General features: G+C 39.7%; 77 protein-coding genes, 3 tRNA genes and 2 pseudogenes (1 of these 82 running past the window's edge). 28 read left to right on the forward strand and 54 right to left on the reverse strand.

The window, feature by feature from the left end; translation table 11 throughout:
* Positions 1-161 precede the first annotated feature (161 nt).
* From D0T85_RS03135 to D0T85_RS03160, 6 genes are all read left to right on the forward strand, one after another.
* Positions 162-2,528 carry a DUF5682 family protein gene (locus tag D0T85_RS03135; RefSeq protein WP_163210171.1) on the forward strand — a complete coding sequence of 789 codons (2,367 nt, stop codon included), beginning with the start codon at positions 162-164 and terminating at the stop codon, positions 2,526-2,528.
* 261 nt (positions 2,529-2,789) lie between these two features.
* Positions 2,790-3,914 (forward strand): VWA domain-containing protein, encoded by a 1,125-nt coding sequence (locus D0T85_RS03140; protein ID WP_163210173.1) that lies wholly within the window; start codon positions 2,790-2,792, stop codon positions 3,912-3,914.
* A complete protein-coding gene (locus tag D0T85_RS03145) occupies positions 3,890-5,650 on the forward strand; it encodes an SWIM zinc finger family protein (RefSeq protein WP_163210175.1) in 1,761 nt (586 codons plus the stop codon). The genes D0T85_RS03140 and D0T85_RS03145 overlap by 25 nt, the downstream gene beginning before the upstream one ends.
* 5 nt (positions 5,651-5,655) lie before the next feature.
* A complete protein-coding gene (locus tag D0T85_RS03150) occupies positions 5,656-5,931 on the forward strand; it encodes a hypothetical protein (RefSeq protein ID WP_163210177.1) in 276 nt (91 codons plus the stop codon).
* 201 nt (positions 5,932-6,132) lie between these two features.
* Positions 6,133-6,666, forward strand: a complete 534-nt coding sequence (gene xrtK / locus D0T85_RS03155; RefSeq protein ID WP_163210179.1) for an exosortase K — start codon at positions 6,133-6,135, stop codon at positions 6,664-6,666.
* Entirely contained in the window at positions 6,650-9,481 is a 2,832-nt protein-coding gene (locus D0T85_RS03160; RefSeq protein ID WP_163210181.1) for an MSEP-CTERM sorting domain-containing protein, read from the forward strand. The genes xrtK and D0T85_RS03160 overlap by 17 nt, the downstream gene beginning before the upstream one ends.
* Before the next feature lie 1,081 nt (positions 9,482-10,562).
* On the opposite strand, the gene D0T85_RS03165 is transcribed toward D0T85_RS03160, so the two are convergent.
* The 7 genes from D0T85_RS03165 to aroB form a co-directional block, all read right to left on the reverse strand.
* A tRNA-Pro gene (locus D0T85_RS03165) sits at positions 10,563-10,637 on the reverse strand.
* A gap of 134 nt (positions 10,638-10,771) precedes the next feature.
* The gene (locus D0T85_RS03175) at positions 10,772-12,124 is read right to left on the reverse strand and encodes an IPT/TIG domain-containing protein (RefSeq protein ID WP_239060630.1); all 1,353 of its coding nucleotides are present in this window, start codon (positions 12,122-12,124) and stop codon (positions 10,772-10,774) included.
* A gap of 35 nt (positions 12,125-12,159) precedes the next feature.
* Positions 12,160-13,854, reverse strand: coding sequence for a RagB/SusD family nutrient uptake outer membrane protein (locus D0T85_RS03180; protein ID WP_163210183.1), 1,695 nt, complete (start codon positions 13,852-13,854; stop codon positions 12,160-12,162).
* A 14-nt stretch (positions 13,855-13,868) separates the two neighbouring features.
* Positions 13,869-16,646: a SusC/RagA family TonB-linked outer membrane protein gene (locus D0T85_RS03185; RefSeq protein ID WP_163210185.1), complete on the reverse strand. Its 2,778-nt coding sequence runs from the start codon at positions 16,644-16,646 to the stop codon at positions 13,869-13,871.
* Between the two features lie 34 nt (positions 16,647-16,680).
* On the reverse strand, positions 16,681-18,645 hold the full coding sequence (locus tag D0T85_RS03190; protein WP_163210187.1) for a RagB/SusD family nutrient uptake outer membrane protein: 1,965 nt from the start codon (positions 18,643-18,645) through the stop codon (positions 16,681-16,683).
* A gap of 11 nt (positions 18,646-18,656) precedes the next feature.
* Positions 18,657-21,794: a TonB-dependent receptor gene (locus D0T85_RS03195; RefSeq protein WP_239060631.1), complete on the reverse strand. Its 3,138-nt coding sequence runs from the start codon at positions 21,792-21,794 to the stop codon at positions 18,657-18,659.
* Between the two features lie 497 nt (positions 21,795-22,291).
* Positions 22,292-23,353, reverse strand: a complete 1,062-nt coding sequence (gene aroB / locus D0T85_RS03200) for a 3-dehydroquinate synthase (RefSeq protein WP_163210191.1) — start codon at positions 23,351-23,353, stop codon at positions 22,292-22,294.
* Positions 23,354-23,430: 77 nt separating this feature from the next.
* Between aroB and D0T85_RS03205 the strand changes: the two genes are divergently transcribed.
* The 3 genes from D0T85_RS03205 to cls all read left to right on the forward strand — a co-directional run bounded on the left by D0T85_RS03205 (position 23,431) and on the right by cls (position 28,964).
* The gene (locus tag D0T85_RS03205; RefSeq protein WP_163210193.1) at positions 23,431-23,835 is read left to right on the forward strand and encodes a hypothetical protein; all 405 of its coding nucleotides are present in this window, start codon (positions 23,431-23,433) and stop codon (positions 23,833-23,835) included.
* Between the two features lie 186 nt (positions 23,836-24,021).
* The gene (locus D0T85_RS03210; RefSeq protein WP_163210195.1) at positions 24,022-26,841 is read left to right on the forward strand and encodes a TonB-dependent receptor; all 2,820 of its coding nucleotides are present in this window, start codon (positions 24,022-24,024) and stop codon (positions 26,839-26,841) included.
* Between the two features lie 698 nt (positions 26,842-27,539).
* Complete coding sequence (gene cls, locus D0T85_RS03215; RefSeq protein WP_163210197.1) at positions 27,540-28,964, forward strand: cardiolipin synthase; 1,425 nt, start codon at positions 27,540-27,542, stop codon at positions 28,962-28,964.
* On the opposite strand, the gene rsmD is transcribed toward cls, so the two are convergent.
* From rsmD to D0T85_RS03230, 3 genes are read right to left on the reverse strand one after another with little or no spacing between them, the layout of a single operon-like run.
* Positions 28,916-29,494 carry a 16S rRNA (guanine(966)-N(2))-methyltransferase RsmD gene (gene rsmD, locus D0T85_RS03220; protein ID WP_163210199.1) on the reverse strand — a complete coding sequence of 193 codons (579 nt, stop codon included), beginning with the start codon at positions 29,492-29,494 and terminating at the stop codon, positions 28,916-28,918. The genes cls and rsmD overlap by 49 nt on opposite strands.
* Positions 29,491-30,336 carry a DUF3822 family protein gene (locus tag D0T85_RS03225; protein ID WP_163210201.1) on the reverse strand — a complete coding sequence of 282 codons (846 nt, stop codon included), beginning with the start codon at positions 30,334-30,336 and terminating at the stop codon, positions 29,491-29,493. Before D0T85_RS03225 ends, rsmD begins: the two co-directional genes overlap by 4 nt.
* 43 nt (positions 30,337-30,379) lie before the next feature.
* Positions 30,380-31,066 carry a hypothetical protein gene (locus D0T85_RS03230; RefSeq protein ID WP_163210203.1) on the reverse strand — a complete coding sequence of 229 codons (687 nt, stop codon included), beginning with the start codon at positions 31,064-31,066 and terminating at the stop codon, positions 30,380-30,382.
* Positions 31,067-31,162: 96 nt separating this feature from the next.
* On the opposite strand from D0T85_RS03230, the gene D0T85_RS03235 reads away from it, so the two are divergent.
* Complete coding sequence (locus D0T85_RS03235; RefSeq protein WP_163210759.1) at positions 31,163-32,584, forward strand: ATP-dependent RecD-like DNA helicase; 1,422 nt, start codon at positions 31,163-31,165, stop codon at positions 32,582-32,584.
* A gap of 171 nt (positions 32,585-32,755) precedes the next feature.
* Here the strand turns inward: D0T85_RS03235 and alaS are convergent, their stop codons facing one another.
* Positions 32,756-35,371 carry an alanine--tRNA ligase gene (alaS, locus tag D0T85_RS03240; RefSeq protein ID WP_163210205.1) on the reverse strand — a complete coding sequence of 872 codons (2,616 nt, stop codon included), beginning with the start codon at positions 35,369-35,371 and terminating at the stop codon, positions 32,756-32,758.
* A gap of 927 nt (positions 35,372-36,298) precedes the next feature.
* Between alaS and D0T85_RS03245 the strand changes: the two genes are divergently transcribed.
* A complete protein-coding gene (locus D0T85_RS03245; RefSeq protein WP_163210207.1) occupies positions 36,299-37,267 on the forward strand; it encodes a M23 family metallopeptidase in 969 nt (322 codons plus the stop codon).
* A gap of 202 nt (positions 37,268-37,469) precedes the next feature.
* Positions 37,470-37,826 (forward strand): MerR family transcriptional regulator, encoded by a 357-nt coding sequence (locus D0T85_RS03250; protein WP_163210209.1) that lies wholly within the window; start codon positions 37,470-37,472, stop codon positions 37,824-37,826.
* On the opposite strand, the gene D0T85_RS03255 is transcribed toward D0T85_RS03250, so the two are convergent.
* The 13 genes from D0T85_RS03255 to glf form a co-directional block, all read right to left on the reverse strand.
* Positions 37,816-38,760 (reverse strand): FecR family protein, encoded by a 945-nt coding sequence (locus tag D0T85_RS03255; protein ID WP_203558407.1) that lies wholly within the window; start codon positions 38,758-38,760, stop codon positions 37,816-37,818. The genes D0T85_RS03250 and D0T85_RS03255 overlap by 11 nt on opposite strands.
* A 66-nt stretch (positions 38,761-38,826) precedes the next feature.
* On the reverse strand, positions 38,827-39,372 hold the full coding sequence (locus D0T85_RS03260) for an RNA polymerase sigma-70 factor (protein ID WP_163210211.1): 546 nt from the start codon (positions 39,370-39,372) through the stop codon (positions 38,827-38,829).
* 139 nt (positions 39,373-39,511) lie between these two features.
* On the reverse strand, positions 39,512-40,615 hold the full coding sequence (locus D0T85_RS03265; protein ID WP_163210213.1) for a glycoside hydrolase family 105 protein: 1,104 nt from the start codon (positions 40,613-40,615) through the stop codon (positions 39,512-39,514).
* 73 nt (positions 40,616-40,688) lie between these two features.
* Positions 40,689-42,698, reverse strand: coding sequence for a RagB/SusD family nutrient uptake outer membrane protein (locus tag D0T85_RS03270; protein ID WP_163210215.1), 2,010 nt, complete (start codon positions 42,696-42,698; stop codon positions 40,689-40,691).
* A gap of 19 nt (positions 42,699-42,717) precedes the next feature.
* A complete protein-coding gene (locus tag D0T85_RS03275; RefSeq protein WP_370459925.1) occupies positions 42,718-46,278 on the reverse strand; it encodes a SusC/RagA family TonB-linked outer membrane protein in 3,561 nt (1,186 codons plus the stop codon).
* 314 nt (positions 46,279-46,592) lie between these two features.
* Entirely contained in the window at positions 46,593-48,167 is a 1,575-nt protein-coding gene (locus D0T85_RS03280) for a vitamin K epoxide reductase family protein (RefSeq protein WP_163210217.1), read from the reverse strand.
* Positions 48,164-49,237 carry a 6-bladed beta-propeller gene (locus tag D0T85_RS03285; protein WP_163210219.1) on the reverse strand — a complete coding sequence of 358 codons (1,074 nt, stop codon included), beginning with the start codon at positions 49,235-49,237 and terminating at the stop codon, positions 48,164-48,166. The genes D0T85_RS03280 and D0T85_RS03285 overlap by 4 nt, the downstream gene beginning before the upstream one ends.
* Positions 49,238-49,285: 48 nt before the next feature.
* A complete protein-coding gene (locus tag D0T85_RS03290) occupies positions 49,286-49,507 on the reverse strand; it encodes a hypothetical protein (protein ID WP_163210221.1) in 222 nt (73 codons plus the stop codon).
* 140 nt (positions 49,508-49,647) lie between these two features.
* The gene (locus D0T85_RS03295; RefSeq protein ID WP_163210223.1) at positions 49,648-50,811 is read right to left on the reverse strand and encodes a 6-bladed beta-propeller; all 1,164 of its coding nucleotides are present in this window, start codon (positions 50,809-50,811) and stop codon (positions 49,648-49,650) included.
* A 47-nt stretch (positions 50,812-50,858) separates the two neighbouring features.
* Positions 50,859-51,077: a TIGR04149 family rSAM-modified RiPP gene (locus D0T85_RS23165; RefSeq protein WP_163210226.1), complete on the reverse strand. Its 219-nt coding sequence runs from the start codon at positions 51,075-51,077 to the stop codon at positions 50,859-50,861.
* Positions 51,078-51,156: 79 nt separating this feature from the next.
* Positions 51,157-53,346: a glycosyltransferase gene (locus D0T85_RS03305; RefSeq protein ID WP_163210228.1), complete on the reverse strand. Its 2,190-nt coding sequence runs from the start codon at positions 53,344-53,346 to the stop codon at positions 51,157-51,159.
* Between the two features lies 1 nt (position 53,347).
* A complete protein-coding gene (locus D0T85_RS03310) occupies positions 53,348-55,201 on the reverse strand; it encodes a glycosyltransferase family A protein (RefSeq protein ID WP_163210230.1) in 1,854 nt (617 codons plus the stop codon).
* Positions 55,202-55,212: 11 nt separating this feature from the next.
* Positions 55,213-56,313 (reverse strand): UDP-galactopyranose mutase, encoded by a 1,101-nt coding sequence (gene glf, locus D0T85_RS03315; protein WP_163210232.1) that lies wholly within the window; start codon positions 56,311-56,313, stop codon positions 55,213-55,215.
* A 668-nt stretch (positions 56,314-56,981) separates the two neighbouring features.
* Between glf and D0T85_RS03320 the strand changes: the two are divergent.
* A pseudogene (locus D0T85_RS03320) lies at positions 56,982-58,136 on the forward strand (AAA family ATPase); the annotation flags it as partial.
* A 146-nt stretch (positions 58,137-58,282) separates the two neighbouring features.
* Here the strand turns inward: D0T85_RS03320 and D0T85_RS03325 are convergent.
* The 5 genes from D0T85_RS03325 to D0T85_RS03345 all read right to left on the reverse strand — a co-directional run bounded on the left by D0T85_RS03325 (position 58,283) and on the right by D0T85_RS03345 (position 67,756).
* The gene (locus D0T85_RS03325) at positions 58,283-59,785 is read right to left on the reverse strand and encodes an arylsulfatase (protein ID WP_163210236.1); all 1,503 of its coding nucleotides are present in this window, start codon (positions 59,783-59,785) and stop codon (positions 58,283-58,285) included.
* 85 nt (positions 59,786-59,870) lie between these two features.
* A complete protein-coding gene (locus D0T85_RS03330) occupies positions 59,871-61,403 on the reverse strand; it encodes an arylsulfatase (protein ID WP_163210238.1) in 1,533 nt (510 codons plus the stop codon).
* A 185-nt stretch (positions 61,404-61,588) separates the two neighbouring features.
* Positions 61,589-63,214, reverse strand: a complete 1,626-nt coding sequence (locus D0T85_RS03335) for a RagB/SusD family nutrient uptake outer membrane protein (RefSeq protein WP_163210240.1) — start codon at positions 63,212-63,214, stop codon at positions 61,589-61,591.
* Between the two features lie 5 nt (positions 63,215-63,219).
* Complete coding sequence (locus D0T85_RS03340) at positions 63,220-66,534, reverse strand: TonB-dependent receptor (protein ID WP_239060632.1); 3,315 nt, start codon at positions 66,532-66,534, stop codon at positions 63,220-63,222.
* A gap of 238 nt (positions 66,535-66,772) precedes the next feature.
* Positions 66,773-67,756, reverse strand: coding sequence for a FecR family protein (locus D0T85_RS03345; protein WP_163210244.1), 984 nt, complete (start codon positions 67,754-67,756; stop codon positions 66,773-66,775).
* Positions 67,757-67,925: 169 nt separating this feature from the next.
* Here D0T85_RS03345 and D0T85_RS03350 point away from each other — a divergent pair, with 169 nt between their 5' ends.
* A complete protein-coding gene (locus D0T85_RS03350) occupies positions 67,926-68,492 on the forward strand; it encodes an RNA polymerase sigma-70 factor (RefSeq protein WP_163210246.1) in 567 nt (188 codons plus the stop codon).
* A gap of 42 nt (positions 68,493-68,534) precedes the next feature.
* Here the strand turns inward: D0T85_RS03350 and D0T85_RS03355 are convergent, their stop codons facing one another.
* Both D0T85_RS03355 and D0T85_RS03360 read right to left on the reverse strand, forming a co-directional pair.
* The gene (locus D0T85_RS03355; protein WP_163210248.1) at positions 68,535-70,805 is read right to left on the reverse strand and encodes an amino acid permease; all 2,271 of its coding nucleotides are present in this window, start codon (positions 70,803-70,805) and stop codon (positions 68,535-68,537) included.
* A gap of 154 nt (positions 70,806-70,959) precedes the next feature.
* Entirely contained in the window at positions 70,960-71,379 is a 420-nt protein-coding gene (locus tag D0T85_RS03360) for a hypothetical protein (RefSeq protein ID WP_163210250.1), read from the reverse strand.
* A 340-nt stretch (positions 71,380-71,719) separates the two neighbouring features.
* Here D0T85_RS03360 and D0T85_RS03365 point away from each other — a divergent pair.
* Positions 71,720-71,872 (forward strand): annotated as a pseudogene (locus tag D0T85_RS03365) (PD-(D/E)XK nuclease domain-containing protein); the annotation flags it as partial.
* A gap of 296 nt (positions 71,873-72,168) precedes the next feature.
* On the opposite strand, the gene D0T85_RS03370 reads toward D0T85_RS03365, so the two are convergent.
* The 12 genes from D0T85_RS03370 to ribD form a co-directional block, all read right to left on the reverse strand.
* Positions 72,169-72,840: a hypothetical protein gene (locus D0T85_RS03370; RefSeq protein ID WP_163210252.1), complete on the reverse strand. Its 672-nt coding sequence runs from the start codon at positions 72,838-72,840 to the stop codon at positions 72,169-72,171.
* An 18-nt stretch (positions 72,841-72,858) separates the two neighbouring features.
* On the reverse strand, positions 72,859-73,815 hold the full coding sequence (locus D0T85_RS03375; RefSeq protein ID WP_163210254.1) for an acetylornithine carbamoyltransferase: 957 nt from the start codon (positions 73,813-73,815) through the stop codon (positions 72,859-72,861).
* A gap of 131 nt (positions 73,816-73,946) precedes the next feature.
* The gene (locus D0T85_RS03380) at positions 73,947-75,200 is read right to left on the reverse strand and encodes a glutamate-5-semialdehyde dehydrogenase (protein WP_163210256.1); all 1,254 of its coding nucleotides are present in this window, start codon (positions 75,198-75,200) and stop codon (positions 73,947-73,949) included.
* 5 nt (positions 75,201-75,205) lie between these two features.
* The gene (gene proB, locus D0T85_RS03385) at positions 75,206-76,291 is read right to left on the reverse strand and encodes a glutamate 5-kinase (RefSeq protein ID WP_163210258.1); all 1,086 of its coding nucleotides are present in this window, start codon (positions 76,289-76,291) and stop codon (positions 75,206-75,208) included.
* Between the two features lie 178 nt (positions 76,292-76,469).
* Positions 76,470-76,691: a DUF2007-related protein gene (locus tag D0T85_RS03390; RefSeq protein ID WP_163210260.1), complete on the reverse strand. Its 222-nt coding sequence runs from the start codon at positions 76,689-76,691 to the stop codon at positions 76,470-76,472.
* Positions 76,692-76,785: 94 nt separating this feature from the next.
* Entirely contained in the window at positions 76,786-77,625 is an 840-nt protein-coding gene (gene murI / locus D0T85_RS03395; RefSeq protein WP_163210262.1) for a glutamate racemase, read from the reverse strand.
* Between the two features lie 133 nt (positions 77,626-77,758).
* Entirely contained in the window at positions 77,759-78,271 is a 513-nt protein-coding gene (locus D0T85_RS03400; RefSeq protein WP_163210264.1) for an OmpH family outer membrane protein, read from the reverse strand.
* A 56-nt stretch (positions 78,272-78,327) separates the two neighbouring features.
* Positions 78,328-78,843 (reverse strand): OmpH family outer membrane protein, encoded by a 516-nt coding sequence (locus D0T85_RS03405; RefSeq protein ID WP_163210266.1) that lies wholly within the window; start codon positions 78,841-78,843, stop codon positions 78,328-78,330.
* Positions 78,844-78,864: 21 nt separating this feature from the next.
* Complete coding sequence (bamA, locus tag D0T85_RS03410) at positions 78,865-81,489, reverse strand: outer membrane protein assembly factor BamA (protein ID WP_163210268.1); 2,625 nt, start codon at positions 81,487-81,489, stop codon at positions 78,865-78,867.
* Positions 81,490-81,507: 18 nt separating this feature from the next.
* Positions 81,508-82,242 carry an isoprenyl transferase gene (locus D0T85_RS03415; protein ID WP_163210270.1) on the reverse strand — a complete coding sequence of 245 codons (735 nt, stop codon included), beginning with the start codon at positions 82,240-82,242 and terminating at the stop codon, positions 81,508-81,510.
* A 176-nt stretch (positions 82,243-82,418) separates the two neighbouring features.
* Positions 82,419-83,690, reverse strand: coding sequence for a DUF6242 domain-containing protein (locus D0T85_RS03420; protein ID WP_163210272.1), 1,272 nt, complete (start codon positions 83,688-83,690; stop codon positions 82,419-82,421).
* Between the two features lie 82 nt (positions 83,691-83,772).
* On the reverse strand, positions 83,773-84,804 hold the full coding sequence (gene ribD / locus D0T85_RS03425; RefSeq protein ID WP_163210274.1) for a bifunctional diaminohydroxyphosphoribosylaminopyrimidine deaminase/5-amino-6-(5-phosphoribosylamino)uracil reductase RibD: 1,032 nt from the start codon (positions 84,802-84,804) through the stop codon (positions 83,773-83,775).
* Positions 84,805-85,211: 407 nt separating this feature from the next.
* Here ribD and D0T85_RS03430 point away from each other — a divergent pair, with 407 nt between their 5' ends.
* The 4 genes from D0T85_RS03430 to D0T85_RS03445 all read left to right on the forward strand — a co-directional run bounded on the left by D0T85_RS03430 (position 85,212) and on the right by D0T85_RS03445 (position 88,028).
* Positions 85,212-85,613, forward strand: coding sequence for a hypothetical protein (locus tag D0T85_RS03430; protein WP_163210275.1), 402 nt, complete (start codon positions 85,212-85,214; stop codon positions 85,611-85,613).
* Entirely contained in the window at positions 85,613-86,446 is an 834-nt protein-coding gene (prmC, locus tag D0T85_RS03435) for a peptide chain release factor N(5)-glutamine methyltransferase (protein ID WP_163210765.1), read from the forward strand. The genes D0T85_RS03430 and prmC overlap by 1 nt, the downstream gene beginning before the upstream one ends.
* Complete coding sequence (locus D0T85_RS03440; protein WP_163210277.1) at positions 86,443-86,901, forward strand: regulatory protein RecX; 459 nt, start codon at positions 86,443-86,445, stop codon at positions 86,899-86,901. Before prmC ends, D0T85_RS03440 begins: the two co-directional genes overlap by 4 nt.
* Positions 86,902-86,984: 83 nt before the next feature.
* The gene (locus D0T85_RS03445; protein ID WP_163210279.1) at positions 86,985-88,028 is read left to right on the forward strand and encodes an asparaginase; all 1,044 of its coding nucleotides are present in this window, start codon (positions 86,985-86,987) and stop codon (positions 88,026-88,028) included.
* Between the two features lie 93 nt (positions 88,029-88,121).
* Here D0T85_RS03445 and D0T85_RS03450 read toward each other — a convergent pair whose 3' ends face one another.
* From D0T85_RS03450 to D0T85_RS03470, 5 genes are all read right to left on the reverse strand, one after another.
* Positions 88,122-89,771, reverse strand: coding sequence for a pectinesterase family protein (locus tag D0T85_RS03450; RefSeq protein ID WP_163210281.1), 1,650 nt, complete (start codon positions 89,769-89,771; stop codon positions 88,122-88,124).
* Between the two features lie 163 nt (positions 89,772-89,934).
* Positions 89,935-91,083 carry a dienelactone hydrolase family protein gene (locus D0T85_RS03455; protein WP_163210283.1) on the reverse strand — a complete coding sequence of 383 codons (1,149 nt, stop codon included), beginning with the start codon at positions 91,081-91,083 and terminating at the stop codon, positions 89,935-89,937.
* 87 nt (positions 91,084-91,170) lie between these two features.
* Positions 91,171-92,706 carry a DUF4957 domain-containing protein gene (locus D0T85_RS03460; protein ID WP_163210285.1) on the reverse strand — a complete coding sequence of 512 codons (1,536 nt, stop codon included), beginning with the start codon at positions 92,704-92,706 and terminating at the stop codon, positions 91,171-91,173.
* 31 nt (positions 92,707-92,737) lie between these two features.
* Positions 92,738-94,516 (reverse strand): RagB/SusD family nutrient uptake outer membrane protein, encoded by a 1,779-nt coding sequence (locus tag D0T85_RS03465; protein ID WP_163210287.1) that lies wholly within the window; start codon positions 94,514-94,516, stop codon positions 92,738-92,740.
* Positions 94,517-94,536: 20 nt separating this feature from the next.
* Positions 94,537-97,737 (reverse strand): TonB-dependent receptor, encoded by a 3,201-nt coding sequence (locus D0T85_RS03470; protein WP_163210767.1) that lies wholly within the window; start codon positions 97,735-97,737, stop codon positions 94,537-94,539.
* A gap of 267 nt (positions 97,738-98,004) precedes the next feature.
* Between D0T85_RS03470 and D0T85_RS03475 the strand changes: the two genes are divergently transcribed.
* The 4 genes from D0T85_RS03475 to D0T85_RS03490 all read left to right on the forward strand — a co-directional run bounded on the left by D0T85_RS03475 (position 98,005) and on the right by D0T85_RS03490 (position 103,689).
* Positions 98,005-99,603, forward strand: a complete 1,599-nt coding sequence (locus D0T85_RS03475; protein WP_163210289.1) for a glycoside hydrolase family 28 protein — start codon at positions 98,005-98,007, stop codon at positions 99,601-99,603.
* A gap of 50 nt (positions 99,604-99,653) precedes the next feature.
* Entirely contained in the window at positions 99,654-101,093 is a 1,440-nt protein-coding gene (locus tag D0T85_RS03480; protein WP_163210291.1) for a tagaturonate reductase, read from the forward strand.
* Between the two features lie 136 nt (positions 101,094-101,229).
* Entirely contained in the window at positions 101,230-102,717 is a 1,488-nt protein-coding gene (locus D0T85_RS03485; protein ID WP_163210293.1) for a UxaA family hydrolase, read from the forward strand.
* A 228-nt stretch (positions 102,718-102,945) separates the two neighbouring features.
* Positions 102,946-103,689, forward strand: a complete 744-nt coding sequence (locus tag D0T85_RS03490) for an SGNH/GDSL hydrolase family protein (protein ID WP_163210295.1) — start codon at positions 102,946-102,948, stop codon at positions 103,687-103,689.
* Between the two features lie 755 nt (positions 103,690-104,444).
* Here D0T85_RS03490 and D0T85_RS03495 read toward each other — a convergent pair.
* Positions 104,445-104,517 (reverse strand) — tRNA-Pro (locus D0T85_RS03495).
* A gap of 130 nt (positions 104,518-104,647) precedes the next feature.
* On the opposite strand from D0T85_RS03495, the gene D0T85_RS03500 reads away from it, so the two are divergent.
* Positions 104,648-104,720 (forward strand) — tRNA-Phe (locus D0T85_RS03500).
* Positions 104,721-105,210: 490 nt separating this feature from the next.
* Positions 105,211-106,119: a DUF5655 domain-containing protein gene (locus D0T85_RS03505; protein ID WP_163210297.1), complete on the forward strand. Its 909-nt coding sequence runs from the start codon at positions 105,211-105,213 to the stop codon at positions 106,117-106,119.
* Positions 106,120-106,128: 9 nt separating this feature from the next.
* Here the strand turns inward: D0T85_RS03505 and D0T85_RS03510 are convergent, their stop codons facing one another.
* Positions 106,129-106,383 (reverse strand): hypothetical protein, encoded by a 255-nt coding sequence (locus tag D0T85_RS03510; RefSeq protein ID WP_163210299.1) that lies wholly within the window; start codon positions 106,381-106,383, stop codon positions 106,129-106,131.
* 184 nt (positions 106,384-106,567) lie between these two features.
* Between D0T85_RS03510 and D0T85_RS03515 the strand changes: the two genes are divergently transcribed.
* From D0T85_RS03515 to D0T85_RS03525, 3 genes are read left to right on the forward strand one after another with little or no spacing between them, the layout of a single operon-like run.
* Positions 106,568-108,100 (forward strand): family 43 glycosylhydrolase, encoded by a 1,533-nt coding sequence (locus tag D0T85_RS03515; RefSeq protein ID WP_163210301.1) that lies wholly within the window; start codon positions 106,568-106,570, stop codon positions 108,098-108,100.
* Between the two features lie 24 nt (positions 108,101-108,124).
* A complete protein-coding gene (locus tag D0T85_RS03520) occupies positions 108,125-110,485 on the forward strand; it encodes a DUF2339 domain-containing protein (protein ID WP_163210303.1) in 2,361 nt (786 codons plus the stop codon).
* Complete coding sequence (locus D0T85_RS03525; protein ID WP_163210305.1) at positions 110,460-111,344, forward strand: hypothetical protein; 885 nt, start codon at positions 110,460-110,462, stop codon at positions 111,342-111,344. The genes D0T85_RS03520 and D0T85_RS03525 overlap by 26 nt, the downstream gene beginning before the upstream one ends.
* A 64-nt stretch (positions 111,345-111,408) precedes the next feature.
* Here D0T85_RS03525 and D0T85_RS03530 read toward each other — a convergent pair whose 3' ends face one another.
* The 4 genes from D0T85_RS03530 to D0T85_RS03545 all read right to left on the reverse strand — a co-directional run.
* A complete protein-coding gene (locus D0T85_RS03530; RefSeq protein WP_163210307.1) occupies positions 111,409-111,786 on the reverse strand; it encodes a DUF3244 domain-containing protein in 378 nt (125 codons plus the stop codon).
* Between the two features lie 111 nt (positions 111,787-111,897).
* Complete coding sequence (locus tag D0T85_RS03535) at positions 111,898-113,589, reverse strand: tetratricopeptide repeat protein (RefSeq protein WP_163210308.1); 1,692 nt, start codon at positions 113,587-113,589, stop codon at positions 111,898-111,900.
* Between the two features lie 611 nt (positions 113,590-114,200).
* Complete coding sequence (locus tag D0T85_RS03540) at positions 114,201-115,121, reverse strand: hypothetical protein (RefSeq protein WP_163210310.1); 921 nt, start codon at positions 115,119-115,121, stop codon at positions 114,201-114,203.
* Positions 115,118-115,343 carry the final stretch of a U32 family peptidase gene (locus D0T85_RS03545; protein ID WP_163210312.1) on the reverse strand. 1,598 nt of this gene lie beyond the right edge of the window, so 226 of the gene's 1,824 nt are visible here — the last part of the coding sequence; its start codon lies beyond the right edge, outside the window; the stop codon is at positions 115,118-115,120. The genes D0T85_RS03540 and D0T85_RS03545 overlap by 4 nt, the downstream gene beginning before the upstream one ends.

Below are 115,343 nucleotides of genomic sequence, written 5' to 3' on the forward strand. Positions count from 1 at the left end.
AACACAAATCATTTGTATATTTGCGGCTTTTTAATAGCTTGCACGCAAGTGCGCGCTGCTCATGCGGGGCGCACATAGCGTAGGGCAAAGCCCTACGTAACGAACAAACAGCACCGTGACCCCAACGGGGTCAACACAATTTAAACAAAACCATACTAAAAATGAACCTCCCCGAAATAGAAACCCTCTTCCAAAAAAGTTTCTCTGCAAACGAGCAAGTGATGTATTTCCCCGTTCGACATCACTCGCCCGCCTGTGCGCTACATTTGCAACGTACCATTGAAACCTGGAACCCCGACCTTTTACTCATTGAAGGGCCTTCGGACTCCCCACACCTTATGCCGTACATAGGCAATACAGAATCCGAACCGCCTTTCTGCATCTACTACAGTTATGACGATAAAGACGGAAAAATAAACGAAGAGAAAGAAAAATACCGTGCCTATTATCCTTTTCTGGAATACTCTCCCGAATTAGTTGCCATCCGTAAAGGTTACGAAAAAAATATCCCCGTACGGTTTATCGATCTGCCCTATGCTGTACAACTAATCAACAAAGAATACGAGCAACCGGAAACTCAGTTCTACTATAACGAAAACAAAGAATACGAAGTTAATAGTTACACTGCCATGATTGCCGCCCGCTCTGGCTGTCGCAGTTTTTCCGAATTTTGGGAAAGCCGTTATGAACTCGGAGCCGAAGAAAAAACAACCGAGGCCTTCGTACGGAATGTATTCTTTCTAGGCTATTTTATGCGAATGGCCACTCCCGAAACAGAATTATCTCACCGGGAAGACCTTAAACGAGAAATGCACATGGCAACCGAAATTCGTCAGTCGCTTGGGGAATATAAACGAATTTTGGTAATTGCAGGGGCATATCATATAAAAGGGTTAATGGAATTTGTAAAATCCGGCGAAGAGGTAAAACTCAAACCTTGCAATCCCGATCATGTTGCAGCTTACCTTATGCCTTATACATTTAAGGAAGCCGACAGTAAAAGCGGGTATGCTGCCGGAATGCCTTTTCCTGCCTTTTATCAATCTGTTTGGCAGAAGCTAGGGAAGCAAAAAGAGCCCTACGATACAACCATACTCGATTATATTATTAAAACAGCACGGTTTGCCCGTAAAACTCAAGCTATTTCCATACCCGACGAGATTAACGCACTCAATATGGCCCGTTCTCTGGCAATGCTGAGAAACAAACCTGCCGCCGGAGTATACGAACTTCTGGATGGAGTAAAAAGCAGTTTCGTAAAAGGGGATATCAGTGCAACTTCTACCTTCGAGATAGACTTTCTGCTTCGTCTATTATCGGGTATGGGAGCCGGAAAGGTGGCAGCCAACGAATTTATTCCGCCTGTTGTTCTTGAGTTCAGAGCACTGTGTGCACTGCATCGCCTTAAATTATCTAATGTTGAACGACAAGAAGTAACTCTCGATATTATAAAGAATCCGGCACATTACCGGAAAAGCCGCTTTCTGCATCAACTAACTTTCTTGAATACAGGTTTCTGCTCCCTTCAATCCGGGCCCGACTATGTAAATCGTACGGATAAAAACCTGGTGCGCGAAACCTGGATATGCCGTTTCAGCACACAGGTGGAAACCCGCTTGATTGACTTATCTGTTTATGGAGCCAGTTTGTCGCAGATATGTGCTTCAATGATAGAGAAAGAATTTAAAGATAACATGACGGCCGAAGAACTTAGTAAGCTTCTTATCTCTGTACAAGTAATGGGAGTTGAAGGGTTCTATAATGCATACGAAGAAACAATACAGGACGTTATCCGTCAGGAAAAGAACTTCATAACCTTATGTAAATTCTTGGCAAACTTACGCTATCTGGCCAATATGCAACAGCTTATGGATGGAGAAGTTCATCCGCTTATTCCCGAACTGTTCCGTATGGCTTTTCAAGGTGCAACAACACTTGTTTTCTTGATGAAGCAAGTAACCGAAGCCGAAGAACAGGAGGTATGCGAACAGATGCGTAATTTATATGGCTTCACCCTTGATCCGGCAACAACCCTTGATCTGGAATATTTTACAAGAGCAGTAAAAGATGTTGTTGACGATAGTTTCAGTAATAGCCGTTTCTTTGGCACTTGTTTGGCTATAAGGTATAAACAAGGATATATTCAACAGGAAATGTTCTGCAATCAGATAACCGCTTACCTAACAAGTAGTATCAACGAGCCCGAACAAGCTGCGTCATTTATATGCGGATTATTCCTGATTGCACGCGATATTCTTTTTACCGACCGCCGAATTCTGGAAGCCCTTGATAAGGTTATTGATGCAGTCGATAATGAGAAGTTTCTTGGCATTCTTCCTAATTTGCGATATGCTTTCACTAGCTTCTTACCCTTGGAACTGAACAGATTAAGCCGGGAGATTGCCGATTATCACAATGTGTCCGATGAAGAATTGGCAGGAAGTGTAATTGTATCACAAGAACAGGTTAAACAAGGAATCCTGCTCGATTCGTTAGTAGGAGAGGCTTTAAAACTATGGAATATATAGTAATGAGTTATGAGTAATGAGTTATGAGTAATGAGTTACAAGTTACGAGTTACCGTAAGGACAGAGGCCAACGGCCTCAATACAATAGCGTAGGGCAAAGCCCTACGTAATGATATGGGTAAACATTGCGACCCCAACGGGGTCAACGCATTTATTCAGGCATTTTGAATTGCCCCCATTACGTAGGGCTTTGCCCTACGCTATTGAGCAAAGGCCGTTGGCCTTGATGTAAATTGCTAAAATTTGAAATAAATACTTTGAATGAGTGACAATCAACAAATAGTAAACCGTTGGCGCCTCATCCTTGGTGATTTTGCCGAAGATAATCTTCCGCTTAATCCCGAAGACCGGGAATTGGATGGTGCCTTATACTTCCTCTACAACCGTGAATACGGAAGTGAACACGGTATGCGCGATCAAAACCCCAATAAAGGAGGTCGCGAGGGTTCTATGCTAACAGTGCCCGGATGGTTAAGGCGGGTAAAAAGACTCTTCCCCAAGAAAACTGTAGAGGTAATGCAGAAACAAGCCCTCGACAAATATAACCTCACACAGTTGTTGACCGACGAATCGGTGCTCAGGCAGCTTGAACCTAACATGAGCCTGCTGAAGAATATCCTTTCTTTCAGGGATATGATGCCCAACAATGTGAAGAAACTGGCATACAGCATTGTAGAAGAAGTTATCAAAGAACTGCAAAAGAGACTCGAAGTACAAGTAAAGCGAACCTTCTACGGTAGAAAACTGCCCATGTCTAACTCGCCTTACAAAATATTCAGGAACTTCGATTTCAAACAAACCATTAAAAAGAACCTGAAGAACTACAGCCACGAATATGGAACCATTATCCCCGAACGGCTTTACTTTAATTTAAATGTACGCCGGTATAACCCCTGGCACGTGGTAATCCTTGTCGATGAAAGTGGTAGTATGATGGACTCTGTAATCTACACAGCTGTAATGGCATCTATATTTGCCAAAATGCCTTTCTTGTCGGTTAAACTTGTAATATTCGATACTTCTGTGGTAGACCTTAGTGACCATATTGATGATCCGGTTGCCACACTTATGAAAGTTCAGCTTGGTGGAGGAACCGATATTCATAAAGCATTAGAGTATGGTAAGAAAATTATCACCGCTCCCCAAAAAACAATTGTTGTATTGGTGAGCGATTTATACGATGGAAACAACTACAACTATATGTATGGTTCCTGCAAAGATATAATAGAAGCCGGAAGCCGCTTGTTTGTACTACCGGCGCTGGATTATTCAAGTACACCTTGTTACGATAAACGCGCTGCAAAAACCATCGCAGGAATGGGAGCCGAAGTAGCAGCAATAACACCAGAGGAATTAGCCGAATGGATTGGAAAGATAATATTATAGCAAATACAGACTGCCACGCTCAGGCCAGTCAATATACCCCTTTCGCCTCAGAGTCTTTTTTAGTAACGCTGGCCAATAAGGGACTTTATAAACGTGCACTGAAAGATATTGAAACGGTAACTAAAATCGAAATCAACCCCAATGGAGATAAGCTGGAAGTTATTTGGGATGATGCAACCGTTACCTTACAACCCAACGTAGCCGAAAGCACCTGTAACTGTCCGTCGAAAACAGTTTGCAAACACATACTAATGGGTATTATTGCCGTTGATGCCTACGCAAAATCAGTTGAGAGTGGAGAACCCGGAGTTGAGAGTGGAGAGTTGAGAGTTGAGAGTTATTCAGATCAGAACTCTCAACTCTCAACTCTCAACTCTCAACTAAATGATTGGAAGGATCTAAAGGAGGTAGATATTGCAGCACTGCGCAAACAAGCCGGAAAAAAGATTTTCGAAGATTCGCTTCGACTGGTTCAGGATGGTTGGTCGGCCGATTTTGTAGAGCACGATATGCTCGAAGCAACCCTGAATACAGAAAGTATAACAGTGTACTTCCCAAAGCAAGACAGTGTGAAGCATGCCGTTTGCAAATGTGGTGAAAAAGGCTTGTGCAAACACAAATTAATAGCCATCCTTTCTTATCTGAGCAGCAGGGGAGAATTAAAAGCCGACAATGACGAAAACAACTTCTCGTTAGTTACCGATGAAACCGTTGTTTTGCTGAAAGAAGCAGATAACTTTGTAATCCGGTTGCTGGATAAAGGACTAATAACCAGTGGCGAAACGGATGTAGAATCTGCCATACAATATTCCATCAGGATGGAAACCAATGGCATTGGTAATCTGGCCCGTATGTTCAGGTCGTTATCTGTGGATATTGAGAATATGATGAATAAACATGTAGGTTTTGATCATCTTACCACTTTCGATACATTAACCCGTTTGCATAATACCATGCGGCTTATAATCGAAAACTCCAAAGATTCCAAATTGATCAGCCAGTTAATCGAAGGTACCCGTTCCGATTACTATACCACCCCTGTTGGCACATTCTCTGGTTTGGGCGTGTCGCCCTGGCAAACCCGCTCGGGCTATTTCGGACTTACTGCATACGTATACTATCACGAAAAAAAGAGCATCTGTACCTTTACAATCAGCATGGCCGATTTCTATGAGCAAACAGAGAAGCTGGCAGATATGGATAATATCGAACGATTGTATTATCAAAACACACATTGGGCAAACGGAATTTCCTTATCAGCAATTTCGCAATCAACCTTTACTTTACGGAATTTCAAGTTGAACAGGCAAAACCGTCTTTCATCATCCAGCCAAACTCAATGCGACATAACAGGGCAGGTAAACCGTGAGTATTATCAAAACCTGCCTGCTGCACAATTGTTTGAACTCGAATCGGATACGGAACAAGCCTGGACTTACTTCAGCAAAAAAACGCCTCCCAAACTTGTTTTAATACCCTTTAGTTTTCTGAGAGATGTATCTTTTAATCATACAGAACAGAAACTTCATTTCACTATGGAGAATGGCGACGATGAAACATCCGGCGAAATAGAATACAATCAATTTAGTAAACCCGCTATTAAGTACCTGGAGCTGAAAGGACATGCAACAGCACCCAAAAACCGGTTTATGGTTTGTTTGAGACGCAAAAGCACTTTCATCCCCATAAGTGTGATTGATGATAGTGGAGTGGATAATTTCTATATTAATTCTTGAACATTATGATAATAGAAAAGCTTTTTAATGAATTGGAACTGTTATTGTCGGATATTGCTTTTGCCGGATTTAAAAACACTCAGCCGGTAGTTCTTGATAAGTTAACAACCATACAGCAGGGGCTAAAGGAACTACAAATGGTAGAAGGATACAGATTATCCGATGCTTTTAAGCAATCACTCACTCTCTATCATACAGGCAACTCCAATGCAGCAGATTGTGCCGATAAGCTTTGCTCATTAGAGTTTTATATCAAATCGGTTTTGGGTAATTTATCCTGAGTTATTCATGTTCAAGAATGGAAGGAGTTAAAGGGAGTTATCAGGAGCTTTGCTCCTTAGGAGTTATAGCTAAGATACTTCAGTTCCTTCAGTTCCAGCGATAATGTGCCGATAATTATCTCAATTAAATAATAATTTCTAAATTAGCGCATTCTTATTATTGGCACATTGGCATATTAGCACATTGGCACATTAGATTTTATGAAGCGACTCAACTTTTATTATGTTATTCTTGTAGCAATACTCATTATAACACTCAAGCTGTGGTATAGAGGTGTGCCAGACAATCAGCCGGAATTTATGCTTGCCCCTCTTACGCTAATGGTAGAGATTGTTTCGGGCGAGAATGCTTTGATCAGTAGTGAAGGGTATTACTTTGCCGACCTCAACATTATCATAAATAAATCTTGCTCAGGACTTAATTTTCTTTGTATCTGCTTTGCACTCATAAGTATTGTAATTGCCGGTTACCCTTCTCAAAGAAGGTATCTGCATTATCTCACAATAGTTCCGGTATTACTTTGTTCGTATATAATAACATTACTGGTAAATACATCACGCATATTATTAGCTATACTAATAAATAAACAAATACATAATTTTGGCTTGCCCGTTCCCGAATGGTTGCATGTTGCCGAGGGCATGTTTGTTTATCTGTTTTTCCTGATACTAATATATATGCTGACTAATGCATTATTCACTAAAAAAACTTCTTCCCATGAAAAACCTGTTTAATCCTAAATGGATTGTTGTACTCAACACAATACCTGTATGTATTCTGTTTTATATCTTCTATCAGGAGTACAGCATTATTAAAACAATGTTGGAAGAAGATAATATCTTTTACTGGTTTGTATTCAGTATATCACTGGGAGCATTAACCCTTGCCGGTTTATCGTATGCCGCAGTTCTTGTTGCAAGAAAAAAAGATGTTTCCGGAATCTATGCCGGAATCTCTCTTGCACTTCATGTAGCCTGGATGTATATATACGCGTTTAATATAAATGATATTGTTCCGTTCACAATTCCTCAATGGATGTTCTCGGGGAATATTATTATTTATGCATGTACATTCCTGATGCCTACCTTGGCCTATAATGTATTGTTACTGGTAAGCGTATTAACCAAACAACCAGAGAAACAACCTGCTTGGGTTAGCTTTGCTTATATGGTAATGATTCCTGTTGTTGTTTATGTATTCTTTGTTATTTTACTCCCAATGTGGGAACTGGATTTTCTATCCAAGCAGTTTGTGGTAATTGGTTTTATAATCTGTACCTTGTTATTCTTATTCTTTCTTTGCCGGGGTATATACATTATTCTATCAAAGAAAGCCAAGAAATGGAGAAAGTACGAGTTGGTTTGGAAAATACCTATAGCTTTTGTTTTACCTCTGTTAGGTCTATGGATTAACAACTATTTTTTTTCTTACGGAAACGGTGGCGTTTTTGGCGATTTCACCAATATCTGGTTTTATGTATTAACCATAGTAAATGGGTTACTGGTATGTGCTCCCAATAAGGCAGACAAAACATATCGGTTTACACTGTACGTTTTACGCTGTATAACTTTCTCGTATACTGTTTATTTCTTCTTTGTATTTCTGCCATACCTCCCTCTATCTATTTTTGCCATTTTACTGGTTGGAGCAGGATTTCTTATGTTGGCTCCTTTATTGTTGTTTCTTATCCATACCAATGGATTGTATACCGACTTTGGTTTTCTTAAACGCTATCATTCGCAAATAAAGCTAATAGCAGTGGGTGCATTGGCATTTCTGGTGATTCCGGTAATTGTTACTGCTACCTTTGTTTATGACAGAAAGGTGCTTCATGAAGCACTGCAATATGTATACGAACCCGATTATTCAGTCAATTATAACCTGAATAAAAAGTCGCTACACAAAACATTGAACACAGTAAAAGAACAAAAAAACAACGATAGCTTTCTGTTTGTTTCCCATTATATACCTTATATCACCTCTTGGTATAACTGGATTGTATTAGATAATCTTACCATTTCTAATAATAAACTCCGGGATATGAATTATATTTTCTTTGGAGAAAAAACTTATTACGACGAAACCTTTTTGGTTAAGGAGGATAAAAAAGCCAAAGGAGACTCTAATGTTGAAATTTCCAATGCTCTATCTTCCAGCCGTTACGATAGCGAAACCCAATCGTGGATAAGTACTGTTGATATTGAGATTACCAATTATAACGAATGGGGTGAGAAAGAGTTTGCTACCGAATTTAAAATGCCCGATGGTTGTTGGATAAGCGATTACTATCTCTATGTGGGCGACAAAAAAGAACCGGGAATACTATCCGAGAAAAAAACCGCTATGTGGGTGTATTCGCAAATAAGGAATGAGAACAAAGATCCGGGTATTTTGCATTATAACACCGGCAACCGTATTACTTTCAAAGTATTTCCTTTTGCCCGCAATGAAGTAAGAAGAACCGGCATTGAATTTATGCACAAAGAACCTTTTGAATTGCAATTGGATGAATATACATTGCAGTTGGGCAATGCCGATAACAGTAATGAAACAACCCGTGTTATTGAAATAGCCGATGGAAGCATATTGTATGTTCCGGCAGCTGTAAAAAAGAACTTGGATGTAACAACACGTAGTCCGTATTTTCATTTTATCTTCGATGCATCTGCTGGAAGCGATGATTGCAAAGAACGCTTTATTGCAAATGCAGAGCAATTAGCTAACAAATTACCAGTAGAGGCCAAAGTAACCTTGGTTGATACCTATGTCCAATCTTACTCATGGAGTAGCGATTGGCGACAAACGTATCAGAATAAACTTCCACAAGGTGGTTTCTTTTTAGATAGGGCACTAAAACAAATCATGACCGAAAGCAATACCAACAATACTTTCCCTGTAATCATAGTATTTACAAACAAAATTTACAACAGTGTAATGGATCAGAATTACTCCGATTTCCGTTTCCTGTATCCCGAAAGTGATTTTATGTATGTTGTAAATGCCTATGATGAAATGTTACCCTATTCGTTGGTTGAAAACACTTATTCTCAGGCATGCGATTCTATTAGAAGATTTCCGCCAGCCAATTCTGTTCTTACCTACAAAACAAAACAGGGAAAAACAGTATATCTACGGAATAATAATGAACCTGATATTATTATAACAGATGTGTTGAAAACAGGCTCAATGCCACAGGTTGCCAAAAACTGGGAAACAGGTTTGTTGATGCAAGGTTATCATCTAAGTCAGTTGTTACATCCCGAAACTTCGCGGAAGGGTTGGCGTCAGCTTCTGGAAATGGGTTTTGCATCGGGCATAATGAATCCACTCACTTCTTACATGGTTGTAGAAAACGAAGCACAACAAGCTGCTCTTAAACGCAAACAAGACCAGGTTTTAAGAGGCGAAAAAACATCTGATCTGGATAATGGAAGTGAAACAAGCCGAATGTCGGAACCTGAGTTTTATATTTTATTATTCCTGCTGGGGATTATTATGTGGGTAAATAGGAAGAGGCTGAGTATTTATAAGTATTTCAAAGAACGCTGATCACAATGCAAAAGTACAGCACTGTGAATAAAGCGTATCCATGAAATTCTTATTTTGGAAGATATTGATCATTTTTGCGAGATAATTTTTCATTTATTTTATATCTCGCTGTACATTAACTACTTAAAGTTTCGTTGTGTTGTAATGTTTCAAACGGCCTTATTGCCTATCATTTTCATCCTACCGGGATAAACGTTTTCTCCTACCGGGATAAACGCTTCATCCTACCGGGACAAATGGTTTTTCCTACCGGGATAAAGGCTTGGTCCTACTAGGATAAACTGATCACGATTTTATCTTTCCATTTTTTTACATCAGAGTGTGTGTTTAATAACTCACTAGAGTTATTATATAGTTTTTGTTTTAGTTTTTGTTTTCGTTTATTGCGCGTTCTTATATATAAAGGCTTTGGTTGCCCTTTAGGTATACCTTAAGGTTGCCCTTTAGGTGTGCTTTTAGGTTGCCCTTTAGGTGTACGGACTCCTCCCTTTTAAAAGCGTATACATCTCAGGAATCCCTTTGGGATTCAATTTGAATAACCCAGTGAAGCGAAGCGACTGGGGGTAGATAAATCACTCACTTGCATGGGAACCCGATAAGGGTTCAATTGGACATTCAACACCTTCGGCGTTGATGAGATTGAGTCTATTCCCACCCAGTCGCTTCGCTTCGCTTCACTGGGGTTATTCAAATTTTACCCCAGGGGTAATTGCTTGTGAACTCTTTTTGGTTCAACTCAGATTGGTGTTGAAACGCTAAATTACGTAGGTTAAACAATCAATAAATACTCTTCCCTAAGATACTTTTGTATCTTCCCTGTGATACTTTTGTATCTTACTTGTGGTACTTTTGTATCTTGCCTGTGATACTTTTGTACCACAGGCAAGATACTTTTTTCTCACAGGTAAAAAAACGTTGGTACTGTAAGTTTTTGATTACCAGTTATATTTGCAGCTTCGTCAAATAGGTAAAGGAGGTAAAGTGAGGTAGAGGAGGCAGTCGAATTTGCGAACAAAGGGCAATTGGACGAAAAAGAAAACAGCCATCTACTTTTTATCGTAAATGGCTGTTAATTAACCAGTCGGGGTGACTGGATTCGAACCAGCGACCACTCGCCCCCCAGACGAGTACTCTAACCGGGCTGAGCTACACCCCGAATTGCGGGTGCAAAGATAGGAATTACTTTTAAATTTTCAAATAAAATGTCTCTTTTCTTTATAAAAGAGGGTAGCCAAACCAATGACCACCCTCTTCTCCAAAATCAATCTAATACCTTAAAACCTATAGAGCTTAATCTGTCTTAATCTGAATCTTGGTGATTGTTATGTCACCGCCAATGATGAGAGCTGTTTCAGTGCCATTCATTGTTGCCGCCATACCTTCCGAGATTTCGAATTCCAGGAAGTCCTCACCAGCAGCAAGAGTGATGTTGTTACCACTTTCACCGCCATCGCGGATGAAAGGAGCACCCCACCAACCATCGCACAGACAGAAAGTCTGAGGGGCATCATGGTGAGTGAACGTGAACTTAATAGTTTGTCCGGCTTCTGGCGTTATTGCCGAGAGGTCGAGTTCAGACGCCGGAAGATACCACCACCAGCCGGTGGTGTATTCGCCCGCCCAAAGTGTAGGATACTCGCGGAACAGCTCAATCTTCTTCAGTGTGTAGTTACCACCGCCGACAATGATGCCGCCGCCGGCTTCCAGAGTTTCTGCCATACCCTGCGATATGGGGAATTCGAGTTCGGTAGTACCTGCGGCAAGCCACACGGTGTTGTTGCCTTCCCCGTCAACATCGGGCGCCCCCCAATTGGCATCGCATACGCATACGCTGGCACCATCGGGATTATCGAAGGTAAGACGAATCATAAGACCTTCGCGAACCGGAATACCTTCAAGGCTCAGTTGGTCTGATGTCAGATACTGCCAGTTAGCCCAATCGTAGATGTAGACATCGCCTTTCCAAATCGGAGCGTATCCTTCACCTCCGGTTTCCCCGCCGCCACCTGCAACCTCGTCAGACAGCGTTACCTCTGGCAGAGTATACTTCTTACTGCTGCAGTCTTCGAGTACAACTTGGGCAGGTCCGGCTTTTATACCCATTGGCGAATAGATGTGGAGAGAACCGGTAGCTTTGCGCTTAAAGTCGCTTGCATATACAACAATGTCCTCGCCGTCTTCACCGGGGAAATAAGCTTTGGTGATAAATTCGAGGTCGTTGCCGTACACCTCCACACATTCGTTGATTTTTATTTCCTTGTCAAGAGGTGCCACGCGCAAAGGCTCGGGCTTGCCGACAGTCAGCGTCATGACCGACTCTGCCGATTCACCGTCGGCCTCTATTGTTACTGTTCCTCCCTTTGCAGAAACGCCGGCAGGAGTTATTACAGAGATATAGCCATTGCCTACTTTGGCAATGTTGTTCACAGAGACATTGCCAGGGAACACAACGGAAGTGGCCTTTTCAAGACCTGTACCAGTGATGGTGATAACCTGTCCTTCCATAACTTTTGTAGGCAGGACGGACTTCACCGCAAGCACATCGTTGGCATCCGCCACATCATCATCGCTGCATGAGGTCAGTGCCATGTTCGACAGCAATGCGAATCCTGAGACCAAAAGATATATAATATGTTTTTTCATAAATCTTATTCGTTTGAAATTTCGTTGAATCTGTTTTACCAATTGGGGTTCTGCTTCAGATTGCCGTTCTTCTTAATTTCAGATTGCGGAATCGGGTACAGGTTGTACTTCTCGTCCCACTGGCGAGCCTTAGTAACTCGATTGAGCATCAAGTTGCCGTTTCCATCCAGTTTGAAGTCTGCCACTTCAACATTCTTGAAGAACTCGGCACCCTTCTTCCAGCGACGCACATCCCAGAAGCGCTGACCTTCGAAAGCAAGCTCTACCATGCGCTCACGTATGTAGCGCTCTTCGAAACCATTGTTTCCTTGGAATTCAGGCATCATAATGTCAGGACGGTTACGAAGCAGATTGATAGCCTTGTTGGCCGACATGCCAAAATCGCCCTGTTCGTCAGCATTGCCGTAGTAGTTGTACATAGCCTCTGCATAATTGAGGTAAACCTCGGCCAGACGCATCACAATCCAGTTGTGGCGTGTTGTAGTCTGGTTGTTGGCTGTGGTAACACAGCTGCCGTCCACAAACTTCTTCAAGTAGTAGCCCGTGGGAGTTGCGCCGTACTTAGGAGCACCGTTGAAGCCGCCCTGATACGTCTCAATGGCAATCTGCTGAGCTGTGTTAGATGGCCAAAGATCACCGTTCTTCACTACAGTGAGTTCGAAACGTGGGTCGAGGCCATTATATGGATTCTCAGTAGTCACATCAACATTTCCGGGATGTTTCTCTTTGAATGTCTTGCCGTCGGCCTGATATTCGTATGCGTCCACTAGTGCCTGTGTAGGGCAGTTGCCTGAGTTACCGTTCTCCACACCCACAGGATAATTGTACTTCTCGAAGTCGTTGCTTGCCTCGGTGCCAAGAACGAAGATAAATTCAGGATTGGTGAATGTATCGTGCCCCCATAGGTTGGCATACTCACTGAGTTTGTAACCCCAGCGCTGTGCATTATCGATGATGACCTTGCTGGCAGCAGCGGCCTCTTTCCAAAGTTCCTTGTTGTTTTCTGTATTAAACAAGGGTGAAGCCTGATAAAGAAGTACGCGTGCCTTCAGTGCAAGGGCAGCACCACGGGTGGCACGACCAATTTCCTGACCGGGAATGTCATTATACGACACGGGCAGATATTCGGCCACGGCATCCAATTCGTTGATGATGAACTTGAACACATCCTTGGCTGGAGTGCGTTCCACGCTGTTGGCCTGCTCATTGGTGAGGGTTGTGGTCACCAAAGGCACATCGCCGTAGGCACGTACCAACTCGAAGTAGAAATAGGCACGAAGGAAACGTAACTCGTTAGGGAATATCTCAAACTGTTGCACCATGGTCTGGTAGTTGGGATCATATTCATAATCCGATAGGTCTATCCTGTGGATGCGCTCAAGGTACATGTGTACCTGAGTGATGGCACGGTATGACCTGTCCCATGTGATCGAGAAAGGAACCGAAGGAGTCCAACCACCGTTGTAATACTTGTGAATGGGTGAGAAGGAAAGTGCAAACTCAGCCTCGTCTGTGGCACTGGCTATCAGGGCACCATTATCGTAGGAATTGTCCTTGAATTCGCTCGGCATTTGTGCGTAGACATCGTACACGAGAGCCTTGACACCATTGAGGGGGCTGTTGTAGGTCCAGTCCTCGTCACGATTCGAAGCTTCGTTGTAATCCAGGTCGGCGCAGCCTACAAAGACCGCTGCCGCCATACCTAAAAGAGTATATTTTATCTTGTTCATAAATGTATCTTTTATTAGAAATTTAATGTAACACCTATGTTGACACCCTTGAACATGGGATATGCCGTAGAAAGTACCTCAGCATCCATAGCGTCGACGTTGTCGAAGGAAAGAAGGTTCTCGCCCTGAACAAACACCTTGGCTGCGGAAAGAGAGAACTTCGAGAGCACCCTTGCAGGAACTTTATAGTAAACCTCGATGTTGCGCATCTTCAAGAAGTGAACAGGCTTGTACCATACATTGCTTTTCTGTTTGTTGTTGCTGTTGTCCTGAGTTGTCAGACGTGGGTAGAGAGCGTTGTTTCCAGCCACATCCCAGCAGTTGTTGTAGTAATCCACTGAAAGGTTACCATTATCGGCCATGCCACCCCATATTGCCGTTGGAAGAAGCTTCATGTAGTTGCCAGTGCCCTGGAACCATGCGTTTAGACCGAAGCCTTTGTATTCTACACCAACATTGAAGGCGTAGTTGAGCTCAGGAATGTCAGTAGCACCACCGAGACTGGTAACATCGAACTCGTTGATTACCTGGTCACCGTTGAGGTCTTGGTATTTGATGTCACCAGGGCTTACAGTAGAGTATTCCTGACGGTAGCTAGAGTTGATGTCGGCCTGATCTTTGAAAAAGCCTGCCGACTTGAGTCCCCATGCCTCGTTTACACGGCGGCCTACAGGGTCGCTCAGCGGATAGGTCGGTGTGCCGATATACTTGCTCACCTCATTGCGTGCCCACGACAAGTTGGCACCCAAGTTGAGATTGAGGTCGGAAGTGATTTTCTTCACATACTTGCCACTTACCTCAAAACCGTAACTCTTAACTTCGCCAACATCGTTGTATGACGACTGTATACCAACCACCGATGAATTCTCATCGTTTGCAGAGAGCATGATATGGCTGCGAAGCTGGTAGAAAGCATCAACTGAGATATCAAGAGCATTTGCCAGACGAAGGTCAGTACCAAGGTTGAAACTTGTAGATTTCTCTTGCGAGAAATTGGTAGTTGGGAAAGCGCCAAGCGATGCTCCCCATGTAGCACTGTAGTTGTTACCAATAACCACATAACCGTGTGTTGTATCCCATGTGGGAAGCCACATGCCATAGGTAGGCATATAGTCGGTATGCTGGATGCCGGCTGATGCACGCAGCTTACCGTAATTGAGCAGACCCTCGTTGTTGTTAGCGTAAATCCAGCCAAGCGACAGTGTGGGTGAGAATGCCCACTTTGAAGGATAGGTACGGCTGGAGCCGTTACCTGCTAGCACAAGGTCGGCAACGTAGCGGTTCTGAAAATCGTAGTGGAAGACTCCCATGATGTTCTGACGATAGTAGGTGTTTCCACGTCCATCAGTACTCACACCACTGTTGTCGTAAATAACGCTAGCATTGAAGTGGTCGTGTTCGAAGAACGAACGTTTGTAGTTGATACCTACACTGGCCTTTGCTTTCCACCATTGGCCAGCATTCCAGTTGCCGAAGGTGAGGTTCGTCTCCTTGTTACCGAATGTGTTCAGAGCTACGTTGTTCTTGTCGCCAATGGCACCGGTGTAACGCTCGTAGCCATACTGGTGTGCCTTGTGCGAATTTTCCGCGTAAATCGCCGAGTTGGCATAGCCGGCACTGACAAATACACTCAGACCATTGAGCAGGAAGTCGAGTTTTTGAGATAGCTTGCCATCTACCCACAGCTGACGTTGATGGGTCTTGTAGAAACCAGACTCCTGAATCTTGGCAACGGGGTTGGCATCACCGTATGCCTCGTTACCACCCCAGATACCTGTTGAGGTCTTGTAGGGAAAAGCATTTGCCGGCAGGTTGTAGATAGCAGCTGTAGCATTGTCAGCATCGATGTCGGAAGGTCGCTTGGTTTCCTGGAACATACCGAAGAGGTTCACCGACATAAGAGTTGTGTTGGTGATGTTGAAGTCGAGGTTGCCACGGATATTGGCCTTCGACTGGCGTAACTGCGTATTGTAGTCTGGCAGCTTGGTGTCCTTGAAAGCACCACGCACATCGGTATAATCAATATGGGTGTAGTACTTCACCTTGTTCGTACCTCCGTACACCGAAACGTATGCATGGTCTTCCTCGGCACTGTTCTTGAAAGTAAGGTCGCGCCAGTTCACATTAGGATAGAAGTACGGGGCCGAACCGTCTTTGAAGAGGTTAAGTTCCTGCTCGGTGTATGCGGCAGAGAGTCCGTCGTTGCGACGGGCATGGTTGAAAGCATTGGCATATCCGTAACCGTCTACCATGTCTGCGAATTCAGGATCGAACTGGAACTTATGGCTGTAGTTCACCTTGATGTGTGTTTTGCCTTCAACGCCACGCTTTGTCTTCACAAGTATAGCACCATTGATACCCTCATGGCCAAGAAGTACCGTAGCAGCAGCATCCTTGAGGATGGTAACGCTCTCTACTTCCTCTACACTGAGGCGGTCGATGGGACGCTCGTAGCCATCGACGAGGATGAGAATATTTTTATCGTTAAGCGTGTGATAGCCACGAATATTAAATGAGGCGCCCTTATTTTCGTCGCCCGAGAAGCCGCCTTGCGATAGAGCCGTTAGACCTGGCAGACGTCCATAGAGAGCCTGGGCAAGGTTAGTTGCCGAAGTCTGCTGCAATTCTTCACCTGTGATTGTGGTTGCCGAAGCGGTGCTGAGGAAATTGCTTATTTCCACGCCGTAACCCAAATCATAGGCATTTGCATTCTTATCGTCGAGTTTTACCTGCGCATTTGCCGTGAGAGAGACAACAGCAGTCGCAAGCATCAACATTCTATTTATATTCATATTTTATAAGTCTTATTGATTTTTAAAATCTGGATTACCAACCTGGGTTTTGGTTCAGACCATAGCCCTTGTTGATCTCATCACGTGAAATAGGCGCGAGATACCATTTGTCGGTCCACTTGCTCGTCTGGCTGTCAGTATTCCACCATACGCGGGTATTGTTGGTACAAGGTATCTTCTCATAGATACAGTTCGGCCAAGGGTCACCAGGTTCGAGACTCGTGTTGCCATTGTAGTCGGCAGGATTCATCTTGTTGCCGTTGGCATCCTTGCGCCATACACGCAGTTGGTGTACCTGTTTCTTAAATATGTCGGATCTCTTGTAGCGGATGAGGTCATACCAGCGCGAGTCTTCATAACCGAACTCACAAGCACGCTCCCTCAGGAGTTGCTCTATGAAGTTGTCCTTATTGGTGGTTAGGTTGAGCTCTGGGTTCATGACCTCTATCTTGCCAAGACCTACGCGTGCGCGTACTTTATTCATTTCGTCGCAAGCTTTCGACAGATTGCCTGTTTGTGCGAGTGCCTCAGCGTAGCAAAGGTGAATATCGGCCATACGCAGATAAGCAAAGTTGGTCGGATAGTATGCTGCATAGCCGTTATCGCGGAGATACTTGAACAGTTTCATACGGGTTGACCATGGATTGTCGGTAACCTGAGGAGTGAAGGTCTGGTCAACATTGCCACCTTGCCACATCTCGGTGCTCGAAAGCCCCTGATATTGCTCGACAAGATTGTTGCGATTCACCACCATTGTTTCGTAGAGACGTGGATCGCGATTGGCAAAGATGTCTACATTGTTGGGGTTATCGGTATTGAACACATCGTTGTAAGGGAAGTTACGACCGTTTGCCATACCAAACATTTCCATATATTCGAGGGTGAAGAGAGCCATACCGAACTCATCCATACCTTGTATGTTCCAGTCACCATTCCAAGCGTTTGAACCCGAACCAGCATGAATTTCAATCACCTTCTCGCTGTTGCCACGGAACCAGTAGGCGGCACGGAAAGCGTTGCAATAGTCTTGCTCACTGTCACCAGTGGACTGTACAAGAGCGAAATAGTTGCCGTTGGCGCTATTGGCTTGGAAGAAATCTTCACAAGCCGTCAATGCTTTCTGCCAAAGTTCGGGCTTGTAACCGCCAACCCATACCTGATTGAGATCCTGATTCTCCTCGTTTCGAGTGAATTCAAGATAAGATTTGTCACTGTTAAACAGAGGTGAAGCCACGAAGTTCCACAGCCTTACACGCAGACCATAGGCTGAGCCTTTGGTCAGACGTCCAGAGTTGGTTGCCTGATCCTGCACAAAGAAAGGAAGACCCGGTTCGTCGATGGCGCCCTGAATAAGCTCGTCGATGAACTCTGCTGTCTCGATTACGCTCATGCGCTTGCCATCTACAACATCACTAGCCACGAGTGAGCCCTCAACTTTTGGAAGACCTCCGAAGTTGCGGAAAGCATCGAGATAGCGCGATGCCATGATGACGTACACCTCACCACGCAGCTGGCTCTTCTCTGATTCGCTCAAGTCGGGAACGCGATCGATGTTCTCGATGAAAATCCAACCCTCACGGATGGTACGCCAGATGCCTGCACGGGCACTGCCGTCACCGTTGGCGATGAAAGGGAACTTGACAAGACCGCCGTTATCCTGGTCGGTCTCGGTAAGGTCACCACCGTAGTACTTTCCGAGATTGTGCCATCCGCAGTACGACTGGCAAATATCGGTAAGGGCATCGGGGTGAGAATACCATACTGCACCTGTATAGGTGAAAGGGTTGTGCATAGCACCGTACATGTGCCAGAGGAAACGCTTTGCATTCTCTCCTTTGACAAAGATGGAGTCTACAGTCACATCGACACCCGGCTGCTTGTCGAGGAAGCCACTTCCGACGTTGATATCATCGACACAGGAAATCAGCGCTCCCATCCCTATCATGATACCAGCTACACATATAATAGTAGCAGTTTTTATTTTCTCTATAAGATTCATTGTCTTGAATTTTAAAAGTTTAAGTTGATACCGAGGTTGTAAACACGGGTCATTGGATAACGTGTGCTACCAAAGCCGGCTTGTGCCTCTGGGTCATTGGCCTTGAAGCTCGTGAAAGTAAGTAGGTTATAACCATTGGCATAAACACGGATATTGTTGATGGGCACACCGGGTATGCGGAACGAATAACCAATCTCAAGGGTCTTCAGACGGATGTATGATGCATCGACCATCCATGGGTCTGAAAGTGAACCGTTATGCTCGCGTGCCGATTTCTCAAGAGAGATACGTGGCAGGGTGGCACCGGGTTTATCCTCGGTCCAGGAATTGTCATATACCCATTTGTTGAGCATTGACTGGTTACCTGTACCGAAGGCTGGAGTATAGAAAGTACTGAGCTGGCGGTTGACGTTGGTGGCACCTACCCAAGTCATGGAGAAGTCGAGACCTTTCCAGTTGAGCGTTGCGTTAATGCTACCAGTATACTCAGGAATATCGCTGTAGCCGATAGCATGTACATCATTAGCATCCACCTTACCATCACCTGTGAGGTCAACAAATACGCTGTCACCAGGACGCAATGTAATCTGCTGGTCTGGCATATCGACACCGTAAACTTCCTTGTAGCGCTGTTCGGTTTCACCAGGAACATAGAATTCAAAGAAGTCGTAGCCGAAAGGCTGACCTACAGGATGACCGGTGTGGTACATGTGTGGGAATTCCTTCTTCACTTCTGCCATTTCCACAACCTTGTTGCGTGCGAAAGCAAATGTAGGAGATATCGAGTAGTTCACTTTACCTATCTGGTCGGCCCAGCGTAGGGTAACTTCATAACCATGGTTCTTGACACGGCCGAAGTTGACTGAGTTGGGTTTGAGAGCGGAAATACCTGCAATGCTTGTTTGGTTGGAAATGAGGATGTTCTTGCGGTCTTCCCAGAAGAAGTCGACACCGAGACTCAAACGATCTCCAAAGAAGTGTACATCGGCACCATAGTTCTGCTTGGTGGCTGTTTCCCAAGTAACATCGGGGTTACCGTTGCTGGATTCGCGTGCGCCAGGCATGAATGTATTGTTGTTGGTACCGAAGTTACCTGTACGGTCGTTGGTCCACCAGGCACCACCGTTGTTGGTGTAGAACTGCCAGGTACCGGGCAGATAGAGGAATCGGCCCACACCCTGATCATTACCTACCTTACCGATAGAACCACGAAGTTTGAAATAGGGAACCACGTTACGGATAGGCTCCCAGAATTTTTCAGAAGAGGCTATCCAGCCAATAGAAACAGAAGGGAAAGTGCCAAAACGCTTACCTTTAGCGAAGTTTTCTGAGCCATTATACCCCATGTTAAGGTCTATCATATACTTAGTATGATAGTCGTAGGTGATACGACCTACCATACCTACATAACCACGGGGGATAGAATTGTAGACACCGCCAGGATAGTAGTTTTTAGATTCATTATAAAGAACGAGCGCACCGAAATTATGGGCACCGAACTTACGGGCATAGTTGAGACTCGCCTCTGCATACCAGTTTCTACCGCCCCATTTGTCCTCCTTATAGCCAAGAGGCCATGAGTCACCCTGACGAACATAAACAATCTTTGGAGAACCGTCTTCCATGTATTCACCATTAGCGATAGTGGCCTTGTAGCTGATGCCACCGCCAGTAGTACGTGCTTTCTGCAGTGTATAGTCAGAGTTGTAGGAACCCTTGATACGGAAATCAAGACCCTTGGTGATAAAGTCGAGCTTGAGTTTGTACTGAAGGTCAAGGTTTACAACATTCTGACGCTGAACAGTATAACCGTGCTGGTAGATAAGACCGAGACCATCGGAGCCAACTGCGCCAACGAGGTCAGGGTCGGAAACAATGCGACGTCCCTCACTATCAAGACCGTAGCCTGACATTGGCGTACCATTGTTGAAAAGCCCCTCAAGACCAAAGAGACCCGACTGACCGTTATACTCACCATTACCGATAGAGTTGCGTCTGCCAATGCGTCCACCGATACCGATAGCAAGCGTACCCAGCTTAGAGAGATCTACATCGAGGTTGGCACGGAAGTTGTAACGGCGGTATTTGAAGTTTGCGTCATCACCTTGGTCGAAGGTTTTGAAAAGACCGTCTTGATTGAGCATACCAACAGAAACGAAATAGCGGGCACGTTCAGTACCACCCGACACATTAATATTATATTGTTCCTGCCATGCGTGATCGTCCATCAAGTATTTGAACCAGTTGGTGCTTGGATAAACGGTGGGCATATCCATGTCCTTCCAGTGCTGTATAGCTTCCTTCGAGAACTTCCATCCGTCCTCGGCTACTCCTTCCACTTTCTGAGCATGATTGTAAGCCGTTGCATACTCGTAGGAGTTTGCCGGTTCAAGAAACTTAGAAATCTGCTGAAGACCTGCTGAAGCTGTTAGTGTGATGGTAGGCTTGCCTATCTCACCGCGACGAGTTGTAACTAGAATAACACCGTTGGCACCACGTACACCAAAGACAGCTGTAGCGGAAGCATCCTTAAGAATAGAAATGTCTTGCACCTCGTTCGGGTCTATTTGGCTGAACTCACGCTCAACACCATCGACAAGCACAAGAGGTTCGGCACTGTTTAACGAACCAATACCACGGATGCGGATGATAGGGTCATCGGCACCAGGAACACCGGTGTACTGCACCGACTGGAGACCTGGGAGCTTACCCGCAAGGGCGTTACCAAGTGATGCGGCTGGAGATTTGAGAAGCTCCTTACCACCCACGTTGGAGACAGAACCCGTCAGCGTTACCTTACGCTGCTGGCCGTAGCCGATTACAACTACTTCTTCCAGTTGCTGATTATCGGGCTCCATCGTAACATTTAGTGTTCTACTGGTAACTTTAACTTCCATTTCCCGGTATCCGATATAGGAAAATACAAGTGTACTACCCTGGGGAACATTTGCTAGTTTGTAGTGCCCTTCAAAATTCGTAATGGTCCCTGTATTGGTACCCTTTATCTGCACGGATACACCAATGAGTGTCTCATTGACTTCATCGGTAACAGAACCTTCTACATTAAGATTCTGTGCGACTGCTATTTCCGGTATAAGACAAAATAATGCCAATATACACAGGAAAAACCAATCTCGTTTGTTTTTCATTATTGCCATAATTAAATTTAATAAGTGAACAACTGTATAGTATTTAGATTACTTACTACAAGTGTTGGGTTTGGGTTTGTTTTTCTAATCATCATAATATAATTTAAGTGAAACAAAGTAGTATATAATCATGCGTCATGATTTCAGCACATTATATTCGTAATGCAATGATAGCTGATAAGAAAAGTGTTTTGGGATAAAAAAAGACATAAAACTTCCAAAATATATCAGAAGCTTAAGAAATGATAATTATTAAACCTAGGTTGATGATTTTTAAACTATCTTAAAAAACAAGTTATATTAAAGAATGGAAGGAGTTATTCAAGAATGGAAGGAGTTAAAGGGAGTTATCAGGATCTAACCTGCATTATTCATACTCGTTTGGTTCGGTTAGTATTTCACCACAGAGTTCACAGAGTTACACAGAGTTTTAAACTTCCATGCGGCATCGTATTTAGAACTCTGTGTAACTCTGTGAACTCTGTGGTGAAATCGTCTCAGAGCCCCATACACTCCCTATAGAAGTCGAGCATTTCGAAAATGGTTTCTTTGTCTGCGGTTTGATTGATTTTTATAGATCCGATATCTTCGAGCAAAGTGAAATTTATAATACCTGATACATTCTTCTTGTCGTGCAACATGTATTCGAACAACATATCGTATTGTTTGCAATCAATAGAGAACACCCCATAATTCTCTTTTATAAACTGAATGGTTTGTCGCATCTTATCTTTTGGGAAACCCGTTTTAAGAAAGGACAGATAAAGTTCGCACACTATTCCCCATGCAACAGCGTACCCATGCAATAGCGGCTGGTTGAGTGCTAAAGCCAGACTCTCGAAAGCATGTCCTACGGTATGTCCCAGGTTGAGTGCTTTACGTATTCCTCTTTCATAGGGGTCTTTGGCTACAACATCTTCCTTTATGGCTACCGACTGGGCTACAAGCTTTTTTAAAGCATCGTAATCAATATTGTCTGTGTCGAACAACAACAATTCCCTCCAATGCTCTTCGGTACTTATCAAACCGTGCTTCAACATCTCGGCATAGCCGGAGAAGATATTATCGGCACTCAGTGAGCGAAGAAAATTTGTATCAATAATAACTGTACAGGCAGGTGCAAATACACCAATCTCGTTTTTTAGTCCATTGAAGTTAATTCCGGTCTTTCCGCCAACAGCTGCATCAACCATAGACAGCAAGGTGGTAGGAATGTTTATATACTTAATTCCTCTTTTAAAGGTAGCAGCAGCAAATCCTCCTAAATCGGTAACCATACCACCGCCCAGATTAATCAGTAAAGAGTGGCGGGTAGCCCCTGAGGTACTTAATACAGTCCACACCTGCCCTAAAGTCGACAGGGTTTTGTGTGCATCGCCTGCGCCGATAATAATTTCGTTAACATCCTTCAGAAAACTAAGAGCAGCAAGCTGAGGCTTACATAGTTTATGTGTATGCTCGTCGGTAAGGAGATATATCTTATCGGGATTATTGCGTTCAATTATTTGCTGAAGTTCCTGATGGAGGTTATTGCTGATTATTATTTCCTGGTTGTTCATATAAGGGATGTTTTGTTACTGCAAAGATAAATATTAACCATGAAAGAAGTATCTTTGCCTCATAAAACATCAAGAATATGAAAGCATTATTACCTGTTTTTTGTCGCCCAATGGGATATATAGTTCTCCTTGTATCTGTATTTTTACCCTTCATACTCTATATGCAAGGACTTGTTACTGATCAGAACCTGGTATTTTACCTTGAGTGTACCAAGCTTTTAATGATGGCCGGCTCGTTACTGATTTTACTGGCATTATCTAAAAACGAAAGTCTGGAAATAGAACGAATCCGCATAAAAGCAATGAGGAATGCAGTGTTCCTTACTTTTATATTTATCTTTTTTGCAATGCTTTACCGGGTAGCAAAAGGAGGCATTCAGAATTTTGACTCAGACTCTTTTGTTATATTCCTAATCATAAATGTACTTTGCCTTGAGTTTGAGATGAAAAAAAACATGGTGGATAAAGCGTTTAAGAAGTAGTGAGTTATGAGTAGTGAGTTTTGAGTAGTGAGTTATGAGTTATGAGTTACCATGCGGCATCGTTACTCAAAACTCACTACTCACTACTCAAAACTCACTACTCAAAACTCTTTTTTCTCCTCCCCCATTAAACCTTTTCTTTCCTTGTCCGTCAAAGGAGGACTGTTATACTTAACGAATTTATCAATGAAAAGAATTATTGTATGCATGGTGGTGCTGGTGAGCGCCTTAACTTCTTTTGCCCAAACCAAAGACATTACGGTTACGGGAACTGTTATAGAATCTGATTCACGTGAAGCCGCAGTTCAGGCCACAGTGCAATTGTTATCCTTACCTGATAGCACTTATATTACAGGTGCTGCTACACTAACCGGTGGTAAATTTACACTACCTAAAGTATCGGCTGGCAAATACGTTCTTAAAATATCGTATATTGGGTTTCACACCAAATATGTTCCAATCCAATTATCTCCAAACAAATTAAATAACGATCTGGGAGCAATTACATTAGAGTCGGATGCTGTATTGCTGTCCGAAGCTGTTATTACTGCCGAAGCCCCACCAGTAAAAATGGTGGAGGATACCACTGTTTATGCAGCATCGGCCTACAGGGTTGCCGAAGGAGCCATGCTGGAAGAACTGGTAAAGAAACTGCCGGGAGCAGAAGTATCGGAAGATGGGAAAATAACCATAAATGGTAAAGAGGTAAAGAAAATTATGGTTGACGGTAAAGAATTCTTTTCGGACGACCCTAAAGTTTCTATGAAGAACCTGCCAGTTAACATGGTAGAGAATGTAAAATCTTACGACCGTAAAAGTGATATGGCCCGCATAACCGGTATTGACGATGGCGATGAAGAAACCGTATTAGACCTTACCGTAAAAAAAGGAATGAAACAAGGATGGATAGGTAATGTTATTGCCGGATATGGTAGTGAAGAACGCTATGAAGGTGGTGTTATGGTAAGCCGGTTCAAAGATGATGCCAGCGTTTCTATTCTGGGTTCTGTTAATAACACCAATGGCACAGGTTTCTCCGAATTTGGCGACGCCGGGCAAGGAATGTCATCAGGACGTGGAGCAGGCTCGGGTATTACCAGTTCCGAGTCGTTGGGGGTTAACTTTGCCAAAGATACAAAGAAGCTGCAATATGGAGGAAATATTCAATATGGACATACTGATAATGATGCAAAAAGAAAATCATCATCCGAAGAATATTTGGGCGACGATGGAATGGCATACGAGAACAGTGAAAACAGTTCGCGCAGAAAAAGACATGATGTAAGAGCAGACTTTCGTTTCGAGTGGCGTCCGGATAGTATGACAACAATTATTTTTAGACCCAATGTGTCTTACTCGCAAACAAAATCAAGCAGTAATTCCTGGTCCGAAGAATTCAATAACGAAGGTGGAACAATTATGCCCATTAATAAAAAAGATGCATATTCGTTTAACAAAAGCGAAAACTACTCTTTGAATGGTCGTTTACAACTGTTTAGGAAGTTAAACAGTAAAGGACGTAATCTTTTTATTGGTGGTAATTTTGGCTATAGCAATGGTGAAACAGAGGGAGACTCTTTTTCGGATATGGAGTTTTTCAAGAATGATAGTACATCAACTACCGACCTGCATACAAGTCGTAATAATGACAACCGTAATTGGAGCGTATCTGCTTCGTATACCGAACCAGTATTCAAAAACCATTTCCTACAATTAAGATATGAGTTTTCTCATCAAAAACGTTTAGGCGAGTCTTTGGTATACGATAATTTATTGACCGACTATAAACTTTATCCAAACAGCTATACTGATTCCCTGAGTTCGCGTGTAGAAAACTTCTACGATAATCATACCATCGATTTATCCATCCGTGGGGTGCATCCCAAAATGATGTATCATGCTGGCGTTGCACTTACACCGCAATCTTCACGCAGTGAAACAAGTATCGGACCAAATACCAGCGAGATACCTAAAAAACAGAATGTTTTAAATTTCTCGCCACAAATTATGTTCCGCTATATGTTTAGCAAACAGCATACACTTATGTTCCGCTACCGGGGAAGAAGCAGTGCACCAAGCATTGAGAATCTGCAACAGGTTATTGATCAAACCGACCCATTAAACATACAGTATGGTAATCCTAACCTGAAACCTTCATTTTCGCACAACATTATGTTGTTTTATAATAAATACATTCCGCAGTCAATGAGAAGTTATGCGTTTAACTTATTCTATACAAATACCCAAAACTCGGTTGCTAATAGAATGACGTATAACGAGGCTACAGGAGGACGTATTTACGAAAAAGTGAATATAAATGGTAACTGGAATACAAGAGGGTTCTTCTCTTTTAACACACCATTAAAAAACAAGAAATTCACCATTTCATCAAACACCAATGCCAATTTCAGCAATGCTGTAAGTTATACTACCTTAAAAAGAACGGAAGATGCAGTACTAAGTACAACACGTAGTTTAAGAGCTGGCGAAAGATTAACAGGTAGTTATCGTTCTGATTTATTTGATGTTTCGCTAATTACATCTATTAATTACAACCTTACCCGAAACAATAAACAATCAAATAGTAATCGTGAAACGTTTGATTATAATTTCGGAGGAAGTACAAACTTTAATCTTCCTAAACAGTTTTATCTTTCAACCGATATTAATTACCGTATAATGAAAGGGTATGGCGATGGTTTCCGCAGTAACGAAGTTATATGGAATGCACAAATCTCAAAGAACTTCCTGAAAAACAATGCTGGAACAATCCGCCTGAAAATATATGATATACTTCAGGAACAAAGCAACTTATCAAGAACAATCACTGAAACCAGAATAACCGATACCGAGTATAACACTCTGGGAAGTTATTTCATGGTACACTTTGTTTACCGCTTTAACACACTGGGAGGCAAGGCCCCAAGCCGTTCCGGATTTGGTCGCGGTCCTGGTGGTCATGGCGGACGCGGTCCTGGTGGTCCTCCTCCAGGTGGACGATTCTAACCTGCATTATTCATATTTCATCACAGGATGCAGAGGACATAGATGCCGCATGGAATTCCCCTCCTATCCATACGGCATCGCCTACTTTACCTCCTACCTCACTTTTAGTTCAACTCAGCCTCTAACTGAACCAAAAATGCAGTTCATTTGCACCTCAAATGCAGTTCATTTATACCTTAAATGCAGTTCATTTAGCATACAAATGCAGTTCATTTAGGGTGCAAATGCAGTTCATTTGTAACACCAGTATCAGCAACAGTAATCATTCAGATATCCCATAAAAGTGCATACAGTTCAGAGAATCCCTTTGGGATTCAATTTGAATAACCCCCAGTGAAGCGAAGCGACTGGGGGTAGATAAATCATTCACTCGCATGGAACCCGATAAGGGTTCAATTGGATATTCAACACCTTCGGCGTTGATGAGATTGAGTCTATTCTCCACCCCCAGTCGCTTCGCTTCACTGGGGGTTATTCAAATTGAATCCCANGTTGATGAGATTGAGTCTATTCTCCACCCCCAGTCGCTTCGCTTCACTGGGGGTTATTCAAATTTTACCCCAAGGGGTAATTGCTTGTGAACTCTTTTTGGTTCAAATCAGCCACTAACTGAACCAAACGAGTAAATACCATTGCATTATCCAGTATTTTTAAGTATGTTTGTTTACTAAATACCATTAGCTATGCCCAAATAAGATATGGATCCTAATGAAATTTTAAAAACAGTATATAGCATTCTGTTTTCAGGCGTTATTATCAGTACGATTATTGTTATCATTCTCGATAACCGTAATCCGGTAAAAACAATTGCATGGATCCTTATTTTGTTATTTCTCCCCTGGGTAGGGCTTGTTTTTTACCTCTTCTTTGGCCGTAGCACCCGCCGCGAAAGAATTATAGGCCGCAAAATCTATAACAAATTAATAAAGAAACCGATAGAGGCTTTCGAAGAGCAGAAACCGGGAGATGTTCCACCGGAGTATGAACGACTGATGAAATTTTTCTGGGATACCACACAAGCGCTTCCTTTCGATGGTAATCAGGTAGATGCTTACACCGATGGATATACCAAACTTGCTGCACTTATTAAAGAATTATATAAAGCCAAACAACATATTCATCTTCAATATTATATCTTCTTAGATGATGCTGTTGGTCGACTAATCCGTGATGTATTAATTGATAAAGCCAAAGAGGGTGTTGAAGTCAGGGTTCTATACGACGATGTGGGATCGTGGAAAACACGCAATGACTTCTTTGAAGAGATGCGCGATGCCGGCATTGAAGTACGCAGCTTCCTGAAAGTGCGTTTCCCGCTGTTTACGAGTCGTGTAAACTATCGCAATCATCGGAAAATAGTTGTTATCGATGGAAAAGTAGGATTTGTTGGCGGAATGAATCTGGCCGAGAGATATGTTAAAGGTTTCACTTGGGGAGTATGGCGAGATACACATATCCGGATTAAAGGAAAGGCTGTACACGGATTGCAAACTTCGTTTCTGCTCGACTGGTATTTTGTTGACCGTACGCTATTAACCTCGGCTTGTTATTATCCTCGTTTAGAGTCGTATGGCGATTCGCTTATCCAGGTTGTTACAAGTGACCCAATTGGCCCCTGGAAAGAAATTATGCAGGGATTAACCATGGCTATTACAGGAGCGCAGAAGTACATTTATATCCAAACGCCTTATTTTCTTCCTACCGAAACCATATTGGCTGCCATGCAAACGGCTGCTCTTGCTGGTGTGGATGTGAGATTGATGATTCCCAAACGGGCAGATAGTTCGATCACCCAATGGGGATCAAGATCGTATCTATCGGATATATTAATGGCTGGGGTAAAAGTATATTTCTATCAGAAAGGATTTTTGCATTCAAAAATGATGGTATCCGATGATAAGCTTTCAACGGTAGGCTCTACCAATATTGATTTCCGCAGTTTTGAGCATAACTTCGAGGTTAATGCTTTTATATACGATATGGAGAGTGCACTGATGCTGAAAGATGTATTTTTGCAGGATCAACGCGAGTGCATAAGGATATCTCCGAAAGCATGGAGCAAACGTCCGCTTCATCAAAAGGCTATAGAATCGGCAGTGCGCTTAATAGCTCCGTTATTATAATCAAAGAAAGAAAAATTCACACTACCGTACACTCGTTTTTCTAAGAAATTTGGATGATCTTCGAAATGGTTATGTTTACCATGTTCAAGTACAAATATACCGCCTTCTTTCAATAAGTTGTTTTCAAAGATGAGGTTGGGTATTGTTTCCAGTTGGGGTAAATCGTAAGGAGGATCGGCAAATATCAGATCGAACTGCTGTTTGCAACCGCTTATAAACTTAAAAACATCGCCACGAAGCGGAAAGCATTTATCTGTTTTCAATTCGCGGATAACTTTATTGATAAAAGAGAAATGAGCACTGTCTTTTTCAACGCTAACTACTCTTGAGCATCCTCTGGAAATTAGTTCTATACTAATACTACCGGTACCGGCAAACAAATCGAGTGCTGTTGGCTCTTCATCAAAATCAATGTTATTGTTCAGTATGTTAAAAAGGTTCTCCTTAGCAAAGTCTGTTGTAGGCCGTGCTTTGAATGTTTTAGGAACATCGAACCGTCTGCGCTTATAAATTCCACCTATAATCCTCATCCTATTTGCTTTTGCGACATTTGTATTTGCATATCGTATGGAACATCCTTAACCGATTCGGAAAAGAAGTTTCCTAGTTCGGCCTCTATTTCAACCTCGGTTACTTTCTTTATAAAGTTCTTCAATATTTCTAATAACCCTGATTTGTTTTGCGTATTTCCTAATATATAGAGTTCATCATTTAGTTGAGACATGCCCAACTGTTTCCAAACCAAGAGGATGTAATACGAAAAATCGTCTGGGGTTTTGCATTCGCCATAAGCGTTTACCAAAGACATCCGTCCGCGGTCGAAACAATACAAGTCGACATACTCACCACGTAAACAGGCAAACATTTGTTTGGTATGAGCAGCCCTGCTCTTAACCGAGAAATATTCTGTTAACACAGCGATGTGCGAAAGATACAATGCTTCGGGATGCGTTTCGTTAACAAGCACATGTATGTACTTGTCCATTCCATACAGCAACACACAATTATTGTTTGGCAGCATATTGCGGCATATTATTTCATTGTGTTTTTGCAAATAGTTGTAGCCAAACAGTTCTTGTGTATGTGCATCATCGAAAAGTTCTAATGGCACCAGTGTAAAACGCTTGTCGGCTATAAGTACATATACTTGTTTGTATGGCAGGGAAAGAAATGGTAATTCTCTGAAAGCTAATTTCAGGTTTGCCAGATAAGACATTGTTGTATCTGGCTTTCTTTTTTCGGATAAAAGAAAACAATAATGTTGTGGGTTATATACAACAAAATAAAATCCATCCGTACTAAGGCGGATGGATAATATATATTGTTCTGATCTTTTAGAATCAAATTGTTCTATACTTGCTCTTCCTGACATATGATTAGGTTATTTACGATTAAATCGTCTAATCGTAAATAAATTATTCCCAGTTACCTGCGTTATTGTTAGGAGTTTCAAGCGATCCAATCATTAAACCTGGATATTTGCTAAGTTTTTCCTGAACATCGATTAAGTTAACGATTTCTTGTTTATCCAAACCATTAAGGTATACTGTATAAGGAGTTTTAACTTCTAACAGGTTAAGAGGTGCTCCCGATTTTGTTGTATCGTTTTTGGTTGCCATCATAAACTGTGCACCATTTCCAAACGGAACAAATCTCATAGAGTCGGCATTAAATCCTTTTGGGAAAACAGTGTCGAGTACATTCACCCATAATGTATCACGTTTGAAGTTTTCAAGACCATTCTTTTTAACTTCATCCCATTTGTTTGTTTTCTTTGCTTTGTTGATGATAGCCATTGCTTTTCTTTCGGTCAAGCCATCTTCCAATTGTTTATCGGTCAAAGTTCCTTCTTTGGCAACAAAAGGTAGTTTTCCGTTTTTAACGAAGTCAATCAATGTATCAAAGTTTGCTGTATAAGGTCCTCTGTTTACATTACGGAATTCTTGTTGTGCTTTACGAATGTCCATTAAACGTGCAATAACTTTTGCATCTCTTACTTTCTTTTCTTTTTCAAAGTTAATTGGTCCCATTATACTGGCATAACAAATGTATATTAATGCACAAATACAAAGGCCCAATAAGATATTAAAAACGGTTTTCATGATAATATGTTTTTTTTAGTTTATATTCGTAGCCGCAAAAATAAAATAAATAAATCTAATAAGCCACAGTTCGGCAAACTTTTTTCGCGTACCGAAATGATAAATAACTATTTAGCGGAGCAAATTAAGGAAAATTTTCCTTATAATCCAACTTTTGAACAAGAAATAGCATTGAAAACCATTGCCACATTCATTATGGATACAGCAAAGGACTCCGTTTTTATTTTACGAGGATATGCCGGTACAGGAAAAACATCTCTGGTAGGTGCTTTGGTTAAAACCATGGATAACCTGAAACAAAAAACTGTTTTACTTGCACCAACCGGCAGAGCAGCTAAAGTTTTTTCTTCTTATTCAAAACATCCGGCCTTTACTATACACAAAAAAATATACAGGCAACGTTCTTTTTCAAACGAAACCAGCAACTTTTCGCTGAACGACAATTTGTTTACTCATACGCTTTTTATTGTAGATGAAGCATCAATGATTGCAAACGAAGGCCTTGCCGGAGGCATGTTTGGCAGTGGCAGATTACTGGATGATTTAGTGCAGTTTGTTTATTCGGGCACCGGATGCCGGTTAATGCTTATGGGCGACACAGCACAGCTTCCCCCAGTGGGCGAGGACGAAGGTCCGGCTTTATCGTCCGAGGCCCTCAAATGCTATGGATTGGACGTTATGGAGATGAACCTTACTGAAGTTGTGCGTCAGGTGCAAGATTCGGGTATTTTATGGAATGCAACCCATCTTCGCAAGCTAATTAATAACGATGATTGTTTTACTTTGCCTAAATTCAAATTAAATAAGTTCAAGGATATAGTATCTATTCCGGGTAATGAAATTGTTGATATGATTAGCGAATCGTATAGCAAAATGGGTATAGAAGAAACCATTGTTATTTGCCGCTCGAACAAGCAGGCCAATATTTATAACAATGGAATAAGGAACCGGATACTGGACCGCGAAGAGGAATTGTGTTCGGGAGATATAGTAATGATAGCCAAAAACAATTATTACTGGACCGAAGATTGCAAAGAGATTGAATTTATTGCCAATGGTGATACAGCAATTGTAAAGCGTGTACGAAAAACCAGGGAGTTGTATGGATTCCGTTTTGCCGATGTTATACTATCGTTCCCTGATTATGACTATTATGAGCTGGAAGTAACATTGTTATTGGATACACTTTGTACAGACTCTCCTGCCTTATCGCAGGAAGATAACAACAAGTTATTCTACAATGTACTGGAAGATTATGCGGATATTGGGGATAAACGCGAACGCATGAAAAAAATGAAGGCCGACCCTTATTATAACGCTCTGCAAGTGAAGTATGCGTATGCCATAACTTGCCACAAAGCACAGGGCGGACAGTGGAGTAATGTATTTCTGGATCAGGGCTACATGAAGGAAGACTTCCTCACTCCTGATTATTTCAGGTGGCTATATACTGCTTTAACACGTGCCACAGAAAAACTTTATCTGGTTAATTTCCCGAAAAGTCAGATTAGTAGCTAGTAGCTAGTAGTAAGTAGCTAGTAGTAAGTAGTTAGTAGTTAGTAGTAAGTAGCTAGTAGTAAGTAGTTAGTAGTAAGTAGCTAGTAGTAAGTAGTTAGTAGTAAGTAGTAAGAATACGATGCCGCATGGATTCTTACTACTAACTACTAGCTACTAACTACTAGCTACTAATCAAAGGTTTGCCAGTTCCAAAATCTTCCGCATTGCGCCAGGAAGCTCATCGAGATTCTTTCCGCCTGCTGTAGCAAAATGTGGCTGACCGCCTCCGCCTCCTTGGATTAGTTTTGCGCCCTCGCGTACCAGTTGTCCGGCATTCAAGCCTTTGGCTACAAGGTCATCGCTTATCATAACGGTTAATAACGGTTTGTCGACTTCAATGCTTCCGGCAACAAAGAAGAAGTTCTCTGTTATTTCACCACGAAGTTGAAATGCTATGTTTTTTATTGTTTCAACAGGTATAGGTCCCATGTAACGTATTACTTTTACACCGTTAACCTCCTCCATGTTTTTCTTCAGCTTATCTTTCAGCAGTGTTTGCTTTTCTTTCATGAAGTCTTCTACCTGCTTTTTCAGTCCGGCATTTTCTTCAAGGTATTTGCGAATTGTTGTGGTAAGATCGGGAGCATTATTAAACAAGGCACGCAATTCAACCATTGTATCCTGAATGGCATCCATCATGCTTTCTACTTTGGCTCCGGTGATTGCCTCGATACGACGCACCCCGGCTGCTATAGAACTTTCGGAGAGAATCTTTATCATACCAATGTTACCGGTACTGTTGGCATGAATACCTCCACAGAATTCTATGGATGTTCCAAATTGGATAACACGAACTTCATCGCCATATTTTTCGCCAAACAGGGCAATTGCGCCCAATTCTTTAGCTTGTGAAATTGGAATGCTACGATGTTCGGTTAATGGTATGTTAGCACGGATTTTAGCATTTATCAGATGTTCTACTTTACGGATTTCCTCATCAGTCATTTTCTGGAAATGCGAGAAGTCAAAACGTAAACCTTCTGATGATACCAACGAACCCTTCTGTTCTACATGTGTACCTAATACTTCGCGCAAAGCCTCATCGAGCAGGTGGGTTGCAGTATGATTGGCTGCACTGGCTATACGTTTTTCCAGATCTACCTGTGCACGCATAGGTGCTTCGGGATGCTCGGGAAGCTTGTTGGCAATATGAACAGCAAGATTGTTTTCTTTCTTGGTGTCAACAATATGTATGGTTTCGTATTCGCTGGTTAGTGTACCTACATCGCCTACCTGACCACCACCTTCGGCATAGAAAGGAGTATAGTCGAGTACTAATTGGTAAAGTGTTTTGTTTTTCTGTTTCACTTCACGGTAACGAAGTATCTGCACATCGTATTCAGGGAAATCGTATCCTACAAATACCGAAGAGCCTTCTTTCAACACAACCCAATCGCCGGTTTCAACTGCAGCAGCATTACGGGCGCGGTCTTTTTGTTGTTGCATTTCGGCATTGAACTCGGCCAAGTCAACTTCCAGATTGTTCTCACGTAAAATAAGTTCGGTTAAATCTAATGGGAAACCAAAAGTATCGTACAGTGTAAATGCATCTTTACCGCTAACAATCTCTTTCCCTGCTGCTTTAGCCTCGCTCATTGTTTTGTCGAGCAAACGGATACCAGTTTCCAGTGTATGTAAGAATGTGTCTTCTTCTTCCTTAATTACTTTTCCGATAAGGTCTTTCTGAGCAATCAGTTCCGGATAAGCATCTCCCATGCTTTCAATCAGTACGGGCAGAAGTTTATACATAAATGCTTGCTTCTGACCAAGGAAAGTATAACCGTAACGTACTGCACGGCGAAGTATACGACGAATTACATAACCTGCTTTTGCATTCGATGGTAGTTGCCCATCGGTTATTGAGAATGATATCGTACGGATATGGTCGGCTATTACACGCATCGCAATATCTTTCTGTTCATCTTCGCCATACGTATTTCCTGTAATCTTTCCTATTTCTTTGATTATTGGTTGAAACACATCGGTATCGTAATTGGATATTTTTCCTTGCAGTGCCATGCAAAGGCGTTCGAAGCCCATACCTGTATCAATAACTTTAGCCGGAAGTCCTTCGAGCGAGCCATCTGCCTTACGGTTGTATTGCATAAATACAAGGTTCCATATTTCGATTACCTGTGGGTGGCTTTGGTTTACAAGTGTGAGGCCGTCAACCTTATCGCGCTCTTCTTGCGAGCGCAAGTCGATATGTATTTCCGAGCAGGGACCACATGGACCTGTGTCGCCCATTTCCCAGAAGTTATCTTTTTTATTACCGTTTATAATGCGATCGGCGGGAAGGAACTGAGCCCAGATTTGAGCTGCTTCGTTATCGCGCTCTAATCCTTCTTCGGGGCTTCCTTCAAAAACGGTAGCATATAAGCGTGCAGAATCCAGTTTCAATACATCAACCAGATATTCCCATGCCCATTCAATGGCTTCTTTTTTAAAGTAATCACCAAACGACCAGTTACCAAGCATTTCGAACATGGTGTGGTGGTATGTATCGTGCCCAACTTCTTCCAGGTCGTTGTGTTTACCACTTACCCGAAGACATTTTTGCGAGTCGGCCACTCTTTTATATTTGGCTGGTTGATTACCCAGAATAATATCTTTAAACTGATTCATTCCTGCATTTGTAAACATCAGGGTTGGATCGTCTTTAACAACCATAGGTGCCGAAGGTACAATTCTGTGTTCTTTCGACTCAAAGAATTTTTTAAATGATTCTCTGGTTTCTTTTGAAGTCATATTAGTTACGAGTTACGAGTTAAATAGATGCCTATAACTCAAAATTATTAAAAATGATGCAAAGATAAGTCGTTTTTGTTATTTATCTAGTGAATTACCAGATTTATTCCGGTTGAGCCATGCGGAATGACTTGAAAATAACTCTCCAAACCCCATAAATTAACTTCAAATTATGCATAAAATAACCATTTTTACTGTTGATTCCAGATTGGCTTTCTATAGACAGCCAATTGGTTGTTTATAGAAAACCATTAGGTTGTTTATAGAAAGCCGATTGGCTGTTTATAAGCAACCAATAAAGTTATAGCACATTTAAAAGTTAAATACAGCACTATTTGAAGTTAATTTCTGCGCTATTTGAAGTTAGTTTATATTTCACCACGGAGTTACACAGAGTTACACAGAGTTTTTTCTTTGTGATTCATTGTATGCTATCCGCATGGTGAATCCCTTGGGATTCAATTTGAATAACCCCCAGTGAAGGGCGAAGCCCGACTGGGGGCAAGTCAATACATACNAAGTCAATACATACACAGTCTGAACCCCGAAGGGGGTTCAACACCTTCGGCGTTGTGAGTTATAGGGATACGCATCCCCCCAGTCGGGCTTCGCCCTTCACTGGGGGTTATTCAAATTCAATCCCAAGGGATTTCTTAACTTGATGACATTGGCCAACGGCGCCGTTGGCCTACGCTAGAGGCTATTAGGCTGTTAGCCTATTTTGAGTTATTGTACGACAAAAGCGAAGCCTCCGTGTTCAGCACAAGGAAAAGCTCAGTGTTTCTGTGACTCTGTGTTTTTATTTTATAAAATCGAGTCAAATGTGATGTTCGGCGATATGTAAATACAAAAACTTAATAATAATTGAGCAAAGACAACTTGTTTTTATTATTTTTGCGACATCATAGAGTTAATATTTCATTAATAATGAGGAAAGTATACTACATATATAACCCCAAAACGCAAACATACGACAGGATTTATCCAACATTCCGTCAAAAAGCCTTGAGTATGTTACGGCGTCTTTTCTGGGGAATGGGACTGGGAGCTAGTTGTTTTCTGGTGTTCTTTATCATATTCGGTTCTCCGTCGGAGAAGGAACTGCGTATTGAAAACAGTCATTTACAGGCTCAGTACAATATACTAGCACGCCGAATGGACGATGCATTAGCTGTATTACAGGATATTCAGCAACGGGATGATAATTTATACCGGGTTATGTTCCAGGCCGATCCGGTTTCTCCGGCCATCCGACAAAGCGGATTTGGCGGTACCAACCGTTACGAACAATTAATGAAACTTAAAAATGCAGAGATAGTGGTAGAAACCACTAGTAAAATGGATAGACTCCACAAGCAGTTATATGTTCAATCGCGTTCATTTGATGATGTTATTGGACTCTTCAAAGGGCATGAGCAGATGTTGAAATGCATTCCGGCCATTCAGCCGATATCTAATAAAAACCTCCGTCATACTGCTTCCGGATATGGACTTCGTATTGACCCTATCTATAAAACACAGAAGTTCCATGCCGGGATGGACTTCTCGGCCCCTATCGGAACAGATGTTTATGCTACTGGCGATGGAGTAGTTGTGCAAGTTGGATGGCAATCGGGTTATGGTAACACTATTGAAATTGATCACGGATTTGGTTATCGAACTGTTTACGCCCACTTAGATGACTATAGAACAAAGGTAGGCAAAAAGGTTGTACGTGGCGAGGTTATTGCCGGGGTAGGAAATACTGGTAAAAGTACAGGGCCTCATTTACATTACGAGGTACGTATTAAAGGACAGCATGTTAATCCGGTAAACTATTACTTCATGGATTTAAGTGCCGAAGACTATGACCAAATGATACAAATAGCCGCTAACCACGGAATGGTATTTGATTAGTAGTTTAGTAGTTAGTAGCTAGTAGTTAGTAGCTAGAATACGATGCCGCATGGATTCTACTAACTACTATCTACTAACTACTATCTACTAACTACTATCTACTAACTACTATCTACTAACTACTATCTACTATCTACTAACTACTAACTACTATCTACTAACTACTAACTACTAACTACTATCTACTAACTACTATCTACTAATGAAAAAAGATCTTAAATTGTTTTATAACATTGGCGAGGTTTCGCGCATGCTTAATGTTAGTGAAACGCTGCTCCGTTTTTGGGAGAAAGAGTTTCCTCATATACGTCCTGGTAAGAGTCCTGGTGGGGTACGTCAGTATCGTAAAGAAGATATTGATGCCATAAAGCTGGTTTATCACCTGGTAAAGGTAAAGGGAATGACGCTTCCCGGTGCCCGGCAAGTATTAACAGACAGCAGAGAGGCAGAAACCAAAAAGCTTGAAGCATTGGAAAGACTTCAAGCAGTAAAAGAAGAATTGCTAGCTATTAAAAGAGAACTGGAAGGAATTAAACTTTATTCCAATCCTACCAAATAGTAATCAGGTTGCTATCTTCGTATATTTTATATTGGAGTCCGGTTTTTATCTTTAGCACTTTCATTGCCTGTTCTACACCTTCCTTTATATGGAATTTACAACGGATGGTATTGTTTACAATAGACTTATTGTAGTTTTGAATATCCATATCATAAACAATACTTAGCTTATTCAATATATCCTCAACACGTTCATCGTCGAAGCACAGAATACCTTCTTTCCATAAAAAGTAATCCTGATGTGGGAGCTTCTCTAACTTTAGCGAATTATCTTTCATTGCCACATGCTGCCCAGGTACAAGGTGCAACTTCTCTTCTTTATTTTTTGAAACAAGTTCAATGCTACCTTCCAGTAAAGAGGTTTCAAAACATTTTGTTTTGCCATAGGCCAATACATTGAATTCGGTTCCCAACACATTTATATCGTAAAAGGGAGTATTAACAGTAAACTTGCAATCTTTATTTTTAGCCACGTTAAAGTAAGCTTCACCATTTAATAAATATACCTCCCGACTGTTTTTATCAAATTTATTGGGGAATTTAAAAGTTGTTTGCGCATTAAGCCATACCACCGTGCCATCTGCCAAGGTTAGTTCTACCCTTTGCCCGGCAGGTACAAATAACGATTGCATAACAGGGTCTTCTTGTTTCTTGCCCCATACATATAAAAACAGAGTATACGAAGCGCCAAACGCTATTAATGCTACGGCTGCTATTTTTAATACTTCTCTAAGATAATATTGAGCAGGTTTCTTGATTATGCTTTTTACATTGGTTTCCTGTAAATTGGCTAAAGTAATATCATAGAGTGTGCGCATTGCCATATACTCTTTCATATTCTTTTTATCGGCTTCCAACCAAAGTTGAACAATCTCTTTTTCTTCTTGCGAAGCGTCTCCGGCAATATATTTTTTTAATAGTTCGGTTTCAATCATCTGATGAAATTTTATGGTTTCATATATAGTTAGTCGTTTCTGAAAGCAAAAAGCCTAGTACAATATCTATGTTATGAGGAATATTAAGAATGGCAAGTAATCTTTTAACCTGATTCTTAATGCTTTAAAAGCACGATTCAAGTGATACTCCACTCCTTTAGGTGTCATTCCGAGAGCTTGTGCAATTTCTTCACGCGATAAGCCCTGAAAACGACTCATCTCAAATGCCCGCCTTGTGGTTTCGGGCAGAATAGACAGTGTATTTTCTATAATATTCTTTATTTCAGAAGAGAATATCTTTTCCGGATCGCAGGCTTCAAGAGTAGATATACGCGTATTTAACTCACGCAAGCCAATGTCTGACATTTTAGCGTGTGCTTCCTGCTTAATTATTTCATGTCTTAAATAATCTACAGCCTTATGCTTCACTATCGAAAACAAAAAAGTTCCGGGATGTGCTATCTCATTCTCTTTCATTATCTCCCACAAACTTATCAATGCTTCCGAAGCAACATCCTCAGCTGCAAAGGAGTCGTGCACATAAGATTTGGCAAACAAATATGTTTTCCGATAATATTGCTTATAGAAATCATTGAAATTAAACTGGGACATAGGTATCGATCACGATTAACTATACAAAAATACTATTTCCTTTGTAAAAAGCAAGAAAACCCTCATCATCACGATGAAGATTTTCTCTGAATAATTGCCCAAAAATATATGTATCTTGATTTGTGGTGTCTACCGTTTATTATTTTTCTAATAAGGCAACCGCACACCAAAGATAAGGTGCTTGTCCATGAAAGTCACCAGCAAGGCGTGGCCGATCATAATAATATTGCTTATCGTTCTTTTTACCAGTGCCTAAACATACTTCGGTTACATTATTCCGTTCGTCGATATATGGAATCATGGCCATCCATGCTTTGCGGGCAGCAGGTGCATATACTTTAGCATCCAACCATCCTTGTTTAACTCCTATAATAAACGCATACGTAAACATGGCGGTTCCCGATGTTTCGGCCCAGCAGTCGGGTTCGTCGATCAATTGGTTCCACATACCGCTTGGCCGCTGATATTTCAATAAACTTGCCATCATTGTATGAAAACCTTTCATTATGCGTGGGCGGTCTTTATGATTTTCGGGAAGATAGCCAAGTAAATCTGCCATACCTACAGCCATCCAACCATCGCCACGGCTCCAATAGTAAGGAACATCCGGTGCATGATAGAACAAACCATTGGGGCGTTGTATTTCTTCTAAATAAAGAACCATTTCTTCGGCTGCACGGTCAATGTATTTAGCATCGCCGGTTACTTTGTATGCTTCGGCCTGTACAGAGGTAATCATATACATATCGTCAATCCACAGGCGTGTTTGCCATGAATGTCCTTTCTCGGCCCAATATTTCTCTTCTATTCTTGCATTCTTGGGTAACTCCCATTGGCTGTCGGCATAAGCCAATCCCATATCCAGGTACCGTTTGTCTTTTGTTACCTGATACAGTTTCAACGCCAATCCTCCAAACATATTGTAATCAACATGGTTCATTGGGGGCAACAGTGCTTTTTCGCGTGTGAACAAGGGTTCAAACTTGTCTTGCAACTGTTTAATGAGTTTTTGATCTTTTACACGTACTGCATAATCAAGTGCTCCTGTCCAGGTACATACCTCGGCATAATGAATGTATCTTCCAGCATACAGTTCATGCCTCTGCCCAATAAAATGGTACGACAGCCGAGTGCCTATTTCGTTAGGGGTATAGCCTTGCGGAAATTTTGTAAACTCGCTGGTTTGGGCAAACAATTGCATAAAAGGCAATAAAAATAATAATGCAACTAATTTTCTTGTCATAGTGGTATTAATTTTAAATAGGTATGAGGGTGTCAAAATAGAGTTCTATTTTGACACAGCCTCCAAATAAGGGTTATTCTGTTTTATCTTCGTCGGCAACAGCTTCTTCCCATGTTTCCCATATTGGGGTAGCGGGGTCGTAACCGTCGTAACCGTAATTTTGATACAACTTGCCTTTGTTGTTAGAAACAATGGCTTTTTCCGGAATCGGCCAGTAGATATTATGTTTACCCATAATGTAATCTAAGTCTGTATTGGTAGCATCTACACGGATTGTTACTCCCTTGTTGTACATACCATATTTTACACAGCGTTGATACCAATAGCTACCGCCTTGAAGGTCGGTACCGGTTTGCTTATCAAATGTGGCCAAATCGTATGTATTTCCCCATTCATCGGGTTGACCGCTACGAGCCAAACAGAGAGAAACACGGGTTAACTCTACATTACGCCACTCTTCAAAGAAAAGTTCACGGGCACGTTCATTCATAATATCACCAATAGTACATGCTCCAGTATAAAGTTCGGAACATTGTGCACGTTCTCTGATAATATTTAAATCGTCCTTAATGGTAGGGTCATTGGGGTTTACATAGAATTTAGCTTCGGCACGCAACAGGTAAGCTTCGGCCAAACGATAGAGATACCAGTCGGCAACACCACCTTCGGTAGCACCTTCAAGACCATTGTTGGATTTGTTTGCCTGATTTACAGGATCGTCTAAACAGAAAATATAATGAGGTACATCGTACCAACGACGAATGGTATCAGCACATAGAAGAGCATTCGTTTCAGGATGGTGAAGCATTAAATTTTGTCCGAAATAAGAAGATTCCGGATTGTTGTAACGCAAATCTTCCATACGCATCCAGTTACCCGATGATGAACTATGACGTAAATCTGTTTTATCCTCTTTACCATTTACCGACCACAAAGTATGTGTATAAAACCAAGTTGGGCGGAAAGTAGAGATGCCGCGTCCAAGTCCGCGCATATAATCGAAGTTAACATCATAGTTCTTGTCATTACGTGTGAAGTTTCTCAAAGCTTGCATACCATCGGGCGACTTCACCTTTTTATCGAAGTAGAACGGATAGAAGATACGCATACTCAACATTCTGATAAACGATTCTTTTTCTGCACCCCGATTAGGCATACCCATGATAACTTCCTTGTTGCCGGGTATCAACTTATTTTCCGCACGGTGTAAGTCCCAAATAACATTACGAGTGATAGGCCACGCTTTTGGCTCATTACCTTCATTAAATACACCAAACTCATTAGTCATCAAGGAGTAGCCAGACTGTTCAATCAGTATATCTAATTGTTCCTTTGCTTTTGCATATTCGCCAATAGACAGATAGAGTTTGGAAAGCAGCATACGGCAAGCTCCTTTATTTACCATACCAACATACTCCATATCTTTTTGATCGGGTACCCACTCTATAGCAAATTCCATATCTAAAACCATTTTCTTCAAGATAGCATCACGGTTAGTAGAGCGGAAATTCTGTTTGGGCGAATCGGTTAGTTTTGTTAACAAAGGTACATTGCCCCATTGAAACACCATTGCATAATAACGATAGGCACGGTGAAAGTAGGCACGACCAATATATGCGTTCTTAACTTTCTCGTCGAGAGCTACCCCATCAATAAACGAAAGAATGGTATTGGCATTTCTGATTCCTTCATAGTTTTGTCGCCAGAAGAACCAGATACTGTTTGTGCGGCCCAGATTCTTTTCATCAGTCTGATCACTATTCGGCCTTAACAGATTATCTACATTATCCAACAAACCGTTTTTATCAGTAGCAGAAGGCACCATCAGATCAGAGAAGGTATACTCTGTAGCCAACGCAATCATTTCTCTGGAGTCTTCGCTCACATAATAACGTTTAAGTTGGCGGTCGCAGATTGCCAATACAGATTCGAGACCACTCTCTGTATTAAAAACAACATCAGGTTTAAACATTGTTTGAGGGTCCGGATCAAGAAAGCTCTCTGCGCAACCAGACAGTACAAGTGAAGCACTTGCCAGAAGAGTGAAACTCTTATAAATATATTTTTGAATTAATTTTTTCATATCTGTTACTTTAATCTATTTAAAATGTCAAGTTAACTCCCAGTGTGTAAATACGTGAAGAGAAGTTACCCGTTTCAGGGTCACCATACCACTTCCAGTCTTTAGCCCATGTAGCTACATTTCGAATAGTTCCATATAATTTCACACGGTCAACATCAAATTTCTTTGTCCACAGTTTGGGTAATGTATAACCAATAGAAATGTTTTCTAAACGAATGAACGAACGATCGTATAATTTCCCCGGACTTCTGGCTCCCTCAGGTCCTTGTGCTTCGATACGTGCATACTTGTTGGTTGGATTATCAACAGTCCAGTATTCTTTTTCATTTTTGTTTACCATTCTATGAGTCATGCCGCCACCATCATCGTCGTTATTCAGGTACATGGTTTCCAGGCTCTTATGACCCATGCGAGAGTAGATATTGACAGAAACGGTCAGGTCTTTCCACAACGTAAAGTCGTTACGCAACGCCCAGGTTACAGGAGGTGTTTTTTGTCCCAGAAATACTTTATCGTCATTATCATATATAACCTTCACTAAGTTTCCTTCAGCATCGTACTGGTCGTTTTCCGGATTATTCCATACTTTAGGGTCACCCGGTATCTGACCATATTTCTTAGCTTCTTCTATTTCATCTTTTTGCCAGATGCCTGTTACTTTATAATTCCAGATCTGACTGATTGGTTTGCCAATAAACCAACCACCCGAAATATAATCGGCCTCTTTATCGCCTATAATGTTTCCACTACTATCTAATATATTCTGACGGTCGCCAAACAGATGTTTAATTTTGTTCTGGTTGTACGAAAGGCTAAAAGTAGTGTTCCATTGGAAATCCTTATTATCGATATTCAGCGTATTCAATGACAATTCAAAACCATTGTTATCTACCTGTCCCAGATTGGTTGTGATGTTATCGAATCCGGTAAAGTTAGGCAGAGGTTGGCTCATAATCATATCTTTAGTACTCATTCGGTAATACTCTAAAGTACCTGTAATACGATCGTTCAGGAATCCAAAGTCTAAAGCAAGATTCCACGATTGGGTTTTCTCCCATTGCAAATTGGGGTTAGACATACGCTGAGCCATGAGGTAGCGCATCAAATACATATCGCCCGAAGATGTTATATACCCTTGCATTTTTCCACCACCCGGATACAAGTTAGCAAGTGCCTCATAAGGATTCTCTAAAGAGCGGTTACCATTTTTACCGTAAGATACACGTAGCTTTCCGAAACTCATTATATGACTGAATTGCTTCCAGAAATCTTCGTTAGAGAATGTCCAAGCCACACCACCCGAAGGGAACCATGCATACGGATTAGAAGCACCGAAAGCCGAATAACCATCGCGACGAACTGTAGCAGTTACCATATAACGATCGTCGTACGAATAGAATGCACGTGCCATTAAACCATCAGCTGTTTGATGATTATCGTCTGTTTTAAAACTACTGTTTTCTTTGGTACCGTTTTGGGTATTGTGAAATCCAAGTGCATCCGAAGGCAAAATGTTACGAGCCTCAATACGATCCGACCAATACTGACGTTCTTCAGCCTCTTGCGCCAATGTAAGGATTACGTGATGTTTATCTGCAAACATCTGATCCCAGGTAATTGTGTTATTCAACGACCAGTCGAAACGTTTACCCGATTCACGGTTTACACCACGATCGGCTGCATTACTATTTGGACGCTCGGCCGACATGAAATAACGGTCGTAGAAAAATTGGAAACGCGGAGAAGCATTAAATTGATAAGTAATGTTGAAAGGTAGTTTCACTTTAGCATTAAATATCGTATTAAAGATGGTATATCCTTTTTCTAGTTCCAAAAATTGTTTTTCAAAATACCAGTTTGTTTCGTTGGTACGATTGTACTCAAAGTTCATTGGATCTTGCAGGTAATTTCCGTTCTCATCTTTCAACATACCATAAGGGCTGTTTTCCATGAATCCACCTTTATTCATGCCGATTTCGCCATCCGAACGATCCTGAAAGTTTACGTTGGCACCAACTTCGAGCCAATTGGTTACCTTAGCATTAATCTTCATGTTAGCACGAATAGCCTGATAGGTATCATCAACAAAAGCACCTTCGTTGCGCAAATAACCTAACGATAAATAATAATCTATTTTTTCGGTAGCACCACTAACACTGGCATTGTAGTCTTGATTGAAACCCAGACGGAAAGCCTCATCCTGCCAGTTTGTAGTTCTACCAGCTAATAAGTTATTTAGTATTTGGCCTTCTTTAAAGCCTAAACGTTTAGCCCAAATAGACATATCCGATTCGCCATCCTTATTGGTAGTATACGCTCTCCATTCATCTAACGATGTTCCCGAAAGATTACTAGGATTGCGGAAGAATTCTGGTTTTTGGGTATATTCATTTCCTGGTCGTGAGTAAGCTGCATATTCGCCTGTTTCGGCATTTACACCATACGTATTCTTCTCCAACCAGTCTACATAGTGCTGTAGATAATCATTAGGAGAGAATCTGTCGCGATAAGCAGCTTTCTGAGTCATCCCCACATTGGCAGTAAAATTCACCACCGGTTTTCCTTGTTTACCTTTCTTTGTGGAAATAATTACTACACCGTTAGCAGCCCGTGCTCCATAAACCGCTGCTGCCGAAGCATCTTTCAAAACATCAATCTGGCCAATGTCATCCGGATTGATTTCAGAAAGTTCACCATAAAAGAACATACCATCGAGAATAATTAACGGATCGTTGTGTCCACCTTTATCGTAAACCGAACGTTGTCCGCGAATACTCATGCTACCACCACCTTTTGCTCCGGCATCGCCTTCGCCATAACCGATTGTTAAACCAGGTGTACCACGTAAAACGTCTTGTACGGTTTTGGGGTTATCATTGGCAAGCTTATCCGGGCGGATTTGAACCACAGAACCTGTCAAGTCTTTCTTCCGCATAGTTCCATATCCTACCACCACAACTTCTTCCAGTGTTTTAGCATCTTCAACCAACTTTACATTGATAGTTGAAGAAGTACCTACTGGAATTTCTTGCGAGATATATCCTATAAAGGATACATTTAAAATGGCATTAGCCGAAACATTCAACAAGAAGTTACCATCTATATCGGTAATTGTTCCGTTGGTTGTTCCTTTCTCCATAACATTAGCCCCGATTACAGGTTCGCCATAGTTATCAACAACTGTTCCGGTAATTCTACGGGTGTTCTGTTGCTGGGCTTTTTTTACTAATACAACATTTTTGCCTTCAACAATATAGGTAATACCTGTATTGTTAAAAATGTCTCTTAATACATCGGTAATCATCTTATCATCAGCGGCTACCGATACTTCACGATTCAAATCCAGATCTTCTTTGTTATACACAAAAAGATAATCTGTTTTGTCTTCAATTTCCTGCAAAATGTCAAGAACTGTAGAGTTCCTCACATTCATGGTCACTTTCTGCGAGTATGCGTCATTAGCATATAAACTCAGACTACATACGAAGAGGAGTACAAATAGTATCTTCATTATTCGTAATGTGTTTTTAAATAGTAAATAGTTTGTGTTAATTGATTTACCATACAAAATGTTTTTCATACTTTTGTAATACGTTAAAGTTAATACTTAGAAAGTTTAGTGGTAATAAGTCGGGTGTTGACTTTAATAACCGGGAAGTGTTGCAACCACTTTCCGGTTTTTTGGTTTTAACATTCATATCATAGGCATCGTTTTAAAAGATTAACAATTACTTTTCTACTCACATATATAATTACCCTATTGAATTTATATTTGGGGGTTGTTTTTCGCAGGTTGTATAGTTGGTACGTTTGAGAGAGAAGAACGCCTAGGTTAAGGAAAGTTAAATAAATAAATAGACATAAAGAAAGATACAATTGTAAAGGAGGGATAATTTACAAAATACTTATTCCTTTTAGCAAAACCAGATCATTCAAACCATACTTTGAAAGAGGCATCTCATATCCATTAAATAAGATTGTCGGAGTAGCTCGGATACCAGTTCTTTCGATAAATTCCTTATGCCTATTCAACTCATCTGTAAGATCTGTATTATTATTGTCAAACAAATTTTTCTTCAAAAAATCATCCTCATTATATTGTCCATAGCGATACCAGTTATCAAGAAAAACAAGAAATTCTGATTTATCGTTTTGTGAATATGAAGCTATAAATAATTTGTGTATATCTTCTTTGTCTTTACTAAATGTAGTGAGAACAAACTGAACACAATAATCATTGGCTGCTTTTTTTATCAGATTCACTATTTGTTTATGCATTCTGGCACAAGGTGTACAATGTGGATTTGTTACAATAGTTATTAGATTATTCGCTTCCGGATTTCCCAATAATACATTGGAGTTAGTTTTATCTACCTCATGTTTCTTATTGGACATGAGCATCATTTTAAATATTTCTTCATTGGCTTTCATACTATTAAGTTCCCGAAGTACGTTTTTATGTTCTCTTGAGCCAACAATATATGGAACAATATTTTTAAGCATTAAAAGTGGTAAGGCATATATACACCCTGTTAATAGAATATTTTCCAAGGTTATTAATGGTTGTACTATTAATCCTGAAATATAATTTACCACACATAATAACCATATTATTACCTGAACAATAACACAGAGGGGACACCACTGCCGAGCACGAAATTTCTGATACCATATACTCCACAATGTGAATGGAAGAGCACATAAATTAATAAGTACTGCAAAAGGATATAAAACCGGGAAAAAGAATATTATGATTATATTCGATGAAAAATATGCCAAACCAACTTCACTTAAGCTAATAATACCCCATAACTTTGCTACACTAGAATCGAGTATATCATTACAATCTCCTTTTTTCAGGAAAAGTGAACACACTTTATCGGCAATTTCATTGTGAGTATGAATTTGCTTTAAAAACAACAAATAACTAATATAAAGTCCCAAGGCATTGAAAAGAAATGCAAAACACATCCCTGGTTGCTTCCATAATTCTAATTTTATAAATGCAATAGATATTAATAGGAAAATGACTGCCCAAAGAAAATGATATCCTACCTGTTTCCAGAGTTCAACTTTACGATTGTTCTTGTAATCCGGTTCAACGGAGCATTTATCCGATTCGGCAATAAGAACAACACCCGACCAGACTCTAAGAAATTCGGCAATTGATACATTTATTTTCTTTTGCTTCCAAATATATTCTACATTTTCCGTATCTATTTTCCGCACTACAACAAAATCATTACTAACCTGAGCTATTAATGGTGTAGGAAGTTCATTAACAATACTTGCTTTATCTGCAAATCGGAGCCCTTCGTTTTCTATCTCATAATCCGTAAGCATTTGAGATATTCCAAATAAATTATTTTTATGTGGATGTTGTTCATAGTAATCGGTTGTGAACGTTTTAGTGTGTTTAACTCCTAGTTCATTTAGTATGGTAGTTAATAGGTTTGAATCGTTTTTCATAATTTAAATTTTCCTATAAAAAGTGTTGGATTTAGCTCTTCGCCATCTCCTCCAATATTGTTAAATAGATAATAGAACAGATTGCTATTTAAAGGATTTGGTCGTATTCTCACTTTGGTGTTAGTATGAATATCATCCATAAATCCATCTGTTAGATTATAAGTTCTTTCAGTATCAGCATCATAACAAAAAGAACACTCCCTATAATCAATTCTATGACCAATAACAAAAACAAATCGTGATGTTTTAAATACAGATGTGGGTCTCATATATTTTCCATCAAAAATAATTTTCACAGAAGGTATTAACTGTTGATTCTTAATTTCAAATAAAGTATCACAGAAATTCGGGATATCTAAACGGCCTAACTCTATAGGATAATACAAATATTTTTTTCCATCGGAGAATGTCAAATAGTCTCTCACTGTTGGAGTAACTATTACTTTCTGTTTGAGTGATTCTTCAAATATTGACATACTGTCAATAGTTATTATATTTTCATTTGCTGTGAACAAATTTACTCTTCGCACATATTCCCTTTCCCTTTCTTGATGAATACTTGACACAAGTAATTGTAATTCACCATTCATAAAATTCGCTTCCTCATAAAGCTTCAAAGAAGATAGATGTTCTGCAATTAATTCTCCATCAAAACTGAAAGTAAGTATCTTTGTTGGGCAAATAATATAAATTAAATTTTTCATTTCATCTACCGCAATATCTCCAATAGAGGTATATTCACCGGGACCTTGTCCCTTTTTTCCAATGACACGAACAAACCTGCCATCTTCTGTAAATAGAAGTATTTTAGGAGTATTATTATTATTATCAAAAAAAACAATATGCTTTTTTGATATAATAATACGATAGCCTTGTTGCCATTCTCCTATTATACTCTCATCTGTTAATTCTAACTCTATGGGTATTATCTCATTTGTAACTTCGCTTATATTAAGGAAGTCAATTGGTAAATTAGAAATTGACACTGAGAGTATAGAATCCAGTTTGTTTGAATCACATGAAATAAACAGGGTTATCAATATTAAAAAAAACAATATTCTATATTTCATTAGAATTAAATTTTAGAGAGTGTATTGACACACCCTCTATTTGTAGATTTACAGGAAGCAACCGCCACCATAAGAACAATAGCCTCCTGCTACTAACTGAGCAGAAGCTTGAGAAGCACTGTCGGCCCATATTGTGAAACAAGGACCTGTTGAATACCCCATTCCACAGCAACATCTAAAATCGCTAAAGCCACCTTTAATCAATTTCATTTCATCTCCTTTTAGCACCTCTGCATTTTTCAACAGATTCAGCTTACCAAGTTTTTTCATAAAACATGTATTTAATTAAGCGATAGTTATTTCCTATTGTAGGATTCATTGCCCTACCGCATATCCGGCAATGATATTTTTAAATTATTTCACTCAGATTCTTTTTGCCTTTGCACGATATTTTCAAATTATTTGAGGATTCAATTCTTTATTCGTGCAATTACCACAATAGGGTTATCGTCCTCCTTTGTTTCACTTATTAGTTTCTGAGCTTTTTCACTCAGATTCTTTTTATCTTTATACATCATTATATCTTCAGGAAGATAATAGCCAATCAGTTCGTTGCCACTTATACCCAAAGGATGAAAATCGGGAAGTCCATCCATATCATTTATAAAACCGGCTTTATTTTTCTCACTTAAAGGAATATACGTTTTCTTTGTTTTTTTGTCATAATAGCATGCTTTGAAAGTGGAATTTGTTCTCAGATTAAAATAGATAAAATTATCAGATTCATTAACTAACCAAACTGATCGAAAATCTTTTGCCTTGTTTTCAATTACAAACATCTCACCACCTATATTTATATTTTCATATTTTATCTTTGTATCATTATTGGTAATCCTAAAAATAATGTGAGGTACAAGTTCATTCTTTACACAAAAAACAGTATCCGAGGGAGGTGCTTTAAAATAGATATTTTTGTTTCTTTCATAAAATATTCCATAATCACTAGGCGTATCCCTACTTCTTTTTTCATAAAAATGATAATTAGGAAATGTTTTAAATACTTCTCCATCTCCATAAAAAAACGCCAATACATCCGGATAAATTCCTGTAATATTATTGGTGTAACCAATGAAAACGTCTGAATTGTACATGTATGGATTTGCAATACTACCTTGATGTTTGTTTTCGTTTCTATATTTGGTTCGCGGTTTGATTACTGTGATAGCTGTTTTGTTTGTTTCAACATCAATCATTCGCCAATCTCTTACATTATTTGTAACCAGAAGATCGTTCCGTTTGTCATAATATACAGGATAGAAAGCATATTCGTCGGGACCTTGACCAAATTTACTTATTTCTCTAATATGTTTTCCAGAGTTTCTCTCATATAAGTGTGCATCATTCAACATATTTATAACAACCAGATTTTGATTACGCAAGAAAACTGTTATGTTATTTGACAATATGCTATTTTCTGATAATTCTAAAGAAATATATTCTACACTCTCAAATAAACTACTCATCAGTATATTTTCCCTAATGCTCTTATCTATATCTATAATAAAGACATCTTTACTCCCATTATCATAAGACAATAATGTTATTGAGAGCAGAATTAGTAATGTTTTTTTCATATTTACTAATGTAATATTCATGGCTGATTACAGCCATGAATATGTTTCTAATAATTACTTACACATCTACAAGTCCATCCTGCAGCATGCCAAAAAGCGCACCAAGAATATCCCAAGCTAGGAGGAACATCAAGAAACTCACTGCTTGAGTATCCATATTTGGACCGACCACAGTCCCAAGATCCTCCTCCAATCACTTTCTTCATCTCACTTTTTTCCAGCACTTCCGCATTTTTTAGCAGATTCAGCTTACCAAGTTTTTTCATAAAACATGAATTTAATTAAAGCGGTAGTTTATTTCCCATACAGGACTCATTGCCTACCGCATACCCGGCAATGATATTTTTAGTTTACTATTTGAGACTTTAATTTATGATATAACTCCTTATACTGTTGCGCAACTAATGTTATATCATAAGTGGTTGCAACTTTGCATCTCGCATTTTTAGATAAATAGTCATTTAGTTCATCGGAACTTAATGTCCATTCAATTCCATGTGCCAAATCAGCAACATCAGCATAGCGAGCCAGATATCCTGTCTCTTTATGATCAATAATACTTTCCGGCCCTGTCTTACGAAATGACACTACTGGAGTTTCACATGCCATTGCCTCAATAACAGTTTGCCCAAATGCCTCCTCTAATGATGGAACAACCATTACATCGGCTGCCGAGTAGGCCAGTCTTAGTGTTTTGTTTTCTTGGATCTGTCCCATAAATTTGGTAGGAATATTTAAATCCAGAGTTTGATATTCAGCTCCGAAAACTAAAAAGAAGTATTCATTTTTATGCATTTCCGATAAAAACTGCAATGCTTTTAGTAATAGAGCAAATCCCTTTCTTGGATCATTCATTGCTCTGGTTGCCCCAAAAAGAATTATCTTCTTATCTGATGGAATACTCAATTCCTGCCTTGCAGTTGTTTTAGTGATAGGATAAAACTCTTCAAGATTTATACCATTAGGAATAACATATACATCTCTATCTTTTAACAGTGTGCTACTTAATACTTTTTCTTTCATCCAGAGAGTAGGAACCACAATTGTCATATCAATCATGCTCCAAGCTTTCTCCTTACGTTTCCATATTTCACTGGATAAATCATTTTCATCATTTGATCCTAGTTTCGGACATTTGCCACATCCTGTAATATATCTATTACAATCTCCAAAATAATAGCAACCACCGGTAAAAGCCCAACAATCGGGTAAACGCCAAACAATTTTCTTTCGTATCTTACCTATTTCTTCAATATTAATAAAGCCCGCATTAATAAAATGCAATTGAATTATTTTAGGATCAAATTCATCTATATACCTATCGATATGAACACCTGCAGTGCCGGGAGCAAAGCTATTGGATGCTATTACATATTGGGGGTATACATTTGTAGGTTTCATTTCGTGATAATATCCATACTGTTCATCCTCTTCGGGAGATACAACATAGATTTCTTCTGATGAATTTTCTCTGGATGACAATCCGGACTCTAATACTAACATTTTAGAATGAAGGCCAATCTTTCTTAATCCTGAATGAATTCTATATGCTGCTATTGAAGCACCATGATTCATAATAAATGAACTGAGATATAATACATCTGTAGATGTTTGATAATAAGTTACTGAGACTTTATCCTCCATTTGTGGTGCAAGAAGTGCAAGGCCAACGCCGGCAATGCCTCTATATATTGCTAAATCAGAAGTGTCCGGATTTTGAAGTTGATTGATTAATATACCCTGAAGATCAATAGATGCCAGTTCAGAATCATTGCCCGATTCATATTGGTAAATCAAATTTATCCAGCCTTGTTCTAATATATCCGGTTTATAATCAGACTTATAATTTTCAATCAACTTGTGCCATTCATCATGATCATCCATTGTTTTAATATTATGCTTAAATATAAGGAGGTCCAAATCCGAGAAGTGATTTATTCTATTGGAAATATAGATGAATACTTCTTTCAGTACCTGATTACAACTATTAGATCCTATATTCATTTCTTTGACTTTGTTCAGGAAATAAATAATAGAATTTAAATATGACATAGGTATTATTTGCTCAGTCTTAGAACTAGTAATTAGGAATTCTTTACATTGTGCTAATGTTTCTAAAATTACTCCTCTATTTTCCCTACTCAGAAAATAAAGTCCTTTTGAAAATAAAGGTATATCATTATTTAACTCAGTTACAAAATCTTCAATAGTCATTTTGCCAATCTCAGCATCCATTTCATCCAATATATCATTGTCGGCTTCTACAAAATTATTTCTTATTAAATATTCTATTCCCCAACCAATTCCAGATAATCCTTCGGCAAAATCTTTTTCGTGATTGCTTGTTATGTTTCCGAATAGATTGTCTATATATTCATCTGCGAACTCCGAATAAATGCTATTCCCTGTAAATCTACTATATCTATAAAAGAACAGAACAATTCCAAGCTTACCTGTTAGCAAACCATATTGATCAATGAATTGTGCATTTACATAGAGTGTGTTTGCTATTTGTCTTAATATACTTTTAAACATATTATGCATTGTCTTTTTTATATTGAATAACTTTTCGGAAGAAATCGATCAAGTCTTTTACATAATAATCGAATGTAAATGAGAGTCTATAATTCCTGACATTTTCTCTTAATGTATCCACAAGTTTATCATCCTTTAGTTTCATAGATAATTCTTCATATGTATTAAAGAATATTCCTAAGTTATTCTTCCGGATGTGTGATTGCATTGCCACTATATGTTCACTATTATCTTTTTGGATCATAGGTAATCCTGCTGCAGCAAGTGTGTTCATTCTTGCCGGCATATTTAAATCGTTCCAACCGGTATCCATTATTTTCCCCTTGTTTTGACTATTGAAGCAATGCAACCAGCCGGCATCATATTGGGAAAATTCTTCCACCCACCTATCAGCTGCACAATGAGGATGTGTATGAAAGTATCCGGGAGCGTTTCTTTGGGCTTCTTTATTTAAATCATCACGACTTTTATAGTAATTCTCAGTATATAAATGAACATGAATCTTATTTTCGGCTAATACTTTCAAAGCAGAAATATCTATTCCCACCATACGGCCCGGAACTACTGTATGAATTTCTCCATCCAACTGAGATAAACGAGGTGAAAAGTTATCTGTAAAACAGTCAGCCTTAGGCATATCACCATCCATAATAAAGGATAATCCTTTCTGTGGAATAAATTGTTCATACCACAATTTCAATTCCGGGTTTAAATATATCTTTCCATCAGCATGTGTATACAGATTTATAAGTTTTTCCCATGTTCCGTTTTTCCGGCATACAGATGGACTCTCTTTAAAATGCCAGACAAATGGTATACCAGGCATTTTTTGATGAACTTCGTATGCCAAAGGTACTGCACCATAATTTAGTGTAGCATAAATTATATCTGGTTTTATTTCTTTTACTTTTGCTTCCCAATCGTGATATGGTATGTCGGTTATATTGCCAAAAGGTAAATGGCCAACAGTTGAAAAACTATAAGTAGGCTTTCTCATCCACAAACCAAATAATTTATGGCCTTGTTCTTCAAATGCAAATATTCGTTCTGGATTATATGCTAATTCACCAACTATAAGAATTTTCAACGATGGTTCAGAGGTTACTTTACTTTCTTTTGTAGTATAATTCTTATACAACTCAACCTCATCAATAAATTTATGCTTTGACACCTTTAGCTTTATAGGATCTTGGATGTTATAATACTGTCTGTATATATTCAATCCACCCCCATAATCTTCATTTACTAATTGATGATATTGGTTTGCATGTATCGTCCATCCGGATGTCTCTTCATTCGCATAAACAAACATTCCTTTATCTGAAAGTTTGTGCCAAAACAAATCAAAATAATTATCAGAAACCCACTCATCACGGGTTATCCACCTATCTGTTGTCTTTTTATGTACTACCTGAACTAATTGCAGACTATGCTTATTAAATACACCATTTAGAGCTGATCTATATTCTGCTACCATTGAATCATTTATTTCGGATCTGGCTTTAGAAAAAGCAAGTATACATTCAGGAGATTTCTCAAGTGTATCATATAATACAGCTAAATGATTGTTATAATAGAAATCATCAGACGGCAAATATGCTATATAATTATATTTTGCTTTTTCAAGTCCCCGATTCAATGTATATCCTAGTCCTTCATTTCTGGAGTTTTTCAGATAAATAATCTGTTGGTTTGACAGGAAGTCCTGTATATATTCTTCTGTATCATCCGTACAACCATCATTGATAATAATCAATTCCCAACCTTTAAAAGTTTGCTGTAGCAAACTCATTATAGCTCTGCGTATATAAGTTACCTGATTGTAAGTAGGCATAATTACTGAAAAACCTTCCATATGTAAAGAATTTAAGGCTGATAATTATTTATTTCATGATAAAGTTGTATGGATGCTTTAACTGTTTTATCCATATCATAATATTTATACGCTCCAAGTCTTCCTCCAAAATATATTTGAGCATTTCTTTTTGATAGTGCAACATATCTGTTATATAATTCATTGTTTTTTGTGGTATTAATTGGATAATAAGGTTCCATTTCATTTTGCCAAGCAACAGGATATTCTTTTGTAATAACTGTTTTAGATTGCTTTCCAAATTCAAAATGTTTATGCTCAATAATTCGTGTGAAAGGAGTTTCTTTATCTATATAATTCACTACTGCATTTCCCTGAAAATTTTCTATATCCAAAACTTCTTCTTCAAAATAAAGTGATCTGTACTCTAAATTTCCATAACAGTAGTTATAAAACTGATCTATCATTCCTGTGAAGATTAACTTATCTGCTTTTTTTTGCAAATCAGTGTTCTTAAAATAATCTGTATTTAATAACACATCTGCTTTTCGGAAGCAAGCTTCGAAAATTTGATTATAGCCTCCTATTGGAATTCCTTGATATGGATCTTCAAAATAATTATTATTGAAAGTAAATCTTAATGGTATTCTATCAATAAGAAACATTGGAAGTTCAGTTGCCTGTTTTCCCCATTGTTTTTCAGTATAGCCTTTTAGTAATTTTACATATATATCATGACCAACTAGTTTAAGAGCTTGTTCTTCAAAATTAAATGCAGTTTGTTTTTTCAATCGTTGAGACTCTATCTTCTTTAAGGCTTCTTCAGGTACTTTTGTATTCCACAATTGTATAATCTGCCATTTAACATGAATACTTTTTATCAATTCGTCTTTATATCTTGCCAGTGGCGAATTGACAAAGTGATTAAACTCACAGAATCGATTCATTAAGTCCCAGATATCTTTGTTTTTTGTATGGAATATATGGGCTCCATATTTATGTACATTAATACCCTCAACTTTTTCAGTATAGAGATTTCCGCCAATATGGGATCGTTTTTCTACAACCAAGCATTTCTTCCTGTCTTCTGCTGCTAAATATGCAAATACAGCATTAAATAGTCCGGCTCCAACTAATAGATAATCATATTCCATATTAGCCAATGGGTTAATTTATAAAGGTTTGTATAATTGGTACGTTTGGGAAGAAGAGATGCCTAGGTTAAGGAAAGTTAAAGGTACTAGTAGTTAGTAGTAGTTAGTAGCTAGTAGTTGGTAGCTAGTTGGTAGCTGGTAGCTAGTAGTTGGTAGCTAGTAGTTGGTCAGTTGGTCAACCTGTTCTAGGGATAAGAGAAAAAGAGTCAACCCAAGTTAGGGTTCGACAGTTTCACAGTAGGAAACCAACAGTTTCACGGTAGGAAACCAACGGTTTCACGGTAGGAAACCAACAGTTTCCTATATATGAAACTACTTGTTTTCTATATATGAAACAGTTGGTTTCCTATATATGAAACTACTTGTTTCAACGAACGAAACGAAAATGAAACTAATAGTTTCATGTGCATTTGAAAGCGTGCTGGCAAATTGTAATTATATTTGCCAGCACACTTTGCCAGCACGCTTTAATAGCTTGTTAATCAAGCAAATAAACGGAAGCGTGCTGGTGTGACGGCAAATTTCGACTTTTCAACTTCTGTGTAGAGGAGTTTTTTCAAACAATCTAAAGCGATCTATAAAAAACAACATAGAGTTAATTGCATACATACTTTAAAGACGTATCTTTGTAATAAAGAATTTCCGTTGAACATTAAAAGAGATAAGCCATGCCAACAACTAAGGAACCACGCTACCCCATTGGTATACAAAGTTTTGAAAAACTTCGTGAAGAAGGTTACGAATATGTAGACAAAACCCACCATATCCGTCGGCTTATCGAACTGGGTAATCCTTACTTCCTTTCGCGCCCCCGTCGGTTTGGTAAGAGCCTGTTACTCTCCACCATCGAAGCCTATTTTATGGGCAAAAAAGAACTCTTTCACGGATTAGCCATCGAAAAATGGGAAGCCCCATGGAATATACATCCGGTGATTCATCTCGACTTGAATGCCGATCGTTACGATAGTTGCGAGAACCTGCTAGAGATGCTCGAAAAACAACTCCAGCAATGGGAAGAACTCTACGAAACCGGGGGAAAAGGTATCAATCATTCCGGACGTTTTATGTCTGTAATTGAACATGCCTACCTAAAAACGGGACGTCGAGTAGTGGTGCTCATCGATGAATACGACAAGCCTTTGTTGCGAAGCTTTCACGACGAAGAGCTACAGGATAAGTTCCGGACCATCCTTACCGCTTTCTACACTGTACTAAAAACTGCTGATAAATGGCTTCATTTTGTCCTTATTACCGGTGTCACCAAGTTTGCGCAAATGGGTATCTTTAGCAACCTCAACCAATTGGTCGATATCAGCTTCGACCCCCGTTTTAGCGACATTTGTGGACTAACCAAAGATGAGATAGAAACCAACTTCCAACATGGGCTCCAAAAACTTGCCAACATTAATGACACTGACGTAAAAGGAGCAATGGAGCAACTCACTACATTGTACGATGGTTATTTCTTTAACGAAGACCAAACGAAAGGTATCTACAATCCGTTCAGTGTATTGAGTGCACTGTCGAGTGGTAAGCTACGCTACCATTGGTTTGCAACCGGCACACCCACTTTTTTGGTAGAGATGTTGAAGAAAACTAATCACGACCTTCGCGATCTGGATGGAGTGACTGTTTCGGCAAACTCTATCAGTAACGACCGGGCAGATAAAAACAACCCCATCCCAATGATTTATCAAAGCGGATACCTTACCATTAAGGGTTACGATAAAGAGTTTCAGACCTATACCCTCGGCTATCCTAACGAAGAGGTGAAATATGGCTTTCTCAATTTTATTAGTCCGTTTTACACCAGCATTCCGGAAGATAGGAATTGAATTAAAACACAGAGACACAGAAACACGGAGCTTTTCCTTGTGCTGAACACGGAGGCTTCGCTTTTGTCGTACAATAACTCTGTGTTCAGCACAAAACAAAGAACTCTGTTTCTCTGTGACTCTGTGTTCAAAATTTATCTTGGATAAGCAGGACTATACAATATGGTAGACGATAACTTCACTAAGTTTCCATCCTTTATATACGGTTCCCCACGTTCGGAGAGATGCTGAATCATAGCCTGTCGCATTTCTGCCAACGTCTTTTTATATTTCTTATCTGCGGAACATTCATGCAGTTCACCGGGATCTTTTACCAGATCGAAAAGCTGTTCCTGCCCTGTATTGAAATTCCATACATATTTAATCTTGCCATCGGTAAGTGCGCACCAATAGTTCTCTTTACGGTAACAAGTGGCATGTTCCAGATCAATGTATTTACGCCATGATGAGGTATTGCCTTCGGCCAACCGACGCAAAGAAGCTCCATCCATATCGCTGGGTACTGTACTACCTGCTATATCAATAAATGTAGGAAGAAAATCACGAAGTTCCACAGGTTGTTCAATCTTTGCCCCTGCCTTAATACCAAATGATTGGGGCCATTTAACTATAAAAGGTATTTTTGCCGAACCCTCGTAAGGATATGTTTTTCGCCAGTGGTAATGATCACCCATCATATCACCATGATCAGCAGTAAAACAAATAAGAGCATTATCGTACATACCTTTTTGTTTGAGCACATCTATAATTGCTCCAATCTGATCATCAATAAAAGTTATATTGGCATAGTAATGCCGACGCGAGTTTACTGCATACTCCTCGCCGAAGTTAGCAAATGGTGCATCCGAGGATGCCTTTGAGGGGTCAAGTTCGTTAGCAAACTCAGTACACCAATCGCCCACAAATGGTTTTGGTATATCTGCATCGGCATACAGATCAAGATAACGTTGTGGAGGATCGTAAGGACTATGCGGACGAGCAAATGATATTTTTAAGAAAAGCGGTTGTTCCGACTCATAATTACGAATCAATTCTCTGGCCATCTCCCCCGTCCATGCGGTAGGGTGTAGAGATTTGTCCAACTTATATGTTGTGGCTGCGTGGGCGTTCCATCCTATTCCGGTTTCATCGGGATTGAGGCCGGGAGCGAATACCTGAAACCATTTGCGATAGTCGCTTATAAAATCTTTCGATTCTGCCCGTCCGCTTTCATCAAGCAGTGTGGCATGAAACCCATGAAGAGCATTTTGTGGATTCCAATGCATTTTCCCTATTCCAAAGGTATAGTATCCCAAATCACGTAACATGCGTGGCATTTCGTAGCGGTATTCTTCGGCTACTTTTCCGTATCCCAACATGCCATGATGCCAGGGAGACATTCCGGTTAATAATCCGGCACGAGCCGGGGTACTGCTTGGGGTAGAGGTATAGGCAGATGTAAATAGAGAACCTTCCTGAGCCAGTTGATTCATGGCTGGGGTGTGGATGGATTCGTTACCCATACAGCCCATAGCATCTCCCCGTTGTTGGTCGGTCATGATGAAAATGATATGGGGCTTCTTTGCTGCGTTTTGTGCTTGTAAGGCAAGGGGAAGAAGGGCTGCCCCTATGGCTGCGGTAAGTTGGAGGTGTTTCATGATGTTGTGGTTTGTTTAAACGCTAAGTTACGCTAAGTTACACGGAGTTTATTATTAAAAGTTCCTCCGCGTAACTTAGCGTAACTTAGCGTTTCAAAATACTTCTTTCTTTCTCAAGTATAGCCTTTAGTTCTTCAACCTTTTCGGGGTATTGTGCTGCAAGATTATTCTTTTCGCCAATATCCTCTTTGAGGTTATAGAGCTGCGGCTCCGGATTGTTACCTAACTCTGTATTTGTTAACCGGTTATAGGCAGCACCTTTACCTGGTGTAATATATTTCCATGTACCATTGGATACAGATAAGGAACCAGCCTGTTCAACAATATAATCGCGACCTTTAAGGTCTTTGCCTAACAGTGCATCCAGTTGGTTTCTTGTATCCGGAGCTGCCCCTTCGGGTATATCAGCACCCAGCAGATTTGCTAATGAACCGAAAAGATCAATTTGCGATACTAACGCACTTGATACCGTTTGTTTAGTTTCTGCAGGCCAGCTTACAACAAATGGAATACGTGTTCCGGCTTCGAATATACTGTATTTACCTCCACGGAATGGCCCCCAAGGACGGTGATCGCCTAATAACTCTACTGCTTGATCTTGATAACCATCATCTACAACCGGGCCGTTATCGCTGGTAAGAATGATGAGGGTGTTTTCGGTTAATCCGTGTTTTTCGAGTGCTTCCATAATCTGACCAACACTCCAGTCGAACTCAAGAATGGCATCTCCACGTGGACCCATTCCGCTTTTGCCTGCAAACCGGGGATGCGGTACACGTGGTACATGAATATCGTTGGTTGCGAAATAGAGGAAGAAAGGCTTATCGTGGTTGTTTTCAATAAACTCCACAGCGTGGTGTGTAATGCTGTCGGCAATGTTTTCGTCTACCCACAAGGCTTGTTTGCCGCCTTTCATGTATCCAATACGTGAAATACCGTTTACAATAGCCTGATTGTGTCCGTGGTTAAGACTTGGTTTCTGTACATACAGCATTTCCGGATGATCTTTTCCAAGCGGTTCGCCGGGGAATGGTTCTTTGTAGCTAACTTCAATCGGATCATTCGGATCCAGATTTACTATTCGTTGGTTCTCTACATATACACAAGGTACACGGTCGCCCGTTGCTGCCATAATATAAGAATAATCGAAACCGATATCTGTAGGGCCAGGGGTGATAAATCCGTTCCAGTTCTGTGTACCTGCCTTGTCGCCTAATCCCAGATGCCACTTACCAACCGCACCGGTTGCGTATCCGTTGTTGCGAAACATATCGGCAATGGTAGTTTGTTCGGGGCGGATAACCATTCCCGCATCGCCGGTAGCAATACCTGTATCGTTTCTTCGCCAGGCATATTGACCGGTTAACAGCGAATAACGCGAAGGGGTACTGGTGGCGGCAACAGCATGAGCATCGGTAAAGCGTACTCCGCGGCTTGCCAGTTTTTCTACATTTGGGGTGTGAATGGTAGGTTCACCATTGCAGCTTAAATCGCCATAACCTATGTCATCGGCAAGTATTACAATGACGTTGGGTCTTTGTTCTGTTTGTTTCTTTTCGTTTCCTCCACAGGAAACCAGTAGGGTAGTGCCCAAACTCAGGGCAATCGTTTTTTTCATGATGTATAATTTATTAATGTGCCAATGCGACAATGTGCCAATGTGCTAATGTGGCAATATAAGAATGTGCTAATTTACTAATTTTAATTTTATTACTAATTTTTACATTGCCATATTTTCGTATTGGCACATTGTCGTATTAGTATATTGGCATATTGCCACATTTTCACATTTTCACATTAGATCTATTCCGCCAAATTAGGATTTATATTCTGTTCACTCTGCGGAACAGGCCATCTGTAATCCTTATCCTTGCGAAACTCTCTTTTACCTACATACCATCTACCATATTTATCAACTGTTCCATCGGGTAGTTTGCTAACACGTTCCGAGCCGGGGAATGGTGCACCAAAAATGTTATCGTTCAGTACTTCGTGTGCAATTTCCCAACGCATCAAGTCCCAGTAACGAATACCTTCCATACCTAACTCTACCCGGCGTTCGTTACGCAGAATGGGCCGAAGCTTATCTGCATTTGTTTCAGTAACCGCAGGCATATTTACCGAAGAACGTCCTCTTACCTTATTTATTGTATTGTCGAGCAAAGTAGTGGTTATTGCATCTCCTGCTTCCAACTTGGCCTCCAGATAACTAAGCAATACCTCGGCATAACGGATAATGGGAACATTGGCTCCATAACTGTTCAGGTTGCCGTTGAATCCTTCATCAAAGTATTTTCGCATCATTAAACCTGTTTGGGTAGTTTGACCAGAAGATACTTTATCGGGACTGTTGGCATCCGGATGGCAGGAATATACCTTACCACGGAACGAAGCGCCATCGTAATAAATAGTATAATCCAGGCGTGGGTCGCGATTCTCGCCAAGGTTATCCGGATTATACAAGGGGTTTTCGTAACTAAAAGGGGTACCATCGGTAAATTCATAAGCTTCGAATAAACCACCACCTACATTAATTAAGCACCAGCCACCATCCATTACCGGAAAGGCATGTTGGGGTAAGGCGTTACCTGCCAGGTCTTGCAAATATTGCATCGAGAAGATATTCTCTTTACTGTTTTCGTTAGACGGCAGGAATATGGTACTGTAATTGGGATCAATAATGTTATCGTCGAGTTCTATGATTTCTTCATAAACACTTGCTGCATCGGCAAAACGTTTATCGGCCATAAGCGTTCTGCCCAGAAATGCAAGAGCTGCTTGTTTAGAGGCTCTACCGTTTGATTTAAGGTCTTTGAAACGTGGAAGATCTGTTGTGCTTTCTCTAAGCTCGGTTATAATAAAATTAATAATATCTGCTTTCTTTGCTTTGGTAACAGTGTTGGCCTCATCTTTAGTTAATGTTTTAGTAACCAAAGGAACATCTCCCCAGAACTGAGACAAATAGAAATACTGGGTTGCCCGTAAGAAACGCGCTTCGGCTTTCAGGTGTCTGGCTGTTTCGGGGGCACTGGTAAGCTTATCAATCCCTTCGATAAACCGATTAGCACGGGCTATCTTGGTATACGAATTACTCCAGAGGTTACTGATGTACCCATTATTTGCAAGCAAAGTTCCATCCGTCATTTTATGAAAGTTAGAGTTTTTCCCTCTACGGTCGTAAGCATTATCGGTGGGGAACTCCATAAACAACAAACCGCCGTATGTCCACCAGTCGCTTGGGCTGTATTCGGGTGAGTTAAAGAGCACATTCGATTTGTATATTCCTGTAAGTGCAAGGATGGCATTATCCTCGTCGTTCCAGAAATCGTTTTCGGCAAACTGGTCCATCGGGTTTCTTTCCAAATCGCAGGATGTTATAAACATCAGCGGCAGAAGTAATGTATATATAATGTATCTTATTGCTTTCATCTGACTTAGAAATTAAGGTTTATACCAAAAGTAATTGTTCTCAAAATTGGGTAATAATCGCCACCTGTATTGATTTCGGGGTCCCAACCTTCCGGATAATTGTTGATTGAGAACAGATTTTCGCCCTGAGCGTATATACGTATGTTCTTTACACCTATACGATTTACCAACGTGATTGGTAATTTGTATCCTATTTGCAAGTTCTTTAACCGCAAATAAGAAGCGTTACGTATCCAGTAATCGGATGATACTGTGTTGGGTGAGCCTGTATTGGAAAGAGATTCCAAACGCGGATATTTAGGATAGCGTGTCGGGTTTTCCGGATCGAACGCACCGTCGGCCTGCCAGCGTTGAATGTTACCATTGTTGCTCCATAATGCATATCCGGCATAATTATTCAGCAACCCTTTTACGCCTGATACGCCTTGGAAGAATAAAGAGATATCAAAATCTTTATACTGAGCACCAAGGTTTATACCATAACTGTATTTAGGGATACGCGAGCCCAGATATACACGGTCGTACTTTGCATCAACAACACCATCGGGAACTCCGTCGGGGCCACTTATATCTTTATAACGAAGATCTCCGGCTACCGGCTTCGGGGTTATGGACGATTGATTGTGCCATGCTGCAATATCGGCTTCGTTAAGAAATACACCATCGCTAACATAACCGTAATACATTTGCATTGGATAACCAATAAACAAGTCGCTTCCATTACCTACCATACCATTGGGCTGTTCAACGTTCCCTACACCAAGTGTTAAGAGTTCGTTTTTAAGGTAAGTAACGTTTGCGTTAATGTTGTAATTAACTTTACCAATGCGGTGGCGATGACCCAGTTCAAACTCCCAACCGGAGTTTTTAAGTTTACCAGTATTCGTTACAGATACTTTTTGCCCCAATACGTTCGATACACTACCCGAAGGGCTGTACAGAATGTCGGTTGTTTTTCTGTAAAAATAAGAAGCATTTAAGCTTAGTAAACCTCTCCATAAAATCATTTCGAAACCGGTATCAATGGTTTCTGTTTCTTCCCATTTAATCCGTGGGTCGGTTGCGGTAGTTACTGCTGCTCCTTGCTGGTAGGTATCGCCAAATGGATAGTTCTGGCCCAGTGAATATACTGTTTGATATGGATAGTTACCAATATTCTGATTACCCAATCTACCCCACGAAGCTTTAAGTTTCAGGTTAGACAACCATTCCATGTTCTCGTTTTCACGGATAAAGGCTTCTTCGGATATTTTCCATCCCAATGCAAATGATGGGAAGAAAGCAAATTTATTATCCTTCGGGAAACGTGACGAACCATCGTAACGAACAGTTGATTCGAACAGATAACGTTCGGCATAGTTATATTGCAACCGGCCGAAATAAGATTGTATAGCCCATTGGTTTCCTGTTCCTTCGTTCTTCTGATTATCGGGCGATCCGGCATTGAGTTCATGTAAGGTATTTCCAGGGAAGTTGTCGCGTGTACCTTTCAAAGAACTATAATCTTGTTCTTCCCATGAGTATCCTACCAAAACTCCCAGATTATGTACATTGGCAAATGTTTTGGAATAATCGGCTGTAGCCTGAAATGTTTTATAAACGGTTTTAGTCATGGTGTTTTGCATCCACGATGGTCCCAATGTACGTCCACCTTCCAGGTTATGTGTAGATTTAAAGCCTCTTTCTTCGCCGTTGGTGTATTTAAACGCACCAATACCCGAAATGGTAAGATCTTTTATAGGATTATAATCCAGACGCACATTTGCATTCACAGAGAATACTGGTTTTTCAAAGAACGAAGGGCTCATAACCCATGATACGGGTGTACCATGTTGCTCCGGTCCTACTCCAAAGCTGCCATCGGATACTACAGTAGGTTTTAATCCCGGAAAGCGAACTGCTTTTTGTATAATTCCGGTCATTCCACTGGCATCGTCTCCACCAATAATATTGGGTTCTTTGCGCATGCCATACGTCCCCGACAAGCGGGTGGTTAGCTTAAGGCCTGTTGCCAGTTCGTTTATAATATTTGCACGACCATCGTAACGGGTGTAATTGTTCTTATCTACAATACCATCCTGCGACATGTATCCAAAGGATAACATATACCTGTTCTTCTGGCTTCCACCATTGATTGAAACATTGTGGCTTGTTTGAAATCCGCGGTTACCGAGTATCTTTTTCAGATACTTTTCATTTGCATAATTATCAGGATCGCTTCCGTCCTGAAGTTTTCTGATTACCTCGGCCGAATATTCTTCACGGCCCACAGCCTTATTATAAAGGTCGGCCCACTCCCACGAGTTAACAAACTCCGGTAGTTCGGTAGCTTCGTTAAAACCTACATACCCATTGTATGTTACTGAGATCTTTCCTTCCGCACCGGTTTTGGTTGTAACCAGAATAACCCCGTTAGCTGCCCGCGAACCATAAATAGCTGCCGATGAGGCATCTTTAAGTACAGAAATACTCTCTACATCGTCGGAATTGATGGTATTTAAATCGCCTGGGATACCATCAATCAACACCAATGCATCGGATTTGCTATCAGTATCACTGCTTCCTATAGAGCCAACACCACGTACCCGGATAGTTCCACTGCCATCACCAGGTTTTCCCGAACGTTGTATTACACTAACACCCGGCATTAATCCGGCCAGTGCATTCGATAATTGCGGTGTAGAACGGTTGGATAATTCTTTTGTACCCACCTGCGAGATAGAACCGATAACATTTACTTTCTTTTGGATACCATACCCCACAACAACTACTTCGCCAAGGGCTTGTGCATCTTCTTCCAGCTTAATCTGGTAGCTACGGCTGGAGGTAACTTTTACTTCCTGTGTTGTATAGCCGATAAAGGTTACTACAAGTACACTTCCTGGTGCAGCTTTTAGTATAAACTCTCCATCGAGATTGGTAATTGTACCGTTATTGGTTCCTTTTTCAAGTACATTGGCACCGATAATAGGTTCACCAAACGCATCTACAATTTTTCCTTTTATAAATCCGTCATCCTGATCGCGCGAAGGCAGTACTACGATTTTGTTGTTTTCGATACGATAATCGTTTTTACGCAATACTTGTTTAAGAACTTCTTTTATATCTTTCCGGTTGACGTTTAGTGATACGGTTTGCGAAAGATCAATGTCGGAATGATTAAAAAAGAATACGAATTGTGTTTCGGATTCAATAGCTTTAATTGCCTCTTCCAGAGTAACGTTAGTAAGATTAAATGTAATCTTTGTGTCTTGTGCATAGCTTTGAGCTGCGGTTAACTGTAGTATGGAAACGACAGTAAACAGGACTATCAGTTTCATTTTTTTGAACGAATTAATGTTAAGAAAGGACATAGTTACTCCCTTCATGGACTTTTTTTTCATACATTTGCATCGATTTGTTAAACATTGGCTCCCAATGCTTCAACTTCTGAGAGCCGTTTTAATTTGGAAATCATTATCAGGCGAATGTTGGTAGCATTTGCCTGATTCTTAAGTGCTTTTCATTTCTTTGTTTTTACTTCATAGGCTTCGTAGATTTTTAGTTGTCAATAATATGTTATTTAGGACGTATTGTTGCTGTTTTATTATCTATCTGGTATCGTATGGGAGCTATTAGCCCAAGCAGTTTGAATATTTCTTCTTTGTCCTCGTGCCGTATGGTTAATGAAAGCCGCTGATTTAAATCAACCTTTTTGTCGACAACAATTTTGATGTTATACCAACGTTCCATTTTAAATAATATGGTTTGAAGCTTTTCTTTGTTAAATACCAATTTATCATTAATCCAAACAATATAATCTTTGGCATCAACTTCGGTTAGTTTATAATCTTTAGATACACTGTCCCAAAGTAATTTCTGATTGGGTTTCATCATTATCCGTTCATTGGTTCTGGGAATAAATGCTTCTACTTTGCCCGATACCAAAACTGTTTCTGTGGTAGATTGGTTATCGTAATCTTTCATATTAAACTGTGTACCTAATACTTTTATGTGTATGTTATCAGTTTCAACAATAAAAGGGGCATCTTTATTCTCGGTTACTTCAAAATATGCTTCTCCGTTAACCTTAACATTTCGCGAGGTTGCGGCAAATACATCCGGATAAGTTAGTTTACTATTACCATGCAGCCACACTTTCGACCCATCGGGTAATACAACCGATCCTTTGCTGTCGGCTCCCATTAAAAAGTTGTTTTTTACAATCACTTCAACAGGAATGTCTTGTTTGGCAGATTTGTTTCCAATCATGTATCCGATACCTGTGGTTACAATAAGTAATACAACAGCAGCAGCAATTCTGCCTAATTGAATGCTGAGGGTTCTGTTTTTCCGTGTCTCGACATTGTGAATAAACTGATTGAATGCTTTTTCTTTATATTCGGAACTAAAACGACTACCAATGCCTGATGCAAGCCATGCATCGCGCATTGCGGAGAATTCTTTTTTATTCTCTTCATCTTGTTGCAGCCATTCCAATAGCTGTTTCTTTTCTGCTTCATTGGCTTCGCCTTGCAGATATTTTGTGATTAATTCGTTCATTTCTTTAGTATTTGAGTTGCCTCCTTATTATATCACAGTTGAAAACCAATTATCCCTACCTTGGGGTTATGTTTTTTTTGACCTACTTTCAACCATTTTGATTTAGGAGGAAAATTATTACCTTTGTATTTAAACCCGGCTAACCAGAGAAGATATAGACAAATATACTATGAGTATAACCAAACAAAAAGTAATGTATAATGCATTCGAGAATCTTTTCTTGGAATATTTTGAGCCATTGGTTACTTATGCTTATCGTTATCTGAATGACTGGCAAATAGCAGAAGACATTGTACAGGATACTTTCCTTTCATTATGGACCAATAAAGAACAGGTAGATTTCAGTATATCGGTGAAACCTTATCTTTACCGTGCAGTTTACAATAAATCCATCAATCATATACAGCAGGCCTATAACCAACGGCGGGTTAGTTCGGAAGATACCGATTCACTGATTAACCGGATAATAATGGAGTTTAACCAGTATGATACTTTGCTGGCTAAAGAGGTTGATATGAAAATTGATCGTTTTGTAGAAACACTACCACCTCAATGCAAAAACGTATTTATATTGAGCAGGAAAAAGCATCTTAAGAATAAAGAAATAGCAGAAACGCTGGGGATCAGTGAAAAGGCCGTAGAAAAGCATATCTCTAAAGCACTTCTTGAAATACGTCAGCATTTGCGTAAATTGGATCTTCTTATACTATTGATGGCTTATTTTCTGCACAAATAATATCACAACACAACTCTTAAATCCCCATAGGGGATTCATATACTAATTGATATCTTTTTCTTTACCCGAATTAACAAACAATATATCGCCAATACCATCGAAGGCAGTAAAGAAATCAATGCCATCATGTTTAATATGATGTTCATTAAACCCAATGATAGTAAGTCCGGCATTAGGCGACCATTTACATATTGTTTGACTGATGGTTTCGCCTTCGGGAATAATAATGATTTCAATATTGGCCAATGTAATAGGCAGGCGTCCGTCGGCAATTTTCCGGGCTAAATCTTCTTTAAGTGTACCTAGCTCGGTTTTAACACTGGGAATAAATATTTTAATCTGTCCTTTTTTCCAATCGGGGTGTGCCATAATTATGTATCCTAAAAGAATCATGAAATTTGTATTCTTTTCGTCTCCCTCGCGTATCCACACATGCAGTCCGTTGTTGGGATGTATAAAATGTTCCGATCCGGAAAAAATGCAAATATCAAAATCACCGGCACGTACCAGGTTTACATTTTCCAGAATACGGTTCAGCTCGTTGGATGACCGTTTATCGTATTCAAACATCACCATATTATTTTCCATTCCCGAAATAGAGGGCGACTGAATAACCTGTGCAATGGCCGAAGTATAAGACGGAGAAATCATTGTATCAATATATAAGCTCCCTTTGGCTTCTTTTTGAGTTGTGATGAGTTTTTCCAAATCTTTTTGGGCTTCAATATGCGTTTGCTTACTGTAATATCCCTCAATTAAATGGAAATAAGTACCAAACCCATGCTGATAGCTAATCCATCTCATCATTTGTAATACCTTATCTCTTTTAAAAGAATTAGTAGAAATACAGATAGCTGCCGGGCGCCATTCCTCATCTCCCATCCCTGCCTGATGTTTCTGCATGTAAATCTGCAAATGACGATTCAACTGGAAAAGCGCTCCCTTGAATATATTAACAATTCCTTTCTGGTCTTTGTTGGTATGTTCAACAAATAAATAAATCAAAATAATTACAATATAAGCCAGAATGGTGTATAGCGGGTTAATCATAAACATTACCCATACCGAAAGTAAAAAGCCGGCAAGCGAAATAAACCATTTACTTTTAAAACGTGGACGGTACGAAGGTGGAGATCCAAAATGATTGAGAAACGAGCTCAAACACAATGTGCCATATGTTATAAGAAAAAACATGGTTATAATTTCGGCTACTGTATTTACATCTCCCAGGATAATAAATATCAGTGCTATAATAAATGAAAGCAGCGAAGCATTGATAGGCTCGCGTGTAGGACCTTTTCCTCTGGCAAAAAACTGGTTGATTCGTTTAAACGGAAAAGTACCGTCGGCAGCAATGGCTTGCAAAGTACGTGGAGCAACCATCATGGCCCCTATGGCAGACGAAGATGTGCAGGCAGCCAATCCGATGGGAATAACCACTACACCAAACAAAGCAATTCGCGACATGATAAGCTGATCGGCTATTAGTTCTTCGGCCGAAGCAGAGGTACATAGTTTCCATACAACTATAACATATACTACCAACCCGGTTATGGTAGCCATCATGGTACCCATGGGAATAGCTTTACTGGGGTTTTTCAGATCTCCACTTAAACCTACACCTGCCGTCATTCCTGTAAATGCAGGAAAACAGATGGCAAATATGATAAAGAAATCTTTCATATTGTGTATCCCGAAGTTCGACTTGAATCCGCTTAATGCAGCATCTGTTTCGGCAACTACAGCAGTAGCATCAATGGTAGGAGTAATTGGTTTTCCCAGAAAAAAGAAAAGTAAGGCTATAAAAAGTAGTGCGTTTACAATATACAAAAGCTTAACTCCCGATCCGGTTCCCTTTTTTAGAATAATGTAAGCCAGAACAAGGAAAGTGGGTACACTTATTGCCTGCCGGGGTAGTTCAAATCCAAAACGTTCAATTAACCATGCAAAAAGTGGTTGAAAGGATTCGGCAAAGGCAATGGTATAAAAAGCAATACTAATGGTTTGTGACAGGAAAAGGGTAATACCAATGGTAGAACCCAATTTCAATCCAAAGGAGCGAGATATAATAAAGTACTCTCCACCCCCTTCAACCCGTGTGTTTGTTGCAAGTTCGGAGATTGCCAGTGCAGTAGGAATGGTTATCAGGTGGCCAAGTAATATAATTATTATCGTTCCCCAAAAACCAAGTGTTCCACTGGCATATCCCAGGCGGAGGAATAATATAGCCCCAAGAATGGATGATATTGCAGTGAAGTATACAGCAGCTGTTCCAAAGCCGCTTTTGTTATTTGTTGCCTTATTATCTTTCATGAGGCTAATGTAAGCATTATTTTTTATTTAAAAAAGGAGATATATTTTGAAACGCAGATTTACGCGGATTTACGCAGATTAATCTTTCATACATAATCTGTGTAAATCCGCGTTAATCTGCGTTTTAGTTTATAACTTCTTTAATTCCAGAAGTTTATTGCTTGTAGTACATTCCTTTTTGGATCATTTCCTTAACTATGGTGGTAATGTAGTTAACAGCTATACCCGGATAGTCGGTTCCAGTCTTTTTGTTGGTTAGTTTACCTGTTCTATCAATATAAGATCCATTTTGATAATACAGGTTATCTTCCCTGATTAGCTTGATATATTGACCCACATATTGACGAACTTGTTTTTTAGTTCTTCCCTCGAATTTAGCTTCATTCAACCAATCATCAAGGTTGTATTCCAGAGTCTTCAAAAGAGCATCCTTGTATAAAGGATAATCTCCCCAATTAAAGGTGTTGTTTTCCTTCTGAATTTTTTCTTGTCTTGTAACATTTGTTGCATTTACCTCAATATTAATTGCAACATAGCATAAAATGAATGCTGAAAGTAAAATAATTCTCTTCATAACGTTTTGGTTAAAAAAATGGTGACTTAAATAGATACAACTCAATTAATGTTCATTAATTATTAAAAATTTCTCTCTCGTTTTATTCACAGAACAAGATATGAGTATTATGGCACCAGTATATTTAGATGTCCTAATCATAGTATATTACTGCTGTTGTTGACATTATATTGACATTATATTGAGGAATTGTATATGCCAATTTAAAACAGCCAGCAGTCTTTTATGTACTTTTTTATGATATTTATCACTGTATTTTTGACAAAGATAGGAAAACTATTCATAAAGTAAAGTATATCAGGCTGTTTTTTGCTCTAAAGTAGCCATGGTGCTGATGCTGTTTAAATTAAACGGATCGGCTACCGAAGCACTAGCACAGATTGACGAAAAAGGATACCTCATTCCTTATACTGCCGATGGACGTGAATTAGTTAAGGTGGGGGTTAATTTTGATCATGAACAACGTAATCTGGGAGAGTGGAAAACAAACTAATTATTTCTTAATGAGGTTAAAAATCTTTTCAACAAGCGGCTGCCTGTTTAATTATTTCACAACATCCAAAAGCAACTAATTTGAAAAATTTTTCCACCCCACCCCTTCCATACGTTCCACAGAGGCGCTTTTATTGCTCATTTTCAAAATGCCGCATTTTGTAGTTACGAAATGCTGCATTTCATTCAATCAAAATGCTGCATTTTGAAAGTGTGAAATGCTGCATTTTGAAACAACGTTTTGCAGCATAAAAAACAGTAATGATTTGCGAATGGATAAAAACAGACATAGGCAAATTATGGTTCAACCACAACTATTCCTTTTTCTTTCCAATATACTTTGTTTATATAGTTAACTTCGATTTCATCACCTTCGATTCCATCAACTTCAATTTGATAATAACTTTTTGTTTGCTTTGTTATATCAAAAAGACAAACGAAACCATCCCCACAATTATGACCTACAACTATAAATATGTCATCCGACTTCCAGAACACATCTTCTGCGCGTTCTGAACTGCCTAACCACAAAACCATCTTTTTGATTTTTTTCTCACAATCTACAAGAGATACTTCTTGGCAATCGTCCCAGCCTAAAAACACAAATTCCTCGTCTTCGTTTACGTCATAACCTCCAAACAGTCCTAAATCTACGTACCGTTGCTTGTTAGGCGAATAATCCACATCGATCCATCGGTCGGCATCTCCATCATCGAAATCGCGGGGATATATATCTTTTGGATCCAGTGGACAATCCAAGCATATTGTATCAACACTTATGAGTTTTGCTTGTGTAAAATCAATGTTATTAAAGTCTGTCCATTTTTTAATAACAGGTGCAATTTTTGCAATTTCTTCTGCTGAAACAATAGGACAAGAATAGGTTGTTTGCTGATTTGTGGAATTGGGTTTCGGTTTGCAACCACTCACAAACAATGCAAAAAGGCTTAAGATGATTAGTGTCTTCATTTTATTAATTACAAATTCTTACTTCAACCCTTCCAGCATTCTTTTCAGAACCACCGTTGCCGATATTTCGCGATTTGCTGCTTCGGGAATAACAATAGATTGCGGACCTTCAATAACATCATCAGTAACAATCATATTACGACGTACTGGAAGGCAATGCATGAAATAAGCATTGTTAGTAACTGCCATCTGACGATCACTTACTGTCCACGAGCGATCCCGACTTAATATCTGACCATAATTATCACCTGTATATGCCGACCAGTTTTTGGCATAGATAAAGTCTGCTCCTTCGAAGGCTTTCATCTGATCGTATTCTACCCTGGCATTGCCAACAAACGAAGGATCAAGTTCGTAACCTTCGGGATGTGTTATTACAAAATCATAATCGGTGGCATTCATCCACTCGGCAAACGAGTTGGGAACAGCCTGTGGCAATGGTTTAGGATGAGGGGCCCAAGTTAAAACAACTTTAGGACGAGCGGTTTTCTTGTATTCCTCGATGGTTATTAAATCGGCAAAGCTTTGTAACGGATGACGGGTTGCTGCCTCCATAGAGAATACCGGACGACCAGATAATTCAATGAACTGATTGATAACTGTTTCGTTATAATCATATTCGCGACTCTCGAAGCGGGCAAAAGAACGAACACCAATGATATCGCAATAGGATCCCATTACAGGAATGGCTTCCAGAATGTGCTCGGGTTTATCACCATCCATAATAACACCACGCTCTGTTTCAAGACTCCATGCTCCCTGGTTGATATCAAGAACAATTACGTTCATGCCAAGGTTGGTAGCTGCTTTTTGAGTACTTAAACGGGTACGAAGACTTGAGTTGAAGAATATCATCATAAGAGTTTTATTTCTTCCCAACTCAACATATTTAAAACGATCCTTTTTAATCTCAAATGATTCGGCAAGGGCTTTCTTTAAATCGCCCAAGTCTTTTACACAAGTAAATTTCTTCATAATTTTTGAGTTTTGAGTTATGAGTAGTGAGTAGTGAGTAGTGAGTTATGAGTTTTGAGTAATGAGTTATGAGTAGTGAGTTACCATGCGGAATCTTAACTCAAAACTCATTACTCAAAACTCATTACTCACTACTCATTTCTTGTTTGTCCATTACCTTCAATGATCCATTTATAAGATGTTATTTCTTCTAAGGCCATGGGGCCGCGGGCATGAAGTTTTTGAGTACTGATTCCTATTTCTGCCCCCAAGCCAAATTGTGCACCATCTGTAAAGGCAGTAGATACATTGGTATATACACAGGCAGCATCTACCATGCAGGTAAACAATGCTGCGTTCTCTTTGTTTTCTGTCACAATACATTCACTGTGCTTGGAACTGTATTCTTCAATATGTCCTAATGCGTGCTGAATATCAGGAACGGTCTTTACAGACATAGTATAGGATAAGAACTCTGTTCCAAAGCTATCGGGAGTTGCAGGTTTTAGAAGTTCGGCCGGATAATTTCCATTCAATGCTGTATATGATTGTGTATCGGCATAAATCACCACATTGCTATCAATGAGTTTACTGCAAAGTGCAGGCAAATCATTCAAACGAGATTCATGAATAATTGCACAATCTAATGCATTACAAACACTTACACGGCGTGTCTTGGCATTATTAATAATGGCGGCTCCTTTGGTAACGTCTCCAAATTCATCGAAATAGGTATGGCATATTCCGGCTCCGGTTTCGATAACAGGAATGGCTGCGTTTTGTCTGACGAAATTAATAAGGTTACTGCTACCACGTGGAATAATTAAATCTACATAGCCTGTAGCATTCAATAAGGCATGGGTTGCTTCGCGGTCGGAAGGTAACAGAACAGCTAAATTGGGGTCTAAACCAAATTCCTCGAGTACCGAATGGATAACGGTGATTATTGCCGTATTCGATTCATGCGCATCTGTTCCTCCTTTCAATATACAAGCACTACCGCTTTTGAAGCATAACGAAAACACATCAAAAGTTACGTTTGGCCGAGCTTCATATATAATTCCGATAACCCCGAAAGGCACACTTATCTTCTTTAACTTCATACCATTGGGACGTACTGTTTCTTTTAATACTTTCCCTGATGGAGAAGGAAGAGTTGCCACATTGCGTATGTCATCGGCAATACCTTTCAGGCGATCGTCGGTAAGCATTAAACGGTCGTATTTCGGATCGTTTTTGTCCATTCTATCCAAATCTGCCCGATTGGCTTTCAGTATAGCCGGAGTTTCTGCCAATAATCTATCGGCAAGCGTTACTAAAATAGAATTAATCTGGTTGTCGGGCAGTGTTAAGAGCTGGCGACTAGCCTGGCGAACTGATTTAAAGATCTGAGTTAATTGGTTCATATTCGTTATTCTAAACAGAGGTAATCGTAATGTACTATGGGCTTTTTGCCATGCTTCCCTATCAAAGAAATTGCCTGAGCAGATGTGTAACCACTACGCCCTACCCCAAGTTTGTTACCTTTGTAGTCTATTATCCGCACAATATCGTCTTTCTCAAACTCGCCTTCAATGCGTGTAACTCCTACCGGTAGTATGCTTACCGCTTTATCCGAATGCAAAACTACTTCGGTTGCTTGTTCATTGATGTGTATTTCGCCCTTTGCAAAACCTTCGCTGTGCGAAATCCATTTCTTTACACTGGAAGTTGGTTCACTTGCAGGAATAAAACGAGTGCATATTGTATGTTGAGGATTATGCAACAAGTCAACAAGTATATTGTCTTTTTTGCCATTGGCAATCATTACTGCTATCCCTTCGTCGGCCACTTTGCGGGCTATGTTGGTTTTGGTTTGCATGCCTCCTCTTCCAAAACTGGAACGCACGCCTTGAATGTAAACAGAGATATCCTCTCCTTTCTTTATTTCGGGAATTACTTTAGATTCCGGATCGGAAGGCGGCCCATCATATATGCCATCAATATTGCTGAGGATTATTAATGCTTGAACATCCATCATGGCTGCTATAAGGCCTGAGAGTTCATCGTTATCGGTAAACATCAATTCGGTTACCGATATGGTATCGTTTTCGTTTACAATAGGAATAACTCCGTTTTCTAACATTACACTCATACAGTTGCGTTGATTGAGGTAATGCCTGCGCGATCCGAAATTCTCTTTGGTGGTTAGTACCTGCCCAACAGTAATACCGTGCTCGCGAAAAAGTTCATAATATCTGTTTATCAGTTTGGCTTGTCCTACAGCCGAGAAGAGTTGTCGCTGGTCTACACTATCAAGCTTTTTGGGAGTTTTTATTTCACTACGCCCGGAAGCCACTGCTCCCGATGATATCAGGATAATTTCTACGCCTGTTTTCCAAAGCTCTGCTACCTGATCGGTTATAGCCGACATTCTGGTAACATCAAGCGTGCCATCCTTACGAGTTAATACATTACTCCCTATTTTTACTGCAATTCGTGTAAACTGTTGCGCCATTTTGGTTACTATTTGAAAGCGCAAATATAAGAATAATTACTAATATGCCAATGTGAATAATGTGCCAATGTGCCAATATGCCAATGTGCTAATTGGCTGCGCACTAATTACTAATTATTTGCATTAACCATATTGGCACATTAACTACATTGGCACATTAGTCATATTGGCACATTATTCAATCCTTGCTTCTACTTCTAACAACTTCCATTGCCGTTTCGTAGTTTTCTTCATTAACTTGCACAACAACTTCATCGTTGTATGGAGCCATTGTTGCCATTAAACCATCTTTTAGTGAGGATGGTATTCCATTACTCTCAAGCAAACCCTTTATCAATTCCGCTTCCCATGGCGAACCGGCAAAGACATCTATTAATAATTCTTCATTTCTATTCTTCATAATAAACAGTATTATGGGTTTATTACAAATATAACAAAAAATCCGGTTAATGGTTTTATGTTTTGGGTTTTAATAACTTGGGGCTGTAACTAAATCAGGTTAAATCTATCCGCTGTACTGTTACTGGATAATTCAAGAAAATAGATGCCGATTCACTGAATTTATCTTCGGCCTCTGTTGTATAGAACTGAGCTTTGCCATTCTTGGTGCATTTCTCGTCCATTTCCGGATGTCGGTAGAGGTAATCTTTCAGGCTGGAAGCTACATATTCGCCTTGTGAGACAATGGTTACTCCATCAGGTACAAAACGTTTTATTTTATTGAGTAATAACGGATAATGGGTGCAACCTAATATAATTGAATCAATCATCGGGTCCTTAGCCATCAGATTATCCAGGTTCTTCCGAACAAAATAATCGGCGCCTAAGCCATCGGCTTCATTGTTCTCGACTAATGGAACCCACATCGGACATGCTTCGCCGCTAACCTGAATATCAGGAAAGAGTTTATGTATTTCCATTGGGTACGAATCAGACTTTATTGTTCCGCTGGTAGCCATAATGCCTACATGCCGGGTTTTTGTTAAGTACCCAATTTGTTCAACAGTGGGCCGAATAACACCCAGCACACGTCTGTTTGGATCTAATAGGGGAAGATCATTCATCTGGATGGTTCGAAGTGCCTTTGCCGAAGCAGTATTACAGGCCAGAATTACCAAATGACATCCCAACTCAAACAGTTTATTTACTGCTTGCAGGGTAAACTCATAAACTATATCGAAAGAGCGGGTACCATACGGATTACGGGCATTGTCGCCCAGATAGATGTAATCATACTGGGGTAATAGTTCACGTATCTTATCAAAAATTGTAAGTCCGCCATATCCTGAATCGAATATGCCTATGGGTGCCGGGGCTTGAGATAGCTTTTTCATAAGGAGGAGGAGGTAGAGTGAGGTAGAGGAGGTAGAGGAGGTAGAGTAATAAAAAGTGAGATAAAAGAGACAAACGCCACATGGCACTTTACCTCCTTTACCTCACTTTACATTCTATACCTAACTTCTAAAATCAGATACCCAATTTGCTTTTTACTTTAGCAGTAAGATCGGTACTTTGATTTTCGTTGATATAAGGGATATAAGTTCTTGAAAGGTCAAAGATATAAGTCATGCCTTCTGCAGCACCAACATCTTTAATTGCTTTATCCAGTTTCTGAAGAATAGGAGCAGTTAATTCATCCGATGTTTTTCTCATTTGAGTATATGCATCTTGTTCGAATTGTTCTCTTCTCTCCATCATTTCCTGAATTTCACGTTGTCTTCTCTCCTGAATATTTGCAGGAAGGTTTCCTTCGTTCTGTGCTGCTTGAAATTCAGAGAACTTTTTATTTAATTCATCTGTAATTGTCTGCAATTCTTCAGTGTACTTTTTTTGCAAAGCTTCCAAGTCGGCCATAGCTTTTGTGTATTCAGGCATTAACACCATTATTTCCTGAGAAGCAATGTGTCCAAATTTAAAGGTTTGTGCAGCCAATCCCATTGGAAGAATGAGCATTAGTGCAATCGCAATCTTCTTTAACATAATTCTATTTCTTTGATTTTTAAATGATTATTTCTCTCGGGTGCAAATATAGAAATTTAATTTGAATATCCTAACCTCGCCAGCACTTCATTACTAATATCAATACGTGGCGAAGCAAAAATAACACTTGTAGCAGAGGCTCTATCAAGTATCAACGAATAGCCTTGGCTTTCTGATATCTCTTTCACTGCATTGTAAACCTTATCTTCGATGGGTTTCATTAACCTTTCCTGCATTTTAGCAAGTTCGCCTTCGGGTCCAAAATATTTTTTTCTTAATTCGTTAGCTTCTTTTTCCTTAGCAATAATCTCTTCTTCTTTTTTTGTTTTTTGTTGCTCGGAAAGAGAACCTGCATTCTTTTGATAATTAGTATACAATGTTTGGGCTGCTTCCATAACTGCCTGTACCTCACCCTGCCATTTTGTTGACGACTGAGTGATTTGTTCGTTAGCTTGCTTTGCAGCCGGTATATTCTCGAAGATATACTCCATGTCGATCAAAGCAAACTTTTGCGCATTAGCTGTTATTGTAACAGCCAACATACACATCAATAATAGAATAGACTTTTTCATGATGCTTAGTTTTAGTTTAAATTAGAATTCCTGGCCTAGAATAAAGTGAAGTTGTGAGCCACTGTATTCTTTGCTTCCATTTATCTTATCAAATCCATAAGCCCAGTCAATACCCATCATACCAATCATTGGCAGGAAGATACGTACACCAACACCAGCCGAACGTTTCAAGTCGAACGGATTGAACTTGTTTACATTAGTCCATGCATTACCTGCTTCAACAAAACCGCTAACATAAATACTGGTTGTAGGTTCAAGCATTAACGGATATCTAAGTTCAAGACCCAAACGTGAATAAGCATATCCTCTACCATTATTACCATAGGTAAGTGCACTGTTTTCATATCCGCGTAATGCAATTGTTTCGGTAGCGTAGCTTGAATATCCGGTCATACCATCACCCCCAACATCGAATGTTTCGAAAGGAGATTTTTTATGTTTATTGTAGTGACCAATAAATCCGTATTCAACGCGGGTCATTATCACAGGAGTTTTAACTGCATTTGATAGTGCAGTAAATGTTTTCGATTTGAATTTCCATTTGTGATACTCTACCCACTTATGCATTTTATTCACATCGTTTTGATCGCTGAGATCGTATTTACCATAGTTTATACCATCGAACATTGAATAAGGTGGTGTTAACTGTGCCGATAACGAGAATTCCGAACCATTACGTGGGAAGATTGGGTTATCAGTTGAATTTCTGGCCAAAGTAAGGTTTAAGCTAATATTATTACAGTTACCATCGGTTACCGGGAAATAATACCACTCTTTCAACATATATCTTTGGTATGATAACTCTGCCGATAATGTAAAGTAGTCATCGGGCCAGTTTAAACGTTTACCAAACATGGCCGAGATACCAAACATTCTCATTTTCTTATCGGGGTCGTAATAGTTTTCATAATTGTTATAACCATAGTTTCCACCGTAATAACCACCATAATAGCTATTCATCAAGCTATTCATATATGCCTGATTGTAGTAACGGCTACTAACATCGGTTTGCAATGAGTAGAATGCCGATACCGAGAACGAGTTAGGACGCTTACCTCCAAACCAGGGGTCGAAGAATGAAATGCTGTATTGTTGATAATAATCGGCATTGGTTTGCCCACTGATAGTAAGTGTTTGCCCGTCTCCCTGTGGAAGTATACCACGACGGTTTTCTTTGTTGAACAAGTTCTTCAATGAGAAGTTTGTAAACTTCAAACTCAATTTACCAATCACACCGGTTTGTCCCCAACCTGCCGAGAACTCAATCTGGTCGTTAGCCTTCGATACCAGATCATAACCTATGTCTACCGTTCCGTTTTCGGGCGATGGCTGTATATCGGGTTTAATGTTTTCCGGGTCAAAGTGTCCCATCTGTTGTAACTCACGCATTGAACGCATCAGCTCTTCACGATTGAAAAGATCTCCGGGACGTGTACGCAACTCACGACGAACTACATGATCGTACAAACGGTCGTTACCGTTTATTATTACCTTATTAATTGTAGCTTGCTGGCCTTCGTAAATTCTCATTTCAAGGTCAACAGAGTCGCCAACAATATTAACTTCAACTGGGTCAAGGTTATAGAAAAGGTATCCATTATTATAGTAGAGGTTACCTACTGCGCTTTCATCGGTAAAGAGACGGTCGTTCATCAGTTTCTGGTTATACACATCTCCCTTTTCCATTCTTAATAAAAAGTTCAAATGATCTGCCGAATAAAGTGTATTACCTACCCAGGTGATGTTACGAACATAATATTTCTGGCCTTCTTCGATTTCCATGAAAACATTCACTGTTTTGTCGTCGAACGGACTCACACTATCGGCCAGGAATATCGCATCACGATATCCTAACTCGTTATACTTATCGATAATAAGTTGTTTGTCTTCTTCGTATTTTTCAGGAATAAATTTCTTTGTGCGGAAGAAGTTTGCCAGTTTGCCTTTCTCATTGGTTTTTTTCATAACCCTCTTCAGTTTTTTGTCCGAAAGAGCTTCGTTACCAATGATTGTTATTTCGTTAACTTTGATTTTTTCTTTCTTATCTATATTTACATCAACCAATACCTGATTTTCGTTGGCAGGGTCGTCTCTCTGCACAATTACTACTTCGGCATTTTTAAAGCCCTTGCCATCAAAATAACGTTTTATTAATGTTTTGGCGCGGTCAATAAGGTTTGGAGTAACCTGTCCGCCTCTAACCATTCCTAACTGAGCTTCGAGATCTTCGCGTTCGGATTTCTTCACTCCGTTGTAACGTATATCGGATATACGCGGACGCTGTGCCAGTTTAATCTTCAGGTAAACCTTATTGTCTACTATTTTTTCGGCTGTAACACTTACGTCCGAAAACAATCCGTGCTTCCAATAACGTTTGATAGCCTGGGTAATTTCATCGCCAGGTACGGTAATTACCTGTCCAACAGCTAACCCCGACAATCCAATGAGTACATAATCTTCGTAATTAGGTACACCTTCTACTTCAATACCACCAATTTCATATTTTTTGGGTACTCCCGAATATAGAATTACAGGTTTAGAAGTTTCGTCGTCTACTACTGTCTCAACGTCTTGCGCAACTGCTGGTGTGATAAAGCTAAACAAACAGATTATTGCAATAAATATGGAAGAAATACGATAGTGCATTTATATTTTGAATTTACGTTAACTAACTTGTTCACTCGTTTTACCGAATCTTCGTTCTCTCTTTTGATAGTCACTTATGGCTTTTACCAGTTCGCTTTCTTTAAAATCGGGCCAGTAAGTATCGCAGAAGTATAATTCCGAGTAAGCGCATTGCCACAACAAGTAATTGCTTAAACGAATCTCGCCACCTGTTCTTATTAACAGATCAGGATCGGGCATAAAACCGGTTGTTAAATGCTTGCCGAACATTTCGGTGTTGATATCGTTTAATGTCATGGTACCATTCTGCACTTCGGCTGCAATACGTTTGGCTGTATCGGCAATTTCCCAACGCGACGAATAGCTTAATGCAAGCACCAAACACATGCCGGTATTGCCCGAAACCCTGTCGATGCAAGAGGACAAACGTTCTTGTATATGCAAAGGAAGCCTATTAATATCACCGATAACACGGAAACTGATATTGTTTTTCATAAAAACCTCTTCTTCGATTGCATCGAGCAGTAGTGTCATTAATGCTGATATCTCCTCGACCGGCCTGTTCCAGTTTTCCATAGAAAAAGTGTACAGGGTTAAATATTTAACTCCCAGTTTGGCTGATGCTTCTGCAATCTCCCGAGCGACTTCAACCCCAACCTGATGCCCGTAACTGCGTTCTTTTCCGCGTTCCTTCGCCCATCGTCCATTACCATCCATAATGATAGCAATGTGTTGAGGTATCATATTCGAATCTATTTGTCCTGTTTCTGACATTTGCTTTACTAAATTATATCTCCTTTAATAAAGGAGACCACCTACTCTTTTTGTTAGACGTTCAAGATCTCTCAATCTTAAGCAAAACAATCAGTCTTTTAATAAATTTCATACTAAATTAAACTAGTATTACATTTGTTATTAAAAGACTGATCCATTTTTAAATATTTTTGCAGTTATTGAATCGCAAAACCAAGTTTGTTTAAGCGACCTCTCCACACTTCATTTTTGTCTTTCCACACAATCCAGATAAAATTATCTTCGTCGACCAATGAAGAGTAATCGCCACGTCCGGCAAATCCTTCGTTAAACATAAACTTCTTTGTTACAGTTTTCCATATTATTGCATCGTCCGACACATAGAAGTTTTTAAATTCGCCACCGTATGCATAAATCCTATCATTATAGTACATAACAGAAGGTCTTTCCATTGTTGGTATATAATAAGAGGTAGCAGTTGCGGTGTTGGCCCAGTTTTTCCCGTCGTACGAGAACCAAGGTAATGTTTGTTTAGCATCTTTTGCTTTACCTACTATTAACATTCGGGGAATACCGGTACGTGTTGTGTGATAAGTAGCCGAGATGTTTTCTAACGGGAAACCACTTGGTGCAACTTCTCTCGATGTTTGCCATGCTGTAGCATCGGTATTAGATAGTACAAACTTATTTCCATCGTCTTCCTTCAATACTGCGGCAATTCCATCGGGGAAAGCGGCTATTAATGCAAGTACATTATCGCCTAAGGCCGATTCTGTCCATGTTAAACCATCTTCGGTGAAGAAAACTTTATCTTCATCGGATAGTGCATATAGTTTATCGTTATAAGTAAGGATGGAATTAAGTTTAAGATTTGCTTGTGGCGATACTGTTACATTATTTACATCCCAATTTTTACCATCTTTTACAGAAGAAGAATAGACGGATGTAAATGAGTTATAGATGAGTAATTTGTTATTCAAACGTACAATCTTGTTTTCTTTATTTGCTGTATTGCCCGAATAGTTTTCGGTCATTTTGCTCCAGGAAAGCGAGTCGGGGTCTTGCTTATGTCTTCTTACCTCAACTGTGTATTTTTTCTCTGTTACACCATCAACTGCCGAAATGAGTTTAAGTTCGATTGGACCTTTGGTAAAATCTACAGAGTCGGTCATAACAAAAAATGTGTCGCCAGTTAGTACAAAAGCGTAAGGCGCAGTTAAAGTATCTACCAGAATCTTATTAATAATGGTATCTGCTCCTACTGGTACTGAATCGATATTATAAATCTCACCTCTTAGCTGATCTATTGTGAATTTATAATGCTTTCCATATATTGTATCAAGTCCAAAAGCGCGGATTGTAACATCAATGGGATAATCTACCGATGAATCATTTGACCCCAAGCATGATACAAGCATGACTAAAAACAAGCAAATACTTGCAATTGCAGATAAAAACTTTAATCTCATTTTGCCTTTATATTATTTACAAGCTGCAAAAATAGGAACATTTTTGTCGAAATTGAACATTAAACCTAAGTTTTATATAAAATTATGGATAATGCCGGATATATTCACCAAAGTATTTTTCTATTGAATAGCTGTTTTGATTGTTTATTTGTGGCGATTTAACCCCCGTACCAAGCTTCTTCCGGCTCTTTTCAACAAAGATTTCATCCCATAAAGCATCATCAAGAAAAGACTGTAGTAACTTGCTTCCTCCTTCAACTAATACTGTTTGAAGTTTGCGTTTATATAAATCATCCATTATTTGCGACAGCAAATCCGATTCTTCTTTTAAGGTAATATATTCCAGGTTTTCGCTGTTGGCTTTCTTTTTTAATGTGTAAACAAGTGTAGGTACTTTGCCATCGAACAATTGCAGCGAGGTGGGAAGTACAAGATGTTTATCCAGAACTATACGTACAGGATTGCTTCCGTACCAATTACGAACGGTTAACGAAGGATTATCTAACAGTGCGGTTTGCGTGCCTACCATAATGGCATCGGCCATAGCCCTTCTTTTATGTACAAGCATTTGAGTTAGTTCTGTTGATAGTTTTGCGGGCTGACCGCCTGTGCGCACAACATCCAGAAAACCATCGGCCGACTCGGCCCATTTTAGTATTATATAAGGTCGATGCAAGGTATTGAATGTAATAAAGTTGCGAATTAATTCACGGCATTGGTGTTCTAATACACCTACAATAACTTCGCGGCCGGCCTCTTCCAGTTTTTTTATGCCGTTACCGGATACTTCTGTAAAGGGATCTTTGCAGCCAATTACAATGCGGGGTATTTCTTTTTCTATAATTAAATCGGCGCAGGGAGGTGTTTTTCCGTAATGCGAACAAGGTTCTAAACTTACATAAATGGTAGATTCCTTTAACCTCGATGGTTCTTTTACCGAGCGTATGGCGTTTACTTCGGCATGTGCTTCGCCGCAACGTATATGGTAGCCTTCGCCAATAATTTCGTTGTTATGTACTATTACTGCACCCACCATAGGGTTGGGCGATACATTATTTTGTCCATTCAATGCCAGTTGTATGCAACGGCGCATGTAAATTTCGTCTTTATTCATTAGGCGTATTTTTAATCATCCTATTATTTGTTGGCAACAAGCAATTGCTTCAACATTAAAACTGCTATTGCTTTAACTTCAAACAGCATTGCATTCATTTTGCATAGTTAGTAGATTTTCATTCTGTACACCCGGGTGTTGAGTGCGTTAACACCCGGGTGTACACAGCATTAACACCCGGGTGTTCAGCCCTTGTACACCCGGGTGTAAACACACTCAACACCCGGGTGTACAGAGACTCAATGCATAAGCATTCAACAGTAAATGCACTGGCAAATATAAAGAATGAAATAAGGATGTGCAAAGAAAGGTACTACAACTTGCTTTTTTATGCTACAGTTACTGTTATTCAGAGAGGCGGTTATTTGCTTTTTTGCACTATCTTTGTCGTCAAAACAAATAAAGCTATGACCAAAAGACATATAAATATACTGCTTGCCGTATTAATAATAATCGTTTATATTGCACTTTATTTTCTGCCTACACCCATAAACCCCATTTCTGCTTTTAATAAAAGAGACGATGATGCAGCATGTGCCATGGTTTGCCTTCTGGCTTCATTAACTTTGGTAATGCAATGGAAAATGACCGACTGGCTGGTTACCAAAATACTCAATGCAATTATTGCCAGTGTTACCTTTGTTATATTGTTATATAATATTTTCACTTTAAACGCTGATGATAGCGAAAGGAATAACTGCATAATATTGCTTGTTTTTATGATCGTTGCTTATGCTGGTTATCTTATCCTTAAATATATTGGTTTGAAAAAGCTGGAAGCAGAGGAGTTAAACAAGAAAATAGATTGATATTGTTGCTCAAAGAATATATATACAGCAATTTGCAGGATATCTATCCGCCAGAAGAATTAAGAAGTCTGGCTAAAATCATAAGCAAAGATATCCTGATGCTCTCCGAATTAGACTGTTACATTGGCAAATATGCTGATTTGCCACCTGCTAAGAAGGAGGTTTTACACAAAACAATCCAACGCTTACAACAATTTGAACCCATACAATATATTCAGGGATGGGCCCCATTCTATGGTTACTCTTTCGGTGTAGCTCCAGGTGTATTGATTCCCAGACCCGAAACAGAAGAGCTGGTTGAACTTATTATTAAAGAATCGCCGGCAAAAAGCCGGATACTCGATATTGGCACAGGCAGCGGATGTATAGCAATTACCCTCTCGAAAAAGATGCCCGGTGCTGTTGTTGAAGGATGGGACATCTCGGGAGAAGCGTTGCAAATAGCCGAACGAAACAACAAAGAATTACAGGCAGATGTATTTTTCAGGCAGATCGACATCTTGAATTACATCCCCGAAAATGGAAAATTCGACATTATAGTTAGCAACCCACCTTATATTACAGGGAAAGAAAAAGCAGATATGCACCCCAATGTATTAGAGTGGGAACCCGATTTGGCGTTATTTGTACCTAACAATGACCCACTGTTGTTTTATAGAACAATTGCTGAGACAGGCAGACAACTATTAGCCGACAATGGCAAAATCTACTTTGAGATAAACCGCCAATATGGCAACGAAACAGCACAAATGCTCGAAAGCCTGAAGTATAAAAACATCCACATTATAAAAGATTTGTTTGGTAATAACCGGATTATAACTGCCAACCGATGAAAGAAATTACAGAAAAAGAAGCACTTGGTAAAATGGCTTCGTATTGTTCATTGTCCGAGCATTGTAGAAGCGAAGTAGAAGAAAAGCTCCGGAAATGGGAATTGGATGATGAAAGCATACAACGAATTATTCAAACGCTTGTTGAAGAGAACTACTTAAACGAAGAAAGGTACTGTGAAAGTTTTATCCATGATAAACTTTTTTTCAACAAATGGGGTAAGCTAAAACTGGCCCAGGCTTTATATTTTAAAAGAATACCCGACAAGATTATCCGGAAATACTTGGATAAAATTGATGAAGAAGAATATCTCGAAATCCTGAGTAAACTGATTGAAGCTAAACAGAAAACCATTAAAGCTAAAAACGACTATGAGTTTAAAGCTAAGTTAATGCGTTTTGCATACAGCAAGGGCTTCGACTCGGAAGATATTGCCAAATGCTTGCAAAACGACTAAGAGGTTTGAATTAACTGTCATTTTAACAGCTAATATGATTTATATCATTATCTTTGCAAACAAACATTAGCTATTTTCATCTCATGACACAAGAATCTACTTCCGTTTTGCTAATATACACCGGTGGCACCATTGGCATGATTGAGAATCCCGAGACTGGGGCGTTAGAGAATTTCAACTTCGAACAACTTCAAAAGCATGTACCCGAGCTTGCAGGTTTTCACTTTCGCATAGATTCTTTTCAGTTTGATCCGCCAAGAGATTCATCGGATATGGATCCGAATGCATGGAGAGAGCTGGTTAAAATTATAAGTGATAATTATAATGAGTATAATGGTTTTGTGATTCTGCATGGTACAGATACCATGGCGTTTACGGCTTCGGCCTTGAGTTTTATGCTGGAAGGGCTCGACAAAGCGGTAATTCTTACAGGTTCGCAATTGCCCATTGGTGTTCTGCGAACAGATGGCAAAGAAAACCTGATGACCAGCATTGAGATTGCAGCTGCCCGCAACGAAGAGGGTAAAGCATTGATTCCGGAGGTTTGCATCTTTTTTGAGAATCATTTGATGCGCGGCAACCGTACCACAAAACTAAATGCCGAGAATTTTAATGCCTTCCGTTCTTTTAACTACCCGGCACTGGCTACAGCGGGAATTCATATTAAATACAATCAGGTTATACGTAATTACAGCAAGAGGGAAGACCGAGACTTGAAGCCTCATTATCTGCTGGATACAAACATTGCGATATTGAAAATATTCCCAGGGTTACAAGAGAATGTGGTTGCTGCCACACTTGCCGTACCCGGTCTAAAAGCTGTTGTGTTAGAAACGTATGGTTCGGGCAATGCACCACGCAAAGAGTGGTTTATCCGATTGTTATGCGAAGCCAGCAGTAAAGGCATAGTGATAGTAAATATAACACAGTGCAGCGCAGGGGCAGTTGAGATGGAACGCTATGAAACTGGTTATCAGTTGCTGCAAGCGGGAGTTGTGAGTGGCCACGATAGTACTACAGAATCTGCCATCACCAAATTAATGTTTTTACTTGGACATGGATTAAGTACGGAAGAAGTACGAAAAAGAATGGGAGTGTCGATTGCAGGGGAAATGACGGTGGGTTAATAGTTGAGAGTTGAGAGTTGAGAGTTGAGAGTTGAGAGTTACCATGCGGCATCGTAACTCTCAACTCTCAACTCTCAACTCTCAACTAATCAACTATCTTTTTGTTTGTATCAAACTCTCCGGATCTGTTAATGGGTTCCAGCCATCGTTACCTTTCAGAATATCTTTAATAGAGTATCCTTTCAGGCTTTTAAGTTGTGTGGAGAATAATGCACGTTTTGCTGGTCTGGCTCCGGGGCCTGTACTTTGGTATTCGGCATAAAATACAGTTTTCTCGGCATCCTTTTTATTCCAGTTGTCCCAGCCTTCGGGTTGAATATGGTTTTCCATTTCGCAGCGAATAAATACGGCTTTGGCAAAGTTTCGCCATGGGCGGGAAAGATAAACCTTATCCACATCGTCGGCAGCAGTAAGTTTACAATCAAGGAATACATACCCATATTCTTTTCCTTCAGGGGTAGATGGAGCAGTAACGTATCCTGTTGCTTTGCTGTGAATGGTACAGTTGCTAAATACAGCGGTAGACCATCCGAAGATAAAATCAACCGATCCTTCGATATAGCAGTTATCGTAATACTGACGGCTATCCATACCGTAAGTGTAGAGTGTATCCTGAAATCCCAGGAAGCTGCAATTCTTAAAAACAGTACGGTCGCCTGTTACAAGTACAGCAACTGCCTGCCCTACCGGGCCTGATGTGTTTTGGAAAGTTATGTTCTCGGCATACAGGTTGTTTGCATAAAAGTAGCAGGTAGCCGATCCGGAAGTAGATTTCTCTTCACCGAAAATGTTTTCCTTCTGTGCATAGTCGCCGTAAGCGATAACAGTTCCCTCCTCTCCTATCAGTGATACATTTATTTTGCTTTCGGGTATTATCAGCTTTTCTCTGTAAGTGCCTTTGCGTATAAGGATACGAGTACGGGCTTCTTTCCGGTAGTCGGGTACATTCATAATGGCTTCCTGTATGGTAAAGAAATCGCCCGAACCGTCTTGGGCTACAACAAAATCGTATGTTCTAATATAAGGTACCAGCTCGGGAAGTTTTTCTTTAAATGCCTGCACAGCTAGGGCAGCAACAGCTCTTCCTCCTGCTATATTAAGGTGGGTATCATCTCTTTTTCCGGCAGGCATAGCAGGAACAGTTCCAGGTTCTACCCACATAAAATATTTACGCGATGGCTTATCGCCTAAAAGTCTTACCCACTGACTGGTTAGTTCATTGAGGTCAATCATGGGAAGATTCATCTGGGTTGCTACATTGCGGGTTGCAGTTAGATAGTCGCCGTGTGTATCAATCAAATGGCCGGAGGCATCAAACTGCCTGCGTACGATAGAGGTAAACAATACAGGCTTTCCTCCTTTCTGCCGGGCTTCTTTAATAAAGCGTTCCAGATTGGCATCGAAGGTACTTCCGGGTTTTGTATGGCGTGCTTCGTCTTCTTTCTGGTCGTTATGTCCAAACTGTATAAAAACATAATCGCCCGGTTTCAGTTTGCTGAGTACTTCGTCCCAGCGTCCTTCATCGATAAAGCTTTTGGTGCTTCGTCCGTTTACGGCATAGTTGTCTATCACCACATCACTAGAAAAGAATCCGGGTAGCATGTGCCCCCATCCACGTTCGGGGTTACCACTTGCAAGACTTTTATCAGCCATGGTAGAGTCGCCAATCATATAAATAGTGATTACAGGTTTGCTTTGAAAGGCTAACAAGGGTAGAATTAAAAATAATAGAATGTACTTCATAATAAGTTTTGAGTAATGAGTTTTGAGTTTTGAGTAATGTGTTTTGAGTTCATCCGGAGGCAAAGATAATAATTATTGAGTAATTAATGCGCAGCCAATTAGCACATTTGCACATTAGCATATTGGCACATTATTCATATTGGCACATTAGCATATTGGCACATTACTCATTATTCAAAACTCCCTCAATCCATTTTAATGTTTCCTGCTGCATTTCTTTATTAAAGGTATGTGGCTGATCCCATAGTTTAGTTACCAGATTGCTTTCTTGGTTTTGTTGCTTCCATACCTTGTGCATAATTGCATAAGCATCCTTAACGCCTTCAACCGGGAAAAGCTTGTCTTTAGTTCCATTGAAAAACAACATGGGTTTGGGGCAGGCTATAGATGCTACATGTGGGTAATCCATATAATTTCGGATGCCAGGCACAAGCATAGAGTAGGCCGATCCGCCTTTATTCTGGTTGTTGGTGAGGGTCATCAGATGCTCTGTGGTATTCATCCAACAAATAGCGGCGGCGACTTTTACTACATCGGTTGCAGCCGACAACATCCATGCCCGATGAGCTCCCATGGAGAATCCTACAGCACCTATTCTTTCTGCATCAACAAAGGGCAGGGTTGCCAAAAACTCTGCCGACCGAATATCATCGTAAGTAATGATGCCAGCCCACGACATTCCCATCTGCATCAGGTTTGCTGCAAGTGCTTGCTGAGAGTCGTAATGTGGTCCTTCTCTCCTACCCCGTTCGCCCCAAAGCAGGGCATCGATGGCTAACACAACAAAACCGTTGGAGGCAAAGTAATCGCCTACAAACTGACCTTCGTAACATTTATCAGCCCATGCGTTTGCATCGTCCATTATTTCCTGTGAAACATTAAAAGGGCGAACCATCTTTTCTTTGCCTATGGTAAAATGTGCACCGTGATCGTGCAGCATTACAATAGCAGGGAATGGGCCTTCTCCATTGGGTATAAGTAGATACGCGGGTATGTACGACCAATTGGATACATTGAGTTCTATTTTAAGGGCTTTGTATCCATCCCGTTGTTCTGCTTCAACTATTTTGGGATTGAAACAAGAGAATAGTGGTGCCGGACTTATACACTCATGCAGCGTTTTACGGGCTTCTTTTCGCCATTCGGTAAAGTCTGTAATGGGTGAGTTGCCCCAGGCCAGTGGCCAGGTAAGGGTTTGTTTGAGTTCCTGGTAGAAGCTGGGCATGTTGTTGGTTACTTCGTGGTTTTGGGCATTCTGGCCGTTAAGGGATAATGTTAGGGCAAGGAGGAGGGGTGGGAGGAGTTTTTTCATGATGTAAAATATAGAAAAAAGGAGCCATTTGCTACATACAGCAAATAACTCCTTTTTAAAACTAACCTATTTATCTAATCTCACTAATTAACGCCATCTGGAATCACCTATAGCAGCATCAATCAAATCTTGGTTGCTAATAGTAAAATCACCTTTGGCAGCATCTTTAAATCCGGGATCCAGTTCGGTATATGTGCCAGCATCATTAATAGCTTTATCTTGCGTACTAGCTGTGAAGTTAGGTGCTTTGAAGTAATTATTATCCTTCATTTCCTTAATGGTTGTGGAAGTTTGATTTGAATAATAACCTTCTGTGTTAGCAAGAATATTCTTGTTGAATGTAATTTCATGACTAGCCAAACGAATATACAAAATACGTTTGCCTTTGTTATTGGTTACATTATTAAATGTATTATTACTAATATTGATTTTGCTGGTTACACCAGGGAAGTTTGTTGAACCTCCGGCATCCATACGGAAGAAGTCACGTCCTAAAGCACTGTTATATGCAGTATTGTTAGTATACTCAAATGTTTGAGCTATACCATTACGGAAGTCAATAAAATCGCCGCCATTACATTCTATATTCGAATAAACATTGTTTGTTATAGTCACCGATACAATGTTACACTTCTTGTTTACATACAAAGTTCCTTTGGTGTAGTTTGCTATTTCGCAGTCTTTGATAGTAAGTGCACCATATTCGCCATCTTCGTCATAAACAATTGCTTGATCACCGCTTGATGCTGTACCATCCAGAATAAGGCTTTCCAAAGTAAGTGCTGCTCCTGCCTTCACATGGAAGATGGTTGATTTCAGTATTGGTTTCTTATTTGAGTTATCTGCTTTAAATGTAACATTCTTTTCAATGGTTAGCGTTGGATATTCGTATGTACCTTCGAGCATTGAGAAAATTGTACCTTCGTCGGCATCTTTCAGTAAAGCAACTAAATCATCTTCTACAGATACAGGTGTTGTATCACCTTTGGTTTTGAAAGTTAATGTACCACGGGTTCTGGTTCCATTCAGTAATTTGGCTGTGTAATCAGTTTCTTTCTGCAACCCTGTTATGGTGGCTGCACCGGCAGCAATATCTTCGGCTGTTAGTGTATATACAATGTCTCCGGGAGTTACATTTATAGTTGTAGCAGTTTCTCCTTCGGGCCAGCGAAGCGTTACTTCTGTCTTCTTGATCTCAGCTGGGTCAATAGCATAAAATATTTGCTCGGCATCTGTTTTAAATGTTTCGCTTGTCCATTTAGAGTCGGCAATACCTTCGCCAACAGCTTTTACACGAAGTGAGTAATTCTCTTCACCTAACAAACCGTTGATAACATAAGATGTTGATGTTATATCGGCAACAGATTTTAAAGGAGTACCCTCGTAATTCTCATTGCCATTCTCAAATAATTCGAGTGTATAACTCTTTGCATTATTCACCTTTTTCCAAGAAATAGCCGCATTCACCTGATTTCTTATTACAATGGTTAAATTGGTGGGCGAAAACAAACGGCTGGTTTCCAGTGATGTTATTTCATCGGCAATATCATCGCCACAACTGGTGGCAAATAGCATTACGGCAACCCCCAATACGGCGGTTATATGTTTGATATATTTGTTCATTGTTATTCTGATTTAAAAGTTCTTCATTTTCTTATGGCTGATTGTATCCATCGTTAGTTATCAGGCCATTGCTGCTATCAACAAATGTTTGCCAAATAGGCCAGTATTGTTGCAAGTCAGGATCGCGAAGAGCCAAACAATTATAGTAAGGAACAGCATCACTATCGCTCAACAGATTCCAGTTTTTGCTAGATGTATATCCAAGACTGACACCTTTCTCATCAGTATCACCAAACTCTAAGCCATAGATAATAACCTCTTCGCCTTCGTTCTTATAATATATCTTACTAGGCAAATTGGCATACTTGCCTTCGCGATTGGCTAATTGTTTCAGTTTCTCTTGTGATTCCTTGATTTTGCTTCCCAAAAGATTCCAGCGGATAAGGTCACCCTTACGCAGTTTTTCGCCAGTAAACTCAAATGCACGTTCGTCAACAATAGCATTGAAGAATGCTTCTTTGCTGGCAGTGACAGCAGTCATAAACGATGATACTTTTGCCGAACTGTTTGGAAATGCACGTTCGCGAACCATTTTCAAATATGGAGCAGCAGCAGCTGGACCATCTAATTCGTTAATCGCTTCGGCAGCCATCAGAATAACATCCGAGTAGCGCATATAAAGCCAGTTCAAACCATCGTCGTTAGTTGATGTTACTACACGTGGCAACCATTCATAGCGATACTTACCAAAGCACCATTTATTAAGGTTTCCAGGAACTTGTATGCCATCTGTCCACACATAAGGAATGCAGGTTACATCACGACGAACATCATCTTTATCGTAGTCATAAAACAAAGCTGGATTAGGACCATTATTTCCACCTCTGGCTTGTCCTGTATATTTGTCGGTATTGGTGTGCTGCAATCCTAAATCAAAGATAACACGGCCACGACCATCACTAAATGGTATCTCCCACAATGTTTCTAAACCGGCTGTAAGTTTCTCACCACAGAATTCTTTGAATGCTTCTTCAAATCCAAGCAGTTGACATGTGCCGCTATTAATAACCTCTAAACATTCTTTTTTTACAATTTCATACATCTTATCAGAAGCTAGTTCAGGGTCGGTACTCTTGCGAATGGTTCCATCCATACGTTGACCATATCCTCCGGCTGCCAATGCCAAACGCGAACGAAGCCCCTTAACGAAAGCTTTATTCACACGTTCTGTGCTTTTGGTTGTAGCTGTAGCATTGGGCCATTCAACTAGTTCGGCAGCTTCTTCCAAATCAGCAAGTAACTGTTTGTAAATAACATCACGATCCGCCCTTGGCACATACACTGTTTCTGTGCTTATAGGCTCAAAGCGTGCAGGCACATCGCCCCAGGCTTTCAACAAGTCGCTATACACCACAGCACGTAAGGTCAACATCTCACCTAATATTTGTGCCATTTCTTTATTACTTTCTACATTGCCATATGTACGAATACCACGGATGGCCAGATTGGCACGTTCAATACCTTCATAAAATTTAGCATAGGCATTATTTTCAGTATTCATTTGTCCATTGCCCGGAGTAGTCATGTAATTGGCCAGTGTTGCTGCATCGCCTGTAGTGGTGCGCAAGCTGTTAGTCACTTCACAATCGTTGTTAGTTCCGTAATGTACTAGAAAGCGGCCACGATACGAGTTTGTTTCACAAAAAGATTGGATAACACCTGCAATTGCTCCTTCAGCCAGCGCTGGAGTCGAGAAAATCACAGATTCGTCCATAGATGATTTTGTGGGTGCATCTAATATATCATCGCACGAGGTTATACCTGCTGTAAGCGATAAGGCTATCAGGGAGGAATATATTACTTTTTTCATTACTGTTTGTTTTTAGATAATTAGAAATTCAGATTTACACCAAACACTATAGAACGGCTCTTTGGATAAGCAGAGTAGTCAACGCCCGGAGTTAAAGCTGTTTTACGGCGAGTAGATACATCCGGATCAAAACCGCTATAATTGGTGAGACAGAATACATTGTATCCGGTTACGTAGAAACGACAGTTTTGTATCTTAGCCTTCCGCACAAGTGATGCAGGTAAAGTATAACCTAGTGTCAATGTATTTAAGCGAAGGAATGAACCATCTTCTACAGCCCAGTCGCTGAATACAAATCTGTCCATTAGTGGCGACCACATTGTGGTGGTTGCATTCATGGCTGCCAATTGTTCAGCATCGTTACAGATTGTTCCATCTGGTAATAAATTGGTCCAGCGTTTGCCCGAGGCCATCTCGCTTAGCATATTGCGCGAGTGATATTTACTTGTTGAAGTATATTCTATTTTGTTTGCATTATATACATCGTTTCCATAATTCCAGTTGAAATTGGCTGTTAAATCAAAGCCATACACACGTGCATTAATTGTGAATCCACCTGTGTGCAGTGGGTTTGAATCACCAATCACTTCTTTATCTTTATCATCACGTGTCACAAATCCGTCACCATCAAGGTCTTTCAGCTTCATGCTACCTGGACGTATTGTACCTACAACAGCTTTTGAGTCAACCACGCCCTCTTTCAGATTCCATGTATTTGATACTGGGTCATAGCTTTCAAAATCTGACACTTCGTAACGACCATCGCTTCTATAGCCATACATCTGACCGATAGAACCATTTTCTGTAATCTTATAGTCTATACCTATTTCGGAAGAAGCCCATCCTGACTCGCCTGTAATGTAATTCATTTGACCAAGTGATTTAATTTTATTCTTATTGAATCCAATATTTCCACTTAGGCTCAATCCAAAGTTTTTCTTGTTAATGGCTACCCAATTCAATGTTGCTTCGAATCCAGAATTCTGAGTTTCGCCCATATTACGATACTGACTATCGTATCCTGTTCCAGTAGTAGTATATCCAATCAACAAATCTTCGGTATTATTAATATAACCTTCTAATGTACCACTAAAGCGTCCGCCAAAGGTTGTAAAGTCTAAACCTATATTACGAGTTACTGTTGTTTCCCATTTAAGATCCGGATTAGCCATTACTTTCGAAGGCGACCAATAGCTACCAAATCCACTTACCCAAGCAGTACTACTTACACCATAAGTTTGAGCCATTTGTCCAGAAGGAATATTATTGTTACCAGCAGTACCATAGCTAACACGAAGTTTTAAGTCGTCCAGCCATGTTTTAGTGTTTTCCATGAAACTTTCGGAAGATATACGCCAGGCAAGAGCTGCCGAAGGGAAATATCCCCATCTGTTCCCTTCCGAGAATTTAGAAGATCCATCTGCACGGAATGTTGCACTAAATATATATTTGCTGAGATAGTCAAAGTTTGCACGACCAAAGAAAGACAGCAAGATATCATCAGGCGAAAAGAAGTTGTCTGTTGAATATGGATTACCCTGAGCTGACAGTTTCTGAGTTTGGCTGAATGTGAAAGAAGAAGGAAAGCCATGAACAGCAGATGTTAGAGCTTGTTCTTTGGTTACAATATATTCCTGACCAGCCAATACATTTAAAGTAAAATCACTAGGAATCAAATTTTTAAAATCATAGTTAACTGTATTGGTATTACGGAATGAAGTACGGTCTCTCTTAGTAAATATTACAGCTGGCAATTCTTTGTTTTCTGTAGCTGGCACATTTTTCACATAATAAGTGGTAGTACCATAATAACGGTCATCGTTCTTACGATAGTCATCTAAACTCACTTCCGAACGCAACCTTAAACCTTTAATTATTTCCCAAGTAGCGCCTCCATTCAGGGTTATTCTTTTACGTTCCTGATATTGGTCGTTATCTTTCAAAGCAACCAAAGGGTGGTGCAGGTTAAACTCATCGTCGGTTTCATCGCTATCGGTCAAACCACTAACAGGAAACGGAGTATAGATCATTGCATATTTTAGACGAGAGTCGGCCGAAGATATTTCATTCTGCTCGTTTGCTCCACCTCCATTAATTTCGGTATCCGAATAACGTACTGAGAAATCGATAGTAACAGCCTTATTGGGCTTGCTATTCAGTTTAAGAGACAGGTTTTCGCGTTTAAAATCAGACATTTGCATGATCGCCTTTTCGTCTGTACGACTATAGCTAAATGCATACTTCAGTTTATCAGTACCACCAGTGATACTTAAATTGTGATTAAACGAAAAGCCTGTGCGACCAAATGTTTGCTCTTGCCAATCGTTGCTTCCCACCTCTTTATACATATCCATATCTTGGTAGTTTCCAAAGAATTTTGTGTATTCTTCGAGTTTGCTTCTAAGCATTGCACGTTCGTATTGCCACGAAGCATAATCGTAAGAGTCAAGCACATCCAACTGCTTCGCCATCTTTTTCCAACCTACGTATGCATTATAGTTAACATTTACTTTTCCCTCTTTACCACTCTTAGTTGTAACAATGATTACACCATTAGCACCACGTGATCCATAAATAGCAGTAGATGAAGCATCTTTCAATACATCGATAGATTCGATATCCGAAGGAGCAATATCACCAATTGACTCAACAGGAAAACCATCAACAACAAACAAAGGGCTATTATCGCCAGTGATAGAACCGCCACCACGCACACGAATCTTAATCTCAGCATCTGGTGATCCTTCCGTTGTAGATATTTGTACCCCAGCCAATTTACCAGTAATAGCCTCAGCTGCCGACGAAACCGGCACCGCTGCAATAGCTTCCGATCCTACCGAAGCAACAGATCCGGTAAGGTCTTTACGTTTTGCAGTACCATAACCAATAACAACTACTTCGTCAAGAGCAGTTGCATCATCTTGTAAAGTTACATCGATACGGGATTTACCATTTACAGAAATTTCTTGCGACTTCATCCCTATATAAGAGATGATAACTGTTGCGTTAGAAGCAACTTTCAGACTAAAATTACCGTCCAAATCAGTAATAGTACCATTATTGGAGGTACCTTTTTCCATTATAGAAGCACCAATGATGGGCTCCCCAGTACTATCAACAATAGTACCAACAAGGTTAACATTCTGCGCAGATACGCTTAGCGTAACCATGGCCAACAGCATTAGAAGCAAGGCGCGCATGTTTTTCATCTTATTAGGCATTTTCAGCATAGTGTTAAATTAAAAATTTTACATTAGTTTCATAACTGTTAGCAAAGATATTGGGGGAATACAAAATTAGTGTGTATTTTTTGTTTTTAAGCATGGGACATTTTGTTTTATAGTTTTAGAGCCCAATTACATGTGGAAAAATTGTTCGCCGCACCAGTATTTTTTGGTTCATTCAATTTGTCTAATCCAAAAAACAAATATTACTCCTTACTCTTACACAATAGGATTAATATTGCAACTTGAATAAGAATTAATATTATGAAGCATTTAAAACTACTCTCGCTCGGTCTGCTAACAGGTTTATTATCTGTTAGTTGTCATTCACATACAACCCAAATATCTGATTCAGGAAGTGGTTCATTCAAATCATATTTTGAGAATGTTCCTTTCGAGATGAAAGTTCTCGAACGTCCGGAATTTCCCAATCGTATAGCTAACATCCTTGATTATGGTGCTGTAAATAACGGAATCACCCTCAACACAGAAGCTATTAACCGTGCAATACAAGATATAGCCCAAAAAGGTGGTGGAACAGTGGTTATTCCCGAAGGAATATGGAATACAGGACCAATCACCTTAATGGATAATATCAACCTGCATGCCGAAGCAAACTCGTTAATTATATTCGACCCCAATCCTGAATTATATCCAATTATTGAAACTTCTTTTGAAGGATTAAACACCCGGCGGTCTACCTCGCCTATCAATGCAAAGGGGGCAACAAATATTGCTATCACTGGGAAAGGAGTTTTCGATGGATCGGGGGATGCATGGAGATTTGTAAAAAAAGGAAAGCTAACATCATCACAATGGAATGCACTTGTGGCCTCGGGAGGTATACTTAATGAAAAGAAGGACACTTGGTATCCAAGCGAACAATCAATGTTGGGACATAAAATAAGCGACTCGTTTAACAACCCTCAAAACCTTAAAGAAGATGCCGAGTGGGAAGCCATTCACCATTGGCTGCGCCCGGTATTGCTGAGTTTCGTTAAATGCAAAGGAGTGTTTTTAGAAGGTGTTACATTCCGTAATTCTCCGGCATGGTGCCTGCATCCGCTGTCGTGCGAGGATGTAATCTTGTCCGATCTGAAGATTTTTAATCCTTGGTATTCACAGAATGGCGATGGCTTGGATCTGGAATCGTGTAAGAATGCACTGATAGTAAATTGTTTGTTCGATGTTGGCGATGATGCGATGTGTATTAAATCGGGAAAAGATAAAGACGGAAGAGATAGAAATGAACCTTGCGAAAATGTAATTCTTAAAAACAACGTAGTATTACACGGCCATGGAGGTTTTGTTGTAGGTAGCGAAATGTCGGGAGGAGTGAAAAACATTCATGTAGCCGACTGTTTGTTTCTTGGAACTGATGTTGGATTACGTTTTAAAAGTACACGCGGACGCGGAGGGGTTGTTGAAAACATCTGGATTGAAAACATCAATATGGTAGATATTCCTACAGAACCTTTATTATTTGATTTGTTTTATAGTGGTAAATCGGCAATGGAAGATTTGGAAGAAGGACGTGAAGCAAACTTCGACCTTCCGCCGGTTACGGAAGAAACACCATCGTTCCGCAATATCTTTATTAAAGATGTAAAATGTAAAGGTGCCCGCCGTGCAATGTTTTTTAATGGATTGCCTGAAATGAAAATACAGAATATCCAAGTAGAAAACGCAATCATTACTTCCCGGTTTGGAGCCGAATTGGTTCATGCCAGCGGAGTTATCCTGAAAAACGTACAGATTCTACCGGAGGAAGGGCCAAAGGTAAAAATACAATATTCGAATGATGTTACCATTGAGGGAGAGAAACTTCCTGACAGTGAGAAAACAGCTATAGAAATTAAATAAAATCTTATGTTTGAACCGAAACTTATAAACTCAAAACTCATAAAAATGCCATGAAAGAATTAAATAAGGAAACAGCACAGAAAGGCGTATATCCCGAACGTATCATTCAGTTTGGAGAAGGTAACTTTTTACGGGCTTTTGCCGATTGGATGATTAAAATGATGAACGATAAAACCGATTTCAACAGTAGTGTGGTTGTTGTACAACCCATCGAAAACGGTATGATTGATATGCTTAATGCGCAAGACTGTTTGTATCATGTAAACCTGCAAGGGTTGGACAAAGGCGAAAAAGTGAATAGCCTCACCATGGTTGATGTGATAAGCCGTGCAATGAATCCCTACAAAGAGTTTGATGCTTTCATGAAACTTGCCGAACAACCGGAAATGCGGTTCGTTATCTCTAACACAACCGAGGCTGGTATTGTATTCGATCCTGCATGCAAACTTACTGATGCACCTGCATCGTCTTATCCGGGAAAACTTACCCAATTGCTCTATCATCGCTTTAAAACATTTAATGGCGATAAAAGCAAAGGCTGGATTATCTTTCCCTGCGAACTTATCTTCTTGAATGGCCATAAACTGAAAGAAACCATTTATCAATATATAGATTTGTGGGAACTTGGCGAAGAATTCAAAACATGGTTTACCGAAGCATGTGGAGTGTACGCTACTTTAGTGGACCGTATTGTACCCGGATTCCCTCGTAAGGATATTGATGCCATCAAAGAAAAGCTGCAATACAACGATAACCTGGTTGTACAGGCCGAAATATTTCATCTGTGGGTAATCGAGGCTCCACAATCGGTGGCAGAAGAGTTCCCTGCTGATAAAGCAGGACTGAATGTTCTCTTTGTTCCAAGTGAAAAGCCTTATCACGAAAGAAAAGTTACACTGCTTAATGGCCCACATAGTGTATTATCTCCTGTTTCATGGCTATCGGGTGTTAATATTGTGCGCGAAGCCTGCCAACATGAAGTGATTGGAAAATACATCCACAAAGTAATGTTCGACGAGCTTATGGAAACGTTGGATTTACCTAAGGATGAATTAAAGGAATATGCAAACGATGTTTTGGAACGTTTCAATAATCCGTTTGTTGAGCATGCTGTGACCTCGATCATGCTGAACTCATTCCCTAAATACGAAACCCGCGATCTTCCCGGATTAAAAATATATCTGGAGCGTAAAGGCGAATTGCCACAAGGTCTTGTTCTGGGACTAGCCGGTATTATTACTTATTATAAAGGTGATGCCCGTGCCGATGGAATGAAAGCTGAACCAAACGATGCTAAAGAGATTCTTGAACTTCTGCAAAACTTATGGCAATCAGGTTCTTACCGCAAGGTAGCCGAAGGTGTTTTGGCCGAAAAATCAATCTGGGGAGAAGATTTGAACCTGATTCCTGGTCTTACAGATAAAGTAACTTATTACCTGGAAGCTATTCAGGAAAAAGGAATGTTACAAGTTTTGAGTGATGAATTTTGAGTAATGAGTGGTGAGTAATGAGTAATGAGTAATGAGTTAACGATGCCGCATGGAAACTCATTACTCAAAACTCATTACTCACCACTCACCACTCACCACTCATTACTCAAAACTCATCACTCAAAACTCTTAATATATGCTGACTTATATTCAAATAAATCCTGCGGATAATGTTATTGTAGCTGTTGAGAATATCCAGGCAGGAACAGAATTAAATATTGGTGGAAAAAACATCATCCTTAAACAGGATGTTCCCGCGGGGCACAAAATTGCCCTACAGGATTTAAAGCCTAATGATAACATCATTAAGTATGGTTTTCCTATCGGCCATGCAATTGTTCCCATTTCATCGGGAGAATGGGTAAACGAGAAGAATATCAAAACGAATCTTGAAGGATTACAGGATTATACATATAACCCAAAGTTAGTACCTACCGATCCTGCTTCGGAACTTCTTTCTTTTAAGGGCTACAGACGTAAAAATGGCGATGTAGGCATCAGAAATGAGATTTGGATTGTTCCTACAGTAGGTTGTATTAATGGTATTGCCCAACGTTTAGCTGATATCCTGAAAGATGAAACAAAACTTGCCGGAGTAGACGCGATTGTTGCATGGCCTCACAATTATGGTTGTTCGCAACTTGGCGACGATCATGAGAATACCCGTAAAATTCTGCGCGACATGGTTTTGCATCCTAATGCGGGGGCTGTTTTTGTTGTTGGACTGGGATGTGAGAACAATCAGGTAAGTGCTTTCCGTGAGTTTCTGGGTGATTTCGATGAAGAGCGTATCCGTTTTATGGAAACGCAAAAAGTTGATGATGAGCTGGAAACAGGAATGCAGATACTACGCGAACTGTATCTTATTGCTTCGAAAGACCAACGAACAGATATTCCATTAAGTGAACTGCGGGTAGGTTTGAAGTGTGGTGGATCGGATGGTTTTTCTGGAATTACTGCTAATCCTTTACTGGGTGTATTCTCCGACTTTCTGGTGGCACAAGGTGGTACAACTGTATTAACCGAAGTTCCTGAAATGTTTGGAGCAGAAACAATACTGATGGACCGTAGTGAATCGAAAGAAGTATTTGATAAAACAGTTCATCTTATCAATGATTTTAAATCATACTTTATTGAGAATAAGCAACCTATTTATGAAAACCCATCTCCGGGAAATAAAGCAGGGGGCATATCAACTCTCGAAGAAAAATCATTGGGATGTACTCAGAAAGCTGGTAATTCTATTGTAAGAGATGTGCTTTTATATGGCGGCAGACTTAAAACCAAAGGCCTTAACTTGTTAAGTGCACCCGGAAACGACCTTGTTGCAAGTACTGCGTTAGCCTCATCAGGATGCCATATCGTACTATTCACTACTGGTCGTGGTACTCCATTCGGTACTTTTGTTCCTACAATGAAAATCTCAACCAACAGTAATCTTTATATCCGCAAGCCTAATTGGATTGACTTTAATGCGGGTTCTCTCCTCGAAGGAGAAACAATGGAAACTGTTCATCAAAGGTTTGTACAGTATATAATCAGTGTTGCTAATGGCACACCGGTTAATAACGAAAAAAGCGGGTATCGTGAGATAGCCATATTTAAAACTGGCGTTACGTTGTAAACAGCAGGCGCGAAAGCGCGAAAGTATGAAGGCGCGAAAGTATAAACCTTCATGCTTTCGCGCTTTCTGCTTTCGCGCCTTCTGCTTTCATTCTGGTCAAATAGTCGGAAAAAACGTTTTATTCTTCTTAATTATCCCGCATAGGATTCTATTTAACATTTCATTGTATTATATTTGTGGCTAAATAACGACTAAGATAACTTAAACCCACATTTTAGACAGAGTGCTATGAGAAAAATTATTTCCATTTTTACACTTTTAGTAACTATTACAGTTGCTTCCTATGCCCAATTACAAACTGATTCAATAAAGGTTTTATTTATCGGAAATAGTTACACTAACTATAACCGCTTACCTTGGTTGGTACAAAACATTGCTCACTCTGATGGAATACCTTTATCGGTTACCATGGTCGAACATGGAGGGTGGACACTAGAAAAGCATGCATCGTGCGAAGAAACATTGAATGCGATAAAAAAAGGAGGATGGGATTTTGTTGTACTCCAGGAGCAAAGTCAGGCGCCAGCACGAGAAGAAGAATGGGTGTCGAAGAATGTTTATCCTTATGCTCAGAAACTGGATAGCCTCCGGAAAATATACTGTCCTAATGGTAAAACTGTTTTTTATATGACCTGGGGACATTATAATGAGAGTTACCCAATAATGCAACAGAAATTAGCGAACACTTATCTTGGTATGGCCAAGCGATTCAGAGCCTGTTGCGCCCCTGTAGGTTTAGCATGGCGACAATACTTTTGCGAAAATCATTCTGGCGAGCTTCACGATTCGGATAAAAGCCATCCCAACCTTAGAGGTTCTTATTTAGCTGCTAGTGTATTTTATACCACATTCTTTGGAAAACCTTTCCAATCGAGCTATACAGCAGGTTTGCCTGCTAATGAAGCTCAGTATCTTCAAAAACTGGCACAAAAAATTGTTTTGGAAAACCCGGAAGAGTATATTGTAGAATAGAGTTGGTAAAGAGGATAAAGTTGGTAAAGAAGATAAAGTTACCCAACCCCTTATTTTATTTACTAACTTTATCTTCTTTACTCTCTTTATCTTCTTTACCAACTTTATCTTTACTTTACTATCAATATTTCAAAGAACGATTGCTACAAGCGTCATACATCGGGCCCTGATGTATTTCCTCCTGATCACAATGCAAAGGTACAGTACAGTGAATAAAGCGTATCCATGAAATTCTTATTTTGGAAGATATTGATCATTTTTGCGAGATAATTTTTCATTTATTTTATATTTCGCTGTACATTAGCTACTTAAAATTTCGTTGTGTTGTAATGTTTCAAACAGCCTTATTACCTATCATTTTCATCCTACCGGGATAAACGTTTTCTCCTACCGGGATAAACGCTTCATCCTACCGGGATAAATGGGTTCTCCTACCGGGATAAAGGCTTGATCCTACCGGGATAAACTGATCATGATTTTATCTTCCATTTTTCTGCACTAGGGTGTGTGTGTTAATAACTCACTAGAGTTATTATATAGTTTTTGTTTTAGTTTTTGTTTTGGTTTATTGCGCGTTCTTATATATAAAGGCTTTGGTTGCCCTTTAGGTATACCTTTAGGTTACACTTTAGGTGTACCTTTAGGTTGCACTTTAGATGTACTTTTAGGTGTACTTTAGGTACTTTTAGGTGTACTTTTGTTTCCATAAAAAATAACCGCAGTTAACTGATAATCAATCAACTGCGGTTACTCTGTCGGAATGAGGTGACTCGAACACCCGACCCCTACGTCCCGAACGTAGTGCGCTACCAACTGCGCCACATTCCGTTTCAATAGTGATGCAAATTTACGGCATTTTTTTAATTACTCAAATAAATCGCAATAATTATTGCATTTTTTCATTTAAGAATTTGCGGTATAAAAAAATACTCCTATCTTTGCATCCGCAAACGGTTAAGGTGCCATAGCTCAGTTGGTAGAGCAAAGGACTGAAAATCCTTGTGTCCCCGGTTCGATTCCTGGTGGCACCACCTTGAAAATCAAGCAGTTACATTAGGTTGTGGCTGCTTTTTTTGTTATAAAACACAGCTTTTTACGCTATTTTCCCCCTATTTTTACCTGTTTTTACTGCTATTTTACCCACAGAGTTAAACCAAGAGTTAAACCAGAAAACTACATGAGTACAACGGTTAACGTCTTGTGTTACATCGTAAAGACCAATTTTCCTATTTTCATATCTACTATTGATTTGATTCATTGGAAATTAACATTGACCTTTTGAGCAAAACAGTTTGAGCCGTTGAACAAATTCGCTTAACGACCTTTGAACCGGGCTGCCGCAATTACTGGCACTCTTCAGAGCACTTGTGAAAGGGTTGTGTAAACCATGAATGTACACTCAACAGAAAATCATTGTGCTTTCCCTTGAAATTTCCTATCTTTGGAGACGAAACAAATAAGTAATCCAATGAAAATGAATTCTTTAAATAGATATTTAGATTTCATTAAAATGGAAAATATATGCAATTATTCCAACAAAGCAAAAGCACATTAAACAGTTTAAAAGAAAAACCTTTTAAACTCGAAAAAGATATTCAAAAAGTAGTCGAAAGTAACTTAAGTCAAATTTCAGGTTATCGGTTTGTCAAGTCTGAGTTTGTTATCAAAAACAGTCGTATCGACACCTTGGCTTTTGATGAAGAAAATCATTCATTTGTTATCATTGAGTACAAGCGGGGCAGGAATTACAGTGTAGTTGATCAGGGTGTTTCCTACCTGAATTTAATGTTAGAATATAAAGCTGATTTTATCATAGAATATAACGAATCGCAAAAACAAAACCTAAAACGTACTGATGTGGACTGGTCACAAAGTAAGGTTATTTTTATTGCTCCTTCTTTTACCGATTTTCAGCGCCAGTCCTCTAACTTCAAAGATTTACCTATTGAACTTTGGGAAATCAAGAGGTTTGATAATGATATTATTGTTATCAATCCAATTAAGAAATCTCAATCCGCACCAAGTATTAAGCAAGTACAAAGTAAAGAAGAATCAAACATAGGGAAAGTCGTAGAAGAAATAAAAGTTTATACAGAAGAAGATCACTTGGCTGGAAAATCAGAAGAGATAATAGAATTGTATGATACATATAAAAATGCCATCTTGAATTTAACTTCTGATATAGAAATGTATCCGAAGAAACTGTACATTGCATTTAAAAAGGATAAAAATCTTGCAGACATTCATATTCAACAAAAAGGGTTGAAAATATGGATTAACATGCATAAAGGTGATTTGGATGACCCAAAAAAGATTGCCAATGATGTATCTCGCAAAGGACATTGGGGTAATGGTGATTATGAAATCACTGTGAATGATACTAAAAATTTGGAATATATCATGAGTTTAATTAAACAAGTCATAAATTGAATTAGAATATCATTCTTCAAACTCACTTAGCATTAATCTATAAGAACAGTCTATTCTTGCTTTATCTTCGCTACTCCAACACTCCAAACCAAGCGTCATTTTTCGTGCTTCAGCAAGTGATAATTGCTGGTTTGTCTGTACAAATGCCACACAACCCAAAAAGGAAACCCCTTTGTTTTTCAACTCAAATACTTTATCACTCAACTCTGTTATATTTTGAGCCTTAAATTCCAATGCCTCTTTTTTAATTTCTTCTATGTTCATTTTCTAATTCCTAAGTTATTCTGGCAAAAATAAAGTATATTATTTAAAATTGCGGTATGATTCGCCCAAAACCACCATATGATACGCTATTGGGAAAAACAATAGGCAAGAAAATACACGTTTGTGTGAAAAATGAAATTTATCATGTACATTTGTACACAAAACCACATATACAAATAGTACCATGAAACAAGTAACTTTATTATTCCTATTTTTCTGCTTTTACCTTATCCCTGTTCATGCTCAGTTAAGAACCTATCATAACCCGGTTATTCCGGAGGATATGGCCGACCCTTGCATTATTCGGATAGATGATAAATACTATGCCGCCGGAACATCGTCAGAGTGGGCACCATTCTATCCCATGTATGTATCTACCGACCTGATTAACTGGACGCAAACCGGGCACATTTTCGACACCCAACCAGAGTGGACTTTGTCATCGTTCTGGGCTCCCGAACTGTTTTATCATAAAAACAAACTTTATGCATATTATACAGCACGAAACAAGGAGGGCGTTTCGTACATCGGAGTAGCAACTACCGACGATCCGCAAAAGCCCTTTACCGATCATGGCCAGATGCTTGCATGGGGAACCGAAGCTATTGATGCTTTCATTCTGGAAGATAATGGCGAACTCTACATCAGTTGGAAGGCTTACGGATTAGACAAACGCCCAATTGAGTTATTAGGCTGTCGTTTGTCCAAAGATGGTTTAAAACTAGATGGCGAACCTTTCTCTTTGCTTGTTGATGATGAAAACATTGGCATGGAAGGACAGCATTGGATTAAACTTGGCGACTACTATTATATACTATATTCTATAGGGGGTTGCTGTGGCCCGGGTAGCGATTATCAGGTTTATTGTGCTCGCTCTAAAAACCTGCAAGGCCCTTACGAGAAGTATGCCGGAAACCCAATTCTGCATGGCGACGGGTTAGGTGTTCTTTCCTGCGGACATGGAACAGTAACAACTACACCAGATGGGAGAATGTACTACTTATACCACGCTTATCTTACCAACGAAGGTTTTTATGGCGGTCGGCAGGTAATGCTTCAGGAACTTTACAAAGGCAATGATAACTGGATACATTTTAAGGATGGTAATACTGTACAACTAATTCAGCCAATGCCTTTTGAGAACACAAAGCAAAAACCAGTGAACAACTTCCGCGATAATTTTAATGCCGATAAACTGTCGGTTAAGTGGACATGGAATTATCCATATTCTACAATTAATACGAAGGTAGGAAATGGCGAACTGATTCTCTCGGGTGTACCTAAAGATAATAATAACGGAACAGCCCTATGTATCCGTCCTACTTCGCCCTATTACACATATCAAACCAAAGTAACAAACAGCAATAACAGTTTGAAAGGATTAACAATGTATGGCGATGTGCAAAACTACCTGGCTTTTGGTGCAATGGATAACAAACTGGTAGTGAAAGCTATAAAAGATGGAGAAGAGCAACTCTTGTTTACCGATATTTTACCAACAGAACTGCCTTACCTGAAAATACAGGTAAACAAAGGTACCAAATGCAATTTCTTTTGGAGCGAAGATGGTAAACAATGGCAAAAAGTGCAATTATCATCTACTATGAATATGAGTTATCTTGTACGTTGGGACAGGGTTGCACGTCCGGGATTAATTCATGCTGGTGCTGAGAATGAGCCGGCAAGGTTTAATCATTTTTATTATATGAATGAGTAAAGTAACTAATCAACAATACTAATTATGGATTCATTGCTCGGAATTTCTTTTTTATTCCTACTGGCACTTATTGTACTTCCTGTTATCATTCTGGTACGTATATCTTCCATAGAGCGTAAAATTACGGATTTAGAAAAAACAATAAAGCAACAACAGGGGCAAGTACCTCCTGTGGGCGATACCGAAATTGTTCAGGAAAAAACAGTACCCGAACCTCCTGTAGTCGAAACCAAACCTGTTGCTCAACCCGAGCCGGTTATGCCGGAAGTGGTTATACCAGAAGAAGCAGTAATACCAGAAGTTGTAATAGAGATAGAGAAAGAACCCGAGCCCATAGCCGAACCGGAGCCTGTTATTGAGACAGAAACTCCTGCTGTTGCTGCATTTACTCCCGAACCAGCGAAACAGCAACGCCAAAGCAAAATATCTTTCACTTTCGAAAACCTGCTGAGCAAAATTGGTATTGTTACGCTGGTGCTTGGAATTGCTTTCTTTGTAAAATATGCCATAGACAAAGACTGGGTGAACGAAGTAGGCCGTGTAGCCATTGGTGTTTTTGCCGGAGGTGCAATTGTTGCCATTGCACACAAACTACGCAAGAAGTACAATCTGTTCTCTGCCATACTGGTAGGAGGCGGTATTTCCATATTCTACATCACCATAACCCTGGCATTCAGAGAGTATGAGTTGTTTAACCAGACTGTAGCATTTGCCATACTGATAATTATCACTATCTTCTCTGTAATCCTTTCCTTATTATATAACCGGAAAGAACTGGCATTGTTTTCGCTTTTGGGCGGATACGCCTCGCCTTTAATGATTAGTACAGGAGAGGGTAATTTTGTTGTATTGTTTTCGTTCTTGCTTATTCTTAATACCGGAATGCTATTTATATCCATGCGCCGGAAGTGGAGTATTATAGGAATAGTAAGTTTTATCTGCACAATGGCTTTCTACTGGGTATGGCTGACTCTAAGTTTTAACAATCAATATGCCGGAGCAATTATTTTTGCTGTTCTGTTCTTTGTGCAGTTCTATTTGTTGGCACTGTTCGATCATTTCTTGTCGGGGAAAAACATTACTCCTTTTCAGGCTTTTGTGATATTAGCCAACAACCTGTCTCTGTTTGCGGCATGTATTACTGTAGTTAGAAGTGCCGAATACAAAATAGAAGGACTTATCACCATTTCAATGGCTGTAATGAATGCAATTGTTATGTGGTGGCTGTTTAAGCGTACCAATGTAGACAGGAAACTTATTTTCCTGATTGTGGCTATTGTACTGAGTTTTGTATCACTGGCCATCCCAGTACAACTTAACGGACACATTATTACCATGTTCTGGGCTGCCGAAATGGTTATACTACTGTGGCTATGGCTCAAATCGGGCATACATGTATTCTATAAAGGTTTTGTACTTATTGGGGTGTTAACCCTTATATCGTACTTTATGGACATACATAACAACTACTTTAACTATGCGGAATTACCGGTTGTGTTTAACCGCATGTTCATTACCGGAATTGTAGTTATTGCTGCGTTTGTTGCATGCCGTTTCCTGCTTCGTAAAACAGATAACCCAGATACCAGTTTTATCTCAAAGACCTTAAGTGTGGGCATTGTAGCTATAACCTATCTGGTTCCTTTTTTCGAGATACAATATCAACTTGCCAACTGCAACTTGTATATAAATGGCTTCGATGTAATGATTCTTGGTGCATACACCACCATTTATGTTGCCGTACTTGGTTTTATTTACAAGAAATTCGTGGAAACAGAAGTACGGGTAGTATATGCCATGTGGGGATTTGTTATGTTATATGTAGCCCTCATACTTCCCTTTGTTGTTCAGGCACGAGGTTCAATTTTCGAACAAGACTATAACACCGCCCTGTTCCTGACCCATTACATAGCATTACCGGGATTAATCTACATTGTTTATTTGCTGATAAAGAATTTCAGGCTTTTACCTCAAGAGTCGTTTGTTTTTTGTAGTTGGCTGCTTGTAATTGCTTCGGTAGCTTTTCTGAGTGTAGAGTTTAGCAACACAGTTGTTCAACTGGGCGCTACGCGCGAAAACTACAGCGAATTATTGCACGATGTACACTCCTTTGGTTATCCTATTCTGTGGGGAGTGTTGGCTATGTTCCTGATGCTGTGGGGACTTCGGATTAAAGAGGTGTTGCTCCGTAAAATCTCGCTAGCCTTCTTTGCATTTATTATTCTGAAATTCTATATCTGGGATATCTGGTTGATGTCTCAAACCGGACGCATCATTTCGTTTGTAGCTTTAGGAGTCATCCTCTTGCTGGTATCGTTCCTGATACAGAAAATTAAGATACTGATTAAAGATGATAAAGATGAACACGAAACGGATAAAGAATAATGCAACGAAACGGATAAGCGGTTTTCTGTTATTTCTAGGTGTTGCCTGTAGTATGTTTGCGCAAAGCTATTGGCAGGAAAAGGTAGACTTGGTTACCGAAACTGGTTATCATCACATAGAAGTAAGTCCGGAAATTACCGGACTAGGCTTCCGTACATTGCTGATAACAGACGAGGACAACAACGAAATTCCTTATTTTGTACGTACTTCCATCTCCGTTGGGAAAAACAAAACTTCCGAACAATTTACGGAGATAAACCTAGGAAATTTCAATGTGAAAGAAGACAAAAAATCGCATAGCACTATCTTATCTTTTCCGGATGCGTATAATCCTTATTACTTGTCGAAGATACAACTGTATATAAAGAATAAAGAGCATTATAAACGCAATGCCCAAATAACAAACGATGATGTTACACTGGCACATTTTTCACTGACTTCGCGTAAAGAAAGCAGTTTCCTCTTTAATAATATTTTGATCGATAAAGGATTTAGTATTGTCATTGAAAACGAAAACAATTTGCCGCTACAAATAGATAGCATAAAACTATTCACCTTTAACTGTTACTTATGCGCTTATCTGGAAGCAGGTAAAAACTACAGGATTAAAACCAACGGCGAAGCATATAAGCATTACGATATTCATGGTTTTACCGATGAAATCGCCTCTTTTTTGCCCATTGTAAAAACCAGTGATCTAATTTATGTTTCGGTACCTGTTATGCTCCACCTCGATCCCGAACCCAAAGAAAAGTCTTTTTTTGAAAAGCCTCTTTTCTTATGGACTGTGATTGCTTTAACAGGTATTCTTTTGATAGGAGTATGTGTTCGGATGCTGAACGAGATGAGAAAAAAATAATCTTCCGGAAAACTCTCAGGATTATAGAGCTTTCGGAAGATTATCGTGATTTAGAAAAACCAAATTATTCAATAATGAATATACCAGTTAATGTTCCGTATTTACGAGATTTTATAGTTATTGTATATTCTCCAGAGCATCCAGTAGTTGGTATTACTAAGGAATAATTAGGGTAAGGTGATGAAACAGAGTTTTGGTAAACTTCATTTCCGGTAGCGTCTACTATTGTGATAACAATGTTATCAGCAATGGGTTCTTTGCAATAAACCTCCAGATAGTCTCCTAAAAGTACTTGTGGTTTGCCCGGTTTTAATGAGCGCAATCCACCTTCTTCGGTCCAGTCTCCATGTAAAGGCACTTCGTTTTCATGAGCAGCATGAATATGCAAAGAAACAAAAAGAGCAAAGACTAAAACAACAAATTTAGTAACAAAATTCTTCATAATTTCAGCGTATTTAGTTTGCTAAAGTAGATAATACTTTTGAATTAGGTCGAAAATAAAACACACAAAAAACACACAAAGTTAATTGCTTTGCTACCAGCGAGATATGAATTATAAAGATCCAATAAATTGATTGAACTTTTCCTTGTCTCCCTGTTTATTGAATAGTTTTCCACCTAAACGGCTTCTTCTGTTGATTACAGCATTCGAAGAAATGTGTAAAAAATGAGATAATATCGAGGGCGATTTTATATCTGCTTTATACAAATAGCATAAATACAATTCTTCATCATTGATGGATGGATATCGTTGTATTATACGAGAAGAGAATTCGGGATATATTTCTTCTATTGTAGTGATTAATGCTTTTTTATCTTCTAATGTTATGTTTATGTTTGTCTTTTTATTGTTCTTTATATCACGGGCCGCCAAGTGTATTTTTTGATAGATGCCCGATGCCTTTAAATCATCAGTTGCAGTTTCTTGTTTTTTCTGTTGATCCTTCAACTTTTCATTTTCTATTTTTATATGAGTGATTTCATTTTGGCTTTCAACAATAAGCTTTTCCAGTTCTTTTATACGTGTTATGTTTTGTTCGATATTTGTATGGAACTCATTTTTTCTTTTCTTGACCGATTTCATGAAATGAAAGAATGCAAAGGAAATGGCAACCAGTAAAATGGTACAAGCAATGGCAATAATCCATGCCCTGTACAGGTTACTTTCGCCGATGGCATTTTTTGTTTCTAATGTTGCTATTCTTGTTTTAGCCTCATGGTAATCATGAAGCACCTGCATTCGTTGTATTGCGTCTAAACGATTCTTTTTATTTATTGAATCGAATAACAGTTTTGTTTCTTCCAGATATAACAATGCTTTCTTTATATCTCCTTTTTGTTTGAACAGTTTGTATAAATAATATGTAGCATTGCCTTTAGTTGAAAGATTGTTGCTTTGAACTGCATTTTGCAGGCAAATAAATGCACTATCTGTTTTATTGAGTCCCAGATATGTATAACCCAAGTTTGAGTATAATGCTTTATGTTGTTCATTTTCATCCTCGGGAGTTAGCTCAAGCGCTTTTTGAATATAATAATAAGACGTTTTATAATCTTCTTTTTGCCTATGTACAATTCCTAATTCATTGTATATATGGAATTTATTAGCATCATCGGCATATTTAAAAGCTTCGTCATAATAATACAGGGCACTATCCAAATTATATTTCACACTAAAGCTACGTGCTATATCACGTAAAGAATAAGCTTTTGCTGTTGAGTCGTTTTCGCTTGCATAGTATAACGACTTCTTTTGAAACCGTAATGCTTCTTCGTGCGCTTTCTGGTAAAGATAGAGATAACTAATATTGTAGCATATCCTAGACAGGATAGTATAATTCCGGGAGTCTTTTCCTGTAGCTAAAGCTTTAAGATAATATTCTTGTGCCCACAAAAGGTTCTTCATGTCATGGTGCACTCTTCCCAGGTAGTAATATGTTTCCATCAACAAGTCTTTATCATCCTGTTTTTCATAGTACTTCCGGGCTATACTAATCAACGTGTCAGAGATATGTTTTATGTGGCCTTTATCCATTGCTTTAGTGGTTAGTAGGCACCACAAAGCATGTTCGCTTTCCGATAGTTTTTGCTTATCAATTTCATTTTTCAATACAAACAAAGCCGAATCCGGATTAGTATCCATAAAAGATTGTGCTCTATCAAAAATAGTAGTTTGAGTCTTACTACAAGAGGCGACTATTAATATAGTCCCCATTAATAATAAAAGGATTCTAGCAATTTTCATGATTCCTGCTGTATGTAGTGAGATTACTAATACCACACAAAGGTATCAATAATATACTCTAAAAATAAATTTTACGTGTTTTTGTTTTAAATAATGTGGTTTGTTACAACTTTAGATATTTGTTTGCTTTTAAAAGCTTTAATTTGTAAATGTTCGTTTGTTGACTTTAATAGTTATTGAAAGTTTCTGTAAATATACGAATAGTTTTCTTTATTCATACTTGTTTGGTTCGGTTTGAGGCTAAATTGAACTAAAAGTGAGGTAAAGTGAGGTAGAGGAGGTAAAGTAGGCGATGCCGCATGGAATTCCCCGCCCTTGAGGGGCGGGGTGGCCTTTAGGCCGGGGCGGGAAGTGAAAACATACCGCAACCTTTGAGTCCCCCCTCTCCGCCCTAAAGGGCACCTCTCCCCTCTAGGGAGAGGAATTCCATGCGGCATCACACTACTCAACTACTTTACCTCCTCTACCTCACTTTACCTCCTTTTTATTCTGATTTGCACCAAAATGAACTGCATTTGCACCCAAAATGAACTGCATTTGCATGCTAAATGAACTGCATTTGAGGTGTAAATGAACTGCATTTGGGGTGCAAATGAACTGCATTTTTCAATCTACTTATTCACACCACCACAGTGAGGACATTCTCCCCTTGCTTTCATTTTCTGTCCACAATTTCCACAACGAAAGTTGTAATGCAAATCTTTGAACAGTCGATACATGAAATAGCAAATAAAAGCTGTAATAAAGAGATAACCGATATAAAGAGATGTGGTAAGGATAAAAAACGCATAGCAACAAATACCAGCAAAAATAATTCCTGATAAATAAATAAAAGCCTGAGCCGAAGATAAATGTTTAAATGCAACATCTATTACTGCAATTAACACAATCAGTATCAGCCACAACGATATTAAGAAAAGGCTTAAGAGTAAAGGCTGCCCCGAGGGAGAAAGAGAAGGGTTAAAATAATAATACAACCAATTGGTTGGGGTGAATAGCTGTATAGATTGATAGGCTACTGCACATATAGACACTAATAAGCAAAACAGTAAGGGGTATAGGCTATCTATATCATTCAGTACTATAAAAGGTATTCTCTTTTTGATGGCCGGAACAATTAATAGAAGTAAAAATAAAAAAGCAATGGAAATAACAGAATAAATCAGATAGCGGTTACTCATAAAATGTATAATCTGAGAGATACTGTCTACAGGAACAAAATCGTCCAGTAGCATGCTGTGTACTACCCATCCCTGCTTTTCCTGACTGTTTGCTACTTTAATCATAGTAAACTCAGCATCCTCAGTGGTAAGCTTTGAAAATTCGGCCACCACCACCTGATCTCCTTTATGTAACTCAACGTTTGATTCTGTGCCGAATTCCTGTTCCAGCAGAAATGTATCGGCAAGAAGCTCAAAGTTTGTATTTACAGGTAGAAGTTCACTGATTTCATCGTCGTCGGTTCTTGCTTGTGGAATATCGCAAGAGAACAACAAATACAGGCAACCGAAGATTATCAGCAAATGTTTCATTCGGCAAGAAGTTTCATTTCGCAATTTCTGCAATCAAACTCCAAACGGAATTTCTTACCGTCGGTAGATTGCAGATAATAAGGTTCTTTGTAAGGCGACTTTCCTTGCTGATGTACAGGGCACCAGCCCATACTGTAACGCAAACAATGTTTGGTAAACATTAAAACAGCATTTGCAGGATTACTCAACTCAAATGCAGAAGCTACCTGGTTTACATTGTGA

The organism is Bacteroides sp. 519, from assembly GCF_010500955.1.
Classification (GTDB): Bacteria; Bacteroidota; Bacteroidia; order Bacteroidales; family Bacteroidaceae; genus Bacteroides.

Bases quoted from the DNA above. Each gene is read 5' to 3' on its own strand.
- D0T85_RS03135 (WP_163210171.1), top strand. From the start codon at position 162: ATGAACCTCCCCGAAATAGAAACCCTCTTCCAAAAAAGTTTCTCTGCA.
- D0T85_RS03140 (WP_163210173.1), top strand. From the start codon at position 2,790: ATGAGTGACAATCAACAAATAGTAAACCGTTGGCGCCTCATCCTTGGT.
- D0T85_RS03145 (WP_163210175.1), top strand. From the start codon at position 3,890: ATGGATTGGAAAGATAATATTATAGCAAATACAGACTGCCACGCTCAG.
- D0T85_RS03150 (WP_163210177.1), top strand. From the start codon at position 5,656: ATGATAATAGAAAAGCTTTTTAATGAATTGGAACTGTTATTGTCGGAT.
- xrtK (WP_163210179.1), top strand. From the start codon at position 6,133: ATGAAGCGACTCAACTTTTATTATGTTATTCTTGTAGCAATACTCATT.
- D0T85_RS03160 (WP_163210181.1), top strand. From the start codon at position 6,650: ATGAAAAACCTGTTTAATCCTAAATGGATTGTTGTACTCAACACAATA.
- D0T85_RS03175 (WP_239060630.1), bottom strand. From the start codon at position 12,124: ATGAAAAAACATATTATATATCTTTTGGTCTCAGGATTCGCATTGCTG.
- D0T85_RS03180 (WP_163210183.1), bottom strand. From the start codon at position 13,854: ATGAACAAGATAAAATATACTCTTTTAGGTATGGCGGCAGCGGTCTTT.
- D0T85_RS03185 (WP_163210185.1), bottom strand. From the start codon at position 16,646: ATGAATATAAATAGAATGTTGATGCTTGCGACTGCTGTTGTCTCTCTC.
- D0T85_RS03190 (WP_163210187.1), bottom strand. From the start codon at position 18,645: ATGAATCTTATAGAGAAAATAAAAACTGCTACTATTATATGTGTAGCT.
- D0T85_RS03195 (WP_239060631.1), bottom strand. From the start codon at position 21,794: ATGAAAAACAAACGAGATTGGTTTTTCCTGTGTATATTGGCATTATTT.
- aroB (WP_163210191.1), bottom strand. From the start codon at position 23,353: ATGAACAACCAGGAAATAATAATCAGCAATAACCTCCATCAGGAACTT.
- D0T85_RS03205 (WP_163210193.1), top strand. From the start codon at position 23,431: ATGAAAGCATTATTACCTGTTTTTTGTCGCCCAATGGGATATATAGTT.
- D0T85_RS03210 (WP_163210195.1), top strand. From the start codon at position 24,022: ATGAAAAGAATTATTGTATGCATGGTGGTGCTGGTGAGCGCCTTAACT.
- cls (WP_163210197.1), top strand. From the start codon at position 27,540: ATGGATCCTAATGAAATTTTAAAAACAGTATATAGCATTCTGTTTTCA.
- rsmD (WP_163210199.1), bottom strand. From the start codon at position 29,494: ATGAGGATTATAGGTGGAATTTATAAGCGCAGACGGTTCGATGTTCCT.
- D0T85_RS03225 (WP_163210201.1), bottom strand. From the start codon at position 30,336: ATGTCAGGAAGAGCAAGTATAGAACAATTTGATTCTAAAAGATCAGAA.
- D0T85_RS03230 (WP_163210203.1), bottom strand. From the start codon at position 31,066: ATGAAAACCGTTTTTAATATCTTATTGGGCCTTTGTATTTGTGCATTA.
- D0T85_RS03235 (WP_163210759.1), top strand. From the start codon at position 31,163: ATGATAAATAACTATTTAGCGGAGCAAATTAAGGAAAATTTTCCTTAT.
- alaS (WP_163210205.1), bottom strand. From the start codon at position 35,371: ATGACTTCAAAAGAAACCAGAGAATCATTTAAAAAATTCTTTGAGTCG.
- D0T85_RS03245 (WP_163210207.1), top strand. From the start codon at position 36,299: ATGAGGAAAGTATACTACATATATAACCCCAAAACGCAAACATACGAC.
- D0T85_RS03250 (WP_163210209.1), top strand. From the start codon at position 37,470: ATGAAAAAAGATCTTAAATTGTTTTATAACATTGGCGAGGTTTCGCGC.
- D0T85_RS03255 (WP_203558407.1), bottom strand. From the start codon at position 38,760: ATGATTGAAACCGAACTATTAAAAAAATATATTGCCGGAGACGCTTCG.
- D0T85_RS03260 (WP_163210211.1), bottom strand. From the start codon at position 39,372: ATGTCCCAGTTTAATTTCAATGATTTCTATAAGCAATATTATCGGAAA.
- D0T85_RS03265 (WP_163210213.1), bottom strand. From the start codon at position 40,615: ATGACAAGAAAATTAGTTGCATTATTATTTTTATTGCCTTTTATGCAA.
- D0T85_RS03270 (WP_163210215.1), bottom strand. From the start codon at position 42,698: ATGAAAAAATTAATTCAAAAATATATTTATAAGAGTTTCACTCTTCTG.
- D0T85_RS03275 (WP_370459925.1), bottom strand. From the start codon at position 46,278: ATGAAAAACATTTTGTATGGTAAATCAATTAACACAAACTATTTACTA.
- D0T85_RS03280 (WP_163210217.1), bottom strand. From the start codon at position 48,167: ATGAAAAACGATTCAAACCTATTAACTACCATACTAAATGAACTAGGA.
- D0T85_RS03285 (WP_163210219.1), bottom strand. From the start codon at position 49,237: ATGAAATATAGAATATTGTTTTTTTTAATATTGATAACCCTGTTTATT.
- D0T85_RS03290 (WP_163210221.1), bottom strand. From the start codon at position 49,507: ATGAAAAAACTTGGTAAGCTGAATCTGTTGAAAAATGCAGAGGTGCTA.
- D0T85_RS03295 (WP_163210223.1), bottom strand. From the start codon at position 50,811: ATGAAAAAAACATTACTAATTCTGCTCTCAATAACATTATTGTCTTAT.
- D0T85_RS23165 (WP_163210226.1), bottom strand. From the start codon at position 51,077: ATGAAAAAACTTGGTAAGCTGAATCTGCTAAAAAATGCGGAAGTGCTG.
- D0T85_RS03305 (WP_163210228.1), bottom strand. From the start codon at position 53,346: ATGTTTAAAAGTATATTAAGACAAATAGCAAACACACTCTATGTAAAT.
- D0T85_RS03310 (WP_163210230.1), bottom strand. From the start codon at position 55,201: ATGGAAGGTTTTTCAGTAATTATGCCTACTTACAATCAGGTAACTTAT.
- glf (WP_163210232.1), bottom strand. From the start codon at position 56,313: ATGGAATATGATTATCTATTAGTTGGAGCCGGACTATTTAATGCTGTA.
- D0T85_RS03325 (WP_163210236.1), bottom strand. From the start codon at position 59,785: ATGAAACACCTCCAACTTACCGCAGCCATAGGGGCAGCCCTTCTTCCC.
- D0T85_RS03330 (WP_163210238.1), bottom strand. From the start codon at position 61,403: ATGAAAAAAACGATTGCCCTGAGTTTGGGCACTACCCTACTGGTTTCC.
- D0T85_RS03335 (WP_163210240.1), bottom strand. From the start codon at position 63,214: ATGAAAGCAATAAGATACATTATATATACATTACTTCTGCCGCTGATG.
- D0T85_RS03340 (WP_239060632.1), bottom strand. From the start codon at position 66,534: ATGAAACTGATAGTCCTGTTTACTGTCGTTTCCATACTACAGTTAACC.
- D0T85_RS03345 (WP_163210244.1), bottom strand. From the start codon at position 67,756: ATGAACGAATTAATCACAAAATATCTGCAAGGCGAAGCCAATGAAGCA.
- D0T85_RS03350 (WP_163210246.1), top strand. From the start codon at position 67,926: ATGAGTATAACCAAACAAAAAGTAATGTATAATGCATTCGAGAATCTT.
- D0T85_RS03355 (WP_163210248.1), bottom strand. From the start codon at position 70,805: ATGAAAGATAATAAGGCAACAAATAACAAAAGCGGCTTTGGAACAGCT.
- D0T85_RS03360 (WP_163210250.1), bottom strand. From the start codon at position 71,379: ATGAAGAGAATTATTTTACTTTCAGCATTCATTTTATGCTATGTTGCA.
- D0T85_RS03370 (WP_163210252.1), bottom strand. From the start codon at position 72,840: ATGAAGACACTAATCATCTTAAGCCTTTTTGCATTGTTTGTGAGTGGT.
- D0T85_RS03375 (WP_163210254.1), bottom strand. From the start codon at position 73,815: ATGAAGAAATTTACTTGTGTAAAAGACTTGGGCGATTTAAAGAAAGCC.
- D0T85_RS03380 (WP_163210256.1), bottom strand. From the start codon at position 75,200: ATGAACCAATTAACTCAGATCTTTAAATCAGTTCGCCAGGCTAGTCGC.
- proB (WP_163210258.1), bottom strand. From the start codon at position 76,291: ATGGCGCAACAGTTTACACGAATTGCAGTAAAAATAGGGAGTAATGTA.
- D0T85_RS03390 (WP_163210260.1), bottom strand. From the start codon at position 76,691: ATGAAGAATAGAAATGAAGAATTATTAATAGATGTCTTTGCCGGTTCG.
- murI (WP_163210262.1), bottom strand. From the start codon at position 77,625: ATGAAAAAGCTATCTCAAGCCCCGGCACCCATAGGCATATTCGATTCA.
- D0T85_RS03400 (WP_163210264.1), bottom strand. From the start codon at position 78,271: ATGTTAAAGAAGATTGCGATTGCACTAATGCTCATTCTTCCAATGGGA.
- D0T85_RS03405 (WP_163210266.1), bottom strand. From the start codon at position 78,843: ATGAAAAAGTCTATTCTATTATTGATGTGTATGTTGGCTGTTACAATA.
- bamA (WP_163210268.1), bottom strand. From the start codon at position 81,489: ATGCACTATCGTATTTCTTCCATATTTATTGCAATAATCTGTTTGTTT.
- D0T85_RS03415 (WP_163210270.1), bottom strand. From the start codon at position 82,242: ATGTCAGAAACAGGACAAATAGATTCGAATATGATACCTCAACACATT.
- D0T85_RS03420 (WP_163210272.1), bottom strand. From the start codon at position 83,690: ATGAGATTAAAGTTTTTATCTGCAATTGCAAGTATTTGCTTGTTTTTA.
- ribD (WP_163210274.1), bottom strand. From the start codon at position 84,804: ATGAATAAAGACGAAATTTACATGCGCCGTTGCATACAACTGGCATTG.
- D0T85_RS03430 (WP_163210275.1), top strand. From the start codon at position 85,212: ATGACCAAAAGACATATAAATATACTGCTTGCCGTATTAATAATAATC.
- D0T85_RS03440 (WP_163210277.1), top strand. From the start codon at position 86,443: ATGAAAGAAATTACAGAAAAAGAAGCACTTGGTAAAATGGCTTCGTAT.
- D0T85_RS03445 (WP_163210279.1), top strand. From the start codon at position 86,985: ATGACACAAGAATCTACTTCCGTTTTGCTAATATACACCGGTGGCACC.
- D0T85_RS03450 (WP_163210281.1), bottom strand. From the start codon at position 89,771: ATGAAGTACATTCTATTATTTTTAATTCTACCCTTGTTAGCCTTTCAA.
- D0T85_RS03455 (WP_163210283.1), bottom strand. From the start codon at position 91,083: ATGAAAAAACTCCTCCCACCCCTCCTCCTTGCCCTAACATTATCCCTT.
- D0T85_RS03460 (WP_163210285.1), bottom strand. From the start codon at position 92,706: ATGAACAAATATATCAAACATATAACCGCCGTATTGGGGGTTGCCGTA.
- D0T85_RS03465 (WP_163210287.1), bottom strand. From the start codon at position 94,516: ATGAAAAAAGTAATATATTCCTCCCTGATAGCCTTATCGCTTACAGCA.
- D0T85_RS03470 (WP_163210767.1), bottom strand. From the start codon at position 97,737: ATGCCTAATAAGATGAAAAACATGCGCGCCTTGCTTCTAATGCTGTTG.
- D0T85_RS03475 (WP_163210289.1), top strand. From the start codon at position 98,005: ATGAAGCATTTAAAACTACTCTCGCTCGGTCTGCTAACAGGTTTATTA.
- D0T85_RS03480 (WP_163210291.1), top strand. From the start codon at position 99,654: ATGAAAGAATTAAATAAGGAAACAGCACAGAAAGGCGTATATCCCGAA.
- D0T85_RS03485 (WP_163210293.1), top strand. From the start codon at position 101,230: ATGCTGACTTATATTCAAATAAATCCTGCGGATAATGTTATTGTAGCT.
- D0T85_RS03490 (WP_163210295.1), top strand. From the start codon at position 102,946: ATGAGAAAAATTATTTCCATTTTTACACTTTTAGTAACTATTACAGTT.
- D0T85_RS03505 (WP_163210297.1), top strand. From the start codon at position 105,211: ATGCAATTATTCCAACAAAGCAAAAGCACATTAAACAGTTTAAAAGAA.
- D0T85_RS03510 (WP_163210299.1), bottom strand. From the start codon at position 106,383: ATGAACATAGAAGAAATTAAAAAAGAGGCATTGGAATTTAAGGCTCAA.
- D0T85_RS03515 (WP_163210301.1), top strand. From the start codon at position 106,568: ATGAAACAAGTAACTTTATTATTCCTATTTTTCTGCTTTTACCTTATC.
- D0T85_RS03520 (WP_163210303.1), top strand. From the start codon at position 108,125: ATGGATTCATTGCTCGGAATTTCTTTTTTATTCCTACTGGCACTTATT.
- D0T85_RS03525 (WP_163210305.1), top strand. From the start codon at position 110,460: ATGAACACGAAACGGATAAAGAATAATGCAACGAAACGGATAAGCGGT.
- D0T85_RS03530 (WP_163210307.1), bottom strand. From the start codon at position 111,786: ATGAAGAATTTTGTTACTAAATTTGTTGTTTTAGTCTTTGCTCTTTTT.
- D0T85_RS03535 (WP_163210308.1), bottom strand. From the start codon at position 113,589: ATGAAAATTGCTAGAATCCTTTTATTATTAATGGGGACTATATTAATA.
- D0T85_RS03540 (WP_163210310.1), bottom strand. From the start codon at position 115,121: ATGAAACATTTGCTGATAATCTTCGGTTGCCTGTATTTGTTGTTCTCT.